This is a genomic window from Microbacterium sp. zg-YB36 (assembly GCF_024623575.2).
Taxonomy (GTDB): domain Bacteria; phylum Actinomycetota; class Actinomycetes; order Actinomycetales; family Microbacteriaceae; genus Microbacterium.
The window spans coordinates 55,804-145,414 of sequence record NZ_JANJFD020000008.1 but is presented as its reverse complement, the minus strand read 5'-3'; the positions used below and the strand labels follow the sequence as shown (position 1 = coordinate 145,414).

The 89,611-nt window shown below is 70.6% G+C and carries 75 protein-coding genes, 1 tRNA gene and 1 riboswitch (1 of these 77 cut by a window edge); of the genes, 41 read left to right on the top strand and 35 right to left on the bottom strand.

The features are described from left to right. The 6 genes from NQ151_RS13065 to NQ151_RS13040 all read left to right on the top strand — a co-directional run. Positions 1 to 515, top strand: a 515-nt coding sequence (locus tag NQ151_RS13065) for a RibD family protein (RefSeq protein ID WP_257528363.1), incomplete at its 5' end; no start/stop codon positions are given. Next, positions 515 to 1,159, top strand: a complete 645-nt coding sequence (locus NQ151_RS13060; RefSeq protein ID WP_257509309.1) for a riboflavin synthase — start codon at positions 515 to 517, stop codon at positions 1,157 to 1,159. The genes NQ151_RS13065 and NQ151_RS13060, both read left to right, overlap by 1 nt. Next, positions 1,156 to 2,433 (top strand): GTP cyclohydrolase II, encoded by a 1,278-nt coding sequence (ribA, locus tag NQ151_RS13055; protein WP_257509308.1) that lies wholly within the window; start codon positions 1,156 to 1,158, stop codon positions 2,431 to 2,433. Before NQ151_RS13060 ends, ribA begins: the two co-directional genes overlap by 4 nt. Further along, positions 2,430 to 2,903 carry a 6,7-dimethyl-8-ribityllumazine synthase gene (gene ribH, locus NQ151_RS13050; RefSeq protein ID WP_257528362.1) on the top strand — a complete coding sequence of 158 codons (474 nt, stop codon included), beginning with the start codon at positions 2,430 to 2,432 and terminating at the stop codon, positions 2,901 to 2,903. The genes ribA and ribH overlap by 4 nt, the downstream gene beginning before the upstream one ends. Before the next feature lie 51 nt (positions 2,904 to 2,954). Further along, entirely contained in the window at positions 2,955 to 3,308 is a 354-nt protein-coding gene (locus tag NQ151_RS13045) for a Fe-S protein (RefSeq protein ID WP_257509306.1), read from the top strand. 197 nt (positions 3,309 to 3,505) lie between these two features. Then, positions 3,506 to 4,954 carry an MFS transporter gene (locus NQ151_RS13040; RefSeq protein ID WP_257528361.1) on the top strand — a complete coding sequence of 483 codons (1,449 nt, stop codon included), beginning with the start codon at positions 3,506 to 3,508 and terminating at the stop codon, positions 4,952 to 4,954. 66 nt (positions 4,955 to 5,020) lie between these two features. Here the strand turns inward: NQ151_RS13040 and NQ151_RS13035 are convergent, their stop codons facing one another. From NQ151_RS13035 to NQ151_RS13025, 3 genes are read right to left on the bottom strand one after another with little or no spacing between them, the layout of a single operon-like run. Continuing rightward, positions 5,021 to 5,851 (bottom strand): ABC transporter permease, encoded by an 831-nt coding sequence (locus tag NQ151_RS13035; protein WP_257509304.1) that lies wholly within the window; start codon positions 5,849 to 5,851, stop codon positions 5,021 to 5,023. After that, entirely contained in the window at positions 5,848 to 6,753 is a 906-nt protein-coding gene (locus NQ151_RS13030; protein WP_257509303.1) for an ABC transporter permease, read from the bottom strand. Before NQ151_RS13030 ends, NQ151_RS13035 begins: the two co-directional genes overlap by 4 nt. Beyond that, a complete protein-coding gene (locus tag NQ151_RS13025; RefSeq protein WP_257528360.1) occupies positions 6,750 to 7,691 on the bottom strand; it encodes an ABC transporter ATP-binding protein in 942 nt (313 codons plus the stop codon). Before NQ151_RS13025 ends, NQ151_RS13030 begins: the two co-directional genes overlap by 4 nt. A 123-nt stretch (positions 7,692 to 7,814) precedes the next feature. Between NQ151_RS13025 and NQ151_RS13020 the strand changes: the two genes are divergently transcribed. Both NQ151_RS13020 and NQ151_RS13015 read left to right on the top strand, forming a co-directional pair. After that, positions 7,815 to 8,030: an AsnC family protein gene (locus tag NQ151_RS13020; protein ID WP_257528359.1), complete on the top strand. Its 216-nt coding sequence runs from the start codon at positions 7,815 to 7,817 to the stop codon at positions 8,028 to 8,030. A gap of 26 nt (positions 8,031 to 8,056) precedes the next feature. Further along, positions 8,057 to 9,964, top strand: coding sequence for an ABC transporter ATP-binding protein (locus NQ151_RS13015; protein WP_257528358.1), 1,908 nt, complete (start codon positions 8,057 to 8,059; stop codon positions 9,962 to 9,964). Positions 9,965 to 9,998: 34 nt separating this feature from the next. On the opposite strand, the gene NQ151_RS13010 is transcribed toward NQ151_RS13015, so the two are convergent. Beyond that, entirely contained in the window at positions 9,999 to 11,888 is a 1,890-nt protein-coding gene (locus NQ151_RS13010) for a phosphoenolpyruvate carboxykinase (GTP) (RefSeq protein WP_257528357.1), read from the bottom strand. Positions 11,889 to 11,991: 103 nt separating this feature from the next. Between NQ151_RS13010 and NQ151_RS13005 the strand changes: the two genes are divergently transcribed. Continuing rightward, entirely contained in the window at positions 11,992 to 13,434 is a 1,443-nt protein-coding gene (locus NQ151_RS13005; RefSeq protein ID WP_257509298.1) for an XRE family transcriptional regulator, read from the top strand. Between the two features lie 14 nt (positions 13,435 to 13,448). Here the strand turns inward: NQ151_RS13005 and NQ151_RS13000 are convergent, their stop codons facing one another. Next, positions 13,449 to 14,519 carry a winged helix DNA-binding domain-containing protein gene (locus NQ151_RS13000; RefSeq protein ID WP_257528356.1) on the bottom strand — a complete coding sequence of 357 codons (1,071 nt, stop codon included), beginning with the start codon at positions 14,517 to 14,519 and terminating at the stop codon, positions 13,449 to 13,451. A 190-nt stretch (positions 14,520 to 14,709) separates the two neighbouring features. Here NQ151_RS13000 and NQ151_RS12995 point away from each other — a divergent pair, with 190 nt between their 5' ends. Further along, positions 14,710 to 16,362 carry a thiamine pyrophosphate-binding protein gene (locus tag NQ151_RS12995; RefSeq protein ID WP_257528355.1) on the top strand — a complete coding sequence of 551 codons (1,653 nt, stop codon included), beginning with the start codon at positions 14,710 to 14,712 and terminating at the stop codon, positions 16,360 to 16,362. A 92-nt stretch (positions 16,363 to 16,454) separates the two neighbouring features. Here the strand turns inward: NQ151_RS12995 and NQ151_RS12990 are convergent, their stop codons facing one another. Beyond that, the gene (locus tag NQ151_RS12990; protein ID WP_257528354.1) at positions 16,455 to 18,344 is read right to left on the bottom strand and encodes an FAD-binding monooxygenase; all 1,890 of its coding nucleotides are present in this window, start codon (positions 18,342 to 18,344) and stop codon (positions 16,455 to 16,457) included. A 15-nt stretch (positions 18,345 to 18,359) separates the two neighbouring features. Next, positions 18,360 to 19,748, bottom strand: coding sequence for an MFS transporter (locus tag NQ151_RS12985; RefSeq protein WP_257509294.1), 1,389 nt, complete (start codon positions 19,746 to 19,748; stop codon positions 18,360 to 18,362). 112 nt (positions 19,749 to 19,860) lie between these two features. On the opposite strand from NQ151_RS12985, the gene NQ151_RS12980 reads away from it, so the two are divergent. From NQ151_RS12980 to NQ151_RS12945, 8 genes are all read left to right on the top strand, one after another. Continuing rightward, on the top strand, positions 19,861 to 21,348 hold the full coding sequence (locus tag NQ151_RS12980) for a fumarylacetoacetate hydrolase family protein (protein ID WP_257509293.1): 1,488 nt from the start codon (positions 19,861 to 19,863) through the stop codon (positions 21,346 to 21,348). Then, on the top strand, positions 21,345 to 22,028 hold the full coding sequence (locus NQ151_RS12975) for a GntR family transcriptional regulator (protein ID WP_257528353.1): 684 nt from the start codon (positions 21,345 to 21,347) through the stop codon (positions 22,026 to 22,028). The genes NQ151_RS12980 and NQ151_RS12975 overlap by 4 nt, the downstream gene beginning before the upstream one ends. 25 nt (positions 22,029 to 22,053) lie before the next feature. Continuing rightward, complete coding sequence (hpaE, locus tag NQ151_RS12970) at positions 22,054 to 23,568, top strand: 5-carboxymethyl-2-hydroxymuconate semialdehyde dehydrogenase (RefSeq protein WP_257509291.1); 1,515 nt, start codon at positions 22,054 to 22,056, stop codon at positions 23,566 to 23,568. 27 nt (positions 23,569 to 23,595) lie between these two features. Next, a complete protein-coding gene (gene hpaD, locus NQ151_RS12965) occupies positions 23,596 to 24,747 on the top strand; it encodes a 3,4-dihydroxyphenylacetate 2,3-dioxygenase (RefSeq protein ID WP_257528352.1) in 1,152 nt (383 codons plus the stop codon). Between the two features lie 41 nt (positions 24,748 to 24,788). Further along, positions 24,789 to 25,574: a 2-oxo-hept-4-ene-1,7-dioate hydratase gene (hpaH, locus tag NQ151_RS12960; protein WP_257528351.1), complete on the top strand. Its 786-nt coding sequence runs from the start codon at positions 24,789 to 24,791 to the stop codon at positions 25,572 to 25,574. Next, entirely contained in the window at positions 25,559 to 26,359 is an 801-nt protein-coding gene (locus tag NQ151_RS12955) for an HpcH/HpaI aldolase family protein (RefSeq protein WP_257528350.1), read from the top strand. Before hpaH ends, NQ151_RS12955 begins: the two co-directional genes overlap by 16 nt. Before the next feature lie 381 nt (positions 26,360 to 26,740). Then, positions 26,741 to 30,262 (top strand): S8 family serine peptidase, encoded by a 3,522-nt coding sequence (locus NQ151_RS12950; RefSeq protein WP_257528349.1) that lies wholly within the window; start codon positions 26,741 to 26,743, stop codon positions 30,260 to 30,262. 114 nt (positions 30,263 to 30,376) lie between these two features. After that, a complete protein-coding gene (locus NQ151_RS12945) occupies positions 30,377 to 30,922 on the top strand; it encodes a hypothetical protein (protein ID WP_257528348.1) in 546 nt (181 codons plus the stop codon). 77 nt (positions 30,923 to 30,999) lie between these two features. Here NQ151_RS12945 and NQ151_RS12940 read toward each other — a convergent pair whose 3' ends face one another. Further along, entirely contained in the window at positions 31,000 to 31,887 is an 888-nt protein-coding gene (locus tag NQ151_RS12940) for a bifunctional methylenetetrahydrofolate dehydrogenase/methenyltetrahydrofolate cyclohydrolase (RefSeq protein WP_257509285.1), read from the bottom strand. Continuing rightward, the gene (glyA, locus tag NQ151_RS12935) at positions 31,884 to 33,158 is read right to left on the bottom strand and encodes a serine hydroxymethyltransferase (protein WP_257509284.1); all 1,275 of its coding nucleotides are present in this window, start codon (positions 33,156 to 33,158) and stop codon (positions 31,884 to 31,886) included. Before glyA ends, NQ151_RS12940 begins: the two co-directional genes overlap by 4 nt. A 64-nt stretch (positions 33,159 to 33,222) precedes the next feature. Continuing rightward, a riboswitch (ZMP/ZTP riboswitch) is annotated at positions 33,223 to 33,306 on the bottom strand. Between the two features lie 93 nt (positions 33,307 to 33,399). Between glyA and NQ151_RS12930 the strand changes: the two genes are divergently transcribed. From NQ151_RS12930 to NQ151_RS12915, 4 genes are all read left to right on the top strand, one after another. Next, positions 33,400 to 34,941 (top strand): beta-N-acetylhexosaminidase, encoded by a 1,542-nt coding sequence (locus NQ151_RS12930; protein WP_257528347.1) that lies wholly within the window; start codon positions 33,400 to 33,402, stop codon positions 34,939 to 34,941. Continuing rightward, positions 34,938 to 36,098 (top strand): N-acetylglucosamine-6-phosphate deacetylase, encoded by a 1,161-nt coding sequence (locus NQ151_RS12925; RefSeq protein ID WP_257528346.1) that lies wholly within the window; start codon positions 34,938 to 34,940, stop codon positions 36,096 to 36,098. Before NQ151_RS12930 ends, NQ151_RS12925 begins: the two co-directional genes overlap by 4 nt. A gap of 143 nt (positions 36,099 to 36,241) precedes the next feature. After that, on the top strand, positions 36,242 to 36,640 hold the full coding sequence (locus NQ151_RS12920; RefSeq protein WP_257509281.1) for a YrdB family protein: 399 nt from the start codon (positions 36,242 to 36,244) through the stop codon (positions 36,638 to 36,640). After that, positions 36,637 to 38,034: an FAD-binding oxidoreductase gene (locus NQ151_RS12915; RefSeq protein WP_257509280.1), complete on the top strand. Its 1,398-nt coding sequence runs from the start codon at positions 36,637 to 36,639 to the stop codon at positions 38,032 to 38,034. The genes NQ151_RS12920 and NQ151_RS12915 overlap by 4 nt, the downstream gene beginning before the upstream one ends. Before the next feature lie 15 nt (positions 38,035 to 38,049). On the opposite strand, the gene NQ151_RS12910 is transcribed toward NQ151_RS12915, so the two are convergent. The 6 genes from NQ151_RS12910 to NQ151_RS12885 all read right to left on the bottom strand — a co-directional run bounded on the left by NQ151_RS12910 (position 38,050) and on the right by NQ151_RS12885 (position 44,132). Next, on the bottom strand, positions 38,050 to 38,829 hold the full coding sequence (locus tag NQ151_RS12910) for a glucosamine-6-phosphate deaminase (protein WP_257509279.1): 780 nt from the start codon (positions 38,827 to 38,829) through the stop codon (positions 38,050 to 38,052). Continuing rightward, on the bottom strand, positions 38,822 to 39,736 hold the full coding sequence (locus NQ151_RS12905) for an ROK family protein (protein ID WP_257528364.1): 915 nt from the start codon (positions 39,734 to 39,736) through the stop codon (positions 38,822 to 38,824). The genes NQ151_RS12910 and NQ151_RS12905 overlap by 8 nt, the downstream gene beginning before the upstream one ends. A gap of 2 nt (positions 39,737 to 39,738) precedes the next feature. Next, a complete protein-coding gene (locus NQ151_RS12900) occupies positions 39,739 to 40,617 on the bottom strand; it encodes a carbohydrate ABC transporter permease (protein ID WP_257528345.1) in 879 nt (292 codons plus the stop codon). Next, positions 40,614 to 41,591 (bottom strand): carbohydrate ABC transporter permease, encoded by a 978-nt coding sequence (locus NQ151_RS12895; RefSeq protein WP_257528344.1) that lies wholly within the window; start codon positions 41,589 to 41,591, stop codon positions 40,614 to 40,616. Before NQ151_RS12895 ends, NQ151_RS12900 begins: the two co-directional genes overlap by 4 nt. Before the next feature lie 63 nt (positions 41,592 to 41,654). Next, a complete protein-coding gene (locus NQ151_RS12890) occupies positions 41,655 to 42,902 on the bottom strand; it encodes an extracellular solute-binding protein (RefSeq protein WP_257528343.1) in 1,248 nt (415 codons plus the stop codon). A gap of 57 nt (positions 42,903 to 42,959) precedes the next feature. Next, positions 42,960 to 44,132, bottom strand: a complete 1,173-nt coding sequence (locus NQ151_RS12885; protein ID WP_257528342.1) for an ROK family transcriptional regulator — start codon at positions 44,130 to 44,132, stop codon at positions 42,960 to 42,962. A gap of 204 nt (positions 44,133 to 44,336) precedes the next feature. Between NQ151_RS12885 and NQ151_RS12880 the strand changes: the two genes are divergently transcribed. The 3 genes from NQ151_RS12880 (at position 44,337) to NQ151_RS12870 (ending at position 47,357) form a co-directional block, all read left to right on the top strand. Then, on the top strand, positions 44,337 to 45,827 hold the full coding sequence (locus NQ151_RS12880; protein WP_257528341.1) for a L,D-transpeptidase family protein: 1,491 nt from the start codon (positions 44,337 to 44,339) through the stop codon (positions 45,825 to 45,827). 28 nt (positions 45,828 to 45,855) lie between these two features. Further along, complete coding sequence (locus NQ151_RS12875; protein ID WP_257528340.1) at positions 45,856 to 46,842, top strand: acetylxylan esterase; 987 nt, start codon at positions 45,856 to 45,858, stop codon at positions 46,840 to 46,842. 62 nt (positions 46,843 to 46,904) lie between these two features. Next, entirely contained in the window at positions 46,905 to 47,357 is a 453-nt protein-coding gene (locus tag NQ151_RS12870) for a GNAT family N-acetyltransferase (protein WP_257509272.1), read from the top strand. Positions 47,358 to 47,479: 122 nt separating this feature from the next. On the opposite strand, the gene NQ151_RS12865 is transcribed toward NQ151_RS12870, so the two are convergent. Then, positions 47,480 to 49,699, bottom strand: a complete 2,220-nt coding sequence (locus tag NQ151_RS12865; RefSeq protein WP_257528339.1) for an NADP-dependent isocitrate dehydrogenase — start codon at positions 49,697 to 49,699, stop codon at positions 47,480 to 47,482. A 196-nt stretch (positions 49,700 to 49,895) separates the two neighbouring features. Between NQ151_RS12865 and NQ151_RS12860 the strand changes: the two genes are divergently transcribed. Continuing rightward, complete coding sequence (locus NQ151_RS12860; RefSeq protein ID WP_257528338.1) at positions 49,896 to 50,834, top strand: N-acetylglucosamine kinase; 939 nt, start codon at positions 49,896 to 49,898, stop codon at positions 50,832 to 50,834. A 51-nt stretch (positions 50,835 to 50,885) separates the two neighbouring features. Here the strand turns inward: NQ151_RS12860 and NQ151_RS12855 are convergent, their stop codons facing one another. From NQ151_RS12855 to NQ151_RS12840, 4 genes are all read right to left on the bottom strand, one after another. After that, positions 50,886 to 52,703 carry an ABC transporter ATP-binding protein gene (locus NQ151_RS12855; protein ID WP_257509270.1) on the bottom strand — a complete coding sequence of 606 codons (1,818 nt, stop codon included), beginning with the start codon at positions 52,701 to 52,703 and terminating at the stop codon, positions 50,886 to 50,888. After that, entirely contained in the window at positions 52,700 to 54,511 is a 1,812-nt protein-coding gene (locus NQ151_RS12850) for an ABC transporter ATP-binding protein (protein WP_257528337.1), read from the bottom strand. Before NQ151_RS12850 ends, NQ151_RS12855 begins: the two co-directional genes overlap by 4 nt. A 543-nt stretch (positions 54,512 to 55,054) precedes the next feature. After that, positions 55,055 to 55,570, bottom strand: coding sequence for a methylated-DNA--[protein]-cysteine S-methyltransferase (locus tag NQ151_RS12845; RefSeq protein WP_257509268.1), 516 nt, complete (start codon positions 55,568 to 55,570; stop codon positions 55,055 to 55,057). After that, positions 55,567 to 57,144 carry a DNA-3-methyladenine glycosylase 2 family protein gene (locus tag NQ151_RS12840; protein WP_257528336.1) on the bottom strand — a complete coding sequence of 526 codons (1,578 nt, stop codon included), beginning with the start codon at positions 57,142 to 57,144 and terminating at the stop codon, positions 55,567 to 55,569. Before NQ151_RS12840 ends, NQ151_RS12845 begins: the two co-directional genes overlap by 4 nt. Positions 57,145 to 57,466: 322 nt before the next feature. Here NQ151_RS12840 and NQ151_RS12835 point away from each other — a divergent pair, with 322 nt between their 5' ends. After that, positions 57,467 to 58,918, top strand: a complete 1,452-nt coding sequence (locus tag NQ151_RS12835; protein ID WP_257528335.1) for a dihydrolipoyl dehydrogenase family protein — start codon at positions 57,467 to 57,469, stop codon at positions 58,916 to 58,918. A gap of 104 nt (positions 58,919 to 59,022) precedes the next feature. Here NQ151_RS12835 and purH read toward each other — a convergent pair whose 3' ends face one another. The 3 genes from purH to NQ151_RS12820 are packed head-to-tail and all read right to left on the bottom strand — an operon-like array spanning position 59,023 to position 62,607. Continuing rightward, positions 59,023 to 60,630 (bottom strand): bifunctional phosphoribosylaminoimidazolecarboxamide formyltransferase/IMP cyclohydrolase, encoded by a 1,608-nt coding sequence (purH, locus tag NQ151_RS12830; RefSeq protein ID WP_257528334.1) that lies wholly within the window; start codon positions 60,628 to 60,630, stop codon positions 59,023 to 59,025. A 20-nt stretch (positions 60,631 to 60,650) separates the two neighbouring features. Then, positions 60,651 to 61,244: a phosphoribosylglycinamide formyltransferase gene (purN, locus tag NQ151_RS12825; RefSeq protein ID WP_257528333.1), complete on the bottom strand. Its 594-nt coding sequence runs from the start codon at positions 61,242 to 61,244 to the stop codon at positions 60,651 to 60,653. A gap of 4 nt (positions 61,245 to 61,248) precedes the next feature. Beyond that, on the bottom strand, positions 61,249 to 62,607 hold the full coding sequence (locus tag NQ151_RS12820; RefSeq protein WP_257528332.1) for a cell division protein PerM: 1,359 nt from the start codon (positions 62,605 to 62,607) through the stop codon (positions 61,249 to 61,251). Positions 62,608 to 62,702: 95 nt separating this feature from the next. On the opposite strand from NQ151_RS12820, the gene NQ151_RS12815 reads away from it, so the two are divergent. Then, positions 62,703 to 64,109 (top strand): NCS2 family permease, encoded by a 1,407-nt coding sequence (locus NQ151_RS12815; protein ID WP_257509262.1) that lies wholly within the window; start codon positions 62,703 to 62,705, stop codon positions 64,107 to 64,109. Positions 64,110 to 64,146: 37 nt separating this feature from the next. Here NQ151_RS12815 and NQ151_RS12810 read toward each other — a convergent pair whose 3' ends face one another. Next, positions 64,147 to 64,587, bottom strand: coding sequence for a nitroreductase family deazaflavin-dependent oxidoreductase (locus tag NQ151_RS12810; RefSeq protein ID WP_257528331.1), 441 nt, complete (start codon positions 64,585 to 64,587; stop codon positions 64,147 to 64,149). A gap of 95 nt (positions 64,588 to 64,682) precedes the next feature. Between NQ151_RS12810 and NQ151_RS12805 the strand changes: the two genes are divergently transcribed. Genes NQ151_RS12805 through NQ151_RS12785 form a run of 5 tightly spaced genes read left to right on the top strand, consistent with a single transcriptional unit; the run spans position 64,683 to position 68,052 of the window. Beyond that, positions 64,683 to 66,005 (top strand): putative T7SS-secreted protein, encoded by a 1,323-nt coding sequence (locus NQ151_RS12805; RefSeq protein ID WP_257509260.1) that lies wholly within the window; start codon positions 64,683 to 64,685, stop codon positions 66,003 to 66,005. Between the two features lies 1 nt (position 66,006). Beyond that, complete coding sequence (locus NQ151_RS12800; protein WP_257528330.1) at positions 66,007 to 66,555, top strand: hypothetical protein; 549 nt, start codon at positions 66,007 to 66,009, stop codon at positions 66,553 to 66,555. Further along, entirely contained in the window at positions 66,552 to 67,145 is a 594-nt protein-coding gene (locus NQ151_RS12795; protein ID WP_257528329.1) for a hypothetical protein, read from the top strand. Before NQ151_RS12800 ends, NQ151_RS12795 begins: the two co-directional genes overlap by 4 nt. Then, positions 67,142 to 67,699, top strand: coding sequence for a hypothetical protein (locus NQ151_RS12790; protein WP_257528328.1), 558 nt, complete (start codon positions 67,142 to 67,144; stop codon positions 67,697 to 67,699). The genes NQ151_RS12795 and NQ151_RS12790 overlap by 4 nt, the downstream gene beginning before the upstream one ends. 17 nt (positions 67,700 to 67,716) lie before the next feature. Then, positions 67,717 to 68,052 (top strand): hypothetical protein, encoded by a 336-nt coding sequence (locus tag NQ151_RS12785; RefSeq protein WP_257509256.1) that lies wholly within the window; start codon positions 67,717 to 67,719, stop codon positions 68,050 to 68,052. A gap of 60 nt (positions 68,053 to 68,112) precedes the next feature. On the opposite strand, the gene sucD is transcribed toward NQ151_RS12785, so the two are convergent. The 3 genes from sucD to NQ151_RS12770 all read right to left on the bottom strand — a co-directional run bounded on the left by sucD (position 68,113) and on the right by NQ151_RS12770 (position 71,841). After that, positions 68,113 to 69,015 (bottom strand): succinate--CoA ligase subunit alpha, encoded by a 903-nt coding sequence (sucD, locus tag NQ151_RS12780; protein WP_257509255.1) that lies wholly within the window; start codon positions 69,013 to 69,015, stop codon positions 68,113 to 68,115. 20 nt (positions 69,016 to 69,035) lie between these two features. Next, on the bottom strand, positions 69,036 to 70,199 hold the full coding sequence (sucC, locus tag NQ151_RS12775) for an ADP-forming succinate--CoA ligase subunit beta (protein WP_257528327.1): 1,164 nt from the start codon (positions 70,197 to 70,199) through the stop codon (positions 69,036 to 69,038). Between the two features lie 124 nt (positions 70,200 to 70,323). Continuing rightward, positions 70,324 to 71,841 carry an FAD-dependent oxidoreductase gene (locus NQ151_RS12770; protein WP_257528326.1) on the bottom strand — a complete coding sequence of 506 codons (1,518 nt, stop codon included), beginning with the start codon at positions 71,839 to 71,841 and terminating at the stop codon, positions 70,324 to 70,326. Positions 71,842 to 71,911: 70 nt separating this feature from the next. Here NQ151_RS12770 and NQ151_RS12765 point away from each other — a divergent pair, with 70 nt between their 5' ends. Further along, positions 71,912 to 72,574 (top strand): TetR/AcrR family transcriptional regulator, encoded by a 663-nt coding sequence (locus tag NQ151_RS12765; RefSeq protein WP_257509252.1) that lies wholly within the window; start codon positions 71,912 to 71,914, stop codon positions 72,572 to 72,574. 129 nt (positions 72,575 to 72,703) lie between these two features. On the opposite strand, the gene NQ151_RS12760 is transcribed toward NQ151_RS12765, so the two are convergent. Then, positions 72,704 to 74,284, bottom strand: a complete 1,581-nt coding sequence (locus NQ151_RS12760) for an aspartate:alanine exchanger family transporter (RefSeq protein WP_257528325.1) — start codon at positions 74,282 to 74,284, stop codon at positions 72,704 to 72,706. An 88-nt stretch (positions 74,285 to 74,372) separates the two neighbouring features. Between NQ151_RS12760 and NQ151_RS12755 the strand changes: the two genes are divergently transcribed. Both NQ151_RS12755 and NQ151_RS12750 read left to right on the top strand, forming a co-directional pair. Continuing rightward, on the top strand, positions 74,373 to 75,401 hold the full coding sequence (locus tag NQ151_RS12755; protein ID WP_257528324.1) for an ATP-dependent DNA ligase: 1,029 nt from the start codon (positions 74,373 to 74,375) through the stop codon (positions 75,399 to 75,401). Positions 75,402 to 75,488: 87 nt separating this feature from the next. Continuing rightward, positions 75,489 to 76,748, top strand: a complete 1,260-nt coding sequence (locus NQ151_RS12750; protein WP_257509249.1) for an AI-2E family transporter — start codon at positions 75,489 to 75,491, stop codon at positions 76,746 to 76,748. A gap of 3 nt (positions 76,749 to 76,751) precedes the next feature. Here the strand turns inward: NQ151_RS12750 and ligD are convergent, their stop codons facing one another. The 3 genes from ligD to NQ151_RS12735 all read right to left on the bottom strand — a co-directional run bounded on the left by ligD (position 76,752) and on the right by NQ151_RS12735 (position 81,664). After that, complete coding sequence (gene ligD / locus NQ151_RS12745) at positions 76,752 to 77,783, bottom strand: non-homologous end-joining DNA ligase (RefSeq protein ID WP_257528323.1); 1,032 nt, start codon at positions 77,781 to 77,783, stop codon at positions 76,752 to 76,754. Positions 77,784 to 77,844: 61 nt separating this feature from the next. Next, entirely contained in the window at positions 77,845 to 78,861 is a 1,017-nt protein-coding gene (locus NQ151_RS12740) for an SseB family protein (protein ID WP_257509247.1), read from the bottom strand. Between the two features lie 298 nt (positions 78,862 to 79,159). Further along, positions 79,160 to 81,664: an ATP-dependent helicase gene (locus NQ151_RS12735; protein ID WP_257528322.1), complete on the bottom strand. Its 2,505-nt coding sequence runs from the start codon at positions 81,662 to 81,664 to the stop codon at positions 79,160 to 79,162. Between the two features lie 75 nt (positions 81,665 to 81,739). Between NQ151_RS12735 and NQ151_RS12730 the strand changes: the two genes are divergently transcribed. After that, a complete protein-coding gene (locus NQ151_RS12730; RefSeq protein WP_257509245.1) occupies positions 81,740 to 82,138 on the top strand; it encodes a YccF domain-containing protein in 399 nt (132 codons plus the stop codon). A 164-nt stretch (positions 82,139 to 82,302) separates the two neighbouring features. Beyond that, positions 82,303 to 82,375, top strand: a tRNA-Met gene (locus NQ151_RS12725). Between the two features lie 15 nt (positions 82,376 to 82,390). On the opposite strand, the gene NQ151_RS12720 is transcribed toward NQ151_RS12725, so the two are convergent. After that, positions 82,391 to 82,867 carry a MarR family winged helix-turn-helix transcriptional regulator gene (locus tag NQ151_RS12720; RefSeq protein WP_257528321.1) on the bottom strand — a complete coding sequence of 159 codons (477 nt, stop codon included), beginning with the start codon at positions 82,865 to 82,867 and terminating at the stop codon, positions 82,391 to 82,393. A 69-nt stretch (positions 82,868 to 82,936) separates the two neighbouring features. On the opposite strand from NQ151_RS12720, the gene NQ151_RS12715 reads away from it, so the two are divergent. From NQ151_RS12715 to NQ151_RS12705, 3 genes are read left to right on the top strand one after another with little or no spacing between them, the layout of a single operon-like run. Next, positions 82,937 to 83,401: an SgcJ/EcaC family oxidoreductase gene (locus NQ151_RS12715; protein WP_257528320.1), complete on the top strand. Its 465-nt coding sequence runs from the start codon at positions 82,937 to 82,939 to the stop codon at positions 83,399 to 83,401. Beyond that, on the top strand, positions 83,398 to 83,955 hold the full coding sequence (locus NQ151_RS12710; RefSeq protein ID WP_257528319.1) for a hypothetical protein: 558 nt from the start codon (positions 83,398 to 83,400) through the stop codon (positions 83,953 to 83,955). Before NQ151_RS12715 ends, NQ151_RS12710 begins: the two co-directional genes overlap by 4 nt. A gap of 9 nt (positions 83,956 to 83,964) precedes the next feature. Continuing rightward, positions 83,965 to 84,192, top strand: coding sequence for an RNA-binding S4 domain-containing protein (locus tag NQ151_RS12705; RefSeq protein WP_257509236.1), 228 nt, complete (start codon positions 83,965 to 83,967; stop codon positions 84,190 to 84,192). Positions 84,193 to 84,203: 11 nt separating this feature from the next. On the opposite strand, the gene NQ151_RS12700 is transcribed toward NQ151_RS12705, so the two are convergent. The 3 genes in view from NQ151_RS12700 to NQ151_RS12690 are tightly spaced (at most 51 nt apart) and all read right to left on the bottom strand, a layout consistent with a single transcriptional unit that may run on beyond the window. Further along, positions 84,204 to 85,916 carry an NAD(P)/FAD-dependent oxidoreductase gene (locus NQ151_RS12700; protein WP_257528318.1) on the bottom strand — a complete coding sequence of 571 codons (1,713 nt, stop codon included), beginning with the start codon at positions 85,914 to 85,916 and terminating at the stop codon, positions 84,204 to 84,206. A gap of 51 nt (positions 85,917 to 85,967) precedes the next feature. Beyond that, positions 85,968 to 88,976: a DEAD/DEAH box helicase gene (locus NQ151_RS12695; protein WP_257528317.1), complete on the bottom strand. Its 3,009-nt coding sequence runs from the start codon at positions 88,974 to 88,976 to the stop codon at positions 85,968 to 85,970. Positions 88,977 to 89,022: 46 nt separating this feature from the next. Then, positions 89,023 to 89,611 carry the 3' portion of a GNAT family N-acetyltransferase gene (locus NQ151_RS12690; protein ID WP_257528316.1) on the bottom strand. Its footprint extends 23 nt past the window's final position, so the window shows 589 of its 612 coding nt (coding positions 24-612); the start codon falls outside the window, past its right edge — the gene reads right to left on this strand; it ends in the stop codon at positions 89,023 to 89,025.

Below are 89,611 nucleotides of genomic sequence, written 5' to 3'. Positions count from 1 at the left end.
GGGGGGCGGGGGCGGCCGGTCGGGTGCGGGCCCCCGCCACGCTGCTGGCCGACGACCCCGCCCTCACCGCCCGCCGCCCCGACGGCACGCTGTACGAGCACCAGCCGATGCCGGTCGTGCTGGGGGCGCGCTGGATCCCCGACGACGCCCGCGTGCGGCAGCATCCTCGCCCCGTGCTGCACCGCGACGGCAGTCGCCTCTTCGACGAGTGGGGCGACCCCGACGGCTCGCTGCTGGCGGAGCTGCGCGGACTCGGCGTGCACCGCGTGTTCATCGAGGGCGGCCCGACGATCGCGAGCGCATTCCTGCGGGCGGGCCTGGCCGACGAACTCCTCGTCTACGTCGCACCGACCCTCATCGGCGGACCGAGGCTGGCCCTGGGCGAACTCGGTGTGGCCGACATCACCCAGCAGCACCGGCTCGACGTGGCATCCATCGAACGACTCGGCGACGACCTCCTGATCGTCGCCACCCCGCACGCCGTGCGGAATGAACCACAGGAAGGAACCCGTTGATGTTCACCGGAATCGTGGAGGAACAGGGCGAGATCGCCGCCATCGCGGCATCGGGCGACGGCGTGCGGCTGACCGTGCGCGCGCCGCTGGCGGTGTCGGATGCCGCGCACGGCGACTCGATCTCGATCGGCGGGGTGTGCCTGACGGTCGTGGACCGCGACGGCGACGCGTTCACCGCCGACGTCATGAAGCAGACGCTGGACATGTCCACACTGGGCGGGGCCGTCGTCGGCACGCGGGTGAACGTCGAACGGGCGATGGCCGCTCACGGGCGTCTGGGCGGACACATCGTGCAGGGCCACATCGACGGCACCGGCGAGGTGCTTCAGGTGCGCCCCGGCCAGCAGTGGCGCGTGTTGCGCATCGGCCTGGCCCCCGAGCTTGCACCCCTCGTCGTGGACAAGGGGTCCATGACGGTGGACGGCGTCTCGCTCACCGTCAGCGCCGTGAGCGCGCCCGACGCCACCGAGCCGTGGTTCGAGGTGTCACTCATTCCCGAGACCCTCACCGCCACGACCCTCGGCGCCCTCGCGCCCGGCGACCGCGTCAACCTCGAAACCGACATCCTCGCGCGCCACGTGCAGCGCCTGCTCGCATTCCCCCCGACCGCCGCGGCGGTCCGAAACGAAGGAGGCTCCCGATGAGCCTTGCCACCATCCCCGAAGCCCTCGAGGCGCTGCGTGCCGGCCGACCCGTCATCGTCGCCGACGACGAGAACCGTGAGAACGAGGGCGACGTCGTCATCTCGGCACAGCTGGCCACCCCCGAATGGATCGCCTGGACGGTGCGCCACTCCAGCGGCTTCATCTGCGCGCCGATGCCCGGCGAGTGGGCCGACCGGCTGGACCTGCCCCCGATGGTGGAGGTCAACGAGGACGCTCGCGGCACGGCCTACACCGTCAGCGTGGATGCCGCCGATCGGGTGACCACGGGCATCAGCGCGAGCGACCGCTCGCGCACCCTCAACGTGCTGGCCGACCCCACCGCCACCCCGGCCAGTGTCATCCGCCCCGGGCACATCCTGCCGCTGCGCGCGGTGGACGGCGGCGTGCGCGAGCGCGGCGGTCACACCGAGGCATCCGTCGAACTCATGCGCCTGGCAGGACTGGCGCCGGTCGCGGCGATCTGCGAGATCGTCGCCGAGGACGGCTCGATGATGCGGCTGCCCGGCCTGATGGAGCTGGGCGAGCGCGACGGACTGCACGTCATCACGATCGAGCAGCTGGTCGCCTACCTCGACGAGCACGAGCCGCTCCCCGACGGCGGCAGCCCCACCGTCCACAAGCGGCGCGTGAGCCTGCGGGCGGAGTCACACGTTCCCACCTCCCACGGCACGTTCCGCTTCCTCGCCTACAAGGACCGGGTCACCGGCACCGACCACCTCGCGATCGTCTCCGGCGACCTCACCGCCGACGCCCCGCTGGTGCGCGTGCACTCGGAGTGCCTCACCGGTGAGGCGCTCGGCTCGCTCAAGTGCGAGTGCGGCCCCCAGCTGGATGCCGCGCTGGACGCGATCGAGCAGGAGGGCGGCGTCGTGGTCTACATGCGCGGCCACGAAGGACGCGGCATCGGCCTGATCAACAAGTTGCGCGCATACTCTCTGCAGGAGACCGGGCTGGACACCGTCGACGCGAACCTCGCGCTGGGGCTGCCGGCCGATGCCCGCGACTACGCCGCCGCTGCCGGCATCCTCGCCGACCTCGGCGTGGAGCGGATCCGACTGCTGACCAACAACACCGACAAGGTCGCCCAGCTGCAGACCCTGGGCCTGAACGTCGTCGAACAGGTGCCGCTTCTGGTGGGGGTCGGCCCCAACAACCACCAGTACCTCACCACCAAGGCCGAGCGCATGGGCCACACGATCGCCTCCGCCGACCTCGACGGCGCGCTGGCACGCACGAAGGAGGCCAGCGCATGAGCGGCACCGGCTCCCCGCAGTCCGCAGCGATCGACGCCGCCGGCATCCGTGTCGTCGTCGTCGCCGGCACCTGGCACGACGCGATCACCGACGGCCTCATCGCCGGCGCGCAGCGCACGCTCGACGCATCCGGCGCCAGCTGGTCCCTGGTGCGGGTGCCCGGCGCGTTCGAACTGGCCGTCGTGGCCAAGGCGGCGCTGGAGTCCGGCGCCGACGCGGCGGTCGCCCTCGGCGTCATCATCCGCGGCGGCACGCCCCACTTCGAGTACATCTCCGCCGCAGCCACCGACGGGCTCACCCGGGTGGCACTGGACACCGGCAAGCCGGTGGGTTTCGGGGTGCTCACCCTCGAGGACGAGCAGCAGGGGCTGGATCGCGCGGGACTGCCCGGCTCCCGGGAGGACAAGGGCGCCGAGGCGGCGGATGCCGCGCTGCGCACCGCCCTGGTGCTGCGCGACCTGCGCCGCTGACCCGTACCGCCGCACCATCAGCACCACTGAAGGTCGGACTAGACTGAGCGCATGGAAACCCTGCGCCACGTCGTGCTCCTCGTTCACCTGACCGGATTCGCGGTCCTCTTCGGCGCCTGGGCCGTGGAGGCCTTCGGCGGTCGCCGCCGCTTCACTCGGCTGATGACGATCGGCATGACGATCGCCGCGGTCGCCGGGCTCGCTCTGGCCGCCCCGTGGGGCATCGACTACGACCTGAACTACGCCAAGATCGGCACCAAGCTCGTCGTGCTGCTGATCATCGGCGCCTTGCTCGGCATCGGCACGGGCCGCCAGCGCAAGACCGGCTCCGTGCCGACGGTCATGTTCTGGTCGGTCGGTGTGCTGACGCTCCTCAACGCGGGGATCGCCGTCATCTGGCGCTGATCCCGCCGCCGACGCCGGGCGCTGACGCCGGGCGCTGCGCCCGGCGTCGGCATAGGATAGTTGCCTGCGCGGCCGCCCTGGGCGGCCGCCCCGGTGAACCAGCGCTGCGACGCCCGCCGCACCACCCCTGCTCCGGACGCCTGCCACCGGAACGTCCCACAAGGACCGCTTCCCACTCTTTGACAGGCTTCCACTTCATGTCCTCAGCACCCGCGGCAACCACCCCCGCTCCCGCCAACCCCCGCTCGCGCGTCATCGCCGCGAGCCTGGTCGGCACGACGATCGAGTTCTACGACTTCTACGTCTACGCCACCGCCGCCGTCCTGGTCTTCCCCGCCCTGTTCTTCCCGACCGGCGATGAGACCACCGCCCTGCTGTCGTCGTTCGCCGTCTTCGGCGCCGCGATGGTGGCCCGGCCCATCGGTGCCGTCATCTTCGGCCACTTCGGCGACCGCTTCGGCCGCAAGGCGACTCTCGTCGCGTCGCTGCTCACGATGGGCATCGCGACCTTCATCATCGGGCTCCTCCCCACCTACCAGAACATCGGATGGTGGGCGGCGCTGCTCCTGCTGATCCTGCGGCTCGCGCAGGGCTTCGCCCTCGGCGGCGAATGGTCCGGCGCGGCGCTCGTGGCCACCGAGAACGCCCCGAAGGGCAAGCGCGCCTGGTACGGGACGTTCCCGCAGCTGGGTGCGCCGATCGGATTCATCATCGCCAACGGCATCTTCCTGGTCATCAACTTCACCCTGCCGCACCCCGACGGCCCCTCCCAGCGCTCCGACGCGTTCCTCGAGTGGGGCTGGCGGGTGCCGTTCCTGTTCTCCGCGGTCATGGTGATCGTGGGTCTGTGGGTGCGTCTGAAGCTCGTCGAGTCCGAGACGTTCGCCAAGGCGGAGAAGACCGGCGCGATCCGCAAGTTCCCGCTGGGTGAGGTCATCCGCCGGCACTGGCGGCCGCTCATCCTCGGCACGTTCATCATGCTGGCGACGTATGTGCTGTTCTACCTGATGACGAGCTTCACCCTCTCCTACGGCACCAAGGCGACCGCCGAGGGCGCCGCCGCTGCCGCCGAGGCCGCCGGCCAGGCGTTCGACGCCGCCTCCTACGTTCCCGGTCTCGGATTCGGGTACACCGACTTCGTCATCATGCAGATCATCGGCGTGGTCTTCTTCGGCATCTTCACCCTGCTGTCGGGCCCGGTGGCGGACTCCATCGGCCGGCGCAAGCTGCTCATCTGGGTGACCGCCGCGATCGCCGTGTTCGGTCTGCTGTTCAACGTGTTCCTCACCCCGTACGCGGACCCGAAGTTCACCGGCGCCCTCACGCAGGCGTTCCTCATCCTCGGGTTCATGCTCATGGGAGCCACCTTCGGCCCCATGGGCGCCGTGCTGCCGGAGCTCTTCCCGACGAACGTCCGCTACACCGGCTCGGCGATCTCCTACAACGTGTCCTCGATCCTGGGCGCGGCACTGGCGCCCATCGTCGCGGTGGCGCTGTGGGCGGCCGCCGATGGCCAGCCGTGGCTCGTCGGCGTGTACCTCACCGCGATGAGCGTGCTGACGCTCGTCGCGCTGGTGCTGTCGAAGGAGACGAAGGACGTCGAGTACGAGACGAACATCGGTCTCGGCGTCACCGGTTCGCTGTAGTCGACAACCGGACGAGTCGGATGCCGCGGGGTTCACGCCCCGCGGCATCCGTCGTTTCCGGCGTGCTCAGTCGAGGAACAGCACGCGCAGCCGCTTGGTGGTGAGCACCAGGCCGACGGCGATCATGACGACGTAATACAGGATGTGCCACCCCATGTCGGGACTCATCACCCCGGTGGTGAAGCCGCGGATGAGCTCCACGCCGTGCCAGAGCGGAAAGGCCATGACGATCCGCTGCACCACCTCGGGGTACACCGTGATCGGGTACAGCGTGGAGGAGAAGAGGAACATCGGCAGCAGCACGAAGTTGATCCAGTCCATGTGCTGGAACGTCTTCATGTAGCTGGTGATCGCCATCCCCAGGCTCGCGAACCCGAAGGCGATCAGCAGCACCGCCGGGATCGCGAGGATCGCCGTGGGGGCGAGGTTGAGCCCCAGGATCTGCATGATGATGAGGAACCCGGTGGCGTACAGCAGCCCCCGCAGCAGGGCGTAGAGGATCTCGCCCAGGGCGACATCCAGCGGCCCGAGCGAGGTCGCCAGCATCCCCTCGTAGAGCTTGCCGTAGTTGAGCTTGAAGAACACGTTCCAGGTGGAGTCGTAGATCGCGCCGTTCATCGCCGACACCGCCAGGAGGGCCGGTGCGATGAAAGCGGCGTACGACACCGAGACCCCGGCGCTCGTCTGCACGTCGCCGATGAGCGAGCCGAGCCCGATGCCCATCGAGGCGAGGTAGAACACCGGCTCGAAGAATCCCGAGAGCACCACGATCCAGCTCGACGAGCGCGCCGCGATGAGACCGCGCTGCACGACGGCCTGCGGGTTTCCCGCCCACAGCGCCCGCACTCCCCCGCGCCGGTGGGGTGCGGTGGCGGTGTCGACGGTCGTGAGCGTCATTTCGCCAGCCGCCGTTCGAAGATGCCGCGCGCCAGCGCGTAGCCGATCGCGGCGAGCACCAGCAGGTAGGCGGTATGCCCCAGCACCGCCGGCAGCTGCTCGGGGGCGCCGTAGGTGAGGATGCGCCCTGCCTGGGTGGCGTGCCACAGCGGGGAGACCCAGCCGATCCACTCCAGCCAGTCGGGCAGGTTCGACAGCGGATAGAAGGTGCCCGAGAACAGAAACATCGGCATGAAGATGAACCGCTGCACGAGGGCGAACTGCCCCTTGTCGTCTTCGATGGATGCCGCATACGCCATGAGCGGGATGCCGAAGGCCACGCCCGCCAGCACGCCGAGGACGATCGAGAGCCACGCGGTCGCCGGGTGGGGCACGCCGCCGCCGAACGCGGCGAAGAAGATCCAGATGAATCCGTAGTACGCCGCGACCCCGACCAGCATGCGAGCCGAAGCGCCGACGATGACGCCGTTGGCGATCTGCGCCGGCGAGAGCGGGGAGGCGTTGAACCCGTAGAAATAGCGGCGCCACTTGAAGCCCGCCATCACCGGGTAGGTGAACTCCTCCGAGGCCACCGCGATGGCCGCGGTCATCAGCAGCGCGGGGGCGACGAACAGCAGGTAGGACACCTGCACTCCGGCATCGTCGACGGGCGCCTGGATGAGTGCGGCCAGGCCCACGCCCAGGCCCAGCAGGTAGATGATCGGCTGCCCCAGCGCGCCGACGACGATCGTCCAGCCGTAGGCGCGCATCGCCCGCACCATGTGCTCGGTGACGTACCAGGAGCCGCGGGTGCGGGGCTTGCGCCCCCATGCCATCGCTTCGGCGCGCAGCTCGTCCGGCGACGGGTGCGCCGGTGACGCCGCCCCGGGCTGCGGCGAGGTGGCATCGCGTGGGTGCGTCATTCGATCAGCGACCTTCCCGTCAGCCGCAGGAACACGTCTTCCAGCGACGAGCGACGCACCAGGCTCGTGATCGGCTGCAGGCCGAGGGCGCTCACCCGCTCCAGCGCCGCCTCGCCGTCGTGGGCGTAGATCAGGATGCGGTCGGGCAGCACCTCGACCCGCTCGCCGATGCCGTGGAGCCCCGCGGCGACCTGCTCGTTGCGCGCCGAGCCGAAGCGCACCTCGAGCACCTCCCGCGAGGAGTGCTCGCGGATGAGCGAGGATGGCGTCCCCTCGGCCATGATGCGGCCGTTGTCCACGACGATGAGGCGGTCGCACAGCTGCTCGGCCTCGTCCATGTAGTGGGTGGTGAGCACGAGCGTGGTGCCGCGCTCCTTCAGCCGGAACAGCCGGTCCCACAGCACATGCCGCGCCTGCGGGTCCAGGCCCGTCGTCGGTTCGTCCAGCAGCAGGGTCCGCGGGTCGTTGATCAGCCCGCGGGCGATGGTCAGGCGCCGCTTCATACCGCCGGAGAGCTGGTCGACCTTGCTCCTGGCCTTCTCCTGCAGCTGCGCGAACGCCAACAGCTCGTCGGCCTTCTGCGCGCACACCTTGCCCGGCAGCCCGAAGTACCGGCCGTAGATGTAGAGGTTCTCGCGCGCGTTCAACTCGCCGTCGAGGTTGTCCTGCTGCGGCACGACACCCAGGCGCGAGCGGATCTCCGGACCGTACCGGTCGGGGTCCAGGCCCAGGATCTGCAGGTCGCCGCTGGTGCGGGTGGAGACCGCGCCGATCATCTTCATCGTCGTCGACTTGCCCGCGCCGTTGGGACCGAGAAGGCCGAACGACTCCCCCGGTGCGACCTCGAACGACAGCCCGTCGACCGCGAGGAAGTCGGGCTTTGCCTTGACCTTGTAGGCCTTGACGAGGTTGTGGGCGGAGATGACCGGTGCAGGCACCGCCCCACAGTAGCGCCGTCGTCGGACACCGGCGCGGGGGGGTCGCGACCACCGGTGCGTCAACCCACATTGACACTCCCTGGCAGCGTCAACTATGGTTGACGCGTCACGAAGGAGGCGCGCATGGGCGCAGACGAGATCCGCCCGCTGGTGGGCACTCCCGGCGAGCGCGAACCCATCGCCGAGTTGCACCGGCTCGCCGAAGTGCGCCGGGAGCTCTCCCGCGCCGAGGAGACGCAGGTGCGCCGTGCCCGCAACCTGGGCTTCTCGTGGCAGGCGATCGCCGCCGCCCTCGGTGTGAGCCGGCAGGCAGTGCACAAGAAGTACGGTCGAAGGTAACCCCCCGCATGAACGAGGTATCACCCATGTCCTCTCCCACCTCCTCCCGCGCCCGCCGCGGCCGCAAGGCCGCGCAGGACGGCCCCCGCGCCAGCCTCAAGCAGCTGCTGCCGTTCCTGCTGGAACACAAGGGCGTGCTCGTCGTCGTCGCCATCCTGAGCGTGCTCGAGGCGCTCGCGACCCTCGGGCAGCCGCTCGTCGTGGGTCAGGTCATCGAACGCGTGCAGGCCGGCGAGATGCTCGGGATGCTGGTCTGGCTGCTGATCGGGCTGGTCGTGGCATCCTCGCTCATCGGCGGCTGGCAGCATTACCTGCTGCAGCGCACCGGTACCGCGGTGGTCTACTCCAGTCGCAAACGCCTGATCGCCCGGCTGCTGCACCTGCCGGTGAGCGAGTTCGACGCCCGCCGCACCGGTGACCTCGTCTCGCGCGTGGGCACCGACACGACCCTGCTGTACGCCGTGCTCACGCAGGGCCTGGCCGATTCGCTCGGCGGGGTGCTCATCTTCGTCGGCGCAATCGCGGCGATGGCGATCATCGACCCGGTCCTGCTGCTGCTGATCCTCGTGGTGATCGGGATCTCGGCGACGGTCGTGGGCCTGCTCAGCGGCCGCATCCGCACCGCGACGCAGGCACAGCAGGAGAAGGTCGGCGAGCTGGCCTCCGGCGTGGAGCGCGCCATCGGTTCCATCCGCACCATCCGCGCCGCCGGCGCCGCCGACCGCGAGCAGCAGGCGATCGGTGAGACCGCGCACGGTGCCTACGACGCCGGCGTCAACGTCGCGAAGGCGTCGGCGCTGGTGGTCCCCGTCGCCGGTATCGCCCTGCAGGTGTCGTTGCTGGTCGTGCTCGGGGTGGGCGGGTTCCGCGTGGCATCCGGCGCGATCTCCATCGCGGACCTCGTGACCTTCGTCATGTTCCTGTTCTTCCTGGTGGGTCCGCTGGGGTCGTTCTTCGGCGCGATCAGCTCGGTCAACCAGGCGTTGGGCGCCCTCGGGCGCATCCAGGAGGTACTGGATCTGCCGACCGAATCGGCCGACGACGCCGTGATCGCCGCGGCCGTGACCGCTCCCGCAGCGGCGGAGGATGCCGCGCGCGTCGTCCCCGCGATCGAGTTCCGCGACGTGCGGTTCCGCTACCCCGAGGCCGTCGTCGCCGCCCGCCGCACCGCCGAGACGGAGGCGATGAAGACGCTCGCCGACGCGCACGTCGACGCTGCCGCCGTCGCGGTGGCCGATGAGCCGACCCGCGACGACGACGTGCTGCGGGGCGTGTCTTTCACGGTGCCCGCCGGTGCCCGCGTCGCTCTGGTCGGACCGTCCGGCGCCGGCAAGAGCACGACGCTCGCGCTGATCGAGCGGTTCTACGACCCCACCGGCGGCGCGATCCTGCTGCAGGGGCGCGACATCCGCACGCTCCCCCGCGACGAACTGCGCGCCCAGCTCGGCTACGTGGAGCAGGATGCCCCCACGCTCGCCGGTACGATCGCCGAGAACCTGCGACTGGCCTCGCCCGCGGCATCCGACGCCGAATGCGAGCGCGTGCTGCGGGACGTGAACCTCGGCGATGTGCTCGAGCGCAGCCCGCTGGGGCTGGACGCCCCGGTCGGCGAGGCGGGCGTGATGCTCTCCGGCGGCGAGCGTCAGCGGCTCGCGATCGCCCGGGCGCTGCTGGCGGCTCCCCCGATCCTGCTGCTGGACGAGTCGACCTCGTCGCTGGACGGGATCAACGAGCAGCGCATGCGCGAGGCCTTCGACGCCGTCGCGACCGGCCGCACGCTCGTCGTGATCGCGCACCGGCTGTCGACGGTGGTCGACAGCGACCACATCGTGGTGATCGACCACGGCGAGGTCGTCGGCCAGGGTACGCACTCCGAGCTGGTCGAGACGACGCCGCTGTACCGCGACCTCGCGAAGCACCAGCTGCTGGTCTGACCCGCTGCTCGCGCGAAAGCGGGGACGACCCGCCTCAGCTGGGCTGAGCGAGCTTCAGGCGGTAGCGCAACGCCGCGAGCTCGGCGTACAGCGTCGCCGGCACCCGCCCATCGAAGGTGTCGTAGAACTCCTCGGTGAGCTGGGTCTCGCGCAGCCACGAACCGGGATCGATCGAGAACAGCTGGTCGAGGTCGGCCTGCGGCACGTCGATGCCATCGAGATCGAGGTCCTCGATGCGCGGCAGCCGGCCGATCGGGCTGTCCACGGCGGGTACCTCGCCCTGCACCCGGCGGATGATCCAGTCGATGACGCGGGCGTTGTCTCCGAAGCCGGGCCAGAGGAACCGGCCGTCGCTGCCCTTGCGGAACCAGTTGACCTGGAACACCCGCGGCGCCCGGTCGAACCGCAGGTTCTGTCCCACGCTCAGCCAGTGCCCGAAGTAGTCGGCCATGTTGTACCCGCAGAACGGCAGCATCGCGAACGGGTCGCGGCGCAGTTCGCCGACAGTCCCCTCCGCGGCCGCGGTGCGCTCGGAGGAGATGTTCGACCCCATGAACACCCCGTGCGCCCAGTCGGTGGCCTCGACCACGAGCGGGATGTTCGTGGCGCGACGGCCGCCGAACAGGATCGCGTCCAGCGGGACACCCTCGGGGGCGTCCCAGTCGGGCGCGATCTGCGGGCACTGGCTCGCCGAGACGGTGAAGCGGGAGTTGGGATGGGCGGCGGGGCGGGCGGAATCAGGCGTCCACGGGTTGCCCTCCCAGTCGGTCAGGTGCGCGGGGGCCTCGTCAGTGAGCCCCTCCCACCACACGTCGCCGTCGGGGCGCAGCGCCACGTTGGTGAAGATCGTGTTGCCCCACAGCGTCTCCACGGCGGTGACGTTGGTGGACTCCCCCGTGCCGGGCGCGACGCCGAAGAACCCGGCCTCGGGGTTGATCGCCCACAGTCGACCGTCCTCGCCGGGGCGGATCCAGGTGATGTCGTCACCGAGGGTCTCCACGCGGTAGCCGGGGATCGTGGGGCGCAGCATCGCGAGGTTGGTCTTGCCGCATGCCGACGGGAAGGCCGCGGCGATGTGGAACGCCTTGCCCTTGGGGTCGATCACACGGATGAGCAGCATGTGCTCGGCCAGCCAGCCCTCGTCGCGCCCGATCACCGAGGCGATGCGCAGCGCGAAGCACTTCTTCGCCAGGATCGCGTTGCCGCCGTAGCCGGAGCCGAACGACCACACCTCGAGGGTGTCGGGGAAGTGCACGATGTACTTCTCGTCGTTGCACGGCCAGGCCACATCCGCCTCGCCCGGCGCCAGGGGCGCGCCCACCGAGTGCACGGTCTTCACCCACGGCTTGCCGGCGTCGATCTGGTTCAGCACCGCCCGCCCGACGCGCGTCATGATGCCGATGGATGCCACGGCGTAGGCGCTGTCGGTGATCTGCACGCCGATCTGCGAGAGCGGTCCGCCCACGGCGCCCATCGAGAACGGCACGACGTACATCGTGCGCCCCCGCATGGAACCGGCGAACAGCGGCGTGATGGTGCCGCGGACCTCGTCGGGGGCGACCCAGTTGTTCGTCGGCCCGGCGTCGATTTCGCGCTCGGACGCGATGAAGGTTCGCCCCTCGGTGCGGGCGACGTCGCTCGGGTGGGAGCGGGCCAGGTACGACCCCGGTCGCCACTCCGGGTTGAGCTTGATGAGCTTGCCCTCGTCGACCATCCCGCGCAGCAGCGCGTCGTTCTCGGAGCGCGACCCGTCCACCCAGTGGATGCGGGCGGGCTGGGTGAGCGCGGCGATCTCGTCGACCCAGGTCAGCAGGGCTTCGGCACCTTCCCCGGACAGCTGCGGGCGACCACCGGATGCCACCGCGCGCGGGCCCGGCTTGGGCGACGTGGTGACGGGGCGAGTGAAGATGTCGGCGAGGGCCATGGAGTCTCCTTCAGGCGGGATATAACCAGAATGACCCCTTCCCACCCCGACTTTCCACCCCTCTGCCATGCAAGAAGGGCAATTCTTTCGCTAGCATCAAGGAATGGCCGCCTCCTCGCTGGAACTGACGACACTCGGCCACCGCATCCGGCACCACCGTCAGTCGCAGGGATTCACGCTCGATGAGCTGGGTGCGCTCGTGGGCGTCGCCGGCAGCCAGCTGAGTCTCATCGAGAACGGCAAGCGGGAGCCGAAGCTCTCGCTGCTGCAGGCGATCGCCACCGCCACCGGCACGGAGGTGGCCGAACTGCTCTCCCCCGAGCCGCCCAACCGGCGGGCGGCACTGGAGATCGAACTGGAGCGCGCGCAGGCGAGCACCGTCTTCCGTCGCCTGGGTGTGCCGCCGGTGAAGATCACCAAGGGGATGCCGGACGAGACGATCGAGTCGGTCCTGGGGCTGCACCGCGAGCTGCAGCGCCGGGAGCGCGAGGCCATCGCCACCCCCGAGGAGGCGAGGCGGGCCAACACCGAACTGCGCCTGGCGATGCGCACGCAGCACAACCACCTCCCCGAGATCGAGGCGCTCGCCGAGAAGCAGCTCAAGGCCGCGGGTCATGTCGCGGGTGCCCTCACGCACCGCACCGTCAGCATCATGGCCTCCCAACTCGGCTTCGAGCTGATCTTCGCCGGCGACCTGCCCCACTCGGTCCGCTCGGTCTCCGATCTTGAGAACGGCCGCATCTACCTGCCGCCTGCGTCGATCCCCGGCGGCCACGGCCTGCGGTCGATGGCGCTGCAGGCGATGGCCCACCGGCTGCTGGGGCACCGCCCTCCCACCGACTACGCCGACTTCCTGCAGCAGCGACTGGAGATCAACTACTACGCCGCGTGCTGCCTCATGCCAGAAGCGCCATCCGTCGCGTTCCTGCAGCAGGCCAAGCGCGACCGCAACCTCGCCGTGGAGGACTTCCGCGATGCGTTCGGGGTGACCCACGAGGCCGCCGGCATGCGCATGACCAACCTGCTCACCACCCACCTCGACATCCCGCTGCACTTCTTGCGGGTCGACGGCAACGGTGCGATCTCCCGCGTGTACGAGAACGACGGCCTGCCGCTGCCGATGGATGTCACCGGCGCGGTGGAGGGGCAGATCGTCTGCCGCCGGTTCCTGGCCAGGTCGGCGTTCGAAGAGCACAACCGCACCACCGAGCACTACCAGTACACCGACACCCCCGCCGGCACGTTCTGGTGCTCGACGCAGACCGGCACCACCTCGGATGGGGAGTTCTCCATCACCGTCGGGGTGCCCTTCGACGACGCTCGCTGGTTCCGCGGCCGTGAGAGCGCCAAGCGGGTGACGTCGACCTGCCCCGACGAGGCGTGCTGCCGGCGCCCACCGGCCGACGTGACGGCGCGCTGGGAGGGCAAGGCCTGGCCGAGCGCCCGCGTGCACATGCAGATGTTCTCCCCGCTGCCGCGCGGAGCCTTCCCCGGCGTCGACGACAACGAGGTGTACGACTTCCTCGAGCGCCACGCGCACGGCTGAGCAGCGGAGCCGGGTCAGCCGGTGATGAACCGGGAGAAGCGGGCCAGCGCCGAGTCGACATCGGATGCGAGTTCCTCGCGCTGCGCGAACAACTCCGGAACGGGCGGCAATGCGTGGCGGTTCGCCGCGACCGAGTGCGACCACATCCCCACCACCTCACCGTCGGCGACGAGGATCGGGCGGACGATACCGTTGATGCTCGGACCGATCGTCGCGGTGAACTCCGCAGCGGCGACCGACGTGCGGTCGGCATAGGAGAGGTAGACCTCCTCGTACGGCGGCAGTGCCAGCACCCGCGGTGCGGAGGCGGAGCGCCGGGGCTCGGCGCCCGCGACGGCGTACCGCCCCTCGGCCACTTCGACGACGCGATCACCCGCGGCTTCCGCCGCTGCGCGGGCGACACCCAACGGCAGCCCCGTCCACCAGGCGAAGTCGGCGGGACCGGCGGGGGCATGCGCGGCGAGGTAGCGCACGTACAGCTCGGCGAGCGGGTCGGCGGGAGTGGCGGCATCCGTCACCCAGTCCTCGGTCAGCACGACGTACTGGTTGTTCGTCGGCGCGCCCTCCCGCGGCACGACCGGCCCGAGCAGGATCACGCTGCGGATCGCGAGAGCGATCAGCAGATGCTGCGCGCGGGCCTGGGTCGTGTCCAGCCCCGCGCCGGCGAGCACCTCGGCGAACTCGCGCCGGGTCACCCGGTTGCCGCCGGACAGCGCGCTCCGCGCCGCCCGCTCGGCGCGGGCGATGTGGGACGGTTCGATCCCCAGCGCACGGTAGACGACGGCGTACTGTCGCAGTTGCCGCTCCGCGGTGATCGCCTGCACCCACCCGAGGTCGCGCGGGGGCACGATGTGCACCGTGCCGCGCATGGTCCAGCTGCGGACGATCTCGCCCCGGTCGAACGCGGCATCCACCTCCGACAGCCGCGGGTCGCGGCGGGTGCGCGCCGCGAGCGCCCACCGGCCGCCCCAGAACTCCTGCGCCTGCGTGGCGAGCATGTGCGACGCCGCGTCGGAGATCGAGGCCGCCGGTGCGTTCAGCCGGTGCGCGCGCAGGCGCGCGGCGCGGAGGGCTGCGGGTTTCATGCGGTCATCATGGCGGATGCCGCGGACAAAAGCTGTCCGCCTACGATCAGGCGCCGGTGGAGCGTGCTTATACTCGGAGCGTCCGGCGACGCTGCCGCCGGTGCTCGAAAAAGGGGCACACCGCCCCCGGCATGGTCGCCGGGGAAGAGACACACACGGCATCCTTTCCGCCTGTCTGCTGGAGCTCCTCATGCCCACCGTCTCCGCGCACGTCGCCGTCGCACTCGCCCGCCACATCGACCACGTGTTCGGGCTGATGGGCAACGGCAACGCCTGGTTCCTCGACGCGATCGAGCGCGACACCCCCGCCACCTTCACCGCGGTACGCCACGAAGCAGGCGCCGTCGTCGCTGCCGACGCCTATCACCGCGCGTCCGGCGGCCTGGCCGCCGCGACCACCACCTACGGCGCCGGGTTCACCAACACGATCACGGCGCTGGCCGAAGCGGTGCAGGCACACGTTCCGCTCGTGCTCGTCGTCGGCGACGAGCCGACGTCGGGGCCGCGGCCCTGGGACGTGGATCAGATCGCCCTGGCGTCGGCGGTCGGCGCCCGCACCTACACGGTGGGGCGGGCGGATGCCGCGGCGACCACGGTCATCGCGATCGAACACGCCCTGTCGTACCGCGTCCCGACGGTGTTGGCGATCCCCTACGACGTCGCCAAGCTCGAGGCAGGGCCGGTGCCGACCGCGCCCGAGCCGCAGTTGCCGGCAGCGCTCGCCCCGGCGAGCGCGTTCGCGCAGGCCGCCGTCGACGACCTCGCCGGCGTGCTCGCCGCCGCGAAGCGCCCGCTGCTGCTGGCCGGCCGCGGCGCCTGGATCGCCGGTGCCGGCAGCGCGCTGGGTGAGCTGGCGGATGCCATCGGCGCACTGACGGCCACCACGGCACTGGGCCGCGGCGTCTTCCCCCGCCCGGAGTACGACCTGGGGGTCACCGGCGGGTTCGGCGCGGAGGGCGCGATGGCGCGCATCCGCGAGGCCGACGTCGCGGTGGTCTTCGGCGCCTCGCTCAATCAGTTCACGATGCGCTTCGGGGACCTGTTCGCGCCGGGGACGCGGGTGGTGCAGGTCGACACCGCACCGGCGGCGACGCACCCTCACGTCGGCGGGTTCCTCCGCGCCGACGCCGCCCTCGCGGCGCGGGCGCTCGTCGACGCCCTCGCCCGGCGCGCGGCGGCAACGTCGGGGTGGCGGGAGAGCGTCGATGCGGCATCGCTGCGCGCGCGTGAGGACGGCGACGGCGTGGCATCCGATGGCCGACTCGACCCCCGCACGGTCGCCGCCCGCATCGGGGAGCTGCTGCCGCAGGACCGCGTCGTCGTCTCCGACGGCGGGCACTTCATCGGCTGGGCGAACATGTACTGGCCGGTGGCATCGCCTGACCGCATGATGATGGTCGGCACCGCCTATCAGTCCATCGGCCTGGGCTTCCCGTCGGTCCCCGGCGCGGCGCTGGCCAAGCCGGAGTCGACCATCGTGCTCACCACCGGCGACGGCGGCGGACTCATGGCGCTGGCCGACCTCGAGTCGGCGGTGCGCGTCGCCGGCGGACGCGGGCTGGCGGTGGTCTGGAACGACCGCGCGTATGGCGCGGAGGTCAACCTCTACGGGCTGCAGGGGGTCGCGGCGGCACCCATGCTCATCCCCGAGGTCGACTTCGCCGGCCTCGCCCGAGCGGTGGGTGCCGAGGGCGTGGTCGTGCGCGAGCTCGCCGACCTCGACGCGCTGGCGCAGTGGTCGGCACTGCCGGCATCCGATCGCCCATTCCTGCTACTGGACGTGCGGGTGTCGTCGTCGGTCATCGCGCCGTACCAGCAGGAGATCATCCGCGTGAACTCCTGACCGCTCTCCCCAGCACAGGAGAACTCCCCAATACAGGACGTATCAGCACCGATCGTCCTGTTGCGGGGAGTCTTCCTGTTTCGGGGAGGGCGTCAGACCACGGCGCCGGCGGCGACGGGGACCATGTGCTGGGCGAAGAAGTCCGCCAGTTCGGTCCGCGCCGACAGCGGCAGCACGTGTGCGACGTACTGATCAGGCCGCACCACGACCACTGCGCCGCCGCGGTCGATGCCGCGCGCGGCGAAGATGTCGTCGCGGGGGTCGGCGGCGTAGATCTTCTCGTAGTCGATGAGCCCGAACGGCCCCACCCGCGGCAGGAACACCGCCGGGATGTCGGCCATCTCCACCTCGGAGTGGTCCTGCTGGTAGATCGCCTTCACGTCGAACACGCTGTCGGGATCGGCGGCGTCGGGGGTGAAGCGACGCAGCGGCGACTCGGATGCCGCCTCCAGCCACCCCGCCCACTCCCGCAGCGCCGTGGTGTCACCGTCGGCGAAGGCGTAGACGCGCCAGCGCCCGTCGGCGCGCGCATGATGGCCGAGGTGAGCGGGCACGGTGTCGGCGATGCGCACCACCGGCGCGGACGTGAACCGCTTGCCGATCGGGAATCCGGCCGCGAGCGCCTGGTGCGTCGCCTCGCCGACGATCATCGACGGCGGGTACTGCGTCATGAACCCGGCGGGGAACTCCGCCGTCGAGGTGTAGAACTCGGCGAGTTCCTCGGGGCTGCTGAACTCCTCCGGCTTCTTGGCCATGAGGCTCGACCACTCCCGGTCGAAGTCGATGAGGTTCTGCGCGATCTCCTGCCGTTCGGCCGAGTACGTCGCCAGCAGCGTGGCGGGGGCACGACCGGTGAGCACCGAGCCGAGCTTCCAGCCGAGGTTGAACCCGTCCTGCATCGACACGTTCATGCCCTGCCCTGCTTTTGCGCTGTGGGTGTGGCAGGCGTCGCCGCAGATGAACACATGCGGCAGGGCATCGCCGCCGGGCTCGACGTCGTCGAACTTGTCGGTGACCCGGTGCCCGACCTCGTACACCGACCACCAGGCGACGTTCTTCACGTCGAGCCGGTACTGGCCGAGGATGTCGCCTGCCTTGGCGATGATCGACTCCAGCGGCGTCGTGCGCACCTTGCCGTTGTCGTCCTCTGGCACCTCGCCGAGGTCGACGTACATGCGGAAGAGGTGACCGCCCTCGCGCGGGATGTGCAGGATCGTGCCGTGCTCGGACTGGATCGCGCACTTGATGCGGATGTCGGGGAAGTCGGTGAAGGCGAGCACGTCCATCACTCCCCAGGCGTGCTTGGACACCCCGCCGATGTGCTTGCGGCCGATCGCCTCGCGCACCCGGCTGCGCGCCCCGTCGCACCCGACGACGTACTTCGCCCGCACGATGCGCTGCTCGCCGCCCGAGCTGTCCGCCCCGCCCGCACGCGCGAGCGTCACGGTGACGGGGTAGTCCCCCTCGCCCAGCTGCAGCGTCACGAACTCGTACCCGTAGTCCGGCGTGATGCGGCCGGGCGAGTGCGCTGCGACCTCGGCGAAGTAGTCCAGCACGCGCGCCTGGTTGACGATGAGGTGCGGGAACTCGCTGATCCCGCGCGGGTCGTCATCGGCGCGGGCCGTCCGGATGATCCGCGAGGGGTCGCCCGGGTCGGGTGCCCAGAAGTTCATCTCGGTGATGCGGTACGCCTCGGCGGTGATGCGCTCGGCGAACCCGAATGCCTGGAAGGTCTCGACGCTGCGCGCCTGGATGCCGTCGGCCTGGCCGATCGCCAGGCGCCCCGGCCTGCGCTCAACGAGACGAGTCGTGATGCTCGGGTACTGCGCGAGCTGCGCGGCCAGCAGCATGCCGGCCGGCCCGGACCCGACGATGAGCACGTCGACCTCGTCGGGCAGGTCGTCGGGCCGGTCGATCCCGGTGCCGGCGGCGGGGAGCACGCGCGGGTCGGTGGAGACGTAGCCGTGGTGGTGGAACTGCATCGTCGTCGCTTCCGTTCAGACCTTCGACAGCCCGTAGATCGGGCTGACGGACTGTTCTTCTTCGTGGTCGGGACCCAGCGCAATGCCGGAGCGGTCGCGCAGCAGCAGCGTCGCGATGCAGCCGATCAGGGTCATACCCGCCAGGTACCACGTGACGGACACGGTCGACCCTGTCGCCTGCACGAGCGCGGTGGCGATGGTGGGCGCGAACGCGCCGCCGAGGATCGCACCGATCGCGTACGAGATGGACACTCCGGAGAAGCGGATGGATGCCGGGAACAGCTCGGTGTACAGCGCCGCCTGCGGTCCATATGTGAAGCCCAGCCCGATGGTCAGGATCGCCAGGCCCAGGAAGAGCAGCCAGATGTCGCCGGTGTTCACCAGCGGAAACAGCAGGAACACACCGATCAGCTGCAGGCCCCAGCCGATGAGGTAGGTCGTGCGCCGGCCGATGCGGTCCGAGGCCCACCCTGCCACGAGGGTCGACAGCAACCAGGTGACAGCCGATCCGGTGACGGCCCACAGCACCGGACCTCGTTCGAGCGCGAGGGGCCCTTCGGGGTTGGTCGCGTAACCCTGGATGTAGCCGCCGGTGGTCATGTAGCCGATCGCGTTGTTCCCCGCGAACACGAGCGCTGCGATCAGCACGAGCAGGGCGTGCTTGCGGAACAGCTGCACGATCGGCATCCGCGCCTTCTCCTTGCGCTCGGCGAGCTCGGCGAACACCGGGCTCTCCTGGACCCGACGGCGCACGTACCAGCCGATGATGATCAGCACGACGCTGAGCAGGAACGGCACCCGCCAGCCCCACTCCAAGAACGCGTCCCCCGGCGCGATCTGCGCCATCAGCGCCATGACGCCGGAGGCCAGGAGCAGCCCCAGCGGCACACCGATCTGCGGCGAGGCGCCGAACATGCCGCGACGCGTCTTGGGGGCGTGCTCGACGGCCATGAGCACCGCCCCGCCCCACTCGCCGCCGGCGGAGATGCCCTGCAGGATGCGCAGCAGCACGAGCAGGATCGGCGCGGCGATGCCGATCGCCTCGTAAGTCGGCAGCACGCCGATCAGGGCGGTGGCGATGCCCATCAGGATCAGCGTCCACATCAGCACGACCTTGCGGCCGTACTTGTCGCCGAAGTGGCCCGCGAGGAACGCTCCGAGGGGCCGGAAGAGGAAGCTCACGCCCACCGTCGCGAAGGCGATGATCGCGCTGTTGGCGCCCAGCGGCGCGAAGAACAGCTCGCCGAAGACGAGCCCGACGGCCGTGGCGTAGATGAAGAAGTCGTACCACTCGACGGTGGTCCCGACGACGGTCGCGAAGACGACTCGGCGCCGGTCGGCGGTGGTGGCGATGGTGCCCGTCGGGGTGAAGCCGGCGGGGACGGGTCGCTGGGGTGTGCTCATCGTTGACTCCCAGTGGGGTAGACATCGTTGTCTGAGGCGCACGGCCGAGCCGGTTGCCCCGTTGGCGACGATCATATACGATTTCGGATACGACGCAAGAGCGAGGGAGCTCATGAGCACTGACGCCCACCCGGAGACGGCCAGCGACACCCGGTTCGCGGCTCTGCCGCAGCGCCCGGGCAAGATCATCGCGGTGCACCTTTCCTACGGCTCACGCGCCGCGCAGCGCGGCCGCACCCCCGCCGCCCCCTCCTACTTCCTGAAGCCGTCGAGCTCGGTCGCCGCCTCGGGCGGCACGATCGAGCGCCCCGCAGGGACCGAACTGCTGGCGTTCGAGGGTGAGATCGCGGTCGTGATCGGCACGGCCGCGCGCCGGGTTCCCCTCACCAAGGCCTGGGAGCACGTCGGCTGGGTCACCGCCGCGAACGATCTGGGCGTGTACGACCTGCGCGCCAACGACAAGGGCTCCAACGTGCGCTCCAAGGGCGGCGACGGGTTCACCCCCATCGGCCCCCGGCTGATGGATGCCCGCACCGTCGACCCCACCGGCTTGCGCGTGCGCGCCTGGGTCAACGGCGAACTGCGACAGGATGCCACGACGGCGGACCTCATCTTTCCGCTGGCCCAGTTCGTCGCCGACCTGTCCCAGCACTTCACCCTGGAACCGGGCGACGTCATCCTCACCGGCACTCCCGCCGGCTCCTCGGTGATCGCGCCGGGCGATGTCGTCGAGGTCGAGGTCGACTCTCCCGAGACCGGTGCCACGTCGGGGCGGCTTACGACGACCGTCGTGGCGGGCACCGGCGCACCCTTCGATCCGTCGCTGGGCTCACTGCCGGCGGTCGATGACACCCAGCGCGAGGAGGCGTGGGGCTCCCGCGAAGAAGCCGGGCTCGCTCCGCTGGGACTGGACCCGGAATTGCGCGCGAAGCTGGAGCGCGTTCCCGTCGCGGGGCTGTCACAGCAGCTGCGCAAGCGAGGGCTCGACAACGTCACGATCGACGGCGTGCGCCCGCTGCATCCCGAGCGCAAGCTCGTCGGCACCGCGAAGACGCTGCGGTTCGTTCCCAATCGCGAAGATCTCTTCACCGCCCACGGCGGCGGCTACAACGCCCAGAAGCGAGCGTTCGACGCGGTCGACGAGGGCGAGGTGATCGTCATCGATGCCCGCGGCGAGACGGGGTCGGGCACCCTCGGCGACATCCTGGCCTTGCGAGCCCACGCCCGCGGCGCCGCCGGCATCGTCACCGACGGCGGCGTGCGCGATGCCGATGCCGTCGCCGCCGTCGGCATCCCCGTCTATTCCGGCGGGGCCCACCCGGCCGTCCTCGGCCGCCGCCACGTGCCGTGGGAGACCGATGTCACCGTCGCCTGCGGCGGTACCACGGTGCAACCGGGTGACATCATCGTCGGCGATGCGGACGGCGTCATTGTCCTGCCGCCCCACCTCGCCGACGAGGTCGCCGACGCGGCCCTGGCGCAGGAGGACGAGGATGCCTGGGTGGCGACGCAGGTCGCCGCGGGACACCCCGTGCAGGACGTGTTCCCGATGAACGCGCAGTGGCGCGCCCGCTACGACGCAGAACGGACCCACTCGTGAGCACGGTGCACAGCCTCAGCAAGTCGCAGCAGGCCTACCAGTGGGTCAAGGCCCGCATCGCGAGCCAGGATTTCACCCCCGGCTACCGGCTGGTGCTCGGGACCATCGCGGCAGAGCTGGGCATGAGCGTCGTGCCGGTGCGCGAGGCGATCCGCCAGCTCGAGGCGGAGGGGCTCGTGACCTTCGAGCGCAACGTCGGCGCGCACGTGTCGATGGTGGACGATTCGCAGTACCGCTCCAGCATGCAGGCGCTCAGCATCCTCGAGGGGGCGGCGACCGCACTGTCGGCGCGGCGGCTCACCACCGACGACGTGCGGCGCGCCCGCGAGATCAATCAGCAGATGATCGAACGGCTCGATGATTTCGACCCCCGGGCGTTCACCGGGTTGAACCAGCAGTTCCACGCGACGCTGTTCGAGAAGTGCGCGAACCCCCGCATGCTTGAACTCGTAGGCGCGGAATGGGGGCGCCTGGGGCACCTGCGCGACTCGACGTTCAGCTTCGTCCCGGGCCGCGCCCAGGAGTCGGTGCGGGAGCACGAGAACATCCTGGTCCTCATAGAAACGGGCGCGCCGCTGGGCGAGATCGAGAAGGCGGCCCGCCGCCACCGCTCCGCCACGCTGGACGCCTACATGATCCACGAGCACCCGGACCAGGCCCTGGGCCTGCCGGCGTTCTGACCGTTCCGCACGTTTGGAGAAACCCATGACCGTCAGCGTCGACCTGGACCGCCGCCACGTGCCGGCGGATCTCCCCGACCGCATCCGGCACTACATCGACGGCACGTTCGTGGACTCCGCCGACGGCGACACGTTCGATGTGCTCGAGCCGGTCTCGAACGAGACGTACGTGCAGGCCGCCGCCGGGAAGAAGGCCGACATCGACCTTGCCGTCGCGGCCGCCAAGCGCGCGTTCGACGAGGGGCCGTGGCCGCGCATGCTCCCCCGCGAGCGCTCCCGCATCCTGCACCGCATCGCGGATCTCGTCGAGTCGCGCGATGAGCGGCTGGCAGAGCTGGAATCGTTCGACTCCGGCCTGCCGATCACGCAGGCGCTCGGTCAGGCCCGCCGCGCCGCCGAGAACTTCCGCTTCTTCGCCGACCTGATCGTCGCGCAGGCCGACGACACCTACAAAGTGCCCGGCCGCCAGATCAACTACGTCAACCGCAAGCCGATCGGCGTCGCCGGTCTCATCACACCGTGGAACACCCCGTTCATGCTGGAGTCGTGGAAGCTCGGTCCCGCCCTTGCCACGGGCAACACCGTGGTGCTCAAGCCCGCCGAGTTCACGCCGCTGTCGGCGTCGCTGTGGGCAGGGATCTTCGAGGAGGCGGGGCTGCCGCAGGGCGTGTTCAACCTCGTCAACGGCCTGGGTGAGGACGCAGGCGACGCGCTGGTGAAGCATCCGGATGTCCCGCTCATCTCCTTCACCGGCGAGAGCCGCACCGGGCAGCTCATCTTCGCCAACGCCGCCCCACATCTGAAGGGCCTGTCGATGGAACTGGGCGGCAAGTCGCCGGCGATCGTCTTCGCCGACGCCGACCTCGATGCGGCGGTGGATGCCACGATCTTCGGGGTCTTCTCCCTCAACGGCGAGCGCTGCACCGCCGGCAGCCGCATCCTCGTGGAACGCGCCGTCTATGACGAGTTCGTCCAGCGCTACGCCGCGCAGGCGAAGCGCGTGAAGGTCGGCTACCCGCACGACCCCGCGACCGAGGTGGGGGCGCTGGTACATCCCGAGCACTTCGAGAAGGTCATGGGGTATGTGCAGATCGGCAAGACCGAGGCGCGGCTGGTCGCCGGCGGGGGGCGACCGGAAGGGTTCGAGTTCGGCAACTTCGTCGCCCCCACGGTGTTCGCCGATGTCTCCCCCGACGCCCGCATCTTCCAGGAGGAGATCTTCGGCCCGGTCGTGGCGATCACCCCGTTCGACACCGAGGCAGAGGCGCTCGCGCTGGCCAACAACACCAAGTACGGCCTCGCCGCGTATGTCTGGACCAATGACCTCAAGCGGGCCCACAACTTCGCCCAGGCCATCGAGGCCGGCATGGTGTGGCTCAACTCCAACAACGTGCGGGACCTGCGCACCCCCTTCGGCGGGGTGAAGGCCTCGGGCCTCGGCCACGAGGGCGGCTACCGCTCGATCGACTTCTACACCGACCAGCAGGCGGTGCACATCACGCTCGGCGAGGTGCACAACCCCACCTTCGGCAAGCGCTGAACCCACCCCGGAAGCAAGGACGCTGCCATGACCACCGACCGCACTCTCACCTCATCCGGATTCTTCGTCTCGCAGGAGGCGCCGATCCACAGCGACAACCCGGTGCCCACGCCCTCCTCGCCTGCTCCCGACATCCTGCGCTGTGCGTACATGGAGCTCGTGGTGACCGACCTCGCCGCCTCCCGGCGGTTCTACGTCGACGTGCTGGATCTCGTCGTGACGGAGGAGGACGAAACCGCCGTGTACCTCCGGTCGATGGAGGAGTTCATCCACCACAACCTGGTGCTGCGCCAGGGTCCCGTCGCGGCGGTGGCGGCGTTCTCCTACCGCGTGCGCACCCCCGAAGACCTCGACCGGGCGGTCGCCTTCTACAGCGAACTCGGATGCCGCGTGGAGCGGCGTGCCGAAGGGTGGACGAAGGGCATCGGCGAGTCGGTGCGCGTGGAGGACCCGCTGGGCTTCCCCTATGAGTTCTTCCACGACGTCGAGCACGTCGAGCGCCTCGCCTGGCGGTACGACCTGTATACGCCCGGGTCCCTGGTGCGCCTGGATCACTTCAACCAGGTGACCCCGGACGTGCCGCGTGCGGTGAAGTTCATGCAGGACCTGGGGTTCCGCGTGACGGAGGACATCCAGGATGACGAGGGCACCGTCTACGCCGCGTGGATGCGCCGCAAACCCACCGTGCACGACACCGCGATGACCGGCGGCGATGGCCCCCGCATGCATCATGTGGCGTTCTCGACGCATGAGAAGCACAACATCCTCGCGATCTGCGACAAGCTCGGGGCGCTGCGCCGATCGGATGCCATCGAGCGCGGGCCCGGCCGCCACGGCGTGTCGAACGCGTTCTACCTGTACCTGCGCGACCCCGACGGGCACCGTGTGGAGATCTACACGCAGGACTACTACACCGGCGACCCCGACAACCCGGTGATCACGTGGGACGTGCACGACAACCAGCGCCGCGACTGGTGGGGCAACCCCGTCGTGCCGTCCTGGTACACCGAGGCATCCCTCGTGCTCGACCTCGACGGCAACCCGCAGCCCGTCGTGGCGCGCACCGACACCAGCGAGATGGCCGTGACGATCGGCGCCGACGGGTTCTCCTACACCCGGCCGGGCGAGCAGCTTCCGGAGAATAAGCAGGGCGAGTACAAGCTCGGCCACCAGCTGTAGCCCGCCGACGCCCCTACGCTGACCACAACGGAAGGACAACGATGCTCGACCCCGAGGTCATCGATGCGATCGCCGCCGAGCTCGCCGATGCCGGCCGCACACACGGCGTGGTGCCGCGGATCAGCGCCCGCTACCCACAGGCGACGGTCGAGGACTCCTATGCCATCCAGGGCATCTGGCGTGACCGGCAACTGGCCTCGGGCCGGCGTCTGGTCGGCCGCAAGATCGGCCTGACGTCGAAGGCGATGCAGCAGGCCACCGGCATCACCGAGCCGGACTACGGCGTGATGTTCGACGACACGGTATGGGACAGCGGATCGAGCATCCCCTTCGACCACTTCTCCAACGTGCGCATCGAGGTGGAGCTCGCCTTCGTGCTCAAAGCGCCATTGGAAGGGCCGCATTGCTCGGTGTTCGACGTGCTGCGGGCCACCGAATACGTCACGCCCGCGCTGGAGGTGCTCAACTCCCACATCGAGCTGGAGGGTCGCACGATCGTCGACACGATCAGCGACAACGCCTCCTACGGCGGGATGGTGCTCGGCGGCGTCCCGATGAGGCCAGACCAGATCGACCTGCGCTGGGTGTCGGCGCTGCTGTACCGCAACGAGACGATCGAGGAGACCGGCGTCGCCGCCGGCGTGCTCGGCCACCCCGCCACCGGCGTGGCGTGGCTCGCGAACAAGCTCCACCAGCACGGTGCGCACCTGGAGGCCGGTGAGATCATCCTGGCGGGGTCGTTCACCCGCCCGATGTGGGTCTCGCGCGGCGACAGCGTGCTGTGCGACTACGGACCGATGGGAACCCTCACATGCCGCTTCGTCTGAGTCCGACCTTCCGCGACGACCTCGCCGCCGCCGACCGGCCGCTGTGCGGGATGTGGGTGTGTTCGGGCTCGGCGCTGGTCACCGAGATCTGCGCCGGCTCGGGGCTCGACTGGCTGCTGATCGACATGGAGCACTCCCCCCACTCGCTGGATTCGGTGCTCGCCCAGCTGCAGGCCGTCGCCGCGTACCCCATCACCCCGGTGGTGCGAGTGCCGATCGGCGACGTCGTGACGATCAAGCAGGTGCTCGACATCGGTGCGCAGAACCTGCTGGTGCCGATGGTGTCCTCCGCCGCCGAGGCACGGGCGTTGGTCGAGGCGGTGCACTACCCGCCTCGCGGCAGCCGCGGCGTCGGGTCGGCGCTGGCCCGCTCGGCGCGCTGGAACCGCGTCGACGCTTACCTGCAGGATGCCGCCGACCACGTATCGCTGTTCGTGCAGATCGAGACCGCCGCCGGCGTCGACGCGGCGGCCGAGATCGCCGCGGTCGACGGGATCGACGGGGTGTTCGTCGGCCCGTCCGACCTGGCGGCCTCGCTCGGGCTGCTGGGGCAACAGACCCACCCCGACGTCACCGCGGCGGCGCTGCGGGCGTTCGAGGCCGTGCGCGCGGCGGGCAAGCCGGTCGGCGTCAACGCGTTCGACCCGACCGTGGCGCAGGCGTATCTGGATGCCGGGGCCGCGTTCGCCCTCGTCGGCGCCGACGTGTCGCTGCTCGCCCGCGGCTCGGAAGCGCTGGCGGCCCGCTGGGCGGATGAACGCGGCGCTGGCCGCGCGTCGTACTGATCCGCGCACGATGCGGGATGGCCGAGCTCCTTAACAACGGCGAAGCCAGGTCATCACGCGACCGAAGGTAATGGCGTGGCTGCGCCGCACGTTCGCGGCCACCTACGTCCTGCTCGCCGGGCGCCTCGCTGTGGAGGGCCGATAGCGGCGGAGAAGCGCCCCGCGCCGGGCTAGACGAACGGTGTCTTCGTATCGCGACAGCGCTTTCTCGTTGCCCGGCGACGCCCACAGGAGCACGCAGAGTTCCAGGGTCATGGCGTGGAGACTAGCCGCTACATGAGAGTTCGATGAGAGCTGGCGCGGACTCCATTGCGCTCGCTCTCAGCGAACCTTTAGCTTCTTCGTACCGAACACCCAGGTTCATCGACGGAGGGCTCCCGGATGACTCGATCGCTGTCGCTCCCGCGCATTATGCAGATTCTCGCCGCGCTGGGGGTGACCGCCCTCCTGCTCGTCACGCTTGCCCCGCCCGCCCGCGCCGCCACGGCAGGCGATTTCACCGCCTCTCCGCTCGCGCCGGAAGCGCCGGCCGAATCCACCGCGCGATCGGCGTCGGGAAAGCTCGCCGAGAGCGACCCCGACGTGCTCGCCCGCACCGACGTGGCCCGCGCCGCGGTGATGGTCAAGGTCGACGTCGACCCCGTCGCCTCGTATGCGGGTGGCATCGACGGATACGCCGCGACCAGCCCCGGTGTCACCGGGAAAGACCTGCCCAACGCCGACGCCGCCGAGTACACCCGCTTCGTCGAAGCGCAGCTGGATGCCGCCTTCGCCACCATCCAGGCATCCGTCCCCTCGGCCACGCTGCTCTCACGTCACGTCACGGTGTACGGCGGCCTGTCGGTGACGATCCCCGCCAACCGCGCGAAGGACATCGCCGCGCTCGAGGGGGTCGCCGCGGTGCAGAACAACGCGCTGCGTCAGATCGCGAGCCCCGAGGAGACCCCGGCACCGGAGGAGACGCCGGCACCGGACGAGACGCCGGCGCCCGAGGAGACGCCGGCACCGGTGGAGACCCCGGCACCGGTGGAGACCCCGGCACCCGAGGAGACCCCGGCACCGGAGGAGACCCCGGCGCCGGTGGAGACCCCCGGGCCGATCACGTACGACAACGGCGGAATCGACGCGGATGCCACCACGTTCATCGGCGCGGATGCCGTCTGGCCGAGCCTCGGCGGACGCGACCAGGCCGGCGCCGGCGTCATCGTCGGGGTGATCGACACCGGCATCTGGCCCGAGCACCCGATGCTCGTCGACAACGGCATCGACCTCCCCGCAGGCGGGCCGTGGGAATGCCAGTTCGGTGACGGCTCGATCGGCGACGCGTTCTCGTGCACCGACAAGCTGATCGGCGCCTACGCGTTCCTCGACGCCTACCAGGAACTCGCCGAAGAGCCCGCGGGCGCGATTGACTTCTGCTCCGCGGATGCCTGCTCGGCACGCGACTCCGACGGCCACGGCACTCACACCGCCACCACCGCCGCCGGCAGTGCGGTGGACAGCTCTCCCGTGCTTGGTGTCGACCACGGCCCCATCAGCGGCGTGGCCCCGGGCGCCTCGATCATCGCCTACCGTGCCCTCGGCCCCGGCGGCGGCTACAACTCCGACCTCGTCGACGCCGTCCAGCAGACCGTGCTCGACGGGGTGGACGTGATCAACTACTCCATCAGCGGCTCGGCCAGTGTGTACACCGACCCCGTCGAGCTCGCCTTCCTCGACGCCTACGCCGCGGGTGTCGCGGTGCACGCGTCGGCCGGCAACTCCGGCCCCGCGGCATCCACGGCCAACCACGCCGGGCCCTGGACCACGACGGTCGCCGCGTCCACCCTGGACCGCGCGTTCACCGCGACGCTGGAACTGGCCGCGGCCGACGGCGGCACGCTCAGCAAGATCGGTGCGACCGTGACGCAGGGGGTCACCGACGCCCCCGTGGTGCGCGCCGATGCCGTGCCCGGCTACACCGGCGGCATCCGCTGCGAACAGCCCTTCCCCGCCGGGAGCCTCACCGGCACCGTCGTGGTCTGCGAGCGAGGCGGCAACGGGCGAGTGGAGAAGGGGTACTTCGCCTCCCTCGGCGGCGCGGCCGGGATGATCCTCTACAACCCGACCACGATGGAGACCAACACCGACAACCACTTCCTGCCGGTGATCCACCTGGAAGGACCCAACGACGACGTGCTGGCGTTCCTCGCCCGACCCGGCGTCACGGCGTCGTGGGGCGCGGGCCAGGCGACGCCGTCGCAGGGCGACGTGATGGCCAGTTTCAGTTCACGCGGACCCATCGGGGAGTTCCTCAAGCCCGACATCACCGGCCCCGGCATCCAGGTGCTCGCCGGTCACACGCCCGAGCCCAGCGGTACCGACTCCGGTCCTGCCGGCGAGTACTTCCAGGCCATCGCAGGCACGTCGATGTCGTCGCCCCACGCCGCCGGTGTGGCCGCGCTCGTCATCGCCGCCCGGCCGGACTTCACGCCCGGTCAGGTCAAGTCGGCGCTGATGACCTCGTCGCTGCAGGACGTCATCAACGCCGATGGATCGCCGGCAGGCGTGTTCGACCGCGGCGCAGGGAGCATCCGCGCCGACCGCGCGGTGTCCCCGATCGTCACCATCGCCGAGACGGCGCAACGGTTCGAGGACAGCGCCGCCGACCCGCAGGGCCGGATCGACCTCAACATCCCGAGCATCTACGCCGATCCGATGCCCGGTGCCGTCCAGACCTCGCGCACGGTGACCAATGTCACCGACCGGGCGCAGACCTTCCGGGTCAGCGCCGAGGCCACCGGAGGGCTTCGGGTGACGGTCTTCCCGACGTGGTTCACCGTTCCCGCCGGCGGCACCAAGAAGCTGTCGGTGATCATCGATGGTCTCGAGGCCACCGATGGCTGGCAGCAGGGCGAGATCACCCTCACCCCGACCCGCGGCGGTGTGGATGCCGTGATCCCGGTCGCCGCCAACGTGCGCGAGGCCGAGGTGTCGCTCGATCAGTCCTGCGAGCCGGAGAGCATCCGGCGCGGCGGGACCACGACCTGCACCGTCACGGCGACCAACTTCCTGCCCGTCGAGGTGCCGGCATCCATCCGCGTCACCGCGCACCCGTTCCTCAACGTCCGCGGCGTCACCGCCCCCGCCAGCAAGCAGTTCCTGGGCGCCAAATGGGACGGCACGCTGAGCCCGGCCATCGCGCCGACGATCGAGTCGGTCGCACCGGATGCCGGGACGCACCCGGGCGGCGGCTACCTTCCGCTCGCCGATTTCGGGGTCGCTCCGATCGCCGGACTCGGCGACGAGGCGTACGTGAACTACACGCTGCCGTCGTTCCAGTACGGCGGTGAGGTGTACGACCGCATCGGCATCGTCTCCAACGGGTACCTGGTGGTCGGTGGCGCGGCGGCGACGGACGTGTCGTGGGAGTCCACCGGCATCCCCGATCCGGAACTGCCCAACAACGTGCTCGCGCCGTTGTGGACCGACCTGAACCCGGAGGCCGGGGGCGCCGTGCGCGTGGGCGTGCTCAACGACGGCACCACCGACTTCCTCGTGGTCGAGTGGGAGGACGTGCCGACGTTCAGCCGCAATGCCACGAACACGTTCCAGACCTGGATCGCACTGGGCGCGACCGAGGGGATGTGGTTCACGTACGGCGACGCAGCGGTGCCCGACGCCGCGGCGGCGACGGTGACCGGGGCGGAGAACCGCGACGGCACCAGTGGGGTAACCGTCGACCCGCCCGAGGCGGGCGCGGTGTATGCCATCACCACCGCCCCGCCCACGGCGGGGGGCACCGTGACGTTCGACTACAAACTCACCGGCGTGCTGCGCGGCCAGTGGGACACGGTAGCGACGCTCACGAGCCCGCTGCTGCGGGCGATCCCCGCCGAGCAGACGACGATCACGGTGCGCTGAGCGCCGCGCTCGATCGCTGAGACCACACCTGTTGGCCGAGACCGTGGGAAACAACCACGGTCTCGGCCACTAGCAGTGGCCTCACGGGGTGTGGGGCGTGGCACAGTGTGAGACATGAAGACCTGGGTCGTGCGCTTCGTCTCGCTGTATGTGTTCAACGTCGCCGTGCTGGTGGCCATCGGCTGGGTGCTGCGGTCGGTGCAGGTGGGCTGGTCGGCGCTGTGGGCGGCGATCGTGCTCACCGCGGGGACCATTTGGCTCAAGCCCGCGATCGCGAAGGCGTTCCGCGGCATGGCCGCCAAATCCGCAGGGCAGCGGACCCGCGTCGGCGAGAAGCTCGTGCAGTTCGGCCTCGTGTTCGTCGTCGAACTGATCGTGTGGGTGCTCGTCGTGGTGCTATCGCCGGTGCACGTGTCGGGAGTGTTCACCGGCTGGCTGTTCCCGCCGGTGGCGCTGCTGCTGGCGTGGATCGTCTACGACCTCGTGGACGACAGGATCGAAGCCGGCGCCGGCGGGCTGTACGACCGGGCGCTCGGCGGGCGCGGCCGCTCCGCGGCATCCGCCGCCGGCTCCCCTTCGTCGGCGGCCGACCGGGCAGAGGCAGGCGACGGCCTCACCGAGGAGCAGCGCCGCATGTTCGACGACCTCGGCAAGGGCTGAGCCCGCTCCACGGTTCACAATTCAGGAAGAACGCCGGATGCCGCGGTTGGGCCCCGCATCCGGCGCTTCTTCCTGAATTACGCGCCGGCGGCGACGCGTTCGGCCGCTTCGACCACGTTGGTCATCAGCAGTGCCACGGTCATCGGCCCCACCCCGCCGGGGTTCGGCGACAGGAAACCGGCCACTTCGGCGACATCAGGGTGCACGTCCCCGTAGACGCGGTTCTTGCCGGTCTCCGGGTCGACCTCGCGGGTCACGCCCACGTCGAGCACCGCCGCACCGGGACGCACGTCCTCGGCGCGCACGATGTGCTTGACGCCGGCCGCCGCGACGATCACGTCGGCCTCGCGCAGGTGCCGCCCGAGATCGACGGTGCCGGTGTGGGTGAGGGTGACCGTCGCGTTGTACTCGCGGCGGGTCAACAGCAGCCCGATCGAGCGCCCGATGGTCACGCCGCGGCCCACGACGACGACGTGCTTGCCGGCAAGGTCGTAGCCGTTGCGGGTCAGCAGTTCGATCACGCCGCGCGGCGTACACGGCAGCGGCGAGGTGATCGGAGTGTTGACGTTGAGCACGAGCCGGCCGAGGTTGGTCGGATGCAGCCCGTCGGCATCCTTGGCCGGGTCGATGCGCTCGAGGATCGCGTCGGTGTCGAGGTGGCGCGGCAGCGGCAGCTGCACGATGTAGCCGTGGCAGTCGGGGTCGGCGTTGAGCTCGTCGATGACCGCCTCCACCTGCTGCTGCGTGGCGTCGGCGGGCAGTTCCCGCTGGATCGAGTTCATCCCGATGGCTTCGGATTGCTTGTGCTTCATGCCGACGTACAGCTGGGATGCAGGGTCGGCACCCACCAGCACCGTCGCGATGCCGGGGACGATGCCCTGCTCGGCCAACGCCGCGACGCGGGCGCGCAGTTCGTCCTTGATCGCCGCCGCCGTGGCGACGCCGTCGAGGCGGACCGCGGTCACTGCTGCAGGCCGGGGTAGAGGGGGAACGCGGCGGTGAGGGCCGCCACGCGGGTGCGCAGCGCCTCGACATCGGCGCCGGGAAGCAGCGCCAGCGCGATGATGTCGGCCACCTCGGTGAACTCGGCGTCGCCGAATCCGCGGGTCGCCAGCGCCGGCGTGCCGATGCGCAGGCCCGACGTGACCATCGGCGGTCGGGGGTCGTTGGGCACCGCGTTGCGGTTGACGGTGATGTGGATCTCGTGCAGGAGGTCTTCGGCCTGCTTGCCGTCGATCGCCGCCTCGCGCAGGTCCACCAGCACCAGGTGCACGTCGGTGCCGCCGGAGCGCACCGCGATGCCGGCATCCTTCACGTCCTGCTGCGTCAGGCGCTCGGCGAGGATCGCCGCGCCCCGCAGGACCCGCTCCTGACGCTCGGCGAACTCGGGGGTCGCGGCGAGCTTGAACGCGGTGGCCTTGGCGGCGATGACGTGCATGAGTGGCCCGCCCTGCTGGCCGGGGAAGACGGCGGTGTTGATCTTCTTGGCGATGTCGGGGTCGTTGCTGAGGATGAAGCCGGAGCGGGGGCCGCCGATCGTCTTGTGCACCGTGGAGGACACCACGTGGGCGTGCGGCACCGGGTTGGGGTGCAGACCCGCCGCGACGAGACCGGCGAAGTGGGCCATGTCGACCCACAGCAGGGCACCGACCTCGTCGGCGATCGCACGGAACGCGGCGAAGTCCAGCTGGCGCGGGTATGCGGACCAGCCGGCGATGATCACCTTGGGCTTGTGCTCGATCGCGAGGCGGCGCACCTCGGCCATGTCGATGATCGAGGTCTCGGGGTCCACGCCGTACGCGACGATGTTGTACAGCCGGCCGGAGAAGTTGATCTTCATGCCGTGCGTGAGGTGGCCGCCCTGATCCAGCGCCAGGCCGAGCAGGGTGTCGCCGGGGCGCGCGATGGCGTGCAGCACCGCGGCGTTGGCGGAGGCGCCCGAGTGCGGCTGCACGTTGGCGAACTGGGCGCCGAACAGCGCCTTGGCCCGCTCGATGGCGAGCTCCTCGGCGACGTCGACCTCTTCGCAGCCGCCGTAGTAGCGGCGCCCGGGGTAGCCCTCGGCGTACTTGTTGGTCAGCACCGAGCCCTGCGACTGCAACACGGACACCGGCACGAAGTTCTCGGATGCGATCATCTCGAGGTATCCGCGCTGACGCTCGAGCTCGCGCTCGAGCACCTGGGCGATCTCGGGATCCACCTCGGAGAGGGGGGCGTTGAATACGGAATCGGTCATGACGATCTCCTGACTGCACTTCTTCATGGAACTCGGGTCGAACCGCCCGCAGAGCGGACTATCGAGACCCGGCCCAGGCGTGCGGTCGATGTCCTCATCAGTCGCTCCCCGGTGGTTGCCCACCTCAACGCCAGTCGCGACACCCCGATCATAGCGGACGAGGGGTCGGCGCCCGCGAGAGGGGGCGCCGACGTTTGCCGTCGAGGTGCAGGGCGTCCGGATGCCACGACAGAATGGCCATGTGTCAGACACCACCGCAGGCCTCTTCCTCGTCCCGCTCCCCGCAGCTGTTGCCGCACGCGACGGTGCGGACTTCCGCCTCGGCGAAGCGACCAGGCTCGCCGGCGACCTCGACACCGCGGCGGCCTTCGCCGACCTCGTCGCGGTGCGCACCGGCATCCGCCTGGCCGAGCCGGCTGCGAGGGCCGACGGCGCGGACACGGTGCAGTTCCGGCTCGAGCCGCAGCGACCGGGCGGCGCGGAGTCGTACGCGATCACGGTGGATGCGACATCCGTCGCCGTCGTCTCCTCGGGAGCGGCCGGACTGTTCTACGGCGCGCAGACCCTCGCGCAGCTGCTGGCGGGCGACGAGGAGGGCGGCTGGGTGATCCCGGCGGTCGAGATCGCCGACGCACCGCGGTTCGCCTACCGCGGCGTCATGCTCGACGTCGCGCGGCACTTCTTCCCCGTCGAGACGGTCTGCACCTACATCGATCGGGCGGCGGAGCTGAAGCTCAACCACCTGCACCTGCACCTCACCGACGACCAGGGCTGGCGCCTCGAGATCCGCTCGCGTCCCGAGTTGACCGCCAAGGCGGCGGGCACCGCGGTGGGCGGCGGGGCGGGCGGCTTCTACACACAGCAGGATTACGCGGCGATCGTCGCGCACGCCGCGTCGCGTCACATGACCGTCGTCCCCGAGATCGACGTCCCCAGTCACACGCACGCCATCGGCCTGGCCTACCCGGAGATCACCGAAGCACCCGTCATCACCGACACGGTGCGCGAGAACGTGGCGCAGTACGGCGGCGACCTGCCGGCGGCGGGCGAGCCGTACACCGGCTTCGCGGTGGGATTCTCGTCGCTGAAGACCGACGACGAGGCCACCTACGACTTCCTCGCCGACGTGCTCGGTGAGCTCGCCGCGATCACCCCCGGCCCCTACCTGCACATCGGCGGCGACGAGTGCCTGGGTACCGACCCCGACGACTTCGCGGTGTTCATCGCGCGGGTCACCGAGCTGGTCGCCAACCTCGGCAAGACGCCGCTGGCCTGGCACGAGGCCGGCGCCGCACCCGAGATCGCACCGTCGACGATCGGGCAGTATTGGGGGTTCGTCTCCGGCGCCGATGCGGACAACGCCGCAGCCTTCGCGCGCGGCGGCTCCCAGCTCATCCTGTCGCCCGCCGACGCGGTCTACCTCGACATGAAGCGCGACCCCGACGGCCCGCTCGGGCTGACGTGGGCGAACGGGGCCACCAGCGTGGAGCGGTCCTACCGCTGGGAGCCGGCCGACGTGATCGACGGCGTGGGGGAAGCCGACATCCTGGGCGTCGAGGCGCCGCTGTGGACCGAGACGGTGCGCACCCTCGCCGACATCGAGGCGCTGGCCTTCCCCCGCATCGCCGCCGCGGCCGAGGCCGCGTGGTCGCCCGCGACCGGCACCCACCCCGACCGCACCTGGGCGTCGTTCCGCACCCGCCTGGCTGCCCGAGGGCCGGCGTGGCAGGCCGCCGGCATCGGGTTCGACCGCTCCCCGGAGATCGACTGGACAGGCGCATGAGCGTCGCCCGCGTCATCCGAGACGTCCGGCTGGTGGATGCCGGCACCGTCGCCGGCGCCGCGTGGGTCGCGTTCGACGCCGGCCACGTGGTGGCAGCCGGCCACGGCGACGGATGGCAGGACCTCGCGCCCCGCGACGTCCGCGACGGCGGCGGTGCGTGGCTGACCCCCGGGTTCGTCGACATCCACGGGCACGGCGGCGCTGGCGGCGCGTTCGACGACGGCCCGGCAGAGATCGCGGCGGCCCGTGCCGTGCACCGCGCACACGGCACCACCCGCGCCGTGCTGTCGCTGGTGACCGCGTCGATCGACGACCTGGTCGCGCGAGTGGGCATGGTCGCCGCGCTCGCCCGGACGGATGCCACGATCCTCGGTTCCCACCTGGAGGGGCCGTTCCTGGCCGCCGGACACAAGGGTGCGCACACGGCGGGTCTGCTGCGGGCGCCGGACGCGGCATCCGTCGACCGGCTGCTGACTGCCGCGGATGGCACGCTGCGGCAGGTGACCCTGGCGCCGGAGCTGCCGGGGGCGGCCGAGGCGATCGCGCGGTTCGTCGCGGCGGGCGTGGTCGTCGCGATCGGGCACACCGACGCCGACGCTGCTGCTGCGCAGCGGGCGTTCGATGCGGGCGCGACGATCCTGACGCATGCGTTCAACGGCATGCGCGGCATCCACCACCGCTCCCCCGGACCCGTCGTGGCCGCGATGGGTGACGACCGCGTGACGGTGGAGCTCATCGCCGACGGCACGCACGTGCACCCCGACGTCATGCGGCTCGTCTTCGCCGGGGCGCCGGGGCGCGTCGCGCTGATCACCGACGCGATGGCTGCGGCCGGGGCCGCCGACGGCCCCTATAGCCTCGGCGGGCTCGCCGTCACGGTGGCCGGCGGCGTGGCGCGCCTGGACGACGGTGGCTCGATCGCCGGCTCCACGCTGATGCAGGATGCCGCGCTGCGCCTGGTCACCGCGGAGTGCGGCGTGCCCCTGCCGGAGGCGGTGGCGGCACTGACGACGGTACCCGCCCGCGCCGTGCGCGCCGCAGCCGGGTCGCTCGCCGTCGGGGCGACGGCCGACGCGGTGCTGTTGGACCCCGACCTGCGCGTGCGCGAGGTGTGGGTGGACGGCGAGCCCGTGCCGGCCGCGGGGTCACGAGCGTAGGAAAAGGGACGAGCGTAGGACCGAACCCGCGGCATCCGTCCTCCCTCCGCCACATCTCCTACGCTGGACACCGGGCCGCGCGCGGAGCGGATGCCGCGCCCCGCGCCCGCGGTCACACGCCAGGCCCCACGTAGACTGAGCGCATGTCCGATCTGCCCTCCGTGCGCCCAGAGACACCCGCCGAGCCGCAGCCGCAAGCCGGCACCCGGCCCGGCCTGGACGCCGTGGATGTGCTCTCGGTCGTGTGCGGCCTGTTCGCCTTCGGCACGCTGGCATTCTGGGGATTCGTGGCCTGGGACTGGCCGTGGAACCTCGTGGTCGGGATCGGCTCGCCGGTCGTCGCGATCCTGCTGTGGGCACTGTTCGTGTCGCCGCGCGCGGTGCTCGCGGTGCACCCGTTCGTCCGCGCCCTGGTCGAACTTCTCGTCTACGCCGCCGCGACGATCGCCTGGTGGGCGCTGGGCAACGCGTGGGTGGGTCTGGGCTTCGCCGTCGTCGCCGTGACCGTCGGGGTCATCTCCGGTCGCCGCCGCTTCGCATGACCGACTCGGCGCGGCCCGCGACGCCCGCCGCGGCATCGGACCCGGTCGCGCTGCTGCACGCGGCGCTCCCCGGCCGCGTCGACACCACGCCCGCCGCGCTCCAGGCGGCCCGCGCCGACAAGTCGGGGCACGCGTCGGCCGGTCCGCCGCTGGCGGTCGTGCGCGCGGCCTCGGTCGCCGACGTACAGACGACACTGCGCATCGCGACCGAGACCCGCACTCCCGTCGTGACCCGCGGCGCCGGCACGGGCCTGGCCGGCGGCGCCAACGCCGGACCCGGCGAGATCGCGCTGTCGGTGCGGGGCATGGACCGCATCCTCGAGGTGCGCCCCGACGACCTGCTCGCCGTCGTCGAACCCGGCATCCTCAACGCCCAGCTCAACGCCGCCCTCGCCGCCCAGGGCCTGTGGTGGGCGCCCGACCCCGCCAGCCGGGAGATCTCGACCGTCGGCGGCAACATCGCCACCGGTGCGGGCGGGCTGCTGTGCGCCAAGTACGGTGTCGTCCGCGACGCAGTGCTGGCCGTGGACGTCGTGCTCGCCGACGGGCGCCTGATGCGCTTCGGTCACCGCAGCGTCAAGGGCGTGACGGGGCTGGACCTGACCTCCCTCATGATCGGCTCGGAGGGCACCCTCGGCGTCGTCGTCGGCGCCACCCTCAAGCTCCGCCGGCTCGTACCCGGCGCCACGCGCACGATCGCGGCGACCTTCCCCGACGTCCGCGCCGCGGCGGTCGCCTCGGCCGCCGTCACCGCGAGCGGCATCCAGCCGGCGATCATGGAGCTGATGGATGCCACGTGTCTGGCCGCCGCGCACCGGCTGCTGCAGCTGGCACCCCCGACAGCCGGCGCCACGCAGCTGACGATCCAGACCGACGGCCCCGCCGCCCATGTCGAGGCCGACGCGATCGCCCGGGTGCTCACCGCCGCCGGCGGCGCGGTCGTGGTCGCCGCCGACGAGGCGGAGGGCGAGCGGCTGCTCGCGGTGCGCCGCGCCATGCATCCGGCGATGGAGACCCTCGGCACGACCCTCATCGAGGACGTCGCGGTGCCGCGCAGCGCGCTGCCGGCGATGTTCGACGAGATCGCCCGCATCGAGCGCGAGTTCGGCGTGACGATCCCGACCGTGGCGCACGCCGGCGACGGCAACCTGCACCCGAACTTCGTCTTCACCGGGCCCGAGGTGCCGCCGCACATCTGGGACGCCGCCGACGCGCTGTTCCGCGCGGCGCTGCGCCTGGGCGGAACGCTCACCGGCGAGCACGGCATCGGCGTGCTCAAGCGCAGGTGGCTGGCCGACGAACTGGGCGAGGATCAGTGGCGACTGCAGCGCGACATCGCGCGGGTGTTCGATCCGCTCGGCATTCTGAACCCCGGCAAGGTCTTCACCGCCTGAGGCGATCAGTCGCGCTTACAGTCCCTGCCAGGCGGGCTTGTGCGCCCAGGCGTAGCGGTAGTAGTCGGCGCGCTGCAGCTGCGACGCCGCCGCCTCGTCGACGACGACCGTCGTGTGCGGGTGCAGCTGGATCGCCGACCCCGGCAGCGACGCGCTCACCGGTCCCTCCACGGCCCCGGCGACGGCCGGCGCCTTGCCCTCGCCGAACGCGAGGAGCACCAGGTGCCGGGCGGCGAGGATCGTGCCGAGACCCTGCGTGATGCAGTGCATCGGCACCTGGCCGGGCGAGTCGAAGAAGCGCGCGTTGTCGGCGATGGTCTGCTCGGTGAGCGTCTTGACCCGCGTGCGGGAGGCGAAGGAGGAGCCCGGCTCGTTGAACCCGATGTGCCCGTCGGTGCCGATCCCGAGGATCTGCAGGTCGACCCCGCCTGCCGCCGCGATGGCCCGCTCGTAGTCCTCACCGGCGTGCTCGATGCCCGCGAGCGACCCGTCGGGCACGCGCACCCGCGCCGGGTCCAGCCCGAGCGGCTCGACGACCTCGCGGAAGATGACGTTGCGATAGCTCTCCGGGTGCGCCGGGTCGATGCCCACGTACTCGTCCAACGCGAAGCCGCGCACGCGCGACAGGTCGACCTCGTCGCGCCGCGCACGCAGCGCCTCGTAGACCGGCAGCGGGGTGGACCCGGTGGCAAGTCCCAGCACGGCGTCGGGCGTGCGCCGCACGAGGGAGAGGATCTCCGCCGCGACGAGCGCGCCGGCATCCGCCGGTGTCGGGACGATCACGATCTCAGCCATGGCCAAATACCTCCTCGGGCGCGGATGCCGCGCCTACCAGTGCCGCTCCCAGAGCTGCGGCGGGTGAGCCGACGGGCAGCAGCGTGACTCTCCCATCCAACCGCAGCGAGCGCAGGAAATCCGACGCGCCGGCCCGTGAGTTCAGTTCCGCCCGCACCGGGGCCGCCAGCCGCTCGCCCAGTCCGGTCAGGCCGCCGCCCAGCACGACGACGTCGACGTCGGCGGTGAGGATGAGCACCTGCGCCGCGGATGCCACTGCGCAGACGATGCCGGTGCGGATCGCCGACGCATCCGGGTCGCCGGCATCCGCCGTATCGAACAGGTCCTGCACCGGAACGTCTCCCGGCCGCCGCCACCGGCGGGCGAGCGACGCGCCACCGGCGAACGCCTCGATGCAGCCTCGTTGGCCGCACCGGCACGTCGGCCCGGCGGGATCGATCGAGATGTGGCCGACCTCGCCCGCCGCCCCGCGGGCGCCACGCCACACGCGGCCGTCCGAGACGATCCCTGCCGCCACCCCGGTCCCGAGGTTCAGGTACGCGAGGGACCCCGCGCGCCCCCGCAGGGTGTACGCGCCCAGCGCGGCGGCCCTCACATCGTTCTCGACCGCCGGCGGCGCCCCCAGCCGCGGCGCGAGGGCCGCGACCAGATCGAGGTCGTCGATACCGAGGTTCAGCGCATGGGTGACCCTGCCGCGATCGACCTGGCCGGGGATCCCCACACCCACCGAACGCACCGGGCCGGCGCCCGCGGCCTCGCGCACCTGCCGCACCGCCTCCACGATGCCCGACACCACGGCATCCGGACCCCGGCCGGTGCGCAGCCGCGCTTGCGCGACGATGCTGTCGTCGGCGGCCACCGCGACGGCGAGGGTCTTGGTGCCGCCGACATCGAGCCCGATGCGCAGCATCAGCCCTTGACCGCCCCGGCGACCATGCCGCCGGTCATGCGGTTCTGCACGATGAGGAAGAACACCACGACCGGGATCGCCACCAGGGTGGAGCCGGCCATGAGCTCGGCCCAGTTGATGCCGCCGTTGGGGTCGAGGAAGGTGCGCAGCCACACCGGCAGGGTCATCGCCTCGGGCCGGGGGTTGAGCACGAGGGCGAACACGAACTCGTTCCACGCCTGGATGAAGCCGAACACGCCGGTGGCGACCAGCCCCGGCGCGAGCAGCGGGAAGGTGATCTTCCAGAACGCCTGCGAGCGGCTGAGCCCGTCGATCATGCCGGCTTCCTCCAATTCGATCGGTACCCCGTTGACGAAGCCGCGCAGCGTCCAGATCGTGAACGGCAGCACGGTGGCGATGTACACGAGCGTGAGCCCGATGACGCTGTTGAGCAGCTGCCAGCCGTCGATGAGGCGGAACACCGAGATGATCATCGCCTCGGCGGGGATCATCTGGATGACGAGGATCGTGATGATGAACGGCGCCCGGCTGCGGAAGCGGAACCGGGTGACGGCGAGGGCGGCGAGGAAGGCGAACACCAGCGCGATGACGACCGTCAGCAGCGCCACCATGAGCGAGTTGCCCAGCGCGGGGAGGAAGGGTGCGCGCGCCGAGCCCGACACGACTCCGACGTAGTTGTCGAGCGTGAAGTTGTCGGGCCAGAAGTGCAGCTCGCTGCCTCGTACCTGCCCGTTGGGCTGGAACGACGTGTTGACCATCCAATACACCGGGAACACCGAGGCGAGGAACACCACCACGGCAGCGGCGACGGTGAGCAACGAGCCGACACGGCGGCGCCGGCGCCCCGGACGGCGGGCGGACGACACAGCGGCGCTCACAGCGCCTCCTCCTTGACGCTGCGACGCACGTAGAACGCCGACAGCCCCACCAGCAGCAGTACGACGATCACCGAGATGGCCCCGCCGGCGCCGAAGTCGCCCGACCCGAGCGACACCCGGTAGATGTACACGCCGAGGGTGTTGGTCTGCTCGGCCAGTCCGCCGATCGACTGCAGTGCGTAGATCTGCGTGAACACACGCAGATCCCAGATGACCTGCAGGATCGTCACGATCGCGAGGATCGGTCGGATGAACGGAACCACCACGAGGAAGAAGCGCTGGGTCGCCCCCGCCCCATCCAGCTGCGCCGCTTCGAGCACTTCATCGGGCACCTGCGTGAGGCCGGCGTACACGGTGAAGGCGACGAAGGGCACCGCGCCCCACACGATGATGACCGACGCGACGAAGAAGAAGCTGAGCGGCTCGATGAGCCACGAATGCCCGGTGAACTGCTCCAGCCCGAACCCGTTCACCAGCACGTGGTTGAGCACGCCGTACTGGGTGTCGAAGATCCACCCCCACACGATCGTCGCCGACAGCGGCGGCATCGCCCACGCCAGCAGCAGACCCACCGACACGACGGTGCGCAGCACCTTTCCCAGGCGCGCCAGCAGCAGGGCGACGAGGATGCCGAGCACCATCGTGACCACGACGCACACCGCCGCGAACAGCAGCGAGCGGCTGAGCACCTCCCAGAACTCCGAGTCGGTGAGTACCGCGAGGTAGTTGGCCAAGCCGACGAACTCGGGCGGGGCACCGAACACCTGTGCTCGGCCGAACTCCTGCACGCTCATGATGAGCAGCTGCAGCAGCGGCCAACCGGTGATGACGGCGAGGACGACCAGCGCCGGCAGCAGCAGCGCATAGGGCGTAAAGCCGCCGGGGCGCCGGGCGCGGCGGGGCGGAGGGTCGACCGCGGCGCCGTCGTCGATCGCGGAGATCGACGGGTCGAGGTCGCTTTTCATGACGGGCATGGGTGCTCCTGATACCGGGGCGTGCGGGGTACGGCCCGCGCGTACGGGCCGTACCCCGACGGGTCAGCCGTTGAGGATCTCCTCGATGGTGACGTCGACCTCTTCGGCGAGCGAGGGCACGTCGCCGCCCTGCGCGATCTTGACGAAGAAGTCCTCGAGCACGCGGGAGGCTTCCACCTCCGCCCAGTTCGGCGAAGCGGGGGTCAGCTTGGCGTTGCCCGCCGCCTCGGTGAACGCCTGCGCCTCCGGGGTGTCGCCGAGCGTCGAGGCGAGCGACTTCTTCGCCGGGATCAGGCCGTTCTCGCCGTAGATCGTCTGGAACTCGTCGCTCAGGATGATCCCCAGCGCGCTCTTGGCCAGCTCCGGGTTGGCCGACTTGGCCGAGATGCCGATGTTCGACCCACCCGCGAACACCTGGGCGGCCTCACCGTCGGCACCGGGGAGGGCGTAGACGAACGGGGCTGCCGGCGGGGTCTGGGTCTCGCAGGCGCTGGCCAGTCCCAGTGCCCAGTTCGGCGCCGAGAACTGGATCGCGGTGCCCTCGCAATACGGGGTCCACGGCTCGGCGTTGTCGCCGTCCTTCGGCGCGGTGGACGCGGTGGTCATCAGGTCCTGCACCTGCAGGAGCCCTGCCACCGATTCCGAGCTGCTCAGCTGGGCGTCCCACTGGTCACCGTCGGGGACGGCGATCTCGCCGCCGTTCTCCCAGATGAAGGGCAGGGCGTTGTACCAGTCCTGACCGGCGAAGTAGATGCCGCTGTCGCCGGCGTTGGCCGACGCGAGGTCCTTCGCCGTCGCGACGTACTCCTCGAGCGTGGCGGGCGCCTCGGACACGAACGCGGGGTCGGCGAAGACGACGCGCGCGCCGGAGTACAACGGTGCGGCGTAGAGCGCGCCCTCGTAGCTGCCTGCCTCGACGAAGCCGGGCAGCAGATCATCGCCGCCGAGGTCTTCGTAGATGTCGGAGATGTCCAGCAGTGCCCCCACCGAGGTGAACGCCGGGGCCTGCGTGTTGCCGAATTCGACGAGGTCCGGGCTGTCCGAGCTGGACAGGCTCGTCGTGAGCTTGTCGACCAGACCGTCCCAGCTCTGCTCCTCGATGACGAGCGTGGAGCCGGGGTTGTCCTCCTCGAATGTCTCCACGAGGTAGTCGCGGGCGGCGTCGGGCGTATCCGCCCCGACCAGCCACACCCGGATCTCGGCGCCCTCGGCATCGGCGTCACCGCCACCGCCGCCGGTGTTCGAGCACCCGGCGAGGACGAGCGCCGCAGCGCCCAGGAGCGCGACGGCTCCAATCGTGTTGTTCTTCATGGTTTTCCTTCGATCTCTTGGGTTCGGGTGAGCCTCACGGCCCGAGGATGGCGATTGTCAGGAGACTCCCAGTTGCCCCGACAGGACCATGACGGCGGCTCCGCGCAGGACGATGTCCTCGCCTTGGGCCGTCATCCGCACCTGCAGCCCGTCGTGGAACTCGGCGAGTGTGCGGGCGCGCAGCGTCTCGGCGGCCTGCTCCGCGAGCGGGCCGTCGAGAAGTTCAGTGGGGCCGGAGAGCACGATCTCCGACAGGTCCAGCGCGCCGACGACCGGCGCCAGGGCGATGCCCAGGCGCTCGCCGGCGTCGCGCAGGATGCCGTCGCGGTCTGCGACGCCGGCGGCGGCGAGCCGCGCGATCAACGCGGGAGCGGACAGCCATGCCTCCAGGCATCCGACCTTGCCGCACGCACACACCGGTCCGCCGTCGGTGCCGACCGTGACGTGCCCGATCTCACCTGCCGCGAAGCGGCCGCCGCGCATCGGCTGCCCGCCGGCGAGCAGCCCCGAGCCGACGCCACGGTCGACCTTCACCAGCAGCACGTCTTCGCCTGACCCGCCGAACGTGTATTCAGCCAGCACAGCGGCGTTGGCGTCGTTGGCGACCAGCGCCGGGAGGGCGAGCTCGGTCGAGACGATCCGTTGCAGTTCGAGCCCCGACCAGCCGAGGCTCGGCGCCGTCAGCACCACCCCCGCATCGTTGACGATGCCTGGGGTTCCGATGCCGACGCCGAGCACCGGCGCGTGCGAATCAGCGACGAGTCCGCGGGCGAAGGCGAGGACCGCGGGAAGGACGGCGGCGCCTGCCGGCATCGGGATCTCCCGCCGCACGACGATCTCGCCGCCGAGGGTGAGCACCGCCCCGAGAATGCGGTCGCTCCCGGACAGGTCGATCCCGACGATGCGGTGGCCCTCCCGGTCGAGATCGACGAGCATCCCCGGCTTACCCGGCCCCGACGCTTCCCGCATGCCCCGTTCGGCGACGAGGCCGTCGCCCATCAGCTCGGCGACGAGGTCGGAGATCGTCACGCGGGTCAGCGCGGTCTCGCGGGCGAGGTCGGCACGGCTCATCTCGCCGCCGTGGAACAGCGTCTGCAGCACGAGGGACCGGTTGTGTGCGCGGGCGTGCTCGGGGAGCACCTTGCCACCTGCGCGCAGCACACGGCTGGCACCGAATCCGCGCACGGCAGTCTCGGCGGATGCGGAGCGCGGGGCGTCAATGCCGGCCATGTTTGTTAGTAGAGCTTACGAATTATCGCGCCACAAGATCGGTTGCGTAATCTGGGAGGACTCTTTACAAAACTGTGACCTGAATCGAGGCGACGTCGGCGAGGTTCGTGGGTCTCGGACCGTGATGCTTCCGTTGCCTCGGCGTGTCGAACGTCCCTTACCATGGGGAGGACGTATCGGATCACGCAACCCGGGGGGTGGAATGTGACGGACGTAGTCACCAGGCCAGAGGCCGACGAAACGGGCGCCGTCGCAACCGACGACGCCCCGACCCTGGCGCTGGGCGCCGGGGGCGACGAAGCCGGCACTACCGAGGTGAAGTGGGCGTCCGCAGAACCGCCCCGCAAGAAGCGCCGTCTGGCGCTGTGGATCGGCATCCCCGTCGCGGTCGCCGCGCTCGGTGCCGGCGCCGCATCCCTCATGCTCATCGCACCCGGCACCACGGTGGCCGGGGTCTCGGTGGGCTTGCTCACCCCCGGCGCCGCCAGCGACGCGATCTCCGAACGTCTGCAGAACACCGAACTCGTCGTCGGCGACGGTGACGCGGTCAGCTCCGCCGACCTCGGCGCCGAACTCGATGTGCGCGCGATCGCCGAGTCGGCCTTCGAGACGCGGCCGGCGTGGAACGTGACGCAGTGGTTCGGTGACCCGATCTCGGCGCCCATCACGATCGACGCGCAACTCACCGCGGAGGTCCTCCGCGAGGCCGCGCCCAGCCTGTACACGGCTCCGACCGACGCCACGCTCGCCTTCGACGCCGGCACGCAGACGTACGTCGTCACGCCCGCCGTCGACGGCTCGGGTGTGGATCCGGCCGCTGTCGAGGCCGGGCTGCAGCAGGCGTTCAACGACGGTGCCGCCACCGTCGTGCTCGACGACCCGGCGCTCGCGCCGATCCCGGCGAACACGACCACCGACTCCGCCCAGTCCAGCGCCGACGTGCTGAACGCGATGCTCGACTCCGCCGGCTTCTACATCGGCGAAGAGCGCACCGTGCCGGTGGACCGTGCCGTGCTGGCATCCTGGATCACCCTCAGCACCACCGAGGACGGCACGTTCGAGTTCACGGCGGACCCCGCCGCCATTCAGCCGGTCGTCGACACTCTGCCGGCCCTGGTCGCGCGCGACGCGGTGAATGCCACCGTCATCACCAACACGGCAGGCGAGCATCTCTACGACATCCAGTCCGGCCAGGCAGGGCGAGCGCTGGAATCGACCGACGGCATCGCCGCGGGCTTCGCCGAGCAGCTGAGCACCGGCAACGCGGTGTACCCGCTCCCCGTCGTCGAGACCCAGTTCCAGACCACCGCTCTGGAGCGCACGATCGACGTCAACCTCAGCGCGCAGCGGGTCACCCTTTACGAGAACGGTGCCGCAGTGGATTCGTGGTCGGTCTCGACGGGCAAGCAGGGCGCCCCGACGTACACCGGCAACTACACGATCCAGAGCATGTACCCCATGCAGACGCTCTACGGCACCTACCGCGGGCCCAACGGCGAAGACCTCGGCCCGTACGTGCAGCCCAACGTGAAGTGGATGATGTACTTCAACGGCGGTCAGGCCTTCCACGGCGTGTACTGGCACAGCAACTGGGGCCGCCCCAGCAGCCACGGCTGCGTGGGGATGCCGGAGTGGCGTGCGGCGCAGCTGTACGACTGGGCCGCACCCGGCGTCGAAGTGTCGATCCACAACTGACGCCGCACCACCCCCTATCGTGGCGATCGTGCCACGATTCGACCTGACCCCCGACGAGCTGGCGGCCTACCGCCCCGACGTGCGCGAGCCGGACGACTTCGACGAGTTCTGGTCTCGCACGCTCACCGAGTCCCGCGCCGCCGGCGGCGAGGTGGTGCGCCGGCAGGTCGACACCCCGTTCGCGGTGTTCGACGTGTTCGACCTCACCTTCCCCGGGTTCGCCGGCGAGCCGGTGCGCGCGTGGCTGACCCTGCCGCGTGGCGTGACCGGGCCGCTGCCTGCCGTCGTGGAGTTCAACGGTTACGGCGGCGGCCGGGGCCTGCCCGGCGAACGCAGCGATTGGGCGGCCGCCGGCTATGCGCACCTGTTCATGGACACCCGCGGGCAGGGCTCCACGTGGGGATCCGGCGGCGACACCCCCGACCCGCACGGAGCCGGCCCCTCGGCGAGCGGCTTCCTCACGCGCGGCGTCGACGACCCCGAGACGTACTACTACCGCCGCGTCTACACCGACGCCGTGCGCGCCATCGACGCCGTCCGGTCGCTGCCCGAGGTCGACCCCGCCCGCGTCGCCGTCGCCGGCGGCAGTCAGGGCGGCGGCATCACGCTGGCCGCCGCCGGGCTGACCGAGGGACTCGTGGCGGCCATGCCCGACGTGCCGTTCCTGTGCCACTTCGAGCGGGCGGTGGGCCTGACCGACCGTGACCCCTATCAGGAGGTGGTGCGCTATCTGTCGGTGCACCGCGGCGCCGACGACCGCGTCTTCGACACCCTGTCGTACTTCGACGGCGTCAATTTCGCCAAGCGCGCCACGGCGCCCGCGCTGTTCTCCGTCGCCCTGATGGACCCGGTGTGCCCGCCCTCGACGGTGTATGCGGCGTTCAACCACTACGCCGCCGACAAGCACATCGAGGTGTACAAGCACAATCAGCACGAGGGCGGCCAGGCGCACCAGTGGTTCGCGCAGGCGGCGTTCCTGGCCGCACAACCGGTCCCCCAGGCGTCCGTCGTGTGAAATCCAGATGAAGGCCCTGCCCACAAGTGCGACCGGCTGCCAAACCCGGTTACCCTGTGGGGATGGCTGAGCTGCGTGTAGAAGAACTGTCGGCATCCACGATCGTCGCGGTGAACAACATGTCGCTCAAGCCCGGGCAGGAACGCTTCCTCGCCCCGGAGAGCTACGCGATCGCCGCGACCGTGGTGAACCCCTCCACGTCATGGCAGCGGGTCGTGCTCGACGGGGATGAGGTCGTCGGGTTCGTCAGCGCGAACTTCGACCCCGAGGCACCCCAGGAGCACTTCCGCTCGGTGCTGTGGCGCATCAACGTCGATGCCGACGACCAGGGCCGCGGCGTGGGACGTTTCGCCGTCGAGCAGCTGCTCCAAGAGGCGCGCAGCCGCGGCATGGACCACGTCAACGCCATCTACGAGGCAGGCGAGGGCGGCCCGGACACCTTCTTCCGCCGCGTGGGCTTCACCCCCGTCGGCGAGACCGAGTACGGCGAGGTCGTCGCCGAGGTCCGCCTCTAGCGAGCCCTCGCCCCGCCCCGCCGCTCGCCCCTCCCCTTCCGCTGAAACGACACCTGGTCGCCGAAACGATGGGAAGTTCCCACGGTCTCGGCGACCAGGTGTGGTCTCACGGGTTGGGGGGGTCAGCCCAGTGAGTCGATCACGGAGTTGAACGTCGCGGACGGGCGCATCACGGACTCCACGCGGGCGGCGTCGGGGCGGTAGTAGCCGCCCACGTCGACCGGCGAGCCCTGCACGGCGATCAGCTCGGCGACGATCTGCTCCTCGCCGGCGGCGAGCGCCTCGGCCACCGGGGCGAAGATCGCGGCCAGTTCGGCATCCGCCGTCTGCTTCGCCAGTTCCTGCGCCCAGTACAGCGCGAGGTAGAAGTGGCTGCCGCGGTTGTCGATCGTGCCGAGCGCGCGACCGGGCGACCGGTCGTTCTCGAGGAACGTGCCGGTCGCGGCGTCCAGCGTGTCTGCCAGCACCTGCGCCTTGGGGTTGTCGGTGGTCGTGGCGAGGTGCTCGAGGGATGCCGCAAGCGCGAAGAACTCGCCCAGCGAGTCCCAACGCAGGTAGTTCTCCGAGAGCAGCTGCTGCACGTGCTTGGGCGCGGAGCCGCCGGCACCGGTCTCGAACAGGCCACCGCCGGCGAGCAGCGGCACGATGGAGAGCATCTTGGCGCTCGTGCCGACCTCGAGGATGGGGAACAGGTCGGTGAGGTAGTCGCGCAGCACGTTGCCGGTCACCGAGATGGTGTCCAGGCCCTGACGGATGCGGTCCAGCGAGTACTGCGTCGCCTCGGCCGGGGGGAGGATCTCGATCGTGAGCTCTGACGTGTCGTGCTCGCCGAGGTAGGTGTTGACCTTCTCGATCAGCTGCGCGTCGTGGGCACGGGTGGCGTCGAGCCAGAACACCGCGGGCACGCCGGTGGCGCGGGCGCGGGTGACGGCCAGCTTCACCCAGTCGCGTACCGCGATGTCCTTGGTCTGCGTCGCGCGCCAGATGTCACCGGGGGCGACGGCGTGCTCCAGCAGCACGGTGCCTGCCGAATCGAGCACCTGCACGACGCCTTCCGCGGCGATCTCGAACGTCTTGTCGTGGCTGCCGTACTCCTCGGCCGCCTGGGCCATCAGGCCCACGTTCGGCACGCTGCCGATCGTTGCCGGATCCAGCGGGCCGTGCGCGATGACGTCGTCGATCACGCTCTGGTAGACCCCGGCGTAGGAGGAGTCGGGGATGACGGCGATCGTGTCGTCCTCGCCGCCGTCGACACCCCACAGCTTCCCGCCGTTGCGCACCAGCGCCGGCATCGACGCGTCGACGATGACATCGGACGGGACGTGCAGGTTGGTGATGCCCTTATCGGAGTTGACGTAGGACAGCCGCGGTCCGTCGGCCATCGCGTCGGCGAACGCGGCGATGATCTCCTCGCCGCCGTCGACGCTCTTCAGCCCCGAGAGGATCCCGCCCAGCCCGTCGTTCGGGGTGAGGCCCGCCGCGGCGATCTTCTCGCCGTACCGGGCGAACACGTCGGCGAAGTAGGCGCGCACGACGTGGCCGAAGATGATGGGGTCGCTGACCTTCATCATCGTGGCCTTCAGGTGCACGGAGTACAGCACGTCGTCGACCTCGGCGGCGCGCAGCGTCTCGGCGAGGAAGGCGTCCAGGGCCGCGGCCGAGAGGAACGTGGCATCCACGATCTCGCCGGGGAGCACCTTCAGGCTGTCCTTCAGCGTCGTGACGGTGCCGTCGGATGCCACGTGCTGGATGGTCAGCACGTCGTCGGCGGGCATCACCACGGACTTCTCGTTGGATTTGAAGTCGTCGTGCCCGAGGGTGGCGACGCGGGTCTTGGAGCCCTCCGCGAACGGCTTGTTGCGGTGCGGGTGCTTGCGGGCGTAGTTCTTCACCGACAGCGGCGCGCGGCGGTCGCTGTTGCCCTCGCGCAGCACCGGGTTGACCGCGGATCCCTTGATGCGGTCGTACCGGGCGCGGATGTCCTTGTCCTCGAGCGTGGTCGGCTCGTCGGGGTAGTCGGGGATGTCGAAGCCCGCCGCCTGCAGCTCCGCGATCGCGCCCTTGAGCTGCGGGATAGAGGCGGAGATGTTGGGGAGCTTGATGATGTTCGCCTCGGGCAGGGTCGCCAGGCCCCCGAGCTCGGCCAGCGCGTCGCCGACCTGCTGCTCCGGTGTCAGGTGCTGCGGGAAGGCGGCCAGCACGCGGCCGGCGAGCGAGATGTCCCGCGTCTGAACGGACACCCCGGCCTGACCGGCGTAGGCCTGCACGATCGGCAGGAACGACGCGGTGGCCAGCGCCGGGGCCTCGTCGGTGTAGGTGTAGATGATGGTCGGCTCGGTCATCCGTGGGTCTCCATTCGCGAGCGGCGTTGTCTCGATATCAAGATACCCCGGGCGCGTGCGGACGCCTGCCGCGCGGTGCGCACCGCGGCAGATCGGCGACGGTGCTCTGCTTCGCGACCAATGCGGTGTAGAACGAATCCGTGCCCGTTCTTCTTCACCGCGACATCGGCCCCGTCACCGTCCCGCCGGTGATGTCATGACCGCCGGCGACGCCGTCCTGGCCATCGACGCAGGACAGACCAGCATCAAGACCCGCGTGCGCTGGGGCGGCGACGTGCAGGACGAGGTCTTCCCCGGCATCCGCACGCATGCCTCGCTGCTGCCACAGCTCGCGGAGGTCGCGCACGCCGCGATCACCCGCGCCGGCGCACCGGTATCGGTCGTGGCCGCCGGGGTGTCGGGCCTCACCTCGGCCGAGACCGACGCCGGGGCGCTGCGCGAGCTGCTGCGCGGCACCGCCGTGACCCGGACGATCCTCGCGCACGACTCCACCACCTCGTTCCTCGGCGCGCTCGGTGACGCCCGCGGTGCCGTGGTGGCCGCCGGCACCGGCGTCGTGACCCTCGCCGTCGGCGGCGACGCGGTGGCCAGGGTGGACGGCTGGGGGTACCTCGTCGGCGATGCCGGCAGCGGCTACTGGATCGGCCGGGAGGCGCTGGCCGCCGTCATGCGCGACTTCGACGGCCGGGGCCCGGCGACGGCGCTGCGCGCGGTCGCCCAGGAGCACTGGCCCGACCTCACCGAGGCGTACATCCGGCTGCAGACCGCCGATGACCGCGTCAGCGTGATCGCGGGGTTCGCCGCAGCCGTGGCCGCCCACACCGACCACGACGCCGTCGCCGCCGACATCACCCGCCGCGCCGCCGACGAGCTGGCGCACAGCGTCACCACGGCGCTGCGCCGCGTGCACCGCGGCGACGACGGGACGCTGCAGGTGTGCGCGCTGGGTGGGGTGTTCCGCTCCGCCGCGCTGCGCGCGGCGTTCCAGCGGCGACTGACGGACGCCGACCTGGACATCGCCCTGGTGGCGCCCCGGGGCCAGGGCATCGACGGCGCCGCCGCCCTCGCGAACCTGCCGGCGCGGCATCCGCTGGCCACCGCCGTCGCGGTCTCGGACGCGGCCTCCGCCGGCTGAAACGGATGGATGCCGCACCCCGCCGTCTCGGGCGGAGTGCGGCATCCGTCGTCACACCAGCGACTCGCGCCAGGCGGCGTGCAGCTGCGAGAACTTACCGGTGCCGGCGATGAGCGCGGCGGGGGCGTCGTCCTCGATGATGCGGCCGTGCTCCATGACGAGCACCCGGTCGGCGATCGCCACCGTCGACAGGCGGTGGGCGATGATGATCGCGGTGCGGTCGGCCAGCAGCGTCTGCAGCGCGTCCTGGATCATCCGCTCGCTGGGCATGTCCAGCGACGCCGTCGCCTCATCCAGGATGAGCACGGCGGGATCTGCCAGGAACGCCCGCGCGAACGAGATCAGCTGCCGCTGCCCGGCGGAGACCCGACCGCCTCGCTTGTTCACGTCGGTGTTGTAGCCGTCCGGCAGCGCCTGGATGAAGGTGTCGGCCCCCACCGCGCGCGCTGCGGCCTGGATCTCCGCCAGCGTCGCGTCGGGCTTTCCCAGTGCGATGTTGTCGGCGATCGTGCCGCTGAACAGGTACGCCTCCTGCGTGACCATGACGATCGCGCGGCGCAGGTCCTTCGGGTGCAGCGACCGCAGGTCGACCCCGTCCAGGGTCACCCTGCCGCGCGTCGGATCGTAGAACCGCGACACCAGCTTGGCCAGGGTCGATTTTCCCGCTCCCGTCGTCCCGACCAGGGCGATGGTCTGCCCGGCAGGGATGTCCAGCGAGAAGTCGGGCAGGATCACCCGGCCCGAGGCGTAGCCGAACTCGACGTCCTCGAAGCGCACGTGACCTCGTGCGTGCCACAGGTCCACCGGCTCGGCCGGATCGGGAACCGTCGGCTCCTCCTCCAGCATGCCCGACACCTTCTCCAGCGCCGCGGTGGCTGACTGGTAGGAGTTCAGGAACATCGCGATCTCCTCCAGCGGGCTGAAGAAGTTGCGGATGTACAGCACCGCCGCGAGCAGACTGCCGATGAGGAAGGTGCCGTCCACGACGCGCAGCGCGCCCCACAGCAGCACGATGGCCATCGTCACGTTCGAGATGAGGATGAGGCCGGGATCGAGCACGCCGAACAGCCGCACGAGCTTGAGGTTGACCCGGCGGTACTCCCCCGAGATCTCCCCGAACTCGGCGTCGTTGCGCTTCTCCTTGCGGAAGGCCTTGACCGCCCGCACGCCCGTCATGGTCTCCACGAACTGCACGATGAGCTTCGCGCTGACCACCCGCGACAGCCGGAATCCCTTCTGCGACTGGATGTAGAACCAGCGCATCAGCAGTGCCAGCGGAATGCCCATGACCACGAGGATCACGCCGGACTGCCAATCCAGGATGAACAGCATCGCCAGCGTGAAGATGCCGTACAGGCTCCCCTGCACGAGCTGGTTGAGCCCGCCGTCGAGCAACTCGCGGATCGACTCCAGGTCGCTGGTCTGCCGCGAGATGATGCGCCCCGACGTGTAGCTCTCGTGGAACTCCAGGCTCAGCCGCTGCGTGTGGCGGAAGATCCGCGTGCGCAGGTCCATCAGCACCGCCTGGGTCAGCCGCGCCGCCAACCCGACGTACCAGGCGATGAGGGCGGCGCCCAGGATGCCGGTGACCAGATACACCGCGGTCACCACGAACGCCGGCATCCAGTCGGCGTAGTCCACGGCGCGCGGAAGCGCCACGTTGATGCCCCAGGCGATCAGCGCAGGTCCCAGCACCCGCAGTGCGGTGGAGGCGACGACAACGACAGCCGTCAGCACCAGCAGCCCCTTCATCGGGCTCACCAGGGACCCGAGCAGGTGCAGCGACCGGCGCCGGATGGCGCGGCTCTCGGTCTTGGTGTAGTCGTCGCGGTCCTCGCCGCTGGTTCCCTGAACCGTCGAGACGCTCACAGGTTCACCTCCGTCTCGCGCTGGGTGCGTTCCTCGGCTTCGAAGCTCGAGATGACATGCCGGTAGTGCTCGCTCGTGCGCAGCAGCTCGGCGTGGGTGCCGACGGCCGTGATGCGCCCCGCCTCGAGCACGGCGACGCGGTCGGCCAGGGCCACCGTCGACGGCCGGTGCGCCACGATGAGCGCGGTGGTGGTGGCCAGCACGCGGCGCAGCGCCGCCTCGACCAGCGCCTCGGTGTCCACGTCCAGCGCCGACAGCGGGTCGTCAAGCACCAGCACGCGCGGCCGGGCCGCAACGGCGCGCGCGAGCGCGAGGCGCTGCCGCTGCCCACCGGACAGGCTCAGCCCCTCCTCGCCGACGAGCGTGTCCGCACCGTCGGGGAGGTCGTACACGAAGTGGGCCTGCGCGATCTCGAGGGCTTCTGCCAGCACGGCATCCGCCTCGGGGCTCAGCGGATCCAGGCCGTCGCGACCCAGCAGCACGTTGTCGCGCACCGAGGTCGAGAACAACGTGGCATCCTCGAACGCCATCGCGACGTGGCGGCGCAGCTCTTCGAGCGTGAGGTCGCGCACATCGACGCCGTCCAGTTCCACGGCACCCTCGGTCACGTCGTACAGGCGCGCCGGGAGGGTCGTCAGGGTGGTCTTGCCCGAGCCGGTGAGGCCCACCAGGGCCATCGTCTCCCCCGGCTCCAGCACGAGGTCGACCCCGTCCAGCAGGTCGCGCTCGGTGGCACCGGCATCCTGATACCGGAAGTGCACGCCGCGGAAGGCCAGCTCCCCGCGCGGATTCTCGATGGTCTTGGGGTTATCCGGGTCGACGATCGCGTTCTCCGAATCGAGCACCTCGAAGACGCGGTCGGTGGCGGTGCGGGCGTCGATGAGGAACGAGAACAGGAACCCGAGCGACTCCAGCGGCCAGCGAAGCGCGGTGGCCATCGCGAAGAAGGCGAACAGCTCGCCGACGGTCAGCTGGTCGGTGCTGGCGAGCCAGATGCCGATCAGCAGGCACAGCGCGAACGCGATCATCGGGACGACTTCGAGCCAGAACCACAGCACGCCCACTTCGCGGGCCTTGCGCAGTTCGGTGCCTCGCAGCGTCTCGACCTGCGCGCGGAACTTCTGCAGCGCGTGCTTGCCGCGGCCGAACGCCTTGAGCACACGGATGCCGTGGACGCTCTCCTCGACCGAGGTGGCCAGGTCGCCGGCCTGGTCCTGGCTCTGACGTGCGAGCACGCCGTAGTTGTGCTCGAACCGGTAGCCGAAGAACCACAGCGGGATCGACACGACCAGGAACGTCGTGCCCAGTGCCCAGTGCCAGCGGAAGAGGAAGGCCGCGCCGATGACGATGGTCAGGACGTTCACCAGCAGCAGGATCGCGCCGAACGCGAGCCAGCGGCGGATGAGGTTGATGTCCTGCATCATGCGGCTGAGCAGCTGCCCTGATTGCCAGCGGTCGTGGAACGACACCGGCAGGCGCTGCAGGCGCCGGTAGAACTGCTGCCGGATCTCGTACTCGACGCCCGTCGCCGGGGTCAACACGAACGCGCGGCGCAGGTAGATGAACAGTGCCTCGAGCGCGCCCAGGACGAGCACGCCGACAGCCGCCCAGACGATGAGCGGAATCTCGCCGTCGGCGATGGGCCCGTCGACGACGGCCTCGAGGACGAGCGGGATGAGCAGGCTCATCATCGCCGCGCCGAACGCGGCGATGCAGCCGCCGATCAAACGGGGCAGCACGGGTTTGACGAACGGGATGAGGCGAGCGAGCGCCCGCGGGGTGGAAAGTCTCTGCGGCGAGGAGGTCATGGTCCTTAGTGGGGTCGTGCGGTGGGGAGCGGGGGCCGTAGCGGGCCCTCCGGGCAAGTGCGCGGCCCGGCGGTGGTGCGGGGTGCGGGGGCGCGGGGTGGCGGTGGCGCGCGGTGGCGGTGGCGCGGTGGCGGTGGCGCGGTGGCGCGCGGTGGGCGGTGGCGCCGGGTGGCGGTGGCGCCGGGTGGCGGTGGCGCGCGGTGGGCGGTGGCGCGCGGTGGCGCGGTAGCGACGGTGGCGCGGGGCGCGCCGGCCGCAGCGGAGGCCGAGGCGCGGGGCGCCGAGTCTGTCACGCGGGGCGGCGAGGCGCCCCGCGGTCGTCTGCGGGTGGCCCCGCGACTACCCCTCCACTCCCGCGAACCGGCGTGCGGCGGCGGGGAGGAGCGTGATCGGCTTCGCGGTGATGGCGGCCTGGTGCATGGCATCCTCCGGAGGGGTTTGTGGGCGGGGACTCCCGACCCGCGGGAGCCCACTAGCCTATCCCTGAGAATTCGCTGAGTGCAACAACTTTTTCGACGGGTATGTGCTTGTTGGTCGCCTGGATCAGTCTGATTCGCGGGCCAGGAGGGACCGCTTGACGTCGAGTCCCCAGGCGAAGCCGCCGAGGGTGCCGTCGGTGCGCAGCACGCGGTGGCACGGCACGAACAAGGCGGCGGCGTTGCGCGCGCAGATGGAGGCGGCTGCCCGCACGGCGCGGGGGTGGCCCATCTCGACCGCGAAACCGGTGTAGGTCAGCGGGCGGCCTGGTGTGATGCGGCGCAGTGCCGTCCAGCCGTTCTGCTGCAGGGCGGTGCCGTGTTGGGCGACCTCGATTCCGTCGATCGCGGCGACGTCACCGGCGTAGTAGGCGGCGACGGCATCCGCGGCATCCGTCCGCCGCTCGTGCACGGTGGCCGGGCGCAGCGCCGGGTGGATGCGGGCGAGCATCGTGTCGCCGTCGGGGGTCCAGCCGGAGGCGAGCACGCGTCCGGCGGCGTCGCTGACGATCGTGAATGGGCCGTCGGGGGTGTCGAGGGTCTGGATCGTGGCGGTCTGGGTGGTGGTGCTGAGGGTGGTCATGACCTGGCTCCTGAGAGAGGGCGTCGGAATTCAGGCTGTGCGGCGGATTCGGGGCCTGATTCGGCCGTCGCGGCATCCTCAGCCTGAATTCCGACGGGGAGGGGTGGGGTGGGGGTCGCAGCGGGCAGGGCCGCTCGCCACAGGTGCGCGGTGAGGTAACTGCGCCACGGCGCGGTGCGGGTCGCCCAAGCCGTGAGACCGGCCGGATCGGCGGGGATGCCGAGGTTCCCCGCCCCGGTACGAGCGGCGACGTCGCCCGGGAGGACCACGTCGGGGTCGCCGGTGACCCGCATCCGCACGTAGTCGGCAGTCCAGGGACCGACTCCCGGCAGCGCGAGCAGCCGCGCGCGCTGCTCGACGCCGTCGTCGCCGGGCGACAGCGACAGGTCGCCGGCCGCGATCAGCGCGGCGGCGCCGGTGACGGCGCGGATGCGGGCGGCGGGGCCGCGCAGCACCTCCGCACCGTGTTCGGCGATCGCGGTCATCGTGGGGAACAGCCGGTCGGTGCCCTCGTGCTCGGGCACCCGCTCCCCCAGCGCCTCGGTCAGGCGCACCAGGGCGGTGCGGGCGGCAGCCACTGAGATCTGCTGGCCGATCATGGCGCGGATGAGCATCTCGTGCGGGTCCGCGGTACCAGGTACCCGCAGGCCGGGTGTGCTGGCGACGGAGGCGGCAAGCTCCGGGTGGCGCGCGAGCGCCTCGTCGATGGCGACGGGGTCCGCGTCGAGGTCGAACAGCCGGCGGGCGCGGGCGACCAGCACGGGCAGATCGCCGAGGCGACTGAGGCGGGCCTCCAGACGCACGCGGGCACCGTCGGCGCGCAGCCGGAACCACGCCGGTCCCCCCGGCAGCGCGATGTTGCGCGCGAAAGAGGTCGGGGTGGCGGTTTCGACGCCGGCGATGACGCGCGCCGCCATCCACGCAAACAGCCCGTCGACGTCGAACGGCGCCCGCACCGGGAGCACGAGGTCGATCGCGCCGGGGGCGGCGGCCACGCCGGATGCCGGACGTCGCGCGCGAAGCTGCTGCGGCGGCATCCCGAACACTTCCCGCACGGTGTCGTTGAACTGGCGGACGCTGGCGAACCCGGCCGAGAACGCGATGTCCGCGATGGGCAGGTCGGTGCCCACCAACAGCATCCGCGCGGTGTGCGCGCGGTGCGCGCGGGCGAGCGCGAGCGGGCCGGCGCCGAGTTCGGCGGCGAGCAGGCGCGAGAGATGACGACTGGAGTAGCCGAGGCGGGAGGCCAGCCCCGGCACGCCCTCGCGCTCGACCACGCCGTCGGCGATGAGGCGCATGGCGCGGCCGGCGGTGTCGCCGCGCAGGTCCCACGCGGGCGAACCCGGTGCCGCCTCCGGCAGGCACCGCTTGCAGGCGCGGTAACCGGCCTCGTGCGCGGCAGCGCTGGTGGCGTAGAACTCGACGTTGCCGGGCTTCGGGGTGCGGGCGGGGCAGCTGGGCCGGCAGTAGATTCCGGTGGTGCGCACGGCGGTGACGAACTGGCCGTCGAAGCGCGCGTCCCGCGCATGGATGGCCCGATACCGCTCGTCGAATCCCGTGACTGCCTGACTCATACCCCCAGCCTGCCACCGACCCGGCCGTCCCGCTCGCGGAAATCGGCCATCGCCGTGGCCGCCGAGTGAGTATTCGCGGTGCCGAGTGAGTATTCGTGGTGCCGAGTGAGTATTCGCGGTGGCGAGTGAGTATTCGCGCTGCCGAGTGAGTATTCGCGCTGCCGAGCGCCCCGCGCCCGCCGTCGTTCCGGGAACAGGCGATCTCACCGACACAGGAGGAATCAGCCGAAATCGTCCTGTCTCGGTGAGTTTTCCTGTCCTGGCGCGGCGGTGTCGGCGCAACCCTCGCGGGGGACACCGCGAGGGGGATAGCGTGCGGGGCATGAGCGAGCGGGAGTACGACGTCGTGGTCATCGGGGCGGGAGCGGTCGGCGAGAACGTCGCCGACCGCACGGTACAGGGTGGGCTGCGCACCGTCATCGTCGAGGCCGAACTGGTCGGCGGCGAATGCTCCTACTGGGCATGCATGCCATCCAAGGCGCTGTTGCGCAGCGCCGCCGCGGTCCGCGCGGCGCGCGCCGTCGACGGCGCGCGGCAGGCGGTCACCGGCGACATCGACGTTGCGGCGGTGCTCCACCGCCGCAACGAGATCACCCACGACTGGTCCGACGAGGGGCAGGTGCAGTGGCTCGAGAGCGCCGGCATCGACCTCGTCCGCGGCCACGCCACCTTCACCGGGCCGCGCCGCCTGCGCGTGACGGATGCCGCGGGCACCAGCACCGACCTCGTCGCCCGCCACGCCGTCGCGGTGGCGACCGGATCGGCCGCGCTCCTGCCGGATGTCCCGGGGCTGCGCGAGATCGAGCCGTGGACCAGCCGCGACGCCACGAGCGCTCAGACCGTGCCGACCTCGCTCGCGATCGTCGGCGGCGGTGTGGTCGCCGCCGAGATGGCCACGGCATACGCACACTTCGGCACCGCCGTCACGATGCTCGTGCGATCGGTGCTGCTCGGCGGGACGGAGCCGTTCGCAGCAGAGCTGGTCGCGGCATCCCTCGCCGAATCGGGCGTCGACATCCGCACCGGCGTCGACGTCGTCGGCGCACGGCGCCGCGGCACCGGAGCAGGCCACAACGGCGGCGCCACCGGCGCGACGCTGGAGTTGTCCGACGGCACCCGTGTCCACGCCGAGAAGGTGCTCGTGGCGACCGGACGGATGCCGCGCACCACCGACCTGGGGCTGGAGGCGGTCGATCTGGCGCCCGGCGACTGGCTCGACGTCGACGACACGATGCTGGTGCGGGGGACGGACTGGCTCTACGCCGTGGGGGACGTCAACGGCCGCGCCCTGCTGACCCACCAGGGCAAGTACCAGGCCCGTGCCGCCGGCGACGCGATCGCCGCCCGCGCTGCCGGTGCCGCCATCGATGACCGGCCGTGGGGCACCCACGTCGCCACCGCCGACCACGCCCACGTGCCGCAGGTCACCTTCACCGACCCGGAGATCGCGTCGATCGGCCTCACGGCACGCGCGGCGACCGACGCGGGCCGGCGCATCCGCGTGCTCGACTACGACCTGGCATCCGTCGCCGGCGCCTCGGTCTACGCCGACGACTACCGCGGCCAGGCGCGCGCGATCGTCGACGAGGACCGCGGCGTGCTGATCGGGGCGACCTTCGTCGGCCCCGACGTCGCCGAGCTACTACACGCGGCGACCGTCGCGATCGTCGGCGAGGTGCCGCTGGCCCGCCTCTGGCACGCGGTGCCCTCCTACCCGACGGTCAGCGAGGTGTGGCTGCGCTGGCTCGAGCAGTACGGCCGCCCGAGCGCGTGACCGGCAGCACGAATACTCACTCGACGCCGCGAATACTCACTCGACGCCGCGAATACTCACTCGGCAGCACGAATACTCACTCGGCAGCGGCGGCGCGGCGGGGGTCAGTGGAAGAAGTGACGCTCGCCGGTGAAGTACATCGTCCCGCCCGCGGCGCGGACGGCGTCGATGACCTCCTGGTCGCGCACCGAACCACCCGGCTGAATGATCGTGCGAACGCCGGCATCCAACAGCACCTGCACCCCGTCGGCGAAGGGGAAGAACGCGTCGGATGCCGCGACCGACCCTGCCGCACGGTCGCCCGCCCGTTCGACTGCCAGCCGGCACGAATCGACGCGGTTGACCTGCCCCATCCCGATCCCGACCGTCGCCGAGGCCTTGGCCAGCACGATCGCGTTGGACTTCACCGCGCGGCACGTCTTCCACGCGAAGGACAGGTTCGACAGGTCCTCGTCCGCGGGCCGCTCCCCCACCACGAGCTCCCAGCCGTCGACGAGCGACTCGATCTCGTCGGGGAACCGGTCGGCGTCCTGCAGCAGCAGCCCACCGGAGACCAGCCGCACGTCCATCGGCTCCTGCCGCCAGTCGACGGGGAGCCTCAGCACCCGCAGGTTCTTCTTCAGCCGGAACACCTCCAGCGCCTCCGGCTCGAAGTCGGGGGCGACGATGACCTCGGTGAAGATGTCGCGCAGGTTCTCGGCCATCTTCAGCGTCACGGTGCGGTTTGCTGCGATCACACCGCCGAACGCCGACACCGGGTCGCACTCGTGCGCCCGCAGGTGCGCCGACGCGATGGGATCCAGCGCCTGCGGGGCGGCCACGGCGATGCCGCACGGGTTGGCGTGCTTGATGATCGCGACGGCGGGCTTGACCAGGTCGAACGCGGCGCGCAGGGCCGCGTCGGCGTCGACGTAGTTGTTGTACGACATCTCCTTGCCCTGCAGCTGCGTCGCCTGGGCGATGCCGTGGCCGCCGGCGCGGGAGTACAGTGCGGCGCGCTGGTGCGAGTTCTCGCCGTAGCGGAGGGTCTCCAGCCGCTCGGCCGTGATCGTCAGGTGCTCGGGCAGCTCGCCCTCGGCGGCGAGGGTCTCCTCCGCGAACCACGTCGACACGGCGCGGTCGTACGCGGCGGTGTGCGCGAAGGCCCGGGCGGCCAGCTCGCGACGCTGCACGAGCGAGGTGCCGCCCTTGGCGATGGCTGCGAGCACGGCGGGGTAGGACGCCGGGGAGACGACGATCGCGACGTTGGCGAAGTTCTTGGCGCTGGCGCGCACCATGGCGGGCCCACCGATGTCGATCTGCTCCACGACGTCCTCGGCGGGCGCGCCGGAGGCGACGGTCTCGACGAACGGGTAGAGGTTCACCACGACGAGCTCGAACGGCTCGATGCCGAGGTCGGCGAGCTGGCGCTCGTGGTCGGCCAGCCGCAGGTCGGCGAGCAGCCCGGCGTGCACGCTCGGGTGCAGCGTCTTGACCCTGCCGTCGAGCGACTCCGGGAATCCGGTGACGGATGCCACGTCGGTCACGGCGAACCCGGCGTCGCGGATGGTGGCCGCCGTGGATCCGGTGGAGACGATCTCGACGCCGGCGTCGGCGAGCGCCGCAGCGAGCACCAGCAGGTCGGTCTTGTCGCTCACCGAGACGAGCGCGCGGCGCACCGGGACGGTGTCGCGATTGCGGTACAGGGACGGGTCGTGGCTCGGGCCGGCCATAGAGAGCTCCTCCGGGTAGGTCAGATGGTGGATGCCGCGGCGAGATCCAGCTCGCCGACGGCGATACGACGGACGACGTCGATCAGCAGGCGCCGCTCGACGGGCTTGATGCGGTCGTGAAGAGTGTTCTCGTCGTCGCCGGGCAGCACGCTGACGCGCTCCCGGGCGAGGATCGGACCGGAGTCGACGCCGTCGTCGACGACGATGACGCTGGCGCCGGTCTGCGAGACGCCGGCGGCCAGCGCGTCGCGCACACCGTGCGCGCCGGGGAACTCCGGCAGGTAGGCGGGGTGGGTGTTGATCAGCCGCGGCGCCCACGCCGCGACGACGGCGGGGGGAAGCAGTCGCATCAGGCCGCTGAGCACGACGAGGTCGGGCTTCCAGACCTCCAGATGGGCCAGCAGCTCGTCACCCCACGCTTCGCGCTGGGCCGCACCGGCCCAGGGGATGACGAAGCTCGGGATGCCGAACTCCTCGGCGTGGGCGAGTCCGGACGCTTCCCGGTCGGCGCCGACGACGATCACGCGCGCAGGAAAGGCGGGATCGCTCGCGGCCTCGAGCAGGGCCCGAAGGTTCGACCCGGCTCCCGAGATGAGGACGGCGACCGTGAGCACGCGGTCAGTCTACCGGCGCCCGCGCGGCGCCCTCCCCGGGCGCCCCCGGCTCCGCGTGCTCCGCGTGCTCCGCGTGCTCCGCGTGCTCCGCGTGCTCCGCGTGGTCCGCGACACGGTCGACGGGCGCCACGGCGTCGCCGTCGGCATCGCGACCGCGCGGCGACAGCAGCAGGATCGCCGCGCCCAGCGCGGTCTCCACCCCCACCGCGAGCGCCAAGGGCCCCGGTGCCGGCCCGACGACGGCCAGGGCGCCCGGCCCGATCGCCCCGGATGCCACGACCGCGAACACCGCGGCGACCCCGGCGGCGGCCACGGTGATGCCGACGGTGACCAGAACGCGGATACCCATCGCCTCATGGCCGCCCGGCCCGGTACGTGCCTGACGCACCAGCTGCGACCGGGTCACCCAGCCGGCCAGCGCACCGGCGGCGACCGGCAGCAGCGCGAGCAGCAGCAGCCACGGGGACGTCGACTCCGGGATCGCGCCCAGCACCGGGATGCCGGGGAGCACGCCGACATGGGTGCCCACGGGCGAGACCACGGTGTCCAGTCCCAGCGCGAAGCCGGGGCCGGCGACGAACGAGATCGCCCAGATCACGAACGTCGGCAGGTAGGCCAGTTCCGCGAGAGTGAGCACGGACGCCCCGAGCGCGTCGACCTGGCCCGCCTGGAACAGCGCGATCATCCGCGCGCCTCCGGCGAAGACCGCGATCGCCACGACCAGCCCGCCGATGCCCACCAGCGACGCCACGACGATGGTCGTGCCACGGGCGATGAGGCCCGGCACCTCCGGCCACAGGCCGCCGCGGCGGACCAGCACGCTGTGCGCCGCGTCGACGAGGCCGTCGTCACCGGTGCGCCAGGCGACCGCGAGCGCGCCGCCGAGGGCGGGCAGGGCGAAGACGAGCACCGGGAATCCGATCGCCTGCCACAGCTGCACGGCGGCGATGTCGTTGCCGGTGGTCATCGCGACGCCCGCCGCCGCGACGGCGACCACGACGGTGCTCGACAGCACCCCCGTCAGCCAGGCGCCGGCGGTGGCGGCCCGCGCGCCGGAGCGGGCGGCGAACACGGCGGTGAAGACGGCCAGGGCAAGGGGTGCCAGCGACACGGTGAAGGATGCCGCAGCGGGGTCGATCCCGGCCGGCACCGTGAACTCCTCAGGCAGGGTCACCGCGAGCGGCACGAGGTGCCCGAGCTGCCAGATCCGGCCGGCGGCGGGCCACAGCCCAGCCCAGGAGGCGTCGGCGCCGAAGCCGAAGATCCACAGCAGGGTGAGCGGCGCGAGCGCGGCGACGAGCCCGACGGCGACGGCCAGAACGGCGTCGAAAGCGGCAAGGAGGGCGACGAGGAGGCGATTCATGCGCTGTCGACCCTACCTACGCACGGGGCAGGCGCTGCACCGGCGCACCGGCGCACCCATGTCGCACCAGTAATGTTTCCGCAGGAGGTCCCCCTATGACTGCGCCCGCACCCGCCCCTGCCCACTCAGACGCCACACCCCGCAACGGCCTCGACCGTTTCTTCGAGATCACCAAACGCGGCTCCACCCTCGGCGGTGAGATCCGCGGCGGTGTCGTCACATTCGTGACGATGGCCTACATCGTGATCCTGAACCCGATCATCCTGTCCACCGCCGACGTCAACGGCACCATCCTCGACCCCGGCGCCGTCGCGGCGAGCACCGCCCTCACGGCCGGGTTCATGACGATCCTCTTCGGTATCGTCACCCGCCTGCCGTTCGCGTTCGCCGCGGGCCTCGGGATCAACGCGTTCCTCGCATTCTCGGTCGTCGGCCAGGTGACGTGGGGCGAGGCGATGGCCCTCACCATCATCAACGGCCTGATCATCGTGCTGCTGGCAGCGACGGGCCTGCGGAAGATGATCTTCGACGCCGTGCCCGTGCAGCTCAAGCTCGCGATCACCGTCGGCATCGGCCTGTTCATCGCGTTCATCGGGTTCGTCAACGCCGGCTTCGTCGGACCGGCCGAGGGCACGCCCCTCGAGCTCGGCATCGCCGGCTCGGTCGCCTCGATCGACACGCTGCTGTTCGTGGTCACGCTGCTCATCGGCGGCGCCCTCATCGCGCTGAAGGTGAGGGGCGCGATCCTCATCGCCCTCATCGCCGGCACCGTCCTGGCCGCAATCGTCAACATCTTCACGCCGGTCGCCGACTTCGGCCTTTCGGCCGGCCTGTTCGCGCTCCCCGACCTCAGCCTCATCGGCGCCGTGGACTTCGGCTTCGACTTCGGCAAGGTCGGCTTCGTGACGCTGCTGATGTTCGTGTTCACGCTCGTGTTCACCAACTTCTTCGACGCCATGGGCACCATGACGGGACTTGCGAAGGAGGCCGATCTCGCCGACGCGAAGGGCGACTTCCCCCGCATCAAGTCGGCGCTCATCGTCGAGGGCGTCGGCGCCGTCGTCGGCGGCGCGACCTCGTCATCGTCGGCCACGGTGTTCGTCGAGTCGGGCTCCGGCATCGGCGAAGGCGCCCGCACGGGTTTCGCGAACGTCGTCACCGGTGTGCTGTTCCTGCTCGCGATGTTCGTGACGCCCGTCACCGGCCTCGTCCCCGGCTTCATCGCCGCTGCGGCGCTGGTGCTGGTCGGGGCCATGATGCTCGCGCAGATCAAGCACATCGACTTCTCCGAGTTCAACGTGCTGCTGCCGGTCTTCCTCACCGTGACCGTCATGCCGCTGAGCTACTCGATCGCCAACGGCATCGGCGCGGGCTTCATCAGCTGGGTCGTCGTCAACGCCCTGTCCGGCAACGCCCGGAAGGTGCACTGGCTGCTGTGGGTGGTCGCCTTCGGCTTCGTGCTGTACTTCGCCCGCGGCCCGCTCGAGATGCTGCTGGCCTGATCCGCTTCGTCGAGGACTGAGCGGATCAGGCGATCCCTCAGTCCTCGACGGGCTCCAGCACGAACACCGCGATGCGACGATCGGTCTTGGTCTGGTAGTCGTCGTACGCCGGCCACACCGCAGCGGCACGCTTCCACCACTGCGCGTACTCCTGCCCGTCCAGCTCCCGGGCGAGGTAGTCACGGGCCACGGCGCCGTCCTGCAGGCGCACCCGCGGGTTCTTGCGCACGTTCCAGTACCACGCCGGCGGCTGCGGGTGGCCGCCCTTGGACGCGACGACCGCGTAGCGGCCGTCGTGCTCCACACGCATCAGCGCCGTCTTGCGCAGGCCGCCCGTCTTCGCCCCGACCGAGGTCAGCACGATGATCGGCACACCCTGCAGCAGATTGGCCTCCGTCCCGCCGGAGGCTTCGTACTTCTCGGCCTGGGTACGGGCCCACGTGGACGTGCTGGGCAGGTACTCACCATTCAACGACATGCCCCCACGTTAACGTCAATGGGGAGTTCAGCCCATCGAGACTGCGTTCCCGCCTTCCCTAGGCTGAACCCGCACCAGAGCAGAAGGAGCCGCGGATGTCCATCGAACTGCCCGATCGGATCGCCCCCATCCCCGGGAGCCCCGACACCGTCTCCTCCCGCGCCACGCGGTTCACCGCGACGGCGGATGCCATCCTCGAGGCGGTCTCGGGCCTGCGCGCCGCCATCGCCGACACCAGCCAGCACGAGAGCAAGGCCCTCGACCAGCTCGCCGAGAACGCCGGACAGGTCGCCACGCGCCTGGAGTCCCTCGAGGGCCGCTACCGGGAGGCAGGCTCCGCGCTGAGTTCCTTCGCCACCGACCTGCAGACCGCGCAGACCGAGGCGATGACTCTCGTGCGCGAGCACGCCGAGGCGACGGCATCCGAAGACCGGTACAACCGCGAGATCGACCACTACCGCGAGCAGCGCCAGCGCACGACCGACCCGATGGAAGCGGTCGACCTCAACCGGCATCTGATGCTGCTGACCCAGCGCCAGGGCGCACAGTCCTCCGCCGCGGCGGGCGCCCAGGCGCGCTTCGCGCAGATCATCGAACGACTGCGCGACTCCGGCGTGGCCGCCGCGGGCCGCATGCGCGACGCGATGGACGGCGACGGGCTCAACGATGGGCTCTGGGACAACTTCTCCGGCTGGGTCGCCGAGAACGCCGAGATCCTCAAGGCCATCCACAAGGTGCTGCAGCTGGTGACCACGGTGCTGTCGGTGCTGAGCTTCTTCCTGCCGGTGCTGGCACCGTTCGCGCTGGCCGCGGCCGCGCTGACGGCGGGGCTCAGCCTCATCCTCGCCTCGACCGGCCAGATCTCGTGGGTCGACTTCGCGATCGACCTCATCACGGTGGCGACCTTCGGTGTCGCCGCGGTGGCGACCCGCGCGATCGGCGGCGTCATGACCGCCCTCAAGGGCACGCGCGTCGCGCGGCTGGCCGCACAGGGAAACTCCTCGGCGCTGCGCTCGGTCACCGGCAGCTTCAACGGCGTGCTGCGCGGCAAGAACGGGCTGAGCTTGGGGCCGGTGCAGTTGCCGTCGGTGCAGTGGGTCCGGGAGGTCACCGGCGCGAAGGGCGTGTTCAACGCGCACTTCCTCCGAGTCGCCGAGAGCGCCCGTGCCGGCGCGGGTGGACCGCTGGACGACCTGCTGCTGCAGATCGGCCGCGAAGAGATGGCGCGCATCAAGATCGCATTCGGCATCCGTACCGCCGTCACCATGCCCAACACGATCCTCGGCAGCGTCGCCCCCGGTGTCGCCGACGCGTTCGAGCGCATCATGGCCGACAACCCCGTGAGCGACGTGGTGGATGCCGGCGCGGACTGGTACCAGGGCGTCAAGGACAGCGCGACGTGGAAAGTAGGGTCGTAGCGTGACCGCACGAACCACCACGTCCCCCGCCGTGAAGCGGACGACCAGGCCCGCCGCCAAGCGCGGCGCAGCAAAGACCCCCCGGGTGATCCTCGCCGATCGGCTGTTCTTCTGGACAGGCATGACCATCGTGGCGTTCGGGCTGCTGCCGATCATCCTCATCGCCGTCATCGGGCTGATCCAGGGGACCCTCCCCTCCGAAGCGGACGGCAGCATCACCGGCACCGCTGCCGGCTTCCCCCTCTTCCAGCCGCCGTTCTGGCTGCTGTGGCTTCCGGCGCTGGGGATGCTGGCCCTCACGGTCATCACCTGGCCGTTTCCGGCCCGGTTCCCCGCCTACTTCTGGGGCGCCCGCTTCGACATGAGCGTCATCAGCGGCCTCGGGCTCATGACGACCCTGGTCGCCGCCGTCGCCTACGGCGGTGCGCAGCTGTGGCTCGTGCTCCCCGCGGCGGGGGCGTTCCTGCTCGCGATGATCGTCTTCGGGGTGCGCGGCACGATCGAGTACGTGCGCGACATCGTCGAACTGCGCCGCCCGACCCGCCGATGAGCGCCGTCGCCGACGGGACGGCCACCCTGCCGCGCCCCCGCATGATCCTCCCGCCCGCGTGGCAGCTGTTCCCCGTCAGCGACGACAACGCCGCCACCGCACGCGCCGCGTTCGCCGGCTTCTGGGAGAACGCGCCGCGCGACAGCATCGGCCCGTTCGTGCACGAGCTGGAGCGCACCCTCGCCGGCGCGCTGGACCAGGCCCGCGGTGCGGGCGGCTTCGCCGCGGCCATGCCGATGGGGATCCCCTGGCAGGTGCCGGTGTCGACCTCCGTCGTCCTCAGCCACGTGCCGGCCGCCGATCCGCAGCTGCCGCCGGGGGGAGAGCGCGTGCACACCGATGCCGGGCCCGCGCGCCGCAGCATCCGGGACGAGCAGGCGCCTGCGGATGCCGGCGACGAATCGGTCGTGCTGCTGCGCAGCATCGACTACGTCTGGCGCGTGCCGGGCCACGATGCCTACCTCGTGGCGTTCGCCTCGATCTCCGGGCTCCCCGTCGCGGAGTACCAACCCGTCACCGACGCCCTCACGACGCTGGTGACGACGATGCTGGATGCCGTGACCTGGCCCGACCCCGAAGGACAGCGATGACTCTGCAGGTCGACTTCGACCCCGATCTGTGGGTATACGTCCCCGACAGCTGGCCGTGGGAGGGGTTCGCGACCCTCGAGCAGTGGCGCGACACCCTCGCCGGGGCGCTGGCCACCGCGTACGGGTACGACGAGGCGATGCGGCAGTGGGTGGCCGACACGGCCGAGGGCCTTGCCCGCGGCGCCGACGAGCACGAGCACCGGTTCGCCTACTTCTCCCGCCCGCATGAGGCGCTGGGCATCGCGAGCATCTACGAGATGCCCCGGTTCACCGACGCCACCGAGGAGCAGATGCTGGGCGTGCAGGATGCCGCGACGGTGCGCCCCGTGCAGATCACGTCCTTCGAGGGCGGACGACTGGGCCCCGGATTGACCTCCACCCGGCACGTCGCCGACGACAGCGGAGCGATCACCGCGATCACCCACTGGCTGTGGCGCCTGGACGACCGCGACGTGCTGATGATCGCCGGCGACCCGGACATCGCCCGGTTCGAAGGCCTCCGTGACGACTACGACGCACTGGCGCGTGCCATCGGCACCGCGCCGCACGACTGAGGAAGGGAAGTCACGACATGTCGGGACGACTGCAGATCGACGTCGACGAGGTGGGGCGCGTCTCCACCAACCTCGCCACCATCGTCCGCCGGCTGGAATCGGCCCAGGCCGACTCCGAGTCGCTGGCCGCCGCCATCCCGGTGCGGGAGCTGGCCGATGCCACCGACGACTTCGCCGGCAAGTGGGATGACCGCCGCCGCGAGCTGATCGAAGAGGTCACGGCGCTGAAGGACCAGGCCCGCGCGGTCGCCGACGCGTTCACCGAGATCGACTCACAGCTGGTCGCCGCACTCACGCGCCCGCCCGAGCAGGCCACCCCCGGCCCCGGGCGCGGCGGACCGCAGCCGCTCTGAGGCGGATACGACGAAGGGTGGATGCCACGCGGCATCCACCCTTCGTCGTTCGCGGGCGCGTTACAGCGCGGCGATGATCTCGCGCATCAGGTCTGCCGTCTCGGACGGGGTCTTCCCGACCTTGACGCCGGCGGCCTCGAGGGCCTCCTTCTTGGCCTGCGCGGTGCCGGCGGAGCCGGACACGATGGCGCCGGCGTGGCCCATCGTCTTGCCCTCGGGGGCGGTGAAACCGGCCACGTAGCCGACGACCGGCTTGGTGACGTTGGCCTTGATGTACTCGGCTGCGCGCTCTTCGGCGTCGCCACCGATCTCACCGATCATGACGATGGCCTTGGTTTCGGGGTCGGCCTCGAACGCGGCGAGGGCGTCGATGTGCGTCGTGCCGATGACCGGGTCGCCGCCGATGCCGATGGCCGTGGAGAAACCGATCTCGCGCAGCTCGTACATCATCTGGTAGGTCAGCGTTCCCGACTTCGAGACGAGACCGATGGGTCCCTTGCCGGCGATGTTGGCGGGCGTGATGCCGACCAGCGACTCGCCGGGCGTGATGATGCCGGGGCAGTTCGGGCCGATGATGCGGGTCGTGTTGCCCTTGGACTGGGCGTACGCCCACGCCTCGGCGGTGTCGCCGACGGGGACGCCCTCGGTGATGACGACCAGGAGCGGGATCTCGGCGTCGATGGCCTCGACCATCGCGTCCTTCGTGAAGGCCGGGGGCACGAACGCGATCGACACGTCGGCACCGGTCTTCTCGATCGCCTCGGCGACGGAGCCGAAGACGGGCAGCTCGACGGGCGAGCCGTCGGCCGCGTGGTGCAGCACCGTGGTGCCGGCCTTGCGGGCGTTCACGCCGCCGACGACCTGGGTGCCGGCCTTGAGCATGAGAGCGGTGTGCTTGGTGCCCTCGCCGCCGGTGATGCCCTGGACGATGACCTTGGAGTCCTTGTTGAGGAAGATCGACATATCAGTTTCCTTTTCGGATCTCAGGCGTTGGCGAGCTCGGCGGCCTTGTCGGCGCCGGAGTCCATCGTGTCGGCCAGGGTGACGAGCGGGTGAGCGGCATCGCGCAGGATCGCGCGGCCCTCTTCGACCTTGTTGCCGTCCAGGCGCACCACGAGCGGCTTGGAGGCGCTGGAGCCCAGCGCGGCGAGTGCGCCGACGATGCCCTTGGCAACGGCGTCGCAGGCGGTGATGCCGCCGAAGACGTTGACGAACACGCTCTTGACCTGCGGGTCGCCGAGGATGACGTCCAGGCCGGCGGCCATGACCTCGGCCGAGGCGCCGCCGCCGATGTCGAGGAAGTTGGCGGGCTTGACGCCGCCGTGGTTCTCGCCGGCGTAGGCGACGACGTCCAGCGTCGACATGACCAGGCCCGCACCGTTGCCGATGACGCCCACCTCACCGTCGAGTTTGACGTAGTTCAGGTCGTTCGCCTTGGCCTTGGCCTCCAGCGGGTCTGCGGCGGACTTGTCCTCCAGCAGCGCGTGGCCGGGGTGGCGGAAGTCGGCGTTCTCATCGAGGGACACCTTGCCGTCGAGGGCGACGATGTCACCCTCCTCGGTCAGCACGAGCGGGTTGACCTCGACGAGCGTGGCATCCTCACCCTTGTAGACGGCGTAGAGCTTGACGAACACGTCACTGACGGCCTCGACGAGCTCGGGGGCGAAGCCCGCGGCCTGCGCGATCTCGACGGCCTTGGCCTTGTCGATGCCGGTGGCGGGGTTGACCTCGATGCGCGCGAGCGCCTCGGGACGCTCGACGGCGAGCTCTTCGATCTCCATGCCGCCCTCGACCGAGCACAGGCTCAGGTAGGAGCGGTTCGCGCGGTCCAGCAGCACCGAGAAGTAGTACTCCTTGTCGATGCGGGCGCCCTGCGCGACCATGACGCGCTTGACGATGTGGCCCTTGATGTCGAGGCCGAAGATGCCCTTGGCCGCTTCGTATGCCTCGTCGGGGGTCTTGGCGACCTTCACGCCGCCGGCCTTGCCGCGGCCGCCGGCCTTGACCTGCGCCTTGACGACGACGACTCCGCCGATCTTCTCGGCTGCTGCCCGCACCTCCTCGGGGGTGTCGGCGACGATGCCGGCGAGAACCGGCACCTCGTACTTCTCGAAAAGGTCTCGTGCCTGGTACTCGTACAGATCCACGTGCAATCCTTCGCTGGGCGACGGTGGGTTTGGGTGTCGCAAACAATCTCGATATCGAGAGATCGACAGTCCCACAGCCTACTACCCGCGCTCGGGGAGCCTTTGCCCCGGCTTGCGCGGTAGGTCAGCGACTGCCGGTGCGGCGCGGCAGTGCATGTAGGTCCCGGCTGGCGGGGCCCTCCAGCCGGGTGCCGTCGGCGGCGAACCTCGACGCGTGCAGCGGGCAGTCCCAGCTGCACTCGGCGTCGTTCCATTTCAGCACCCCGCCCATGTGAGGGCAGACGGCGCTGACGGCACGGGTGCGGCCGTCGACCGTTGATACGCCCACCGGCCGTCCGCCCTGCTGGGCGACGACGCCCTGCCCCTCGGCCGGCTGCGGCACCGGCACCGCCCGGCGCTCCGCACCGAACCAGCCCCCGGCCGCGGCACCGGCGACCTTCGCGTTCTCCACGGCGCCGCGCGCCAGGTCGCCGGGCATCGTCAGTCGGGTGCCGATCTGCGCCATCCACTGCGGCAGCTCTTCCCGCGCCTGCCCGCGGATCTCCGCCGCGAGGCGCAGCGCTGCCCACGGGGCGTTGGTGAGTCCCCACTTGGCGTAGCCGGTGGCGAACCGCACGCGGCTCAGGCTCCGTGGCAGCACCCCCACGAAGGGGACGAGGTTGTGTGAGGTGTAGTCCTGCGCCGACCAGCGGTGGGTGGGTTCGGCCCCGGCGAAGTGCTCCTGCGTCCAGACGATCAGCTCCTCCACCCGCTGGCGCTCGGAGTCGGCCCGACCGACGGGATGCCCGTTGCCGCCGACGATGAGGCGGGATCCGCCGTCGTGGACGGGGCGCAGCGACCGGGTGGGGCCGTCGACCGAGAGGAACAGCCCTTCGGGCACCGGGGTGGGGGTCTGGAACGAGACGCAGTACGACCGGCTCCCGGACACCTTCGCGAAGGTCAGGCCGCGATCCACGATCGGGGTGCCGGTGGCCAGCACGATGTTCTCGGCTGCCATCGGCCCCGCCGTGGTCCGCAGCGTCGGGTGCGGCACCACCGAGAGCCCGGTGACGCGCACACCGGTGTGCAGCACCCCGCCCGCGGCGACGAACGCCGCCGCCAGCGCCGTGGTGACGGCGGCGGGATCCAGCGCAGTCTGGTCGTCCAGGGCGACCGCGCGGGTCAGCGGAAACGGCAGATCAGCGGTCTCGGCGGCCCCCGCGATGCGCACGTCGAGCCCCGCCTCCCGGGCGGCGGCGTGTTCCGCGTCGACCGTGTCGGCGCCGTCGACTGTCTGCGCGTAGGAGTAGGCGGTGTGCGTCGTGCGGTCGATCCCCGCGGCATCCGCGAAAGCCAGCAGCCACTGCTGACCGGCCCGGTTGGCCTCGACGTAGGCGCGGACGAGCGACGCCGGATGGTGCGCGCGCATCGTCGAGAGCGTGCTGCCCTGCAGCAGCGACACCTTGCCGGTGTTGTTGCCGCTGGCCCCGGCCGCGATGTCGCCTGCTTCGAGCACGCACACGTCGAAGCCGTCGACGGCCAGCAGCACCGCGGTGCACAGTCCGGTCAGCCCCGCCCCCACGATCACGACGTCGTGGTGTGCGTCCGGCTCGAAGGGGGTACCCGCGACGGAACGGGGTTGCTGCATCCACAGTGAGGTCATCTCCCCACTCAAGGGCCACCGAGGATGTGGACTCAACCGCTTGACACGCGGCACACTAGGCTCCGTTGACATGAACGACACCACCGCAGCGCGCACCGCCGTGATCGCCGCAGCGCTGGACTTGTTCGCCTCGCAGGGGTTCGAGGCGACCTCGGTGGAGCAGATCGCGCAGGCGGCCGGGGTGTCGCGGTCGACGTTCTTCCGCCAGTTCGGCGGCAAGGACGACGTCGTCTTCGCCGACCACGAACTGCTGCTGGAACGGCTGCGGGAGTTCCTCGAGCGGGAGCACGCCGACCCGTGGCAGGCGGTGTGCGAGGCATCCGTCCTGGCGTACCGTCACTTCGCCGCGGACCCCGTGCTCGCCCGCCGCCGCTACGTCGTGGTCCGCCAGGTGCCGGCGCTGCGGGACCGGGAGATCGTCATGGTGTTCCGGTACGAGCGCCTGTTCGATGAGTACCTGCGCAGCGCCATGCCGGATCTGGATCCGCTGGATGCCGTCGGCTTCGCGGCGCTGGTGACCGCGGTGCACAACCACGTGCTGCGGCAGCTGCTGCGCGGTCCCAAGCGCGTGCCGGTGTCGGTGCTGCGCGCGGCCCTGGACGACGTGCTGCGGCGGTTCGGGGTGGCGCAGTCCAGCGACCCCGCCGACGACGACGTCGTGGTCGCGGTGTTCCCCAAGCGGATGCCGGCCGCCGAGGTCGCCCGCCGCGTGCGCACCGCCCTCCCCCGCTGACCCTGGGGTCGCCTCACTTCCCCCGCAGGTCGCCTCACTTTCCCGGTGAAACGACACCTGGTCGCCGAGACCCTGGGAAGTTCCCACTGGCTCGGCGACCAGCTGTGGTCTCACGGGTTCGCGGGCGGGTCAGAGGGTGACCAGCACCTGCGCGAGCAGGATCTTCACCACCATCGCGGCGGGGTACACCAGGCTGTAGGCCAACGCGACGCGCACGTCGTATCCGGTGCGGGTGTTCGCGAAGGCGAGCAGGGCCGGGTTGGTCTGCACGCCGGAGACGACACCGGCCAGCCGCGTGCCGCCGGTGCGGAACGCGTACCGCGCGACGAGGAAGGTGCCCGCCACGACGATCGTGGTGATCACGAATCCGAGCAGCAGCAGCGACAGGATCTCCCCCGAAACGATCGCCGAGACGATGAGCGAACCCGCCTTGGTGCCCGCGAAGGCGAGGAACAGCACCAGCCCGAGTTCGGACAGCACGTTGGCCGCCGTCGTGGGCAGCGTCGTGGAGATCGGGCCGATGCGGCGGACCCGGCCGAAGATGAGGCCCATGATGAGGGCGCCGGCCGCCGCGCCCAGCGCGAACGTGCCGCCGCCGGGGAGCGGCACCTGGATGGCGCCGAGCCCGAGCCCGGCGGCGATCCCCACTCCGAGCGCGAAGGGGTTGATGTCGGCGACACCCCGCTCGGAGTCGCCGATCAGCTCCGTCAGGGCGCCCATCGCGTCGCGGGGGCCCACGACCCGCAGCCGGTCGCCCAGCTGCAGGACCACGTCGCCGGTGCCGACGAACTCGACGTCGCCACGGCGCACCCGCGCGATCGTGGCGCCGTACCGCTCACGCAGCCCGAGACTCGCGATCGCGCGACCGGCGAGCTTCGGGTTCGACAGGATCATGCGCCGGTAGTCCAGTTGCCTGCGGTCCTGCACGATGTCGATCGAGGAGGTGTGGCCGAGCTCCGCGGTCACGGCCTCCACGACATCGCGCGGTCCCACCACGTTGACCACGCCGCCCGGTGGCAGGACGGTGTCGGGACCGACGGTCGCCATCTCGCCGCCTTCCTCGGGCATCAGCCGGGAGAAGGTGACGCGGCCGCCGTGGCGATGGCTGAGCGTGGCGGCCGTCGGGCGTTCGGTGGTGTCGATGTGCACGGCCTTGTCGATCAGCGGCGGCTGCGCGTCGGTGTCGGACGCACGATGGCGCAGCGCCAGTCCCACCGCGACCATCGCCCCGACGACGCCGAACACGTACGCGCTGGCGTAGCCGACGGTCGCCTCCGGACTGCCGCCGGTGGCGGCGAGCGCGGGGGTGTTCGTCAGCGCCCCGGCGAAGGTGCCGGCGATGGTCATGGGGGACACGCCCATGGCCCGCCCCACGAAGAAGGCGGCGGCCGCGGCGACCACGAGGCAACCGGTCACCGCGAGCAGCAGCGGATACGCGGTGCGCAGGGCATGGCCGAACCCGGGGCCGGCGATGAGCCCGACACAGAATGCGAACAGCACCAGACCGGTGTCGCCGATCGTCGCCGGCAGTTCGATCGGGACGCCCAGCGCGACACCCCAGGCGGTCAGCGCCATCGCGCCGAACAGCACCCCGATCGCGCCGAGCGAGACGCCCGCGATGCGGATGCGACCGACCGCCGATCCCAGTCCGACGAGGAGGAAAGCGGTGAGGACGGGTTGCGCGGCAAGAAATTCGAAGACCGGGCGCATACTCCCGAGTATGCCTCGCTCGCCCCCCGGTTGCGAGTGGACGGCCCACCCCTCCCGCCCGGCCGGTGCGACCGGCAGGATGGTGCGCATGTACGACATCCCCGCCCCCATGCTCGCCAAATCCGTGCCCGACATCCCCGACCGGGAGGGGCTGAGCTTCGAGCCGAAGTGGGACGGATTCCGGGCCCTGGTGGCCTGGGACGGCAGCGACGTGGAGATCGGCTCGCGCGGCGCCAAGCCGCTGACCCGCTACTTCCCCGAACTCGTCGACGCGTTCGCGCGGCTGCTGCCGGAGCCGTGCCTGGTCGATGGGGAGATCGTCGTCGCGGTCGGTGAGCCGGGGGCGCAGCGCCTTGATTGGCCGACGCTGTCGCAGCGGATCCACCCTGCCGCGTCGCGGGTCACGCTGCTGTCGCAACAGACCCCGGCGATGTTCATCGCGTTCGACCTGCTCGCCCGCGGCGACCGCGATCTGCAGGATCGGCCGTTCGCCGAGCGCCGCGCGGAACTGGTGGACCTGCTCGGATCGCTCCCCGCGCCGGTGCATGTGACCCGCACGACCGAGGATGCCGCGCGGGCGCGGCGCTGGCTCGCCGAGTTCGAGGGGGCGGGGTTGGACGGCGTGGTGGCCAAGGGCCTGGATCAGCCGTATGCCCCCGGCAAGCGCACCATGCTAAAGATCAAGCACGCGCGCACCGCAGACGTCGTGGCACTGGGGTACCGGATCCATAAGAGCGGTCAGGGCGTCGGGTCGCTCCTGGTCGGCCTGTACGGCCAGGACGGCGAGCTGCACAACGTGGGCGGCGTGGCGGCGTTCAGCGACCGGCGGCGCCTCGAACTCATCGACGAACTCGCACCGCTCGTGGAGACGGATGCCGCCGGCGGCGCCGTGACCGGTGAGACGGAGCGGTCCCGGTTCTCGGGCGGGAAGGACGTGTCATTCGTCCGGCTGCGCCCCGAGCGGGTGCTCGAGGTGCGGTACGACCAGCTGGAGGGGTGGCGGTTCCGCCACACCGTGCAGTTCGAGCGGTGGCGGCCCGACCGCGACCCGCTTTCCTGCACGTTCGAGCAGCTTGAGACGGGGTCGGCATACGATCTGGCCGACGTGCTGCAGTAGAGCGCGGCATCCGCACGCCTGCTAAGCCATGGTGGGCATGCGGTCAACCCGCCTCCGCGCCCCCTGGCGGGCCGCTACGGTCGAGGGATGGGACTGTTCAACCGCGAGCCACGCTCCGTCCGCCTCGACGCACCGCTGCGGCTTGACCCCGGCTCGTCGGTCAATCTCGCCGCCGGTCGGGCACCGTGGAGCCTGTGGGCGGACGGCATGGGAAAGCTGTCGATCCGCGCGCTGCAGCTGATCCTCGTCGTCGTGGTCGCCGCCGCGGTCTTCCTCGGCATCCAGCAGATCACGGTCGTGACGATCCCCCTCGTGCTGGCACTCATCCTCGCCTCGGCGTTCGCGCCGGTGATGAGCTGGATGCGGCGCCACGGGGTGCCGGCGGTGCTGGCGACCCTCATCACGCTGCTGGCGATCGTGGCGGTGCTCGGCGGGATCACGTGGCTCATCGTCTGGGCGGTGCGCGATCAGTGGAGCGCGCTGTACGGGCAGGCCGAAGAGGGCATCCAGAGCGTCGTGGCGTGGGTGTCCAGCCTCAACCTCAACATCGACCAGGCGCAGATCGACGAATGGATCGGGACCGTCACCGACTTCGTCACCAGTGCCCAGTTCGGCTCGGGGGCGCTGGCGGGCGTCGGCGCGGTGGCGAACTTCATCACCGGCCTCGTGCTCCTGGTGACGATGCTGTTCTTCTTCCTCAAGGACGGCCCGCAGATGTGGGCCTTCCTGCTGCGGCCGTTCCGCGGCGAGAACTACGAGCGCGCGGTGCGCATCGGCGACAAGACGGTCTCGACGCTGGGGTCGTACGTGCGCGGCACGGCGGCCGTCGCCGCGGTGGATGCGATCGGCATCGGCATCGGCCTGTGGATCCTGCAGGTGCCGCTGTGGCTCCCGCTGTCGGTGCTGGTGTTCGTGCTGGCGTTCATCCCGATCGTCGGTGCGACCGTCGCCGGCATCCTCGCCGCCCTCGTCGCGCTCGTGGCCAACGGCTGGGTCGTGGCGCTGATCGTGGTGGGCATCGTCGTGCTCGTCAACCAGCTCGAGGGCAACTTCCTGCAGCCGGTGCTCATGGGCCGCTCAATGAAGCTGCACGCGTTCGTCATCCTGATCGCGCTGACCATCGGCACCGTGCTCAGCGGCATCATCGGGGCGATCCTCGCCGTGCCGATCACCGCGGTCGCGTGGGGCGCGGTGCAGGTCTGGGACGGGGAGAGCACCCCCGCGCGCTGGGCACGGCGCAAGCCCAGCGAAGCCGACGCCGGGTCGCCGGAGCGGTGGCGGGCGCGCAAGCGCAAGAAGGATGCCGCAGGCTCCGCCGTGCCGGTCGTCACGCACCCCGCGCCGTAGAGGTCAGTCGGTCTCGGGCTGACGCGCCCGGCTCGGCTGCACGCGGGGCGGCTCCCCGGGCATCTTGGGGAATTCCGGCGGGAACGGCAGTTCGCCCAGCCCTTCGGCCACGTCGCGCTCCCACCACTTCAGCAGCGTGTCGATGCGCCCCGGGGATGCCTGCAGGTCTGCCCACGGGTCGCCGATGTCGGCGAGGCGCTCTGGCACGGTGCGGATGGTGAACGCCGCAGGGTCCACTCCCGCTGCCAGCTCGCCCCAGGTGATCGGGGTCGCCACCGTCGCACCCGGCAGCGCCCGCGGGCTGTAGGCGCCCGCCATCGTGCGGTCGCGGTTGGCCTGGTTGAAGTCGATGAAGATGCGTTCGCCTCGTTCTTCCTTCCACCAGTTCATGGTGACCTTGTCCGGCATCCGTCGCTCCAGTTCGCGGCCGGCGGCGATGACGGCGTGGCGCACCTCGAGGAATTCGTGGGTGGGCTCGATGGGGCAGAACACGTGGATGCCGCGGTTGCCGCTGGTCTTGAGGAACGCCGTCAGCCCCGCCTCGGCCAGCACATCGCGCAGCGCCGGGGCGACGGCGGCGGCGTCGGCGAAGTCGGTGCCCGGCTGCGGGTCGAGGTCGATGCGCAGCTCGACGGGGTTGTCGGTGTCGTCCGCGAGCGAGGCCCACGGGTGGAACACGACGGTGTTCATCTGCACCGCCCAGGCGATGGCCGCAGCCTCACGCAGCACGACCTGCGGGTGCCGCCGGCCGCTGTTGTACGTGCACATCACTTCGTCCACATACTCCGGGGCGCCCTTGGGCGGGTTCTTGGAGAAGAACCGCTCGCCGTCGATGCCGCCGGGGAACCGTTCCAGCGAAATGGGACGGTTGCCGTTGGCGGACAGGAACGGGCCGGCGACAGCGATGACGTACTCCGCCAGTTCGTGCTTGGTGATCCCCGGCTCCGGCCACAGCACCCGGTTGGGACTGGACAGACCCAGCTCATGGTCGCCGTCGGGACCGGGGATGGTGAGGGTGATGCGCTCCGAGGCCATGATCCGACCCTAGGGCGGCAGCGGCGGCGGGTCGAGGTGCGACTGCGGGTGGGACTTCCTGCTATGCGGCGAGGGCGAGGAGCGATTCCAGCTGCGCGCGCTCGAGCTGGATCCACGGCCCCGCCGGGTCGATGACGACTCCGCTGAGGCCCTCGTCCGCCGCGATCGCCTTCGCGAGCTGCTCCGGCGTCAGCGGCACGGCGCGGTCGCCGCGGCCCAGGACTGCCACTTCGAGCGGGTGGGTGAAGACCTCGAGGTGACGTGCGCCGTCGGTGCCGCGCACCTCGGAGACGCCCAGGCGCTTGTCTTCGCCCGGCACGGAGCCTGCAGCGACCCACATCCGCGTCGTCGTCAGCGCCTCGGCGATCTGGACCGCGGTCTGGTCGGTGCGGGGCGCGGCGAGCAGGTTCTTGATCGTGCTGGCCGGATCGACTTCGGCCAGTGCCTTCTCCACGAGGGCGCGGGGAAGGATGATCCGTCGACCCGGGCTGGCGTGGTCGAGGATGATGCCGGCGTAGGGGCCCGCGACGACGTTGCGCAGGATGGCGGGGGCGGGCTGCCCCATCGCCGAGGTCTGCGCGTCGCCGTCGGAGGACACGCTCGCCTGCAGCGCTTCGCCGCCGGTGAAGGCGAGCAGGTAGCGGTCATCACCGACGGCGGAGACAGCCATCGTGAGGTCCTTGCCCTCGGCCAGCTGGGCACGGGCATCTCCGCGCACCCGGACGAACAGGTGCCCCTGCAGCAATTGCCGCATGATCGCGACGATGTCGGCCGCGCCCGGCTCCTCCGGCAGGGCGGCCAGCGCGTCGCGCACGAGCACGTTGTCGGGAAGTCCCGGCACCGTCTCGGTGCGCTCGGGAGCCTCCGCCGGGCCGCGCAGCACGCGACGCACGCCCGGCTGCGCGGTGGGCGCGGCGGCCGGTCGAGGCGCGGGCTTGCCGAACGTGGAAACCGAGATGTTCACCTGCGGCACGTCGGGCTCGGGCGCTGCGGGCGTCTCGCTCTCGGGCGCAACGTCGGTCGCCTCGTCCCCTTCGGGGGTGGAGGTCTTCTTGTCGCGCCGCGAGAACAGAGCCATCGTCCGAGCCTAACCGGTGCCCCCGGCCCGTGACAGGCGCCCCCGCCCCGGGCGAGTGAGTATTCACGCCGCCGAGTGAGTATTCACGCCGCCGAGTGAGTATTCGTCGCGCCGAGTGAGTATTCGTCGGGCCGGCATCCTGACTCGGTCGTCACGAACGCACCCAATCCCCGGGCAAACAGGGACGGATGCGACGACTCAGCATCGCCACGCGCGCGGCATCAACGCCCGGTCGTCACGAACGCACCCAATCCCCGGGCAAACAGGGACGGATGCGACGACCGAACCCCCGCCGCCGTCAGAGCTTGACGATCGGCGCGACCTTGATCAGCAGCTTCTTGGCGCCGGCGGTGTCGAATCGTACGTGCGCGATGCGCTTCGCGCCCTCGCCGGTGACGGTGTCCACGCGCCCCTCACCGAAGTCGTCGTGGCGGATACGGTCACCGGCGGCCAGCTCGAGGTCGCCGTTGTCGCGCATCTTCGCGGTGACGCGGTTCGGGAAGCGCGAGGGGTCCGTGACGCGCGGCGAGCGACCGAGCGGCACGAGCTCGTCGCCGTAGCGATTGCCGCCGCCGAAGCCGCCGCTGCCGGAGCCGGAGCCGGAGCCCGACCCGCCGCCGGGCCGGCGTTCGTTAAGCGCCCGCGATTGGCTCCCGCCGCGCGAATTGACGTCGCCCGGGGACTGGCGCCAGTGCACGAGATCCGCCGGAATCTCCTGCAGGAACCGGCTGGGCATGGCGGCGGAGACCTCGCCGAACTGCGCGCGGGTCATCGCGAGTGACAGGTACAGCCGCTGGCGTGCCCGCGTGATGCCGACGTAGAACAGCCGACGCTCCTCCTGCGGCCCGCCGGGCTCGCCCGCCGAGATGCGGTGCGGGATGAGGTCTTCCTCGACGCCCGTGATGAACACGGCGTCGAACTCGAGGCCCTTCGCGGTGTGCAGCGTCATCAGGGACACCGAACCGGACCCGTCGTCGAGGTCGTCTACGGCGGAGACGAGCGCGACATCGGAGAGGAAGTCGAGGATCGTCCCGTCCGGGTTGTTGCGGGCGAACTCCCGCGCCACTGCGACGAACTCGTCGAGGTTCTCCACGCGAGCCTCGTCCTGCGGGTCCTTGCTGCGCCGCAACGACTCGAGGTAGCCGCTCTTGTTCAGCAGCAGCGACAGGCCGTCGGGGACCGAGGTGGCGGGCGGGACCTCACCCGATTCGGGCAGCATGAGGGCGGATGCCTCGGCCAGCACGGCATCCAACTGTGTGATGGCCGTCTGGATCTTCGGCCCGACTCCCAACGCCGACGCGTTGGCGAGCGCATCGCGGAACGTGATCTGCTGATCCTCGGCGTAACGGGCGATCGCCGTCTCGGTGACATCGCCGATGCCACGACGCGGCTTGTTCAGGATGCGGCGCGCCGCCATCTCGTCCGCGGGGTTGGCCACCGCGGTGAGGTAGGCCAGTGCATCCTTGATCTCGGCACGCTCGTAGAACTTCGTGCCGCCCATGATCTTGTACGGCACGGCCGAGCGGATGAAGATCTCCTCCAGCGCGCGCGACTGCGAGTTGGTGCGGTAGAACACCGCGATGTCGGAGTACCCGACCCCCGACCGGCGCAACTTGTCGATCTCATCCGCGACGAACTGGGCCTCGTCGTGCTGCGAGTAGCCGGTGAAGCCGATGATCTGCTCCCCCGCACCCACGTCGGTCCACAGCTTCTTGTCCTTGCGGTCGAAGTTGTTGCCGATCACGGCGTTCGCCGCGGACAGGATGTTCTGCGTCGAACGGTAGTTCTGCTCGAGCAGCACCACCTCGGCGCCGGGGAAGTCGCGCTCGAACTCGCTTATGTTGCGGATGTCGGCGCCGCGGAAGGCGTAGATCGACTGGTCCGAGTCGCCGACGACCGTCAGCGACGCGCCCTCCAGCCCATCCCCGGCATGGGCGGGCTCGGGCTCGAAGATCATCATTCCGCCCGAGGAATACGGCTCGACGGAGCTGGCGCCGGAAACCGGGCGGGTGAGCTCCCGGATGAGCGAGTACTGGGCGTGGTTGGTGTCCTGGTACTCGTCGACGAGGATGTGCCGGAAGCGGCGGCGGTACACGTCCGCCACGTGCGGGAACGCCCGGAACAGATAGACCGTCTGGGAGATGAGGTCGTCGAAGTCGAACGCGTTGGACTTGCGCAGCGCGCGCTCGTAGGCCGCGAACAGCTCGACGAAGATGCGCTCGGCGGGGTCGCTCATGTTCGCCTGGCGCCGGTACGAATCGGAATCGGCCAGCTCGTTCTTGAGCTTGGAGATGCGGCTCTGCACCGCCGCCGGGGTCAGGCCGAACGCGTCGGCCTCGTGCTCCTTGACCAGGCGCTTGATGAGCGCCCGGGAGTCGCCGGAGTCGTAGATCGTGAACGAGTTCTTGAACCCGAACTGCTCGGCCTCGCGCCGCAGGATCCGCACGCACGCGGAGTGGAACGTCGAGATCCACATGCCCCGCGCCGCCTCGCCGACCAGCTGGGACACCCGCTCGCGCATCTCACCGGCAGCCTTATTGGTGAACGTGATCGCGAGGATCTGGCTGGGCCAGGCCTCCCGGTTGCGCAGCAGCGAAGCGATGCGGTGCGTCAGCACGCGGGTCTTGCCGGAGCCTGCGCCGGCGACGATCAGCAGGGCGGGCCCGCGGTAGGTGACGGCGCGCCGTTGCGGCTCGTTGAGGCCGCGCAGCAGGTCGTCGTCCCCGTCGCGAGGTCCGGCGTCGCCGGCGACGATCACAGGGACGGATGCCGCATCTCGCGCGGTCGGAGCAGGGTCGGTCATGTCCCCACAAGTCTAGGCGCGCCCGCCGACATCCTCCTGGGCGCATCCCCAGCGTGCAGGTGCGACAATCGTGCCGTGCGCACCCTGTTGAACATCATCTGGCTGGTCCTCGCCGGCTTCTGGCTGTTCCTCGGCTACCTCGCCGCGGGCGTCGTGCTGTGCGTGCTCATCATCACGATCCCCTGGGGGATCGCGTCGTTCCGCATCGGCCTCTATGCGCTCTGGCCGTTCGGCCGCACCGTCGTCGCGAAACCCACCGCAGGCACATTTTCGTTCATCGGCAACGTGATCTGGGTGATCGTCGCCGGCATCTGGCTCGCGATCGGACACATCCTCTCCGGCATCGCGCTGTGCATCACCATCGTCGGCATCCCCCTCGGCATCGCCGACTTCAAGATGGTGCCGATCTCGCTCGCACCGCTGGGCAAAGAGATCGTGCCGACGACGCAGGGCGCGTTCGACCGCGCCCGCTGACGCGCACCCGCGGTTCAGCGGCCGTAATACAGGTGCCCCAGCGCGCCTTGCTCAGGCCGGTCAGGAGCGGCACGCGCGCCGGTACCGTCACGCACCGTCACATGCCGCCATCGGCCGCAACAGTGCGTGCCGCACGCCCGGCACCACCGCTAGCGTGGGGTCATCGCGGCGATCCGGGCGGTCCCGGGCACCGGTTCATACCCGGAGGCGTTGCGGGTTCGACTCCCGCCGTCGCGTCGATCTCGAATGAGGTTACGAGCGAGCGTCGGGATTGTTCATCCCGAGTCGCTGCGTCTCTTCGCGAAGAACGTGCACCATCCGCTGGAGGTAGCTGGTGATGGCGGCTTGTTCTGTGGCGTTGTACTCGCCGATCACTGCTCCGAGTGACATGCCGAGGTGCGCGAACGCGTCCTCGAGCTCGAGATTGTTCTCCGGGGTCGCGCGGATGATCGCCCGCCTGCGATCCTGCGGATCGATCTGCCGCTCGATGTGACCGCCCCCGGCGAGTCGGCTGATCACATTCGTTATCCCCGCGCCGGTGAGTCCCGTTCGTTCGGCGAGCTCCGAGGCGCTGAACGGACCCTCGGACTCGATCAATTCCAGCGTCTTGAGATCGCCTGCCGACAGTCCTACGCGCGCCGCGACGGCTTGGTGGAACAGGACGACCGCGGTGCTGAGCTGTCGACCGAGATCGTCGCCGTGAGGAGTCCGCGAGGGCCCGGTTGACATTGACAACTCCAAAGCTTAGATTCACCGTAGTAATTAATACGGTCACTCTAAGTAAACCAGGAGATGCGAATGCTGGCAGACGATGCAGCCGCGAGCCGCGAGAAGCGGGCGCTGGCGACGATGAACGCACTGGAACATGCATGGGCGACAGGGGATGCGCAAGCGTATGGTGCGCTGCATTCGCCAACGGCGACGTATGTCGCCTTCGACGGAACGGTGATGACGGGAAGCGCGGAGATCGCGGAGGGCCATCGAGAGCTCTTTGCCGGGATCATGAAGGGGTCACGCCTGCTGACCGTCGAGCGAACTCTTCGTCACGTGGGTGCCGACTCGGTCGTGGTGGTGCAGCGCGCGGGCATCGTGATGTCCTGGCAGCGCGGCCGCGCTCGTCCGTCTCGCAAGCGGCTGTCCACGAACACGACGCTGCTCCGCGAGCTGAATGGTCAATGGATCGTGGAGGGCTTTCAGAACACCCGCTACCACCCGTGGGCACGGACCCTTGTCGGGCGCATCATGACGCGTAGAGCCAAATGAGTTATCTGTTGAACCAGCTCGCCGACGGGTTCAGGTTGACCGGCGCGGCCTTCGCCGCATACTTCGGCAGCGCAATCCTGGTCGCGATCGCGGTGATCCCCGCGAGCCTTCGAACCGTGCAGCTCTTCACACGCGATGACAACGGCTGGTTGGAGATCGTTGTCGAATTGCTCCGCGTCGTTCTCGTCGTCGCGATGATCATCGTCGGACGCAAGTGGAGCGTGCGCGACGTCTTCGGTGGAGCCCGATGGGCGGAAGTCGGCCGCGACGTCGCCCACGCGTGGCGGGGTGGTTGGACCGCCATTCTGCTACAGCTCACAGTCCTCACCGCCCTGATCTTGGTTTTCAACGTCGGCTTCGAATCTGTCATGACGACCGATAACGTCGCCACCTTCCTCACCGCACTGGACCTCAACCCCGTTCACGCCGGCCGGACGAACGATGCAGTGATCTTCGCCGTCAAGAACATCGTCGTCATCCCGGTCTACCTCGTGGCCATGCTCCGGGCGCTGGACATCTTCTGCGACAAAGAAGACCCGATCCCGGTCGGCTAGCATTCAGGGATGACGAACCCGGCTCCGATCGACGACGTCTCGATCGGCGGCGAGGGCATTCGCCTCGGGCAGTTCCTGAAGTTCGCGGGGATCCTCGACTCCGGTGGAGACGTGAAGGAAGCCATCATCGACGGCTACGTGACCGTGAACGGCGAGGTCGATCGCCGCCGCGGACGGCAGTTGCAGGTCGGCGACATCGTCGGCTTCGAGGAACACCGGGTTCGCGTCTGCCCGTGACGGCACCCCGGTCAGCCGCCGACGTGAGCGCCCAGATGCGCGTGCACGGCGGAGATCACCACCGACCCCTCGCCCACGGCTGAGGCGACGCGCTTGACTGACCCGCGCCGCACGTCGCCTACGGCATAGAAGCCGGGCACCGATGATTCGAACTGCGTCGGCGCCCCCTCGGCGCCGAGCCATGCCCGGCGGCCGCCCTCACTGAGCACATCCGCACCCGTGATCACTGATCCCCATTTGTCGCGCAGCACCTCGGGGGCGAGCCACTCGGTGTGCGGGCGGGCGCCGATCGTGATGAACACGGCATCGGCGGGCACCTCGACCCGCTCCCCAGAGTCGGTGTGCTCGAGCATTACATGATCGAGCCGGTCCGAGTCGTGCGCGCCGGCATCCACGACGCGCGTGCCAGTGATGAGACCGACGCCCGCGGCATCCAGCTGATCGATGAGATAGCGCGACATGCTCTCGGCCAGAGACGGGCCGCGCACCACGAGCGAGACCGAGCGCGCGTAGCGGGCGAGATGCAGCGCCGCCTGTCCAGCGGAGTTGCCCCCGCCGACCACCAGCACCCTGCGCCCGGTCTGGGCGCGAGCCTCCACCGATGAGGCGCCGTAGAACACGGACGCCCCGACGAACGGATGCAGCCCGGGTGCGGCCAGCCGCCGGTAGCTGACCCCGGTGGCCAGGACCACCGATCGGGCACGGACGACCCCGCCGCCCCCGACGCGGAGCTCGAACCCCTCGCCGGTCAGACTCATCCCTTCGACCCGCCGCGTGTGCGCGAAGCGCGCCCCGAAGGTCCACGCCTGCTGGTAGGCCCGCTGCGCGAGCTCCGCGCCCGAGACGCCGCGCGAAAAGCCCAGATAGTTGCGGATGAGCGAACTCGAACCGGCCTGTCCGCCGATCGACTCCCCTTCCAGCACGAGGGTGTCCAGCCCCTCGGATGCCGCGTAGACCGCCGCCGCCAAGCCTGCCGGCCCGGCGCCGACGATGGCGACATCGACGACGGACTCGGGCAGCGAGGTGTCCAAGCCGTACGAGCGGGCCAGGGCGGCATCGTCCGGGTCGACCAGCAGCTGACCATCCGGCGTGCGCACCAGCGGCACGCCCACGTAATCGGCGCCGGCCCGGGCGAGCAACGCCATCGCCTCGGGTGAATCGGGGTCGAGGTGCACTGCGTGAGTGCCGCCGCGTTCCATCAGCGTGAGCAGCGCGTGGGTGCGCGGCTGGGCCTGGTCGCCGATCACGATGAAGCCCCGCCGGCGCTTGCCGCTGGAGAACTCCCACTCGTGCAGGAAGTCGGTGATCGCCCGGTGGAACGACTCGTCCGCCCGGTCCACCGGCCGCACCACGTAGTAGTCGATCTGCACGCGCGACATGAGTTCGAGCACCGCGCCTGCTGTCTCGTGATCGGCCCAGGATCCCCACTCGATGACCAGCCCGCGCCGCACGTTCGGGAAGCGCCGGCGCGCGGCGGCGAACACGTTCTCGTCCCCATCGGCGGGCGATGCGTCGTCGGAGAGCACCAAGGCCAGGTCACTGCCGGACTGGTGCAGTTCCTCGATCGCCGCGATGCCGCCGGCGGGACTGCCTGCTTCGATGATGCGGTAGTCCAGCGCATAGCGGCGGTGCAGCGGGTCGACGACCGCGCGACGGAGCCGATCGTCCGCCGATACGACGAGGATCGCGGCATGCTGGTCCGGCTGGGCGTCACCCCTGTCCATGCGCGAAGCCTACGCCGGGTCTTCCTCGGCGTGCCGATGCCAGTGGCACCGCTACGTTCCGGACTGCTGCGCGAACTGCACCATCCACCCGCAGCGCGGCGCCGCGCGCACCGTGCTCGGCGTGGCCGGCGCCGGAACCGTCTCGATCTGCCTCGGGAGCACTGCGGGAATGAGGGGCTCGATCCGCCCCGGCCGAGCGTGGCGCGGCCCCGCGAGTGCCCATCGGTCGTTCAGCCGAACGACCGCGAGGGGGTGCCCCTCCGATGTCGCGACGCCGGCATCGATCTGAAGGGACGCCAGCAACGCGGCAAGCGTGATCTGCACCTCCGCCTCTGAGGCTTCTCGGGCCCGCAGCACCGCTCGCGGCGACCGCAGGTCCGTGCGACTGGACGCCCGCAACAACGCCCGCAGGTTGGTTCTCAGTGCGACCACCGCAGCGTCCGGTTCGCTGCGACGCTCCGAAAGCGCAGCCGCGATCGGCGCCAGGCGCGGGTCGGGCGCAGTCAGGGGCAGGATGCTTTCGCGCAGGCGTTTGCGCTCCCCCTGGAACAAGCGGCGCACACCTCGCGAGTGCGGGAGAACCGAGTGGGCTTCGGGGAGGTCCTCGACAAGGCGCCCTGCCTCCTCGACGGGCGTCACCGACACGATGTCCACAGCCAGGTCCGCGACGAGACTGTCGTAGCCGAAGTCGCCGTCGCGCGTGTAGAAGAAGACATCCGCAGCGACCTTCCCCGCGGAGCGCGCCGGAAGCACCAGGTCGATGGGCCCGTGCGCCGGCCGAGTGCTCGCGAGGGCACGGTTCGCGCCGGTATTGCTCAACGCGGTGATCCGGGCCGCCGGATTGGGGGTGCGATAGGTCAGCTCGAGGTCGATGAGCGGTTGGAGCTGGATGTCCGCACGCGCACCGACGATCTCGGCGAATCCTTCGGCTGTGACGTCGACGCCGCGTGGCCTCGCGTTGATCGCATCGGGTGAGGCGAACCCCGCCCCGCGGGCGCGGCGCCAGAGATCCTGCATGCGATCACGGTGATGCTGTGGCTCCAGCATCCGCTCCAGCATCCACAGCAGTCGCCCGGCCCCGCGTTCGGGGTGCGGCGAGAGGTGGCCCCAGGTCAGCCGACGCGAGAGGTCGCCCGCGACGGCCGGCGCCCAGGTCGACGCATGCACGTACCCCAGTGCAGCGACCCAGGCGAGGTACCGCGGCAGGTCTTCAGCCGCACGACGGAACTGGGCCATCGACACACCCGGCGGCAGGTTCTCGCGCATCCGAGCGGGAGAACGCAGCACGAGCTGAGAAGCGGCCATGCACACTCGCGCGCCGAACTGCTCACCCGCCCGGGCGATGACTCGAGGCGACCAGCCCGTCAGCAGCTGGTCGACGTAAGCGCTGTACGTGCGCTCGTTGACGGGGCGTTCCCGAAGCGACGTCGCCGCGGTCGCGACAGTCTGCACGACGAGTTCCTCGGCTTCGTCCGCTGTTGCCGGAATCGGAAGCTCGGCGAGCGCGCGAAGCATCTCCCCCGCTGACTCGACATCGATCATGAGGCGGGACGTGAGCGTGCCGATCTCCGTCGGCGCGAGCTGGCCGTCGACTTCGGCCGCGAACCCGCGCTGCACCAGGGCGTCGATGACCCCGTCGAGGTCGACCGCGGACCCATCCTGAGCGAACGCGAGCGTCTGTTCGAACCAGGCGCGCGCGCTGGATCGGTCAACGACCGACCCGAGCAGCAGCTCCGCGAGGATCGCGTCGCCCAGTTGGGCCGCGATCCGGCTCCGTGCCGCGTACCCGTCGAGGAGCTTCATCTTCCACGTGGCTTCTTCGGCCCGGGGGACCAGCATGAAGCCGAACCCTTCCGACTCCTGCCCTGCGCGACCCGCGCGCCCGAACATCTGCTGCGCCTGGCTCACCTCCAGCGGCGTCATTCCGAGTTCCAGGTCGCGGATCACGACGAACTTCGCCGGGGTGTTCACTCCCGTCGACAGGCCGGATGTGGCCACGAGCACACGCAGCTCCCGCGAGCGGAAGGCATCCAACGCGCGCCTGGCGCGCGGCGCATCCCGGAAATGGATGCCGACGCCCCGGCGGAAGCAGGATTCGACCAGTGCCTCCGGCTCGACGCCTCGGAACGGGACACCCGCTGCACGCGCCGCGGTCCGCAGGACCGCCGCCTTGCTCCCGCAGAACACGACCGCGCTGGATGGCGAGGCACCCTCCCCGGAGGGGGTTGCGCTGCCGAGCCCCTCGCCGAGCAGGCTCCGCAGCAGCGGCAGGACGACAGCGTCCTTCGCCGATTCGTAGTCCTCGCGCTTGCCCTGCACCGGGGCGTCGTACGGAACCAGCTGTGTCGTCAGCACCGTCGGGCGCCATGCCGAGCGCACGAGGTCGGCGTTGAACCATGCGGCGAGCTCTTCGGCGTTCGAGACGGTCGCCGACAGGGCCACGATGCGGGTGCGCCCCTCGGCGACGCGCAGCCGTGCGATGAGCGACTCGAGTGTCGCCCCACGCGCAGGATCCCCCACCAGATGCACTTCGTCGATGATCACGGCACCGATCCGCCCGATGACGTCCTTGAGCGACGCCCGCCGGTAGAGCGCTTCGAACTTCTCCGTTGTGGCCACCCACAGCTGGGCCTGGCGGACAGCGTCGCTGGACATGTTCGTCTCACCGGTCAGTTCGACGGTGCGGATGCCGTGCGTGCTCCATCGCCGGGCGATCTGGGCCACCTCGGCAGCCAGAGCGCGCGCAGGGAGCAGCCACACCGCGGGCTTGCCGTCGGAGACGATCGAGCGCAGCGCGGCGACCTCGCCGATCAGGGTCTTGCCCGAGCTCGTCGGCGCCACGACCATCACGTGCCCGCTCGTTTCCAGCACCACAGGCACCGCCTTGGACTGAAGCGGGTTCAGTCGGTCGAACGAATCGAGGTACTTCTGCAGGTGAGGCGGGATCAGTGCGGATGTGGGCGTCCAGGCTTCTTCGCCTTCAGCCGCCGAGGCAACGGCAAGCGGTTCGACACCCTCGTCGTCATTCGACAGCCGTCGAGGTTCCCCAGCCAGACTCACGCACGCTCCCTATCCCGTGAAAGCGTACAAGCCGCCGGGGACAGTCTCAGCCGAGGGCGGGCAGCACCGTCTTACGCATCACTGTCTTGCTCTTGCCGATGTGGCGCTCGAACGCGAATCCCGCCTTCTCGAACATGGCCCGGGTGCCGTTGTGGAGGAACGACGATGACGTCCGCTTGCCTGGCGCGAGCTCGTTGGGGAACGAGACGACCTCGCCCCCGCCGGCCTGCGCGATCAGCTCGAGCGCGCCGTCCAGCGCCTCGCACGCCACTCCCGAACGTCGGTGGTCGCGATCGACGAAGAAGCAGGTGATGCGCCACGGGGCCGGATTGGTCTCGCCCGCGTCGTACTGCTTGCGGTGATAGATGCCCGGCAATTCGTCCGGGCTGCCGTACTGACACCACGCGATGGCGTCCTCGCCGTCGAAGACGAGCGCGGCGTGGGCGACGCCTTCCGCCACGAGGCGCTGCTTGAATGTCGGGCCGTCGTACTCGCTCTTGACGGTGCGCTCGGTGTCGCCGTGGAAATAGGAGCAGTAGCATCCGCCCCACACCCCGTTGTGCTTCTGGGCGAGCGCCAGCCACGCCGGGAAGGTCTCGGGCGTGAGCGGCCTGATCACATGCGAAGTCGCCCCC

Coding starts and splice junctions, on each gene's coding strand:
- NQ151_RS12810 (WP_257528331.1), bottom strand. CDS start 64,587: ATGTCGTTGAATGGTGAGTACCTGCCCAGCACGTCCACGTGGGCCCGT.
- NQ151_RS12945 (WP_257528348.1), top strand. CDS start 30,377: ATGAAGACCTGGGTCGTGCGCTTCGTCTCGCTGTATGTGTTCAACGTC.
- NQ151_RS12710 (WP_257528319.1), top strand. CDS start 83,398: ATGAGTTATCTGTTGAACCAGCTCGCCGACGGGTTCAGGTTGACCGGC.
- NQ151_RS12890 (WP_257528343.1), bottom strand. CDS start 42,902: ATGAAGAACAACACGATTGGAGCCGTCGCGCTCCTGGGCGCTGCGGCG.
- NQ151_RS13005 (WP_257509298.1), top strand. CDS start 11,992: ATGGCCGCCTCCTCGCTGGAACTGACGACACTCGGCCACCGCATCCGG.
- NQ151_RS12870 (WP_257509272.1), top strand. CDS start 46,905: ATGGCTGAGCTGCGTGTAGAAGAACTGTCGGCATCCACGATCGTCGCG.
- NQ151_RS12790 (WP_257528328.1), top strand. CDS start 67,142: ATGACTCTGCAGGTCGACTTCGACCCCGATCTGTGGGTATACGTCCCC.
- NQ151_RS13030 (WP_257509303.1), bottom strand. CDS start 6,753: ATGACGCACCCACGCGATGCCACCTCGCCGCAGCCCGGGGCGGCGTCA.
- NQ151_RS13020 (WP_257528359.1), top strand. CDS start 7,815: ATGGGCGCAGACGAGATCCGCCCGCTGGTGGGCACTCCCGGCGAGCGC.
- NQ151_RS12770 (WP_257528326.1), bottom strand. CDS start 71,841: ATGACCTCACTGTGGATGCAGCAACCCCGTTCCGTCGCGGGTACCCCC.
- NQ151_RS12850 (WP_257528337.1), bottom strand. CDS start 54,511: ATGACCTCCTCGCCGCAGAGACTTTCCACCCCGCGGGCGCTCGCTCGC.
- NQ151_RS13015 (WP_257528358.1), top strand. CDS start 8,057: ATGTCCTCTCCCACCTCCTCCCGCGCCCGCCGCGGCCGCAAGGCCGCG.
- NQ151_RS12950 (WP_257528349.1), top strand. CDS start 26,741: ATGACTCGATCGCTGTCGCTCCCGCGCATTATGCAGATTCTCGCCGCG.
- NQ151_RS12805 (WP_257509260.1), top strand. CDS start 64,683: ATGTCCATCGAACTGCCCGATCGGATCGCCCCCATCCCCGGGAGCCCC.
- NQ151_RS12700 (WP_257528318.1), bottom strand. CDS start 85,916: ATGGACAGGGGTGACGCCCAGCCGGACCAGCATGCCGCGATCCTCGTC.
- NQ151_RS12720 (WP_257528321.1), bottom strand. CDS start 82,867: ATGTCAACCGGGCCCTCGCGGACTCCTCACGGCGACGATCTCGGTCGA.
- ligD (WP_257528323.1), bottom strand. CDS start 77,783: ATGGCCTCGGAGCGCATCACCCTCACCATCCCCGGTCCCGACGGCGAC.
- NQ151_RS12910 (WP_257509279.1), bottom strand. CDS start 38,829: ATGGCTGAGATCGTGATCGTCCCGACACCGGCGGATGCCGGCGCGCTC.
- NQ151_RS12845 (WP_257509268.1), bottom strand. CDS start 55,570: ATGACCACCCTCAGCACCACCACCCAGACCGCCACGATCCAGACCCTC.
- glyA (WP_257509284.1), bottom strand. CDS start 33,158: ATGACCGATTCCGTATTCAACGCCCCCCTCTCCGAGGTGGATCCCGAG.
- NQ151_RS12785 (WP_257509256.1), top strand. CDS start 67,717: ATGTCGGGACGACTGCAGATCGACGTCGACGAGGTGGGGCGCGTCTCC.
- ribA (WP_257509308.1), top strand. CDS start 1,156: ATGAGCCTTGCCACCATCCCCGAAGCCCTCGAGGCGCTGCGTGCCGGC.
- NQ151_RS12835 (WP_257528335.1), top strand. CDS start 57,467: ATGAGCGAGCGGGAGTACGACGTCGTGGTCATCGGGGCGGGAGCGGTC.
- NQ151_RS12820 (WP_257528332.1), bottom strand. CDS start 62,607: ATGAATCGCCTCCTCGTCGCCCTCCTTGCCGCTTTCGACGCCGTTCTG.
- NQ151_RS13040 (WP_257528361.1), top strand. CDS start 3,506: ATGTCCTCAGCACCCGCGGCAACCACCCCCGCTCCCGCCAACCCCCGC.
- NQ151_RS12865 (WP_257528339.1), bottom strand. CDS start 49,699: ATGACCGAGCCGACCATCATCTACACCTACACCGACGAGGCCCCGGCG.
- NQ151_RS12750 (WP_257509249.1), top strand. CDS start 75,489: ATGGGACTGTTCAACCGCGAGCCACGCTCCGTCCGCCTCGACGCACCG.
- NQ151_RS12895 (WP_257528344.1), bottom strand. CDS start 41,591: ATGCCCGTCATGAAAAGCGACCTCGACCCGTCGATCTCCGCGATCGAC.
- NQ151_RS12760 (WP_257528325.1), bottom strand. CDS start 74,284: ATGCGCCCGGTCTTCGAATTTCTTGCCGCGCAACCCGTCCTCACCGCT.
- NQ151_RS12955 (WP_257528350.1), top strand. CDS start 25,559: ATGCCGCTTCGTCTGAGTCCGACCTTCCGCGACGACCTCGCCGCCGCC.
- NQ151_RS12840 (WP_257528336.1), bottom strand. CDS start 57,144: ATGAGTCAGGCAGTCACGGGATTCGACGAGCGGTATCGGGCCATCCAT.
- hpaD (WP_257528352.1), top strand. CDS start 23,596: ATGACCACCGACCGCACTCTCACCTCATCCGGATTCTTCGTCTCGCAG.
- NQ151_RS12795 (WP_257528329.1), top strand. CDS start 66,552: ATGAGCGCCGTCGCCGACGGGACGGCCACCCTGCCGCGCCCCCGCATG.
- NQ151_RS12980 (WP_257509293.1), top strand. CDS start 19,861: ATGAGCACTGACGCCCACCCGGAGACGGCCAGCGACACCCGGTTCGCG.
- NQ151_RS12755 (WP_257528324.1), top strand. CDS start 74,373: ATGTACGACATCCCCGCCCCCATGCTCGCCAAATCCGTGCCCGACATC.
- NQ151_RS12985 (WP_257509294.1), bottom strand. CDS start 19,748: ATGAGCACACCCCAGCGACCCGTCCCCGCCGGCTTCACCCCGACGGGC.
- ribH (WP_257528362.1), top strand. CDS start 2,430: ATGAGCGGCACCGGCTCCCCGCAGTCCGCAGCGATCGACGCCGCCGGC.
- NQ151_RS12920 (WP_257509281.1), top strand. CDS start 36,242: ATGTCCGATCTGCCCTCCGTGCGCCCAGAGACACCCGCCGAGCCGCAG.
- sucD (WP_257509255.1), bottom strand. CDS start 69,015: ATGTCGATCTTCCTCAACAAGGACTCCAAGGTCATCGTCCAGGGCATC.
- NQ151_RS12815 (WP_257509262.1), top strand. CDS start 62,703: ATGACTGCGCCCGCACCCGCCCCTGCCCACTCAGACGCCACACCCCGC.
- NQ151_RS12990 (WP_257528354.1), bottom strand. CDS start 18,344: ATGCAGTTCCACCACCACGGCTACGTCTCCACCGACCCGCGCGTGCTC.
- NQ151_RS12715 (WP_257528320.1), top strand. CDS start 82,937: ATGCTGGCAGACGATGCAGCCGCGAGCCGCGAGAAGCGGGCGCTGGCG.
- NQ151_RS12915 (WP_257509280.1), top strand. CDS start 36,637: ATGACCGACTCGGCGCGGCCCGCGACGCCCGCCGCGGCATCGGACCCG.
- NQ151_RS13035 (WP_257509304.1), bottom strand. CDS start 5,851: ATGACGCTCACGACCGTCGACACCGCCACCGCACCCCACCGGCGCGGG.
- NQ151_RS12735 (WP_257528322.1), bottom strand. CDS start 81,664: ATGACCGACCCTGCTCCGACCGCGCGAGATGCGGCATCCGTCCCTGTG.
- NQ151_RS12885 (WP_257528342.1), bottom strand. CDS start 44,132: ATGGCCGGCATTGACGCCCCGCGCTCCGCATCCGCCGAGACTGCCGTG.
- NQ151_RS12765 (WP_257509252.1), top strand. CDS start 71,912: ATGAACGACACCACCGCAGCGCGCACCGCCGTGATCGCCGCAGCGCTG.
- NQ151_RS12860 (WP_257528338.1), top strand. CDS start 49,896: ATGACCGCCGGCGACGCCGTCCTGGCCATCGACGCAGGACAGACCAGC.
- NQ151_RS12705 (WP_257509236.1), top strand. CDS start 83,965: ATGACGAACCCGGCTCCGATCGACGACGTCTCGATCGGCGGCGAGGGC.
- NQ151_RS13010 (WP_257528357.1), bottom strand. CDS start 11,888: ATGGCCCTCGCCGACATCTTCACTCGCCCCGTCACCACGTCGCCCAAG.
- NQ151_RS12740 (WP_257509247.1), bottom strand. CDS start 78,861: ATGGCTCTGTTCTCGCGGCGCGACAAGAAGACCTCCACCCCCGAAGGG.
- NQ151_RS12925 (WP_257528346.1), top strand. CDS start 34,938: ATGAGCGTCGCCCGCGTCATCCGAGACGTCCGGCTGGTGGATGCCGGC.
- NQ151_RS12995 (WP_257528355.1), top strand. CDS start 14,710: ATGCCCACCGTCTCCGCGCACGTCGCCGTCGCACTCGCCCGCCACATC.
- purH (WP_257528334.1), bottom strand. CDS start 60,630: ATGGCCGGCCCGAGCCACGACCCGTCCCTGTACCGCAATCGCGACACC.
- NQ151_RS13045 (WP_257509306.1), top strand. CDS start 2,955: ATGGAAACCCTGCGCCACGTCGTGCTCCTCGTTCACCTGACCGGATTC.
- NQ151_RS13060 (WP_257509309.1), top strand. CDS start 515: ATGTTCACCGGAATCGTGGAGGAACAGGGCGAGATCGCCGCCATCGCG.
- hpaH (WP_257528351.1), top strand. CDS start 24,789: ATGCTCGACCCCGAGGTCATCGATGCGATCGCCGCCGAGCTCGCCGAT.
- NQ151_RS13000 (WP_257528356.1), bottom strand. CDS start 14,519: ATGAAACCCGCAGCCCTCCGCGCCGCGCGCCTGCGCGCGCACCGGCTG.
- hpaE (WP_257509291.1), top strand. CDS start 22,054: ATGACCGTCAGCGTCGACCTGGACCGCCGCCACGTGCCGGCGGATCTC.